We start from the raw sequence: 113992 nt of genomic DNA, 5'->3' as shown, positions 1-113992 counted from the left end.
TCTTCCTCGGTATCCTTCAGCTGCGCCAGCAGGATGTCGCGGCTCACGTAGTCGCCCTTCTCCTCGCACAGCTTCATGCCGGCCGCCAGGTTGTTGCGCACGGCGTATTCGGTTTCCAGATCCTTCTGCAGCATTTCCTCCACGGTCCTGCCCGGCTCGCTGGCATGCGGGCGCATGTCCGGGTCGCCGCCCAGGAACAGGATGCGGCGCAGCAGCGCATCGGCGTGCTGGGTTTCCTCTTCCATCTCGTGGTTCAGGCGTTCGTACAGTGCGAACAGGCCCTGGTCCTCGTAACGGCGGGAGTGGATGAAGTACTGGTCGCGGGCGGCAAGCTCGCCGCGCAGCAGTTCCTTCAGGCAGGCGATGACGTCCGGGTTGCCTTTCATGGGGGGACTCCTGTGACTCGATGGCGCATAGGGTGCACCATTTCAAAATCCGGTGATCTAATCGGAATCAGTCGCAGTTGCGCCTGCGGCTACAATCCCCCGACCCCTGGCGAGGTATGCGTGATGCGGCGTGTGTGGCGATGGCTGGTTGCCGTGCTGGCAGCCCTGGTACTGCTGGGCGCGCTGGCCGCATGGCTGCTGCTGCGCGGCAGCCTGGCCGACCTGGATGGGCAGCATGCCCTGCCCGGCCTGGCCGCCCCGGTGACGGTCGAGCGCGATGCGCTGGGCGTGGTCACCATCACCGCCGGCAGCCAGGCCGATGCCCTGCGGGCGCTCGGCCGGGTGCACGCGCAGGAACGCTTCTTCGAGATGGACCTGATGCGGCGCAGCGCCGCAGGGGAACTGTCCGCCCTGGTCGGCCCGGCTGCGGTCGAGGCCGACAAGCGCATGCGCGTGCACCGCCTGCGCGCGCGCACCGAGGCCCAGCTGTCGGCCGCCCTGGGTGGTGATGCCGCACAGGTGCGGGCCTATGTGGACGGGGTCAACGCCGGGTTGCTGGGCCTGCCGGTGCGCCCCTGGCCCTACCTGCTGCTGCGCCAGCCGCCGCAGCCCTGGCAGGCCAGCGACAGCGTGCTGGCCGGGCTGGCCATGTATGCCGACCTGCAGGACCCGCGCAACCAGACCGAACTGGCCCTGGCCCGCATCCGCGCGGTGGTGCCACCGGCGCTGTATGCCCTGCTGGCGCATGAGGGCAGCCAATGGGATGCGCCCCTGCAGGGTGAACCGCTGGGCGATGCCACGCTGCCCGATGCCAGCCAGCTGGACCTGCGCGCACTGGCAGCCACGCCGGGGGCCGGCCGTGCCGACCCCGATCCCACCGGCAGCAACAACTTCGCCGTGGCCGGGGCCCTGACCGCCGATGGCCGGGCCATCATCGCCGACGACATGCACCTGGGCCTGCGCGCCCCCAGCCTGTGGTTCCGCGTGCGGCTGCGCTATCCCGACCCGCGCGCGCCGGGCGGCCAGGTCGATGTGTCCGGCTTCTCGCTGCCGGGCGTGCCGGCGGTGATCGTCGGCAGCAATGGCCATGTGGCCTGGGGCTTCACCAACGCCTACATCGACACGGCCGACTTCCGCCGTGAACCGGCCGATGCCGCGGTGACCGTGCACCAGGAACGCATTGCCGTGGCCGGCCAGGCCGATGTGATGTTCCCCGTGCGCGAAACCACCTGGGGGCCGGTCCTGCATACCCATGCCGATGGCAGCGGCGATGCGCTGCGCTGGGTGGCGCAGCTGCCCGGCGCGGTGCGCATGGACTTTGCCGACATGGCCCGCGCCGGCACGCTGGCCCAGGCCCTGCAGGTAGCCGACCGCGCCGGGGTACCCGCGCAGAACATGGTCATCGCCGATGCCGCCGGCCACATCGCCTGGCGCCTGGTGGGCCCCCGCCCGGACCGCGCGCCCGGCTGCGCGCCGGTGGGGTATACCGGTGCCAACGCCAGCGGTTGTACGCCCTGGCCGATCCACAGCGATGCGGCACCGGCGCTGATCGACCCGCCCGACCATCGCCTGTGGACGGCCAACACCCGCGTGGTCGATGCGGCGACGCTGGCCACCGTCGGTGATGGCGGCTATGACCTGGGCGCCCGCGCCCGCCAGATCCGCGACCTGCTGGCCAGCCAGGACCGTTTCGACGAACACGACCTGCTGGCGATCCAGCTCGATGACCGCGCCGTGTTCCTGCAGCGCTGGTGGACCCTGCTGCAGCAGGTGGCCGGCCACAGCGACGACCCTGCCCTGCAACGGCTGGCTGCAGCCAGCAAGCACTGGGATGGGCGCGCCTCGGTGGATTCGGTCAGCTACCGCATCACCCGTGGCTTCCGCGGCATCGTGCTGGATACCGTGTCCGGCGCGCTGCTGGCCCCGGCCAAGGCCCGGCTGGGCGATGACTACCTGGAGCCGCGGCTGCCGCAGCTGGAAGGTGTGGTCTGGCCGATGATCGAGCAACGTCCGGCGAACCTGCTGCCGCCGGGTTTCGCCAGCTGGGATGCCCTGCTGGCCGATGCCGCCCGCCGCGTGGAAGCCGATCTGGCCCCCCAGGGGCCGCTGGAACAGCGCACCTGGGGCGAACGCAACACCGCGGACCTGTGCCAGCCGCTCAGCCGCGCCCTGCCCACAGTGGCCCGGCGCTGGCTGTGCATGCCCGCCGACCCGCTGCCCGGCGACCGCGACATGCCACGCGTGCAGGGCCCCAGCTTCGGGGCCTCGCAGCGCATGGTGGTCTCGCCCGGACATGAAGCCGACGGCATCGTGCACATGCCTGGCGGACAGAGCGGGCATCCGCTCTCCCCCTACTGGGGCGCCGGCCACGAGGACTGGGTGCACGGCCGGCCCACGCCGTTCCTGCCGGGCAAGGCACAGCACGTGATGACGCTGGTGCCGGCGCGGTAACGGGGACCGCCGGGCAACGCCCGGCGGATGCTGCAACAACCGTGTGACACGTTCGCCGGGCAGGGCCCGGCGCCACCGCTCAGGCCAGCGCCTGTTCGTGCACCCCGGCCACCGCGCGGCCGGACGGGTCGGCCGCCGCCGCGAAACTGGCATCCCAGGCGATCGCCGCCGGCGAGGAACAGGCGATCGACTTGCCACCGGGCACCGTTTCGGCGGCGGCGCGGCTGGGGAAGAACTGCTCGAACAGGTGCCGGTAGTAGTAGGCCTCCTTGGTCTGCGGCGGGTTGTGCGGGAAGCGCTTGTCCGCTGCCGCCAGCACGCGGTCGCTGACCTGCGCCTCGGCATGCGCCTTCAGCCCATCGATCCAGCCGTAGCCCACCCCATCGCTGAACTGCTCCTTCTGCCGCCACAGGATGCTGTCGGGCAGGTAGCCATCGAAGGCTTCGCGCAGCACCGCCTTTTCGATGCGGCGGCCACCAAAGCCGGCACCGACCATCTTGTGCGCGGCATCGAAGCGCATGGCCACGTCCAGGAACTCGCGGTCCAGGAACGGCACGCGCGGCTCGACCCCCCAGGCCATCATCGATTTGTTCGCACGCAGGCAGTCGTAGTTGTGCAGGGCATCGAGCTTGCGCACCAGTTCCTGGTGGAACTCACGCGCATCCGGCGCCTTGTGGAAGTACAGGTAGCCCCCGAAGATCTCGTCGCTGCCCTCACCGGACAGCACCATCTTCACGCCCATCGCCTTGATCCGGCGCGCCAGCAGGAACATCGGCGTGGACGCACGGATGGTGGTGACATCGTAGGTCTCGATATGGCGGATCACCTCCGGCAGTACGTCCAAGCCTTCCTCGAAGGTGTATTCGAACCCATGGTGGACCGTGCCCAGCGCCTCGGCGGCCACTGCAGCGGCCGCCAGGTCGGGGGAACCCTGCAGGCCGATCGCGAACGAGTGCAGGCGCGGCCACCAAGCTTCGCTCTGCCCGCCATCCTCGACGCGGCGGCGGGCATAACGCGCAGCCACCGCCGCCACCAGCGAGGAATCCAGCCCACCGGACAGCAGCACGCCGTAGGGCACGTCGCTCATCAGCTGGCGCTCCACCGCGCGCTCGAACGCCTGCCGCAGTTCGGCCAGGTCGGCCTGGCGGCCCTGCACATCGGCGTACTCGCGCCACGGCTGCTGGTAGTAGCGCACCAGATCACCGCTGGCGCTGTCGTAGTAATGACCCGGCGGGAACTGGGCGACATCGGCGCAGCTGTCCACCAGCGCTTTCATTTCCGAGGCCACGCGCAGGCGCCCCTGCGCATCGTGCCCCCAGTACAGCGGCACCACGCCGATCGGGTCGCGCGCCACCAGCACACGGCCGGCGGCACGGTCCCACAGGGCGAAGGCAAAGATGCCGTTGAGCTGCTCCAGCCACTGCGCCGGGCTGCCTCCTTGGCGGTACAGGGCGTTGATCACCTCGCAGTCCGAGCCCGTCTGGAAGTCATAGGGCGTGGCCAGTGCGGCCTTCAGCAACTGGTGGTTGTAGATCTCGCCGTTGACCGCCAGCGCCAGCTCGCCATCGCCGGACAGCAACGGCTGCGAACCGCCGGCCGGATCGACGATGGCCAGGCGCTCGTGCACCAGCAGCGCGCCTTCGTCCAGGTACACACCGCTCCAGTCCGGGCCACGGTGCCGCTGGCGCTGTGACCGTTCCAGCGCATGGCGGCGCAGGGCGGGAAGATCGTCACCGGCCTGCAGGCCGAAGATGCCGAAGATCGAACACATGGTGGAACTCCTGTTGTGGGGGTATCACGGGGTTGAGGTGTTCGACCGGCCATCCAGGCCCGGGCGGGTGGCGCCCGGGCACAAAAAAACCCGCATCGGCCGATGCGGGTTTTCTGGTGTCCGGGCGTGTAGTGCTGTCTATCTACCCAGGGCGCAGTCCCGCATCGGCCGCGCACGATTATTCGCGCGCAGATTAGTGCGGTTGGTATTGTTGACGGCGGTGGCCAGGCGGATCGACATGGCAACGAACCTACCCGGCTTTCCCGGGCCGCGCAACAGTTGCGTTGGCAACCAAGCCGCTGGCCTGTCCACAGATGGCGGGCGGTGGCAAGACTGCCGCGCCAGGGCCTGTCTGGCGACAATGGCCCCCCATCCACTGCCCTCGGCACCGCCCATGCCCACCTTCCAGGGGGAAACGATCGACCGCCGCCGCATGCAGGCGATCATCACCGCGCATCCACGCACAGCGGTGTTCGAGGACTGTTCGCTGGAAGGCGGCGATTTCTCCCGGCTGGACATGGATGGCTTCCAGTTCGAGCAGTGCGCCATCGCCGGCTCGCACTGGCTGGCCGCTTCACTGGAGGAAACCCGCTGGAAGCGCTGCCGCGGCGGGCAGGTCGATTTCACCTCCGCCCACCTGAGCGATGCCCGTTTCGCGCATTGCGATCTGAACAACAGCCACTGGCGCCGCTCGACGCTGTCCTCGGTGCAGTTCCAGGACTGCAAGCTGACCGGTGCGCAGTTGCAGGAGGCCGGAGGCTGGCTGCTGTCCTTCCGTGATTGCCTGCTGGTCAGCGCCGACCTGCGCGGGCTGTCGTTCCGCAGTGCGCAGGTGGAAGGCAATGATTTTTCCGACGCGGACCTGTCCGGCTGTGATTTCCGCGGCGCGGTGTTCACCGGGGGCAGCCTGCGCAATGCCCAGACGCGCCTGTCGCGGTTCGAGGGAGCGGACCTGCGCGGCACCGATATCAGCGGCATCAACGTGATGGATGCCAAGCACTTCCGCAAGGCCCTGATCTCGCACCAGCAGGCCGCCTCGGCGATGGCCGCCTTCGGCCTGATCGTCTGCTGATTTCCGCCCCGGTACATCCACGCGGTGCGTGGATGCACGAGCGCCGGCGCGCATCACGCCGATCTGGACCTCAGGCCAGCAGGCGCTCCACCAGCCGCTGGTACAGGCCCGGCAGGGCCTCCAGCTCATCCACGCGCACGTTCTCGTCCACCTGGTGGATGCTGGCATTCACCGGCCCCACTTCGATGCACTGCGCGCCCAGCGGCGCGATGAACCGGGCATCGGAGGTACCACCACCGGTGCTTTCCTCCGGCGCATGGCCGACATGCTCGGCCAGTACCGCGCGTGCTGCTGCGCGCAGCGGCCCTTCCGGGGTGTAGAACGGCTCGCCGCTGCGGTGCCACTTCAGCGTGTACTGCAGGCCATGACGGTCCAGCAGCGTGGTGATCTGCGCTTCCAGCGCCGGTGCATCCCAGTGCGGGTTGTAGCGGATGTTGAAATCCACCACCAGTTCGCCGGGGATCACGTTGTTGGCACCGGTGCCGGCATGCACGTTGGAGATCTGCAGACTGGTCGGCGGGAAGCTCTCATAGCCCTCGTCCCAGCGCCGGGCGCTCAGCTCGGCCAGGGCCGGCGCAGCCTGGTGGATCGGGTTGCGGGCCTTGTCCGGGTAGGCCACATGGCCCTGGATGCCCTGCACCACCAGCTTGGCCGACAGGCTGCCACGACGGCCGACGCGCAGCAGGTCACCCAGCGTGTGCGTGGAGGATGGCTCGCCGGTGATGCACCAGTCGATGCGCTGGCCGCGTTCGGCGAACAGCCGGGCAACATGGCGCACGCCGTCGATGGCATCGCCTTCCTCGTCGCTGGTCAGCAGCACTGCCAGGGTGCCGGTGTGGTCCGGGTGGGCGGCGACGAACTGCTCGGCGGCCACCACGAAAGCGGCAACGCTGCCCTTCATGTCGGCCGCGCCACGCCCGTACAGCACGCCATCGCGGATCTGCGGCTCGAACGGATCACTCTGCCAGGCCTCGCGCGGGCCCGGCGGCACCACGTCGGTATGGCCCAGCAGCACCAGGACCGGCGCGCCGCTGCCATGGGTCGCCCACAGGTTATCGACCTCGCCCAGGCGCAGGTGGTTGCACTGGAAGCCGGCGGCTTTCAGGCGCGTGGCCAGCAATGCCTGGCAGCCGGCATCGTCGGGCGTCACCGAGGGCCGTGCGATCAGCGCGCGGGTCAGCTCCAGGACGGCGCTCACGCGCCGCCCACGCCGAAGCGTGCCTTGAAGCCGTTGTCGGTGAAGCCCTGGCTGACCGTACCGTCGGCGGTGACTACCAGCGGGCGCTTGATCAGCTGCGGGTATTCGCGCAGCAGCAGCTTCCACTCGGCGTCCGAATCGGCCGCCTTGCGGGTGTCCGGCAGCTGCCGCCAGGTGGTGGACGACCGGTTGACCATCGCGCCCAGCCCCCCGAGCTGCGCCGCCCATTCCAGCAGGGTCTCCGGGCTCGGTTTGTTGTCGCGGTAGTCGACGAAGGTGTACGGCACGCCGAAGCGGTCCAGCCACTTGGTCGCCTTCTTGCAGGTATCGCAGTTCTTCAGGCCGTAGACGGTGGTGGTCATGCGCGTGCGTCCGTCAGTCGGCCAGGCCGCGCAGCAGGTCGTTCACGCTGGTCTTGCTGCGGGTCTTGGCATCGACCTGCTTGACGATCACCGCGCAGTACAGCGAGTGGGTGCCATCGGCACTGGGCAGCGAACCGGACACCACCACGCTGTACGGCGGGATGTAGCCGTAGCTGATCTCGCCGGTGGCACGGTTGTAGATGCGGGTGCTCTGGCTGAGGAACACGCCCATGCCGATCACGCTGTGATGGCCGACGACCACGCCCTCCACCACTTCCGAGCGCGCGCCGATGAAGCAATGGTCTTCGATGATGGTCGGGCTGGCCTGCAGCGGCTCAAGCACGCCACCGATGCCGGCGCCGCCGGACAGATGGCAGTGCTGGCCGATCTGCGCGCAGGAACCGACGGTGGCCCAGGTATCGACCATGGTGCCTTCGCCCACGTAGGCACCGATGTTGGTGAAGCTCGGCATCAGCACCACGTCCTTGCCGAAGTACGTGCCGCGGCGGGCGATCGCACCCGGCACCACGCGCACGCCGCCACGGCGGAACTTGGCCTCGTCATAGCCGGCAAAGCGCGATTCGACCTTGTCCCAGAACGGCGCCGGGCGCGCGTCGACCACGGCCATGTCGTTGACGCGGAAGTACAGCAGCACCGCCTTCTTCAGCCACTCGTTGACCTTCCAGCCACCGTGGCCGTCGGGCTCGGCCACGCGGAATTCACCGGTTTCCAGGCCATCGATCACGCGGTTGACCAGAGGGCGGGTGGAGCCTTCCAGCTCGTGCAGGGTCAAGGTGGCGCGGCGCTCGAAGGCGCTTTCGATGCCGAACTTCAGTTCTTCCACGCCCGGCGCGGCCGGCTTGCGCAGCGACTTGCGGGCGATCGACTCGGCGCGCACGGTTTCAGCACTCTTGGCCGGCACCTTGGCGGCCTTCTTGGCGGCGACCTTCTTCACGGCCGGCTTGGCCACGGCCGGCGCCTTGGCAGCGGCTTTCTTCGCCACGGCCGGGGCAGCCGCAGTCTTCTTCGCCGCTGCGGCCTTGGGGGGCGCAGCGGTCTGACCAGCCTTCGGCTGTTGTGAAACTTTCTTGGCGGGCTTGGTGGCCATCAGGGTGTGTCTCCGGCGTTTCGATCAGGGTCCAGGCAGGCCAGCATCGCGTCATGCAGCTGCTGCCGGGCGGGGTCAGTCAGGGGGAGGTCGTGCTCGTCACTGATCACGAAGGTATCTTCGGCGCGTTCGCCGAACGTAGCGATGCGCGCATCATGCACGCGCAGGCCCTGGTTGCGCAGCACATGGGCCACATCGGCCAGCAGGCCGGGGCGGTCGGGCGCGACCAGGGCGAAACGGGTGGCGCCGGGTTCGTCGCGGAACTCGATGCGCGGGGCGAAACGGAAATGGCGCAGCTGCCGCGGCACCACCCGGCGCGAGGGCCGCAACCGGCCCAGATCACCGCCCAGCGCCTCGCGCAGGGCCGCTTCCAGGCCGGTGCTGTCCCCGTCGGCGAAGCTGTCGGCCGGGCTGACCTCGAAGGTATCGAAGATGGTGCCGGCCGGGCCGTCGAGCACGCGCGCGCGATGGATGCCGTAGCCCTTGCGGTCCAGGGTCATCACGATCGCCGCGAACAGGCCATCGCGGTCGGGCGAATGCACGAACACTTCCAGCGCCGGGTCGTCCACGCTGATCCGGCGCACCTTCACCAGGGTCTGGCCCTGCTTGACCGGCACCAGCGCCGCCGCCTGCCAGGCCAGCTGTTCCGGGCGCAGGCGGATGAAGCTTTCATCGGGCATCACCGCGAACTGGCGATCGATGGTGGCATCGTCGTAGCCCTGCTCGCGCACCAGCGCACGCACGCTGTCGCGCGCCTCGGCCACGCGTTCGGCGGCGGGCACCGGGTGTTCCAGCCCTTCGCGCAGCGCGCGCCGCGTGGCGAAGTACAGATCGGCCAGCAGCCGGTCCTTCCATGCATTCCACAGCTTCGGGCTGGTCCCGGCGATATCGGCGCAGGTCAGCAGGTACAGGTAGTCCAGGCGGTCGCGGCTGCCGACCAGCGTGGCGAAACGATGGATCACCGCCGGGTCGGCGATGTCCTGCTTCTGCGCGGTCACCGACATGCGCAGGTGCTGTTCCACCAGCCAGGCCACCAGTTCGGTATCCGATCCGCTCAGGCCATGGCCCTGGCAGAACGCGCGCGCATCCACCGCGCCCAGCTCGGAATGGTCGCCGCCGCGCCCCTTGGCGATGTCATGGAACAGCCCGGCCAGCAGCAGCAGCTCCGGCTTGCGCAGGCGCGGCCACACTTCATGGGCGATGGAGAAACGCTCGTCGGCGCGGCTGCTGGCGAACAGGCCGATGTTGCGCAGGACCATCAGCGTGTGCTGGTCCACGGTGTAGACATGGAACAGGTCGAACTGCATGCGCCCGCTGACCTGCGCAAAGGCCGGAATCCACTGCCCGAGCACGCCCAGCCGGGCCATGCGCGAAAGCGTCTCCACCGGCCGTTGCCCACGCAGCAGCGCCAGGAACAGCTCGCGCGCCTGCGCGTCGGCCTGGTCGTAGGCGGGCAGCCGCGGCAGCGATTCGGCCAGCGCGCGCGCGGTCAGCGAATGCAGGCCACGCACCTGCGGGTTGTTGGCCCAGCTGGCGAACAGCGCGAACACCTGGCCGACATCGCCACGCGGCCAGCCCGGTTCGTTGGCGGCCAGGTAGCCACGACGCAGCGAAAAGCCCACCGTCAGCGGCTCGGGCACGGCTTCGCCGTCGAACTGCTCCTCGAAGCGCTGCAGCAGGCGGTCGCTGATCCGGCGCACCACCGAAGCCGCGCGGTAGAAGCCCTGCATCATCTTCTCGACGCCCAGGTTCTCGGCGTCGTCCTCGAAGCCCAGGCGGGCGGCCAGGGTCTTCTGGTAATCAAAGCGCAACCGCTCTTCCGGGCGCCGCGCCACCAGGTGCAGGCCGAAGCGCAGGCGGGCCAGCACGGCACGTTCGCGCTTGAGCGCGGCCGCCTCATCGGCGCCCAGGTGGCCCAGCCCGACCAGCGCTTCCAGGTCACGCACGCCGAACGCGCGCAGGGCCATCCAGCCCAGGGTATTGAGGTCGCGCAGTCCACCCGGGCCGTCCTTCAGGTCCGGCTCCAGGTTGTCGGCAGTGTCGCCGAAGCGCTGGTGGCGGCTGCGCAGCTCCTCCAGCTTGGCCAGGAAGAACGCACGCGGTGGCCACAGGCCCTGGGCGTCCACCGCCTGCCGCAGCGCGTGCCGGGCCGTATCGTCGGCCACCAGCGGGCGGGCCTCGATCAGCGCGGTCAGCACGGTCTGGTCAGCGGCGGCCTGCTGGCACTGGGCCGCCGAACGCACGGCATGGCTGACCGGCAGGCCACAGTCCCACAGCAGCGCGAACAGGCGCGACAGCCCGGCTTCATGGGCCAGCTGCGCGGGGGCATCACCGGATACCAGCAGGTCGATGTCCGAGCGCGGGAACAGTTCACCCCGCCCGTACCCCCCCACCGCGAACACCGACAAGCCACTGCCGGCCGGCACGCAGCGCTGCCAGGCCAGGCGGATCAGGTGATCGGCCGCACGCGCGCGCAGCGCGATCAGCCGCTCGATGTTGTCGCCCTGGTCGAAGCGGCGGTACAGGCGCGCATCGGCCTGCTGCAGCGCCTGCCGTGCGGCAGCCGCCCATTCGGGATCGTCGAGCGATTCGGCCGGCGCGTCCAGCAGTGAACCCGCCGGCAGCATCCTCAGGCGACCTGCGATTCGCCGGGCGACAGGGTCAGCACGTCCACGCCGGTCTCGGTGACCGCGACCATGTGCTCCCACTGCGCCGACAGCTTGCGGTCCTTGGTCACCACGGTCCAGCCATCGGGCAGCACCTTGTTGTAGCGGGTGCCCTCGTTGATCATCGGCTCGATGGTGAAGGTCATGCCCGGCTGCAGCACCAGGCCCTGGCCCGGGCGGCCGTAATGCACCACCTGCGGCTCATCGTGGTAGACCTTGCCGATACCGTGGCCGCAGTACTCGCGCACCACGCTGAAACGCTCGCCTTCGGCATAGCTCTGGATGGCATGGCCGATGTCGCCCAGGGTCGCGCCCGGGCGCACCGCGCGGATGCCGCGCCACATCGCTTCATAGGTGGTCTCCACCAGGCGGCGCGCCATCACCGACGGGGTGCCGACGAAGTACATGCGGCTGGTGTCGCCATGCCAGCCATCCTTGATGACGGTGACGTCGATGTTGATGATGTCGCCGTCCTTGAGCACCTTCCCTTCGCTGGGGATGCCATGGCAGATCACGTTGTTCACGGATGTGCAGACGGTCTTGGGGAAGCCGCGGTAGCCGACGTTGGCCGGAATGGCGCCCTGCACGTTCACGATGTGGTCGTGGCAGATGCGGTCCAGTTCCTCGGTGGTGACACCGGGCTTGACGTGGGGGGTGACGATGTCGAGCACTTCGCTGGCCAGGCGGCCGGCGATGCGCATCATCTCGATGTCCTGCGGGGTTTTCAGATTCACGCTCATGGCCGCCATTATCGCCGATCCGGACGCAATCTGAACGGACGCCGCCCCAGCGGCGGCCAGCCATGCGCGATTCCGGCAAGGAAGATGAAAAAGTGATGAACGTCACATTTTAGACCCCGCCATTCTCACGACTCCCTGACGCGGGCACGCCCAATCTGGCTCCACTGTCAGGAAAACAGTACGAATCCACCGTTTTCGCCCTGTTCAACAGACCTTCGGGTCAGGGAGGTTGTCCATGCGATCCGCCGTTCGTTCCCCGCTTGCCTGGGCCCTGGCCGGCCTGCTGGTGACCGGCCCGGCCCTGGCCGCCGACACCACCACCTTCAATGTCACCCTGATCGTCACCAAGGCCTGCACCATCACGGCGGCAGCGGCGACCAACGTGGATTTCGGCACCGCCGCGTCCACCGCCACCACGCCCACCCTGGGCCAGGGCACGGTGACCGCGCAGTGCTCGCTGCTGACCCCTTACACGATCGCCCTGAACGCGGGCGCCAATGCCGGCACGGCCAATGACGTCACCACCCGCCGGATGAAGAACACCAACGCGGCGATCACCACCGGCAACTATGTCGGCTACCAGCTCTACCAGGACGCCGCCCACAACACGGTGTGGGGCTCGACCACGGGCACCAACACCCAGGCTGGCATCGGCACCGGCCTGGCAGTGCCGTACATCGTCTATGGCCAGATCGCCAATCTGAGCACCAACAACGCCGCAGCCGGTAACTACCTGGATACGGTCACCGCCACGATCACCTATTGATGGGGGCCGCGCGCATGGCCGGACCTCGCCCGTGGCGCGCCACCGGCGTGGCGTTGCTGCTCACCCTCGGCCTGGCGGCCACCGCCGCGGCGGCCACCAGCCTGCAGGTCGCACCGACCAGCCTGCAGCTTGAGCCGCGCCAGCGTGCCGCCGAGTTGTGGCTGGGCAACAGCGGCACCGCCCCCGTCACCCTGCAGGTCCGCATGTTCCGCTGGGTGCAGCAGGACGGGCAGGAGCAGCTGCTGCCCACCGAGGAACTGATCGCCAGCCCCCCGATGCAGACCCTGGCCGCTGGCCAGCAGCAGCTGGTGCGGGTGATGCGCCAGGGGACCGATGCACCGGCCCGGCAACTGCACTACCGGATGATCGTCGATGAAGTGCCGGACCTGTCCACCCGCGCCAGCGGCATGCAGTTCGTGCTGCGCTATTCGATCCCGGTGTTCGTGCAGCCGGCCGGTGATGCAACCCTCGCGCCGCAGCTGCAGGCGCAGCTGGTCACCCTCGACGACGGCCGGCACGGCGTGGAAATCCGCAACACCGGCGATGGCTATGCGCAGATTGCCGACCTGGCTCTGGGCAGTGCGCAACGGCCGCGCATCGTCCACCCGGGCCTGCTGGGCTACGTCCTGCCCGGCCAGGTGATGCGCTGGCCGCTGGAGCGTACGACGGTCGATCGTGACAATGACCAGATCACGGCCAAGATCAATGGCGAGTCGGACCAGACGCCCCTGTCGCCGCCACCGGCTCGCTGAGGCGGTGATGGCCGCGGCGCTCGGTGCAGCCCTGGCTCCCGCGTCGCTCCACGCGGCCGATGTCTCCGGGGTGTCCGCCGATGTGATGCTGCCACCGCCCACGCCCCTCACCGCCGGCCAGACCCTGTACCTGGACGTCCAGCTCAACCGCACCCCGCGCGGGCTGCTGCCGTTCGTGCTGCTGGGCGGGCGCCTGCAGGCCAGCCCGGAGGTCCTGCGCCAGCTCGGCTTCAACGCCAGCGGCCAGGCCCCGGTGTACCTGGACCAGATCAGCGGGGTGGTGGTGCGCTACGACGCGCGCCTGCAGACCCTGGCCCTGGATGTCCCGCTGGACCAGCTGACCCTGCCGACCACGCAGCTGTCGCAGCCACAGATCCGCCCACCGGCCGCGACCGCTTCTCCCGGCGTGCTGCTCAACTACGACGTGTATGCCAGCCAGGTCGATTCGCTGGGCAACCTGTCGCTGGGCTCGGAACTGCGCGTGTTCGGGCTGGGCAACGGCACCCTGGAAAACACCGCCATCAGCCGCCGCTACCAGCAGTCCGGCGACCGTCGCTGGCGGGGCGAAAGCGTGCGCCTGGATACCCGCTGGACGCTCGACTTCCCGGAACGGGCCTTGACCCTGGAGGTGGGCGATTTCTACAGCGGCTTCGTCGACTGGACCCGCCCGGTACGCATGGGCGGTGTGCAGATCGGCCGCAACTACGGCCTGCAGCCCTACCGCGTGCTGACCCCCACCCCGGCCTTCCTCGGCCAGGCGGTGGTGCCCTCCACCGTCGAGCTGTACGTGGACGGCCTGCGCCAGTACAGCGGGCAGGTGCCGATCGGTCCGTTCCAGCTGGCCGCCCAGCCCGGCATCAGCGGCACCGGCAGTGCCCAGGTGGTGGTCACCGATGCGTTCGGCCGCATGCAGACACTGGATTTCAGCTTCTACGGCACCCAGCAGCTGCTGGCCAAAGGCCTGTCGGACTGGTCGCTGGGCGTGGGCCGGCTGCGCGAGAACTTCGGCATCCATTCGTTCGACTACGACGGCCGCACGGTGGCCAATGCCAGCTGGCGCGGCGGCATCAGCGACCGCTTCACCGGCGAGGTGCACGCCGAGGGCGGCGGCGGCCTGGCCCAGGCCGGCGCCGGCGGCTGGTGGCTGCTGGGCGGTGCCGGCGTGTTCAATGCCGCCTATGCGCGCAGCCGCTATGAGGGGCTCGGCGGCGGGCAGCTGGCACTGGGCTACAGCTGGAACAACCGGCATTTCAACCTCAACCTGCGCAGCGTGCGCAGCCACGGCGACTACCGCGACCTGGGCGCGCTGCAGGGCAACCTGCCACCGGACCTCAGCGAGCAGGCCACGGTGGGCGTGGACCTGCGCGAACTGGGTTCGCTCAGCGCCAGCTACCTGCGCCTGCGCTACCCCGATGGCGAGGACAACCGCTATGCCAGCCTGTTCTGGTCGCGCAGCTTCAACCAGCGCTGGTCGGCCTACCTCTCGCTCAACCAGAACCTGGACCGCAGCAGCGACCGCAGCGTCTATCTCTCGCTCAACGCCAACCTCGGCGACAACCGCCAGGCCAGCCTGTCCACCCAGCGCAATGGCGACCGGCAGAGCTGGGTGGCCGACGTCAGCAGGCCGGTGCCCGGCGACGGCAGTGCCGGCGGCATCGGCTGGCGCGCACAGGTGCGCCAGAGCGATGGCGACGTCGGCGGCCTGGCCGAAGTAGGCCTGCTCAACGATGTCGGCCGCTACTCACTGGGCGTATCACGCCAGGCCGGGCTGAACTATGCCTATGGCAGCGCCAGCGGCAGCCTGGTCTGGATGGGGGGGCATGGCTTCGCCACCCGCGAGGTGTCCGACGCCTTCGCCGTGGTCAGCACCAACGGCGTGGCCGGCGTGCCGGTACGGCTGGAGAACCGCCTGATCGGCGTGACCGACACACGCGGCCTGCTGCTGGTGACACCGGTACTGTCGTGGCAGCGCAACCGGGTCTCCATCGACACCCTGGACCTGCCGGCGGACATGCGCGCGGACAGCGTCGAGGCGGCGGTAACCCCGCGCCAGCGCGCCGGTGCGCAGGTCAACTTCAACCTGCGCGCGCGCGCCGTGCTGAACCTGGTACTGCAAGACATGGCCGGTACCCCGCTCGATGTCGGCAGCGAGGTGCTGCTGCCCGACGGGCGCCAGGCCACGGTGGGGTATGACGGCCTGCTGTACCTGGAAGATGTGCCGGCCGGCAGCGTGCTCTACATCACCACCAGCAACGGGCCGTGCCGGATCCGGGTGCCGGCGCCCCCGAAGGCCGCGGCCAGCGGTGCCAGCGTGCGGCCGGCACCGATCGCCTGCATTCCGGAGGTGGCGCCGTGAGGGCCCTGCTGCTGCTTGCCCTGCTGCTGGCGGGCCTGCTGGCCGCTCAGCCGGCGCGTGCGGCCACCACCTGCAGCGCGGTGGTCGATGCCGCCCTGCCCTTCGGCACCATCAGCAATGCCGCTGCCGGCCCCAGCAACGCCACGCTCAACATCCGCATCACCTGCAACACATTGGCCCTGGCCCTGCTGGCCAACGCCGCCGTGCGGGTCTGCGTGGGCATCGGCAATGGCGATGGCGGCACCACCACCACGCCGTGGCGCACGATGGTCAACGGCAACGGCGACACGATGAACTTCCAGCTGTACAACGACACCGGCTACAGCCAGATCACCGGCCTGACCCCCAACGGCACGCCGCCGGCCAAGGAGCTGACCCTGGTCTATTCGGTGCCGGCGCTGGTGGGCGGCAGCGGCGTGGTGACCACCCAGCTGTCGGCGCAGATCCCGGCCAACCAGACCCTGGCATCGGGCAACTACAGCCGCACGTTCAGTGGCGCCAACGTGGTACTCAACTGGGCCTACGGGGAAACCATCATCGGCAACGCCACCATGCCCTCGACCTGCCTGGCCGGGGTATCGGGTACCGGCAGCGCCAGCGGCGTGGGCACCTTCACCGCCACTGCCAACGTGCTGCCGCAGTGCGGCAGCTACCTGACCACCGACCTGGATTTCGGCACCGTGGCCGGCGGCATCAGCAGCAACATCGACCGCACCGCCACCCTGACCCTGACCTGCCTGCGCCGCACCGCCTACCAGATCAGCCTGGACAACGGCCAGAACAGCCTGGGCACCGTCCGCCGCATGCGCACCACGATCAACAACAGCAACTACTACCTCACCTACGAGCTGTACCGCGACTCCAACCGCAGCCAGCGCTGGGGCAACACGCTCAACGTGGACACCTACGGCAACACCGGCACCGGCAGCGCCCAGCAGGTGACCGTCTATGGCCGGGTCAGCCCGGTCACCGGCCAGCCCCCGGCCGGCACCTATACCGACCGGGTGCAGGTGACCATCACCTACTGAGCGGCCCGCACCGGCACTACAGAAGCCCGGCAATGGGCCGATAATGGGCAGTGGACAGACTGCCTGACGGATGGCCGGTGCGACGTACGTTGTTGATGGGGGCGTTGATCGCCGCCGCCCTGCCGGCCGGGGCTGAACCTGCCGTACACCCCCTGCAGATCCGCCTGACCGTCGTGGAAGGCTGCCCGGCCGGCGACCGGCCGTGCGCGGTCCCGCGCCAGCGCAGCGATGCGCCCGGCCTGCCCGCGCAGCTGCGCGAACTGGCCCCCTCTGCGGCCCTGGCAGGCGACGACGCGGTGCGCGTACCGCTGACCACCATCTACTGATGGCGCGGTGGCTGCTGCTGGCACTGGCCCTGCTGCTGGCCGCGCCTGCGCCCGCGCTGGAACTGCTGCCGACCACGCTGCAGCTCGCGCCCGGCCAGGACCGCACCGAACTGTGGCTGTACAACCCCGGCCCCACCCGCTGGCAGGGCCAGCTGCGCGTGCTGGCCTGGGACCAGCAGCTGGACGCCGAGCGGCTGCATGACAGCGACCAGATGCTGGCCAGCCCCGCCCGGCTGGACCTGCCTGCCGGTACCCGGCAGCGGGTCTGGCTGCTGCCCTCGCCCACGGCGGTGCCGGCAACCGGCGGCGAGCAGGCGTTCCGCGTGCTGCTCGAACCGGACAGCCCCGGGCTGCCGCGCTATTCGCTGCCGCTGTTCAGCGGCCTGCCCTCCTACACCACCGCCCCCCAGGTCCGGGCCCGGCTGGACGCGGACGGCCAGGCGCCGCGCCTGTGGCTGGAAAACACCGGCCCGCTGCACGCCCGCCTGAGCGAACTGATGTACGAGGCCGCCGATGGCCAGCGCAGCGTGCTGCTGCCCGGCCTGGCCGGCTATGTGCTGGCCGGGCGGCAGCGGCGCTGGGCCCTGCCGCCGCGTGCCGACGGCTACGCCGGCGGGCGCTTCCTGGCCCGCCTGCAGGACGGCGTGGAGGCGGTCCTGACCCGCCCGGCCGGGCAAATTGCGCCGGCGGCCGCTGCCGGGCTATAATCGACCGGATTCCTGCAGGCCCCGTGCCCGCAGGGGCCCGTCCACACCGGACGTCACCGGTGAATCCACACCTGCCATCCCCATCCGTGCCGGGGTGCCCCTCCCAAGGGGTTCGGCCACGGAGATGACAGGGAAGCCCAACCCCGGAACCCCGCGCATCCACGCGTCCCGCACACTTTCCGCGGGCGGATGCAGCAGGTTCCCCATCAGGAGTATTGCAATGCCCCAGGTCACCATGCGTCAGATGCTGGAAGCCGGCGTCCACTTCGGCCACCAGACCCGCTACTGGAACCCCAAGATGGCTCCGTACATCTTCGGCGCCCGCGGCAAGATCCACATCATCAACCTGGAAAAGACCGTCCCGCTGTTCAACGACGCGATGAACTTCATCTCGTCCGTTGCCCAGAAGCGCGGCACCATCCTGTTCCTGGGCACCAAGCGCAGCGCCCGCGAAACCATCAAGGAAGAAGCCGAGCGTTGCGGCATGCCGTTCATGAACCAGCGCTGGCTGGGCGGCACCCTGACCAACTTCCGTACCGTCAAGCAGTCGGTTGCCCGCCTGAAGGAACTGGAAGCCGGTGAAACCGACGGCACCTTCGAAAAGCTGGTCAAGCACGAAGTGCTGGGCCTGCGCCGCGAGCGCGACAAGCTGGAAGCCTCGCTGGGCGGCATCAAGGAAATGAACCGCCTGCCGGACGCCATCTTCGTGATCGACATCGGCCACGAAGACATCGCCATCAAGGAAGCCAAGAAGCTGGGCATCCCGGTCATCGCCGTGGTCGACACCAACTACAACCCGGAACTGGTGGACTACGCCATCCCGGGCAACGATGACGCCATCCGCGCCGTGCAGCTGTACGCCCGCGCCGCCGCCGATGCCGTGCTGGAAGGCAAGGCCGCTGCTCCGCACGCCGCTTCGGTGCGCGAAGAAGAGTTCGCCGATGCCGTCGCCGAAGGCGAAGAGGCCAAGCCGGCCCGTCGCGCTCCGGCCAAGAAGGCTGGCGGCAAGAAGGCCGACGAAGCCCAGGCCTGATCCCGGCCCTCGGTGGGCGCCTGGCGCCCACCCTCCCTGCACCCCACCTGCGGGTGACAGGGTGATGTCACATGGGCCGGCCAACATGCCGGCCCAACCCCTTTCTTTCGTGAGGTAATCCCGTGGAAATCACTGCTTCCCTGGTCAAGGAACTGCGCGAGCGCACCGGCGCCGGCATGATGGAGTGCAAGAAGGCACTCACCGAAGCTGGCGGCGACATCAACGCCGCTGCTGAAGCCCTGCGCAAGTCCGGTGCCGCCAAGGCCGACAAGAAGGCTGACCGCGTGGCTGCCGAAGGCCGCCTGGGCCTGGCCCAGGACGGTGGCAAGGCCGTGCTGGTCGAGATCAACTCGGAAACCGACTTCGTCGCCAACGACATCAACTTCAAGAACTTCGTCGACGCCGTCGCCGCGGCCGCGCTGGCCTCCGGCGCTGCTGACGTCGAAGCCCTGAAGACCGCCACCCTGGCCGATGGCCGCGTCGTCGAAGAAGCCCGCGCCACCGCCGTGCAGACCCTGGGTGAGAACATCCAGATCCGCCGCCTGGTGAAGGTCGACACCACCGGCAACGTCGGTGCCTACGTCCACACCAACGGCAAGGTCGGCGCCCTGGTCAACCTGATCGGCGGCGACGTCGAGCTGGCCCGCGGCCTGGCCATGCACGTGGCCGCGCTGAAGCCGCCGCACAACAAGGCTGCCGATGTGCCGGCCGACTTCGTGGAAAAGGAAAAGGAAATCGAACTGGCCAAGATGTCCGAGAAGGACAAGTCCAAGCCGGCCGACATCCTGGAAAAGATCATCAGCGGCAAGATCAACAAGATCGTCAGCGAAGTGACCCTGTACGGCCAGAGCTACGTGCTGGACGGCGACAAGACCGTCGAGCAGGTGGTCAAGGCTGCCGGCGGCGACGTGGCGGGCTTCCAGCTGCTGGTCGTCGGTGAAGGCATCGAAAAGGTGGTGGAAGACTACGCCGCCGAAGTCGCCAAGGCGATGCAGGTCTGATTCCAGCCTTTCCGGCTGCAGGATGACCCGGGGAAGCCGCGCACCGCGCGGCTTCCTTTTTTTTACCTTTTGCGTTGTGAGCGATTCGGGCCGATACTCCCCCACTGGGGAACGACGCAGTCCTTAGCAGGAAGACGACACCAAGACTGTGATGTATTCCTCGGTATTCTTGTCCTACTGGAATCCGAAAGACCCGACATGTCGCCCGAGCTGACCGCCGCCCTGACCCTGTGCCGCAACCTGCCCTCGCCGCCGGGGATCGCCCTGCGCATCATCGAGCTGGCGCAGGATCCGGAGGCGGAAATCGCCACCGCCGCGGACATCATCGCCATCGACATGGCGCTCAGCGCGCGCATGCTGCGCATCGCCAATTCACCGCTGTACGCAAGCCGCCGGCGCATCGAGAACCTGGCCCAGGCGCTGACCATGCTGGGCCTGAACGCCACGGTGAGCCTGGCGCTGGGCTTCACGGTCACCCAGGGCCTGGTCGGCAATGGCGGCGACAGCCATGACCTGCGCGAGCGCGCCTGGCGGCGCAGCATCCTCAGCGCACTGGCGGCCAGCCAGCTGGGCCAGGCCCGTGGCCTGCGCCGGCTGGAGGAGCTGATGCTGGCCGGCCTGCTGCAGGACATCGGCGTGCTGTGCCTGGCACAGACACAACCCGACCGTTACCTGCCCCTGCTGCGCGATGCCCAGGACAACACGGCCCTGGTCGCGCGCGAGCGCGAGGCACTGGACTGCACCCACGCCGATGTCGGCGCCTGGGTGGCCGAGCAGTGGGGCCTGCCACGCTACCTGGTGGACAGCATCAAGCGCAGCGAGGATGGCGAACCGGCCAGCGACCCGTTCCAGGCCTGCGTGCAGCTGGCCGGCCCGGTGGCCGACATCTGGCTGGCCGACGATGCCGACGCTGCGCGTGAATGCGCCCTGCAGCAGGTGCATGCCCAGCTGGGCCTGGACAGCGCCCGCTTCGACCAGGTGCTGGCCCGCATCAGCGAGGCCCTGCCGGACATCGCCAGCCTGTTTGACAGCGGGCTCAATTCCCCGCTGCGGGTGCGCGAACTGATCGACCACGCACAGGAACTGGCCACGCTGCGCAACCTGCGTGAAATGCAGGATGCCGAGCAGGCGCGCCGTCGCGCCGACGAATTCGAAGCCCGCGCCAAGCGGCTGGCCGACCAGGCCCACCGCGACGCATTGACCGGCGTCCTCAACCGGCGCCAGCTCGAAGCGGTGCTGGAACAGGAATTCAACCGCGCCGCCCGGCATGGCTGGCCGCTGTCGGTGGCCTTCATCGACCTGGATGACTTCAAGAAGATCAACGACGCCCACGGCCATCTCACCGGCGATGAGGTGCTGCGCGTGTTCGCCGGCAAGCTGCAGGGGCAGCTGCGCCACAGCGACACCGTGGCGCGCTTCGGCGGCGAGGAGTTCGTGGCCCTGCTGCCCAACACCACCGAGAACGTGGCCCTGGACGTGATCCGGCGCGTGCTGGCCAGCATCGTGTCCACGCCCATGGCCGAACTGGAGGGCGGGCCGCTGTTCGTGACCTTCTCCGCCGGCGTGGCCACCCAGGGCGGTTACGAACGCTTTGCCGATGTGAACGACCTGCTGCGCGCGGCCGACGATGTGCTGTACCGCTCCAAGAACCTGGGCCGCAACCGGGTCATCGCCCGCTCCCCCGGCGAGCTGGGCCATGACGAACTGGCGGCCGCGGCCGGGGTGGAACTGGGCTGAACGACAGCCGCCCGATCGCGCTGCAATGCACAAAACACTTTGGCCGGGGGCCACTTGCCAGTAGAATCCCCCGCGATTCCACGCACCCGAGGTTCCCATGTCCAAGCTCGCCTATCGCCGCATCCTGTTGAAACTTTCCGGGGAGGCGCTGATGGGAGACGAGGACTACGGCATCGACCCGAAGGTCATCAACCGCCTGGCCCGTGAGGTCATCGAAGCCCAGCAGGCCGGCGCCGAAGTGGCCCTGGTGATCGGCGGCGGCAACATCTTCCGCGGCGCAGGCCTGGCCGCCGGCGGCATGGACCGCGTCACCGGCGACCAGATGGGCATGCTGGCCACGGTCATCAACGCCCTGGCCATGCAGGACGCGCTGGAGAAACTGGGCGCCAAGGCCCGCGTGATGAGCGCGATCAAGATCAACGACGTGTGCGAGGACTACATCCGCCGCCGCGCCATCCGCCACCTGGAAAAGGGCCGCCTGGTCATCTTCGCCGCCGGCGTCGGCAGCCCGTTCTTCACCACCGATTCGGGCGCGGCACTGCGCGCCATCGAGATCGGCGCCGACCTGCTGCTGAAGGCCACCAAGGTGGATGGTGTCTACGACAAGGACCCCAACAAGTACAGCGATGCCGTGCGCTTTGACAGCCTGAGCTACGACGAGGTGATCCGCCGCGGCCTGGAAGTGATGGATACGGCCGCCTTCGCCCTGGCCCGCGACAGCGACCTGCCGATGCGCGTGTTCGACATGGGCCAGCCGGGCGAGCTGCTGAAGATCCTGCACGGCTCCAATATCGGCACCCTGGTGCAGGGCCGCGACCCGGCCTGAACCGGGTCCGGGCGACGCCAGCCCGCTCCGGGCCCGGCGTCGTCCCGTATTCGCCTATAATCGCCCGATTCCAGTTACATCCAGGACCCGGGCGATGCTCAACGACATCAAGAACAACGCGCAGACGCGCATGGCCAAGAGCATCGACGCTCTGAAGCACACCCTCACCTCCGTCCGCACCGGGCGTGCCACCCCCGCCCTGCTGGACCGCGTGACGGTCAACGCCTATGGCAACGCCAGCACCCCGCTGAACCAGGTGGCGTCCATTTCCAACGCCGATGCCCACTCGCTGCTGGTCACGCCCTTCGACAAGAGCATGATCAAGGAAATCGAGAAGGGCCTGTACAACCACGAGTTCACCCCGAACACGCTGGGCGCGGCGATCCGCATCAACATGCCGCCGCCGACCGAAGAGCGCCGCAAGGAGCTGGTCAAGCAGGTGCAGAAGGAAGGCGAAGGCGCCAAGATCGCCATCCGCAACATCCGCCAGGATGCCAACAAGGAAGTGGCCAAGCTGGTCAAGGACAAGGCGATCAGCGAAGACGAGAAGAAGCGCGGCGAAGACGACATCCAGAAGCTGACCGATGCCAGCATCAAGGACGTCGACAAGGTCGTCGCCGAAAAGGAAAAGGAACTGCTGTCGGTCTGAAGTCGATGCCTTCAGTCCCGCCTCCTCTTCCGGCCGCGCTGCCGCGCCACGTTGCCATCATCATGGATGGCAACGGGCGTTGGGCGCAGCTGCGCCGCCGCCCCCGCATCATCGGCCACCGTGCCGGTGCGCGCGCGGTCAACCGTACGATCGAGCGCTGCCTTGAACTGGGCATCCCCGCGCTGACCCTGTTCGCCTTCTCCAGCGAGAACTGGGGCCGGCCGCAGGAGGAAGTCGATGCGCTGATGAAACTGTTCCTCGGCGCGCTCGACCGCGAAGTGGACGAGCTGCACCGCCGTGGCGTGCGCGTGCGCTTCATCGGCGACCGCGAGCGTTTCGGTGCCGGGCTGGTCAGCCGCATGCAGCTGGCCGAACAGCGCACCGCCGACAACACGGCCATGACCCTGTCCATCGCCGCCAGCTATGGTGGACGGCAGGACATCGCCCATGCCGCCCGCGCGCTGGCCGCCGAGGTGGCTGCCGGCCGCCTGCTGCCCGAACAGATCGACGAAAGCCTGCTGGGCCGTCACGTCGCCCTGGCCGACCTGCCGCCGCCGGACCTGTTCATCCGCACCGGCGGCGACACCCGCATCAGCAACTTCCTGCTGTGGCAGCTGGCCTACACCGAGCTGTGGTTCACCGAGGCGCTGTGGCCGGATTTCGATGCCACGCAGCTGCAGTTGGCACTTGACGCCTATGCCGGGCGCGAACGCCGCTTCGGCCTGACCAGCGCCCAGATCGCCGCCCTGGCCACCGAGACGTCCATTCCATGACCAAGACCCGAGTCCTTGCCGCGCTCATCATGGCGCCGGCTGCCATCGCCGCGATCCTGCTGCTGCCGACCCAGTGGCTGGCCGCCGCGGCTGCCGCCGTCCTGCTGATCGGCCTGTGGGAATGGCTGAAGCTGGCCGAGGTGGACGATACGCTGGCCCGTACCGTGCTGCTGGTGCTGAACCTGGTGCTGATGGTGCTGATGGTCTGGGCCGACGCCGGCAGCATGGTGCTGTTCCAGATCGCCACCCTGGTGGGGGTCGGCTGGTGGCTGCTGGCCCTGCTGTGGCTGCGCTTCTACCAGTTCGGCACCCAGCCGGGCAGCCCGGCGCGCATCTTCAAGCTGCTGGCGGGTACGCTGGCCATCGTGCCGGCGTGGGCCTCGCTGGTGCTGATCCATGCCGGTGGCGATTCCACCACCGGCAATGGCCACCTGTGGCTGCTGGCCGCGCTGGCGCTGGTGTGGGCGGCCGATTCGGGCGCCTACTTCGCCGGGCGCCGCTTCGGGCGCCACAAGCTGGCCCCGCGGATCAGCCCGAACAAGACCTGGGAAGGCCTGTTCGGCGGCCTGCTGGCCGGCGTGGCCGTTGCCCTCGGCCTGGGCTGGCTGGCCGGCGTGGAGACCGCGCACCTGCCCGGGCTGCTGGTCACCTCGGTGGTGGCCGTGTTCGCCTCGGTACTGGGCGACCTGTACGAAAGCCTGATCAAGCGCCATGCCGGTGCCAAGGATTCGGGCAACCTGATTCCCGGCCACGGTGGCGTGCTCGACCGCGTCGACGGCGTGCTGGCGGCCCTGCCGGTGTTCGCGCTGGGCAAGGCCATCTTCGGATTCTGACCATGGATGCCGCAATGAACCTGCGCCGGGTCGCCGTGCTCGGCGCCACCGGCTCGATCGGTGCTTCGGCGCTGGACGTGATCGCACGCCACCCGGACCGCTTCCAGGTCACCGTGCTGGCGGCGGGCCGCCAGCTCCAGGCGCTGCTGGACCTGTGCCGCACGCACCAGCCCACGCACGCGGTCATTGCCGACGAACAGCTCTACCCGGCCCTGCGTGACGGCCTGCGTGCGGCCGGGCTGGCCACCCAGCCCCATGCCGGCAGTGCCGCGCTGGACCAGCTGGCCGCCAGCGATGCCTGCGACACCGTGGTGGCCGCCATCGTGGGGGCGGCCGGGCTGTCCTCCACCCTGGCCGCCGCCGCCGCCGGCAAGCGCATCCTGCTGGCCAACAAGGAATCCCTGGTGCTGGCCGGCGAACTGCTGACCCGCACCGCCGAGCGGGCCGGGGCCGAGATCATCCCGATCGACAGCGAGCACAGCGCGATCTTCCAGTGCCTGCGCTCGCGCGATGCCAGCCTGGACGGTGCCGGCGTGCGCCGGATCCTGCTGACCGCCTCCGGCGGGCCGTTCCGCGGGCGCCGCCGCGCCGACCTGGAACAGGTCACCCCGGCGCAGGCCGTGGCCCACCCGAAGTGGTCGATGGGGCCGAAGATCTCGGTCGACTCGGCGACGTTGATGAACAAGGGGCTGGAAGTCATCGAGGCCCACCACCTGTTCCACGTGCCGGCGCAGCGCATCCAGGTGCTGGTGCACCCGCAGAGCCTGGTGCATTCGCTGGTCGAATTCATCGATGGCTCCACCCTGGCGCAGATGGGCCTGCCGGACATGCGCACCACCCTGGCCGTCGGCCTGGGCTGGCCGCAGCGCATCGAGGCCGGCGTGGGCGGGCTGGACCTGTTGGCCCAGGGCCGGCTGGATTTCGAAGCGCCCGACACCGACGCCTTCCCCTGCCTGGCCCTGGCCTGGCAGGCCATGGATGCCGGCGGGACCGCACCGGCGGTGCTCAACGCCGCCAACGAAGAGGCGGTTTCAGCGTTTCTTCAGGGCCGCGTCGGTTTTCTTGCCATTCCGGCCCTGGTCGCTAACGCTCTGTCAACACTGCCGGCCGAGCCTGCCGATACACTGGAGGTCCTGCTGTCCGCCGACCAGCGTGCCCGCCAGCTCACCCTGAACGCCATCGCCGCCGCCTGAGTTCCCGCCTGAATGACGCCGACGTCCCACCTTGCCACCGTGAGCTGCCATGACTGACTTCCTCGGTTCGGTCTGGTGGATGATCGTCAGCCTGGGCCTGCTCGTGACCTTCCACGAGTTCGGCCATTACTGGGTCGCGCGCCGCTGCGGGGTGAAGGTGCTGCGCTTCTCGGTGGGCTTCGGCCGCCCGCTGTGGTCGCGCCGCGACCGCCACGGCACCGAGTTCGCCATTGCCGCCATACCGCTGGGCGGCTACGTGAAGATGCTGGATGAACGCGAAGTGGAGGTTCATCCGCATGAACGCGGCCAGGCCTTCAACCACAAGTCGGTCTGGCAGCGCATCGCCGTGGTCGCTGCCGGGCCCCTGGCCAACCTGCTGCTGTGCGTGCTGCTGCTGTGGGCGATGTTCGTGCTGGGCAAGCAGGATTATTCGGCGACCCTGGGCCGCACCACCGGCATCGCTGCGGCTGCCGGCCTGCACGGCGGCGACCGCGTGCTGCGCATCGACACGCGCACGGTGAACACCGCCGGCGAGGCCAGCATGGCACTGACCGCCGCGGCGATGGACCGGCGCGATGTCACCGTCGAGGTGATGGACGCCAACGACGAGGTGCGCACCCGTACCCTGCCGCTGTCGCAGCTGCCGGCCGGTTTCGACGAACGCCGCGTGCCCCTGCTGGCGGGCATGAGCTGGCAGTTCTGGCAGCAGCCCCCGCGCGTGGACGGGGTGATCGAGGGTTCGGCCGCCGCCGGCGTGCTGCAGCCCGGCGACCTGATCGTGGCCATCGACGGCCAGCGCATCGACGGCGCCGACCAGGTGGCCACCGAAATCCAGGCCCTGGGCCGCCGTGGCGGGCCGGGCATGATCGATGTCCTGCGCGGTGGCGAACGCCTGGCCCTGGAGGTCACCCCGCAGCAGGGCAAGGACGGCAAGGGCCAGCCGACCTGGCAGCTGGGCATCCGCTACCCCGAAAGCTACACCCCGGCCTACGACACCGTGCTGCAGTACGGGGTGTTCGGCGCCCTGCCGGTCGCCCTGGGCGAAACCGGCCGGATGGCGGCCGATTCGCTGGCGATGATGCGCCGCATCGTCACCGGACATGCTTCGCTACAGAACGTTTCCGGCCCGGTGACCATCGCCCGGGTCGCCAACCTGTCGGCCAAACGTGGCCTGGACTGGTTCCTGCAGTTCCTGGCCCTGCTGTCGCTGAGCCTGTGCATCATCAACCTGCTGCCCATTCCCATCTTGGACGGCGGCCACCTGCTGTATTACCTTATTGAGTTGGTCAAGGGCAGCCCGCTGAGCGAGCGTGCCATCGCCGCAGGTCAGTACATCGGCCTGGCGCTGCTGGCCGGGCTGATGGGGTTGGCGTTCTACAACGACCTCCTCGGCCTGGTCCCGCGATGAACTTTTCCACGTTGTCGCCGTCTACACCGTCGGCATCCCGCACCAATGAAATCGACCTTCCAACCGGACGTGACATGACGCGACTCCCCAATCGCCGCCTGCTGGCCCTCGCCCTCGCCGCCGTCACCGGCGCTCCCGCCCTGGCCCAGGCAGCCGAGCCCTTCACTGTCAGCGACATCCGCGTCGATGGCCTGCAGCGCATCAGCTCGGGCACCGTGTTCACCTACCTGCCGGTGGAACGTGGCGAAACCCTGACCGACAACAAGGTCGGCGAGACCATCCGCGCCCTGTACAAGACCGGCTTCTTCGAGGACGTGCAGATCGACCGCCAGGGCAGCATCCTGGTGGTGACGGTCAAGGAACGCCCGGCGATCAACAAGCTGACCGTGACCGGCAACAAGGACATCAAGTCCGAGCAGCTGCTCAAGGGCCTGTCCGACATCGGCCTGACCGAAGGCGGCACGTTCGACCGCCTGAGCCTGGACCGCGTGACCCAGGAACTGCGCCGCCAGTACAACGACCGCGGCAAGTACAACGTCGAGATCACCCCGACGGTGAGCCCGCTGGACCGCAACCGCGTGGACATCGCCATCGCCATCAAGGAAGGCAAGGCGGCCAAGATCCGTCACGTCAACCTGGTCGGCACCGAGAAGTTCAACGCCGAGGACATCCTGGATACCTGGGAGTCGAAGGAGCACAACTGGGCGTCGTGGTACCGCCGCGATGACCAGTACTCCAAGGAAAAGCTGTCCGGCGACCTGGAAAAGCTGAACTCCTGGTACCTGGACCGCGGCTATGTCGATTTCAGCGTCGATTCGACCCAGGTGTCGATCAGCCCGGACAAGCGCGACATGTTCCTCACCGCCGGCGTGACCGAGGGTGAGCAGTACAAGATTTCCGAGATCAAGGTCACCGGCGACACGATCCTGCCGCAGGAAGACGTCGAGCGCATGGTCATCCAGCGCTCCGGCGACACCTTCTCGCGCGCGCTGCTGGAGTTCAGCTCCAACACCATCACCAACTCGCTGTCGAACATCGGCTACGCCTTCGCCAAGGTGAACCCGATCCCGACCACCAACCGTGCCGAGCGCACGGTGGCCATCAACATGCAGGTCGTGCCCGGCCCGCGCGTGTCGGTGCGCCGCATCGTGTTCAAGGGCAACGCCCGCACCTCCGACGAAGTGTTGCGTCGCGAAATGCGCCAGTTCGAGAACAGCTGGTATTCGCAGGCCGCCATCGACCGCTCCAAGATCCGCCTGCAGCGCCTGGGCTACTTCGAGTCGGTGGACGTGGAAACCCCGGCGGTGACCGGCAGCAACGACCAGGTCGACGTGGTCTACAACGTCAAGGAAACCACCTCCGGCAGCTTCGTGTTCGGCCTGGGCTACTCGCAGTCCTTCGGCATGACCACCTCCGTGCAGCTGTCGCAGAACAACTTCCTGGGCGGCGGCAACCGCGTGTCCGTGGAAGCCTCGCGCAGCAGCTACCTGCAGCGCTACGGCTTCAGCTACACCAACCCGTACTTCACCGATGACGGCGTGTCGCTGGGCTACAACCTGTCCTGGCGCGAACTGGACTACTCCGACTTCAACACCGCGCAGTACAACAGCACCAATGGTTCGGCGCAGGTGGTGTTCGGCGTGCCGATCACCGAGACCGACACCGTCTCGCTGATGTTCGGCATCGACAGCAACCAGATCACCACCTACCCGGGCTCCACCCCGCAGTCGATCATCGACTACATCAACGTGCTGGGCAGCAAGACCTTCCACGCGTGGCGCACGGAGCTGGGCTGGGCACGCGACTCGCGCAACGACTATTTCATGCCGACCCGCGGTACCTACCAGCGCGTGGGCCTGGAAACCACCCTGCCGGGCTCGACCATCGAGTACTACAAGCTGAATTACCAGATCAGCAAGTACTGGCCGATCATGCCGTCGCTGGTGATCAACACCCGCGCCGAAGTCGGTTACGGCGACAGCTATGGCAAGGACAAGACCGCGATGGTGCCGGACAAGGACGGCAACCTGCGTCCGGTCACTGCCAAGGGCCTGCCGTTCTACGAGAACTTCTACGCCGGCGGCACCAACTCGGTGCGCGGCTTCGAAGACAACACCCTGGGCCCGCGCGAAGTGACCAACGGTTATCCGGAAGGCCAGCCGCTGGGTGGTTCGCTGAAGACCGTCGGCTCGATCGAAGCCTACTTCCCGCGCCTGTTCGACAGCCCGTCGGCCCGCGTGTCGGCCTTCGTGGACTTCGGCAACGTGTACAACGGCGTGGACAACTTCAAGGCCAACGAACTGCGTGCCTCGGCCGGTGTCGCCCTGCTGTGGCGCGCCCCGGTGGGCCCGATCTCGATCAGCTACGCCTTCCCGTTCAAGAAGGAAGACAACGACAAGATCGAGCGCCTGCAATTCACCTTCGGTGGCCAGTTCTAAGAACTGACCACCGAAGGTGCGCCGCGGCTTGCTACGCAAGCAGCGGGTCCCGACCTACCACCTATCCCCCGCGCCATTGGCGCGCCCCCCTTAACAGAAGGGGGGCTCTCCACCAGACGGGTATCGAAGCGCCGGGCATCGCCCGGCGTTTTCGTTGGTGTGGCCTGGGGAGGCGGGGAACCGTCGAGGCTGGGCGGGGCTGCCTGTGCAGGACCGTCCACGGCATGGATGCCGTGGACGAGCCCCCATGGATGGGTTTACGGCGTGTCCTGCACAGGCAGCCCCGCCCAGCCCCCTCGTCACAATCAGGCGCCTCAGGCCCACCCGCATGACCGGACTGTCGTCACACGGTAAACTCCCGCCGTGAATACTCCTACCTACACCGCCCAGCAACTTGCCGAGCAGTTTGGCCTCCAGGTCCACGGCGACCCGTCCGTGGCCATCCACGGCGTGGCCACGCTCGCCCATGCCGGCCCCGGCCAGCTGACCTTCCTTGCCAACCCACGCTACCGCGCCCAGCTGTCAGGCAGCCAGGCCTCGCTGGTCGTGCTGCGCGCGGACGACGCCGAAGCCGCGCCCGGCAGCGCGCTGATCGCCAAGGACCCGTACACCACCTTCGCCAAGATCGCCGCGCTGTTCGACATCGCGCCGACCCGGCCGCCGGGCGTGCACCCCAGCGCCGTCATCGATCCCAGCGCCCAGGTCGCCGCCAGCGCCCACATCGGCCCGTTCGTCACCCTCGGCGCGCGCAGCGTGGTCGGTGAGAACTGCATCATCGGCGCCGGCAGCATCATCGGCGAGGACTGCTCGCTGGACACCGGCTGCGAACTGATCGCCCGCGTCACCCTGGTCACCCGCGTGAAGCTGGGCAAGCGCGTACGCGTGCACCCCGGCGCCGTGCTCGGCGCCGATGGCTTCGGCCTGGCCATGGATGCCGGCAAGTGGATCAAGGTGCCCCAGCTGGGCGGCGTGCGCATCGGCGATGACTGCGAAATCGGCGCCAACACCTGCGTCGACCGTGGCGCGCTGGAAGACACCGTGCTGGACGAAGACGTGCGCCTGGACAACCTGGTGCAGATCGCCCACAACGTGCAGATCGGCGCGCACTCGGCCATCGCCGGCTGCACCGGCATCGCCGGCAGCGCCAAGATCGGCCGCTACTGCCTGCTCGGCGGCCACGTCGGCGTGGTCGGCCACCTCGAGATCTGCGACAAGGTCGTCATCACCGGCAAGTCGGTGGTGCGCAATTCCATCCATGAGCCGGGCGAGTACTCCTCCGGCACCCCGTTGACCGACAACCGCACGTGGCGCAAGAACGCCGCGCGCTTCAAGCAGCTGGACGTCCTCGCACGTCGCGTCCTGGCTGCTGGCAAGGAGAAAGAATGAACGACACGCTGCAGCTCCCCATCGATGTCCTGCAGATCCAGGAGCTGATCCCCCACCGCTACCCGTTCCTGCTGGTGGACAAGGTGCTCGAGCTGGACATCGAGGCCAAGCGCATCCTGGCCCAGAAGAACGTCAGCATCAACGAACCGTTCTTCCAGGGCCACTTCCCGGGCCGCCCGATCATGCCCGGCGTGCTGATCATCGAAGCCCTGGCCCAGGCCGGTGGCGTGATGACCCAGCTCTCGCTCGGCCGTGACGCGCAGTCCAAGCTGTTCTACATGGTCAAGGTCGAAAACGCCCGCTTCAACAAGCAGGTCGTCCCCGGCGATGTGCTGATGCTGGACGTGCAGATGAAACGCCTGATCCGCAACATGGGCTGGTACTACGGCGAAGCCAAGGTCAACGGCGAGGTCGTGGCCTCGGCCGAGGTCATGTGCGCAGGCGCCAAGGGCTGAGTTACCAGGGAGGCAGGAATGACTGACAACGCACCACGCATCCATCCCACCGCGGTCATCGACCCGTCCGCACGGCTGGCCGACGATGTGCAGGTGGGCGCCTTCACCCTGATCGGTGCCGATGTCGAAATCGGTGCCGGCACGGTAATCGGCCCGCACTGCAGCATCCATGGGCCGACGAAGATCGGCCGTGACAACCGCTTCATCGGCCACGCCGCCATCGGTGGCGAACCGCAGGACAAGAAGTTCGCCGGCGAACGCACCGAGCTGGTGATCGGCGACCGCAACGTGATCCGCGAATTCGTCACCATCAACCGCGGCACCGGCGGCGGCGGCGGCATCACCACCGTCGGCGATGACAACTGGATGCTGGCCTACACCCACGTGGCGCACGACTGCCATGTCGGCCACCACTGCGTGTTTTCCAACAACACCACGCTGGCCGGCCATGTGACCGTGGGCGACTACGTGATCATCAGCGGCTTCGCCGGCGCCCACCAGTTCTGCCGCATCGGTGCGCATGCCTTCTTGGGCATGGGCGCGCTGACCAATGGCGATGTACCGCCGTTCACCATGGTCGGCACCGATTCGCTGGGCCGTCCGCGCGGCATCAACAGCGAAGGCCTCAAGCGCCGTGGCTTCGATGCCGAACGCATCACCGCCATCAAGCGCGCCTACCGCACCCTGTACGTGGCGGGCCTGCCGCTGGCCGATGCCAAGCAGCAGCTGGCCGAGCAGGCCCGTGACAGTGATGACGTGAAGGCCATGCTGGACTTCATCGACCACGCCGAGCGGCCCCTGCTGCGATGAACCAGGGTTCGGGCCAGGCGCCGGCAAGTGCCGAGGTGATCCCGCTGGCCGCCTTTGCCGCCAGCGCCGGTGCACTGCAGCCCCGGGTCAGCAGTGAACGGCCCCTGCGCATTGCCCTGGTCGCCGGCGAAGCCTCCGGCGACCTGCTCGGTGCCGGCCTGATCCGCGAACTGAAGGCCCGCTTCCCCAATGCCGAGTTCGCCGGCATCGGCGGCGACCAGATGCGCAACGCCGGCTGCCAGACCTGGCACGACGCCAGCGAACTGGCGGTGATGGGCCTGACCGAAGTGCTGCGCCACCTGCCGCGCCTGCTCAAGCTGCGCTCGGCGTTCCGCCAGCGCGCGCTGGACTGGCAGCCGGATGTGTTCATCGGCATCGACGCGCCCGACTTCAACCTGGGCATCGAGCGCTGGCTCAAGCAGCGCGGCATCCGCACCGTGCACTACGTCAGCCCCTCGGTCTGGGCCTGGCGCGAGAAGCGTGCGGAAAAGATCGGTGCCAGCGCCGACCTGGTGCTGTGCCTGTTCCCGATGGAACCACCGATCTACGCCCGGCATGGCGTGGACGCGCGCTTCGTCGGCCACCCGATGGCCGATGACATCCCGCTGGAAAGCGACCGCGAGCAGGCCCGTGCCGCGCTTGGCCTGCCGTCCAACGCCAAGGTACTGGCGGTGTTGCCGGGCAGTCGGCTGGGCGAGATCTCCAAGCTTGGCGAAGCCTTCTTCGAGGCCGCCTGGCAGGTCTCCGAGCGCATTCCCGGGCTGCATGTGGTGGTGCCGGCAGCCAATCCGGCCTGCCGCCGCCTGATCGATGAACAACTGTCGCGCTCGGCGTTGCCGGTCGCCTATTCGCATGTGCTCGATGGCCAGGCCCGCACGGCGATGATCGCCGCCGACGTGGTGGTGCTGGCCTCCGGCACCGCCACGCTGGAAACCATGCTGGTGAAGCGCCCGATGGTGGTCGGCTACCGCGTGGCCGAACTGACCTACCGGCTGGTCAAGGCACTGGGCCTGATCAAGGTCACCCGCTTCGCGCTGCCCAACATCCTGGCCAGCGCCGACCTGGCACCGGAACTGATGCAGCACGACTGCACCCCGGACAAGCTGGCAGCCGCCATCCTGCAGTGGTTCGACCACCCGCAGCGCATGACCGGCATCCAGGCCACCTACGTGATGCTGCACGAGCGCCTGCGCCGCAATGCCTCGGCACGGGCCGCCGATGCCGTGGCCGACCTGCTGCTGCGCACGCTGCCGCCGGAGACGGCGTGAGCCGGCGCGCGGCTGCCGCCGCCAGCCTGGCCCTGTTCGACAGCTGTCCCCCGCCACCGGTGCCCGACCGGGTGGCGGGCGTGGATGAGGCCGGCCGCGGCCCGCTGGCCGGCCCGGTCGCGGTGGCCGCCGTGGTATTCGATCCGGACAAGCCACGCATCAACGGGCTGGATGACTCCAAGCAGCTCACCGCCGCACGCCGTGAACAGCTGTACGACCGCATCCAGGAACGGGCGCTGGCCTGGCATGTCGTGCTCATCGATGCATCGACCATCGACCGCCTGAACATCTACCAGGCCACCCTGCAGGGCATGCGCGAGGTGGTGGCCGCCGTCGCCCACGCCGCCCAGCTGGCCCGCATCGACGGCAACGTGGTGCCCAAGGGGCTGGTGCTGCCGGGGCAGGCCCTGGTCGGCGGTGATGGCATCGACCGCGCGATCATGGCCGCCTCGATCCTGGCCAAGGTCAGCCGCGATCGCTACATGGACCAGGTGCACGCCCGCCATCCCGAATACGGTTTCGACCGGCACAAGGGCTATGGCACCCCGGCCCACCTGGCTGCGCTGCGCCAGCACGGCCCCTGCCCCGAACACCGGCGCAGCTTCGCCCCGGTTCGTGACTGCCTGGCAACCGTCGGCTGAACCGCCGCCGGGCATGACGCCGCGCCGCGCCCACGCACCGGTAGCGCCAGGCCAGGCCCGGCGGGATTCGTGAAACCGGCGTACCGTCAAGTCCTTGTCGCATCCCCCGCCCCTCGCTACCCTGACCGGGCACTCCAGCGCTCCGTGACCCCGGCGACGAATCCCGCGTCCGCACCCGGGGCCCCTGCGCTCCAACCTGGTCCGGCATGTCCACTTCCCGCTTCGTACATCTCCACGTCCACACCGAGTTCTCGCTGGCGGACTCGACCATCCGCGTGCCGGCCAAACCGGACCAGGCGGACCCGAAGAAGGCCAAGCAGGCCAACCTGCTGTCGCGTTCGGTCGAGCTGGGCCTGCCGGCGCTGGCCGTCACCGACCTGAACAACCTGTTCGCGCTGGTGAAGTTCTACAAGGCCGCCGAAGGCGTGGGCATCAAGCCCATCGCCGGCGCCGACGTGCTGATCGCCGAGGAAGGCCAGGACCCCTGGCGCATGACCCTGCTGTGCCGTGACCGCGAAGGCTACCTGAGCCTGTCGCGCCTGCTCACCCGCGCCTGGATGGAAGGCCACCGCGCCGAAGGCGGCGTGGCCGTGCACCCGGACTGGCTCAAGGCCAGCAACGCGAACCTGTTCGCCCTGGCCGGCCGCGAGAGCCTGGCCGGGCGCCTGGCGCTGGACGGCAAGCACGAGCTGGCCGAGCAGCAGCTGGCCGACTGGCAGCGCGTGTTCGGCGATGGCCTGCACCTGGAACTGACCCGCACCGGCCGTGAGGGCGAGGAAACCTTCAACCAGTTCGCGCTGATGGCCGCCGGCCAGCGCGGCCTGCCGGTGATCGCCAGCAACGACGTGCGCTTCCTGTCGCCGTCGGACTTCAGCGCGCACGAGGCGCGCGTATGCATCGCCTCTGGCCGCGTGCTGGACGACCCCAAGCGCCCGCGTGACTACAGCGACCAGCAATACCTGAAATCGGCCGAGGAGATGTGCGCGCTGTTCGCCGACATCCCCGATGCGATCGACAACACGCTGGCGCTGGCCGAGCGCTGCAACATCGAGATGCGCCTGGGCACCTACTTCCTGCCCGACTACCCGGTGCCGGACGATGAAACGCTGGACAGCTGGATCCGCAGCGAATCGCGCAAGGGCCTGGCCGCGCGCCTGGAGAAGAACCCGATCGCCGCGGGCATGACCGCGCAGGATTACAGCGACCGCCTGGAATTCGAGCTGGACACCATCATCAAGATGGGCTTCCCCGGCTACTTCCTGATCGTGGCCGACTTCATCCAGTGGGGCAAGGCGCAGGGCATTCCGATCGGCCCAGGCCGCGGTTCCGGTGCCGGCTCGCTGGTGGCCTGGGCGCTGCAGATCACCGACCTGGACCCGCTGCCCTACAACCTGCTGTTCGAGCGGTTCCTCAACCCCGAACGCGTGTCGATGCCCGACTTCGACATCGACTTCTGCATGGACCGGCGCGACGAAGTCATCGACTACGTGGCACGCAAGTACGGCCGCGAGCGGGTCAGCCAGATCATCACCTACGGCACCATGGCGGCCAAGGCGGTGGTGCGCGATTCCGGCCGCGTGCTGGGCTTCCCGTACGGCCTGGTCGACGGCGTGGCCAAGCTGATCCCCAACATCCTCGGCATTTCGCTGAAGGATGCGATGGGCGAAGGCAAGGACAGCGAGATGGCCTCGCCCGAGCTGATCCAGCGCTACCAGAGCGAGGACGATGTCCGCGACCTGATCGACCTGGCGCGGCAGCTGGAAGACCTCACCCGCAACGCCGGCAAGCACGCCGGCGGCGTGGTCATCGCCCCCGAGCCGTTGAGCGAGTTCTGCCCGCTGTTCGCCGAACACGATGAGGACGGCCGCGGCAAGAACCCGGTCACCCAGTTCGACAAGAACGACGTGGAAGAAGTGGGCCTGGTGAAGTTCGACTTCCTCGGCCTGCGCACGCTGACCATCATCGACTGGGCGGTCAAGGCGATCAACAAGCGCCACGAGCGCGCCGGCATTCCGCCGGTGGACATCGCGCAGATCCCGCTGGACGACGCACCGACCTACAAGGACATCTTCGCCAACGGCAACACCGGCGCGGTGTTCCAGTTCGAATCCTCGGGCATGCGCCGCCTGCTGAAGGACGCGCGCCCGGACCGGTTCGAAGACCTGATCGCGCTGGTGTCGCTGTACCGGCCCGGCCCGATGGACCTGATTCCCTCCTTCAACGCGCGCAAGCACGGGCAGGAAGAGATCATCTACCCCGATCCGCGCACCGAAGCCATCCTCAAGGACACCTACGGCATCATGGTGTACCAGGAGCAGGTGATGCAGATGGCGCAGATCGTCGGCGGCTATTCGCTGGGCGGCGCCGACCTGCTGCGCCGTGCGATGGGCAAGAAGGTGCCGGCGGAAATGGCCAAGCACCGCGAGATCTTCCGCGAAGGTGCGGCCAAGGGCGGCGTCGACGGCCCCAAGGCCGACGAGATCTTCGACCTGATGGAGAAGTTCGCCGGCTACGGTTTCAACAAATCGCACGCTGCGGCCTACGCGCTGGTCAGTTACCAGACCGCCTGGCTCAAGCGCCATTACCCGGCCGAATTCATGGCCGCCACGCTGTCCTCGGACCTGGACAACACCGAAAAGGTGGTCGGCTTCCTGGACGAGGTGCGCAACCTCGGCCTGACCGTGCTGCCGCCGAAGGTGAACCAGTCCGCCTTCATGTTCGAAGCGGTCACGCCGGACACCATCCAGTACGGCCTGGGCGCGATCAAGGGCGTCGGCCAGGGCGCCTGCGAAGCGGTGGTGGACGAGCGCCTGAAGGCCGGCAACTACACCGACCTGCTGGATTTCTGCACCCGCGTCGGCTCGGCCAAGCTCAACCGGCGCACGCTGGAAGCGATGATCAACTGCGGCGCGCTGGACGAGCTGGGGCGCAACCGCGCCTCGCTGATGCTGCAGCTGCCGGAAGTGATCAAGGCCACCGACCAGATGGCGCGCGAGCGGGCCTCCGGCCAGAACTCGCTGTTCGGCGGCCCGGACCCGAGCACGGTGTCGATCCAGCTGGACCTGCCCGAAGCCGAGGAATGGCCGCTGCTGCAGCGCCTGGGCGGCGAGCGTGACACGCTGGGCTTCTACCTCAGCGGCCATCCCTTCGACCCCTACCGCGATGACGTGCGCGACCTGGTCGGCAACGACCTGGGGGCGGTGGAAAGGATCTGGAGTGCCAACAGCAACAGCGGCGGCGGCGGCGAGAAGCGCTGGCGCCCGGAAGTGCAGACCGTGCTGGCCGGCCAGGTGGTCGGGGTGCGCCGCAAGGGGGAAAGCCAGATCTTCATCCAGCTCGAGGATGGCCGTGGCCGCGTGGAATGCAGCGCCTTCTCCGACGCCATGGCCGAATTCGGCCACCTGATGACCAAGGACCGCATCCTGGTGGTCAAGGGCGGCCTGCGCGAGGACGAGTTCAACGGCGGCTACGCGCTGCGCATCCGCCAGTGCTGGGATTTCGACGAGGTCTGCGCCAACTACGCCACGCGCCTGTCGCTGCGCCTGGACCTGCGCCGCGAGCGGCCCGTGTGGGAGCGCATCAACGCCCTGCTCGACCGCCATCGCCCGGGCCGGACCCCGCTGCGCCTGGACCTGCTGCTGCAGGGCAGCGCCGGCGGCGTGGCCGGCATGCTGGATGTATCCGGCGACAGCGCCGTGCGCGTGGATTCACGGCTGATGGAAGCCCTGCGCGCCGACCCGGCCGTACGCACCCTCAAGGTCCGCTACAGCCCGCCCTGGGCCAGCTGAGGCCCCACCCGGCCGGGTACCGCCGTGCGCCTCCAGACAGGGGCGTACGGGGGATCTGCCTGCGTTGGGCTACACTTCCCCCCTTCTTTAGCACGACGGCTTCCGATGAATCCGAACTACCTCGACTTCGAGCAACCCATCGCCGACCTGGAAGCCAAGATCCAGGAACTGCGCAGCGCCAGTGCTGGCCCGGCGGTCAATGTCGAGGCGGAAGTGCATGCGCTGCAGGACAAGCTGCGCCTGCGTACCGCACAGATCTTCCGCAACCTCAGCTCCTGGCAGGTGCTGCAGCTGGCCCGCCACCCGTCCCGCCCGTACACCGCCGACTACATCCGCATCATCTGCGATGAGTTCCAGGAACTGGCCGGCGACCGCGCCTTCGCCGACGACAAGGCCATCATGGGCGGCCTGGCCCGCATCAACGGCCGCGCGGTGATGGTGATCGGCCACCAGAAGGGGCGCGACACCAAGGAAAAGATCAAGCGCAATTTCGGCATGCCCAAGCCGGAGGGCTACCGCAAGGCCCTGCGCCTGATGAAGATGGCCGAACGTTTCGGCCTGCCGGTGCTGACCCTGATCGACACCGCCGGCGCCTGGCCGGGCATCGACGCCGAATCGCGCGGCCAGTCCGAGGCGATCGCGCGCAACCTGATCGAAATGGCCGAGCTGAAGGTGCCGGTGATCTGTACCGTGATCGGTGAAGGCGGTTCCGGCGGCGCACTGGCGCTGGGCGTGGGCGACCGCACCGTCATGCTGGAATATGCCGTCTATTCGACCATCACCCCGGAAGGCTGCGCCTCGATCCTGTGGAAGGATGCCGGCAAGGCCAAGGACGCCGCCGAACAGCTCGGCCTGACCGCGCCGCGCCTGAAGAGCCTGGGCTTGGTGGACAAGGTCGTGCGTGAACCCACCGGCGGCGCCCACCGCAACCCGACGCAGATGGCCAAGCGCCTGAAAGCCGTGCTGCTGAACGAACTGGATGCGCTGGAAAAGCTTTCCACCGAGCAGCTGCTGGAACAGCGCTACGCGCGCCTGCGCAGCTACGGCACGTACGAAGCCGCCTGATTCATCGGCTCGTTACTTTCTTGCTCGTGCAAGAAAGCAACCAAAGAACACGCCGCCGAACGCGAGCCGGTGCTATGCACCGGTTCCCTGCGCTTCTCGGTGAATCAGGGGACGGCGCCGAACTCGCTGCGCTCAGACATCGGCGCCTCTTCGCCCCTGTTTCACCTGCGATGCTCGGCTCGCTCATGGCGGACCTGAACATCAAAAGCCATAGCTGCACCCAGTAGATCCACGCATGCGTGGATGCCTTTGCTTTGGCGAAGAATCACGCGACCCCGTAGAGCCAAGCATGGCTCTACGGATAACAGACTGTCAGAACGGCTTGGCCAGCACCAGCCACACGATCGGAATGAAGGCCAGCAGCGGGATCTCGTTGATCCAGCGCAGCGCGCGCGACGACGGCAGCGCCCTGCCCTTGCCCACACCCTTCAGCAGGCGCCCGATCCAGATGAAGTACGCCAGCAGCACCACCACCAGCCCCAGCTTGGCGTGCAGCCAGCCAGCGCCGCCGGGCGCGACCATGGTCGGGAAATCGGGGATGACCCTGTAACCCAGCCACAGCACCAGGCCCAGCAGCACCGCCAGGCCGAACATGGAATGACCGAAGCGGTACAGGCGCAGCCCCATCAGCTGCAGGCGCTCGACCACCGCCGGCTGGCCGGCGGCTTCGGCCAGGTTCACCAGGATGCGCGGCAGGTAGAACACCGTCGCCATCCACGCGACCACGAACACGATGTGGAAGGTCTTCACCCAGTAATAGCTCTGCATGCGCTCGCTCCGGCGGCTGGCGGGAAGGGACTATTGTCGCAGTAGAGGCCTCCCCTGGGTGGCTGCCGCGACCAATCGCCACACCCATCGCCGCGACCCCGTACGATAGGCGCCGTTTTCACCTTCAGCGTGCCCTGCCCCATGGACAAGACCTACGACGCCGCCTATTTCCAGCGCTGGTACCGCCGCGCCGACATCGGTGGCGCCGCGCGCCTGGCCCGCAAGGTGGCCCTGGCCGTGGCCACGGCCGAGTACTACCTCGAGCGGCCGGTGCGCAGCGTGCTGGACATCGGCTGCGGCGAAGGCGCCTGGCGCGCACCGCTGCTGAAGCTGCGTCCGAAGGTCGAGTATCTGGGCTTTGACAGCAGCGAGTACGCTGTGCGCCGCTACGGACGCACCCGCAACCTGCACCTGGCCGGTTTCGGGGATTTCGCCTGGCTGCGCCCCTGCGCACCGGTGGACCTGCTGGTCTGCTCGGACGTGATGCACTACGTGCCCAACCGCGAACTGCGTGCGGGCCTGGCCGGGCTGGCCGAGCTGACCGGGGGCGTGGCGTTCCTGGAAACCTTCGCCGCCGAGGATGACTTCGAGGGCGACCACGAGGGCTTCCAGCCCCGCCCGGCGCGCTGGTACCGGCGCGAGCTGGGTCGCCACGGCCTGCAGCCGGCAGGGTCGCACTGCTGGCTCGGCCCCGCCCTGGCAGGCGATGCGGCGGCCCTTGAAAGGATGTGAATCCGGATTCATTATTTTCAGCCGGCTTAACCTGTGGGACGCCGGGATGCGTTATGCTGCGCGGCAACATATGACCATACATATTCGGTCGTCATGCTCTATCAACTGCACGAACTGACCCGCAACCTGCTCGCCCCGTGGGTGCACCAGGCCCAGGCCAACGCCCGCTTCTTCACCAATCCGAACCATTGGTGGTCGCAGATGCCCGGCGCTGACCGGCTGGCGGCGGTCAATGAGCTGTTCCATCGCATCGGCAAGGATTACGAGAAGCCCGAATGGGGCATCAACGAAATCGATGTCGAGGGCGAGCGCGTGCCGATCGTCGTGCACGAGGAAGTGAGCAAGCCGTTCTGCAAGCTGCTGCGCTTCAAGCGCCACAGCAACGAAGCCGACCAGCTGCACACCATGCTCAACCAGCCGTTCGTGCTGGTGGTGGCGCCGTTGTCCGGCCACCACGCCACCCTGCTGCGCGACACCGTGCGCACCCTGCTGCGCGACCACCGCGTCTATGTGACCGATTGGGTCGATGCGCGCATGGTACCGGCCAGCGAAGGCGAGTTCGGGCTGGACGATTACATAGCCTACATCCAGGAATTCATCCGCCACCTGGGCGTGGAGCGCCTGCACGTGGTCAGCGTCTGCCAGCCCACCGTGCCGGTGCTGGCGGCCGTTTCGCTGATGGCCAGCCGTGGCGAACCCACCCCGCGCTCGCTGGTGATGATGGGCGGGCCGATCGATGCACGCTGCAGCCCCACTGCGGTCAACAACCTGGCCACGCAGAACCCGCTGTCGTGGTTCGAGAACAACGTCATCCACACCGTGCCACCGGGCTACCCCGGTGCCGGCCGCCGCGTGTACCCGGGCTTCCTGCAGCACGCCGGCTTCCTGTCGATGAACCCCAGCCGCCACTTCAGCTCGCACTGGGATTTCTATACCGACCTGGTCAAGGGCGACCTGGAAGACGCCGACGCCCACCGTCGTTTCTACGACGAGTACAACGCCGTGCTGGACATGCCGGCCAAGTACTACCTGGACACGATTTCGGTGGTGTTCCAGGACTTCCTGCTGCCGCGCGGGGAATGGGTGGTCAACGGCGAGAAGGTCGATCCCTCCGCCATCCGCGATACCGCGCTGCTGAGCATCGAAGGCGAGCTGGATGACATCGCCGGTGTCGGCCAGACCGAGGCCGCGCAGGCCCTGTGCACCGGCATCGACGCCACGCGCCGCGAACATTTCCTTGTCGAAGGCGCAGGCCACTACGGCATCTTCAGCGGCCGTCGCTGGCGCGAAGTGGTGTACCCGAAGGTGCGTGATTTCTTCGCCGCCCATGCCGAAGCACCGGTGGCCAAGGTGTCGAAGAAGAAGAGCAACGTCACCCCGCTGCGCCGCAAGGCGGGGTAAACCGCCCTTGGTCGGTACGCCCTGGTAGATGCCAACCGTGGTTGGCGCTCCACCTTGAATCCCGGTACCTGATGGATCGTGCCAACCAAGGTTGGCACCTACCAAAGCAAAGCCCGCCAAGCGCCCCTGCGCTGAGGGATCGTGCCGACCAAGGTTGGCACCTCCCCAGGCGTGGATTCCCGCTTACAGCCGCACCAGCAGGTGCTTGGCGATCTGCGCATGCAGCTTGCCGACCCCGCGCGCCAGATGCATCGTCAGCACCAGCAGCACCGCCCCCACTGCGGCCACCAGCAGCCCGAACAGCGGTGACACCGCCCCCGGCAGAACGTTCACGCCGTCGATGTACAGCCCGGGGATACCCCCACTGAACAGTGCTGCCACCGGTGCCCACAGGAAGCCCAGCGACAGCGACAGCAGCGTCACTGCGATGGAGAAGTAGACGGTGCCCAGCGGCAGCATCAGCACGAAGTACAGCAGGGTCAGCCAGGTACGGCCGTCGGTGAACATGTCGCCGATGCGCTGCAACCAGGTCCGGCTGCGGTCGGTATAGCGCGGCCGGCGTGGCATGCGCTCACCCAGCAGCGCTTCCACCAGGCGCCCTTCCAGCAGTGCCAGCCCGCGCACCGAGCCGAAGAACAGCACCGTCAGCGGCACGCCGATGATCAGGATCAGCAGGCCCAGCGACAGCGACAGGCCGGTCACCACCCAGGTGAAGAAGAAGATGCCCGTGGCCAGCGACAGCAGCATGTAGAACAGCGCGCCGTAGCTGTGCGGATCGGCCATCACGCCGAAGAAGCGCGCCAGCAGCGAACGCGGCACCGGTGCCGGCGGCGGCGCGGCCGGGGCAACCCCGCTGGCCTCGGCGGCGGCGCGCAGGACAGGCCCGGTATCGGCACGCGGCGTGCGCAGCGCCCGGTTCACCGTGATCTCGGTTGCACGGTAGATCTCGGCCACTTCATCGGGCGCGCCATAGCTGCCGGCGACATCGGCGATCACCTCCGCCTCGCTGCGGCCCGGCTGCGCGGCCAGTTCCGAGCGCAGGTATTCCTCGGCGTCGTACAGGGCATCCTGCACCATGGCCGGGTCGGCGCCCTCCAGTGCCGTGCGCAGCTGTGCCAGGTACTGCGGAATGGTGGTGGGCAGGGCGGTGCCTGCCGGGCTCGGGTCGTTCATTGCGGTACCCCCTCCAACACGGAATCGACGGAATCGCGGGTGGCCTGCCAGGCCTGGCGCCACTGCACCAGCACCTGGCGGCCGCGTTCATTGATGCGGTAATAGCGCCGCGGCGGTCCGCTGCTGGACGGCTCGACATGGCTTTCCAGCAGGCCGGCGCCTTCCAGGTTGCGCAGCACCGGGTACAGCGCGCTCTGCTTGCCGCTCAGCACGCCCTCACCCACGCGCTCCAGTTCCTTGGCGATGAGGTAGCCATACAGCGGCTCCCCCGCCCGCGCCAGCACTGCCAGCAGGGCCAGCGATACCGTTCCGGCGCTGAGTTCCTTCTGGAACTTCTTCAGGTGGATGTCGTCTTCGGACATGCCCGGCCCTCCACTACGTTGAAGTCAACAGTAGTACGAAGTCCGGTATAGCGAATGTGTCGTTAGTCATCCCCGGCTGGCGGCCACCGGGGCGTGCGCGCAGAATCGGGGCTCGTTCATGTTCCGGGGAACCCATGCCGCACCGTCATCGTCCTGCCCTGACCGCCCTCGCCCTGGCCTGCCTGCTGCCTGTACTGGCCAGCGCCGCCACGCCCTACCGCAGCCCGCAGCAGATCCTGGCCGCGTCCATCGACGCCGACTGGCGCACCCCGGACCCGCAGAACCTGCTGTACATGGACCTGCCGGCCGGTCGGGTGATCATCGAACTGGCGCCGCAGTTCGCCCCGCGCCATGCCGCCAACATCCAGACCTTCGCCCACGAGCACTTCTGGGACGGCACCAGCATCTACCGCTCGCAGGACAACTTCGTGGTGCAGTTCGGCGATGCCGACGCCGATGACGCGGCCAAGGCCCGGCCGTTCGGCAGCGCCGCGCGCAAGCTGCCGGCCGAGTTCGAGCGGGCCAGCGCCGGCCTGAAGGTGAGCGTGCTGCCCGACCACGATGGCTGGGCACCGCAGACCGGGTTCGTGGACGGCTTCCCGGTCGGCCAGGATCCGAAGACCGGCAAGGCCTGGCTGGCGCACTGCTATGGCGCGCTGGGCGCGGGCCGCAACAACGAGGAAGACAGCAGCATCGGTGCCGAACTGTATGTGGTGACCGGCCAGTCGCCGCGCCAGCTGGACCGCAACATCACCGTGGTCGGCCGCGTGCTGAAGGGCATGGAACTGCTCAGCGCGATTCCACGCGGGCCGGCACCGATGGGGTTCTATACCGACCCGGCGCTGCGCACGCCGATCGTATCGATCCGGCGCGCCAGCGATGTGCCGGTGGCCGAGCGCACACCGATCCAGGTGCTGCGTACCGAGTCCAAGACGTTCGCCGCTACGGTCGAGGCACGGCGCAACCGGGTGGATGATTTCTACAAGCGTCCGGCCGGGCATATCGACCTGTGCAACATTCCGGTGCCGGTGCGGTAAGGCTTCGGTTTTCGCGCTTGGCGCGTGCTGAAGGCACTTCATCGTTCATGGGTGTCACTTTTCTTTGCCCGCGCAAAGAAAAGTAACCAAAAGAAACGCGCCGCCGTCCGCGAGCCGGCGCTGCGCGCCGGTTCCCTGCGCTCCTCGATCCGTCGAGGGACGGCGCGGAACTCGCTACGCTCAGACAGCCGCGCCTCTTCGCCCTCGCCGGACCTGTGGTGCTCGGCTCGCTCCAAGGCGGACACAGATCAACATCCACCGCCGTGCGCGCAAGCATCAATGACGCTGCCGGGCAGCGCACGGCGCTACCCGTGCAGTTGTGCGGCAAACCTCACCCCTTCTGGCTGACCGCCACGCTGCCCAGGATCAACGCGCCGGCCAGCACCATCTGCACGGTCACCGGCTCGTCCAGGAACAGCCAGGCGAAGGCCGCGCCGAACAGCGGGATCACGTAGGTCACCGTCGAGGCGCGCGAGGGGCCGATGCGGCCGATCAGGCGGTAGAACATCAGGAACGCCAGCCCGGTGCAGGCCACGCCCAGCGCGATCGCTGCGGCCCAGGCCTTGCCCGGCACCGCCGCCTGCGGCCAGTGGGTGATGGCCAGCGGCAGCATCCACAACGAAGCGCAACCCAGCGTGGCGGCCGCCGCCGCGGCCGATGGCAGGCCGGTCATGTGCCGCTTGACCAGGTTCACGCCCAGGCCGTACAGCAACGATGCCGCCGCACCGGCCACCACCGCCATGCCGATGCTCAGCCCGGACACCTTGGCCGTGGCCAGCACCACCACCCCGGCAAAGCCGACCAGCAGCGCGCCGGCGCGGCGCATGCCGATCTTCTCGCCAAAGAACAGGAAAGCGATCAACGCGGCGAACAGCACGGTCATCGCATTGCAGATGGCACCGATGGCGGCCGGGGCCTGTTCGGCCGAATAGGCGAACAGCACGAAGGGCAGGCCGGAATTGATCAGCCCGATCGGTGCCAGCCACAGCCAGCGGCGCGCCGGAAACTGGGCGCGGGCACGCCACAGGAAGGGCATCAGGACCAGCGCGCCCAGCACCAGCCGCACCTCCACCAGGGCGAACGGGCCGAACGAGGGCACCGCCACGCGCATGAACAGGAACGAACAGCCCCAGATGGCGCCCAGCAGGGTCAGTTCCAGCGGCGTGCGCCAGTCGCGCTCCTGCGCGTGTGGCACCGCGTTCATGCCCGACCTCCCGCGCTGCCCCATGCCTGCCCGTTCATCATCCAGTCTCCTCTGCGTGACGCACAGGATCGGCCCGCGACGCCCGCCACACAAGCGCGTAGTATCGCTGCCAGCCACAAATCTGCTTTGAGGCTTGTCATGTTGCTACGCCCTTCCCTGCTGCCGGCGCTGGGGGTATTCGCCGTCGCCGCCCGCCACGCGAACTTCGCCCAGGCCGCGCAGGAGCTGAACCTGACCGCCAGTGCGGTCAGCCACCACGTGCGCCGCCTGGAAGAGGTGCTCGACACGCGCCTGTTCCTGCGCCACGCCCGTGGCGTGCGCTTGACCGCCGAGGGCCGCCAGTTGGCCGATGCGGCCAGTGCGGCCTTCGCCGATGTCGCCGCAGTGGCCCACCACCTGCAGCCCGATGCGGAAAGCGTGCCGCTGCGCGTGGCCACCCTGCGCTCGCTGTCGTACTGCTGGCTGGTGCCCCGCCTGCCACGGTTCCAGCAGCGGCATCCGCACATACACATCGAACTGCATACCGGCAGCGGGCTGGACCGCTATGACGAGAACGGGCCGCAGGTCGGCATCCGCTACGGCATGGGCCAGTGGCCGGGCCTGCATGCACAGCACCTGATGGATGACGAACTGTTCCCGGTCGCCTCGCCCTCGCTGCCGGGTGTGGAAGCCCTGCAGGATCCGGCCGGCATCAGCGAACTGCCGCTGCTGGCCGACCTGTCGCCGCAGGGCTGGCGCGACTGGTTCCGCCATGCGCGCCTGCGCGCGCCTTCGCCGTTGCCGCAGGCCCACACGTTCTCCGACAGTACCGACGCCATGCGCGCAGCGGTGTACGGCATGGGCGCTGTGCTGGCGCGCACGCACATCGCCCAGCCCTACCTGCAGCGCTACGAAGTAGTGCGCTTGCCGGGGCCGGCGATGAAGGCGCGCTACGCCTATTACGTGGTGCATGCCGAAGACCAGCCGCCCGGCCCGGCGGCACGGCTGTTCATCGACTGGCTGCTGGAGCAGGCGCAGGACGATCGCGCGCCGGTGCCGGCGCTGCCGGCCAGCCTGCTCGGACGCCCGCCGACATCGCCGTGAACCGGTCCTCACCCGGCCTTTGCCACCGGCTGGCTAGGCTGCAGGCGTTCCCACCACGATCTGCCGCCATGTCCCTGCTGCGACTGCGAATCACCGGTACCGAAGACGATGCACGCGCCATCAGCGATCTGCTGCTGGGGCTGGACGGCATCGAGCATGTCGAGGAAACCGACGACCTCATGCCGCACATGGACGACGATGACTCCAGCTCGGCGGGGCTGTCCGACGACATCGGCCCGGGCATCCATGAGCTGGAAGTGGAAGTGGGCAACGCCTACACCGCGCAGAAAGTGCGCGACGCGGTGCAGGAGCTGGCCCTGGAACTGGACGTGTTCGTCGAATACGAAACCGACGAAGGCTGAGCCGCCGGGCACGCCGGCGGCCCGCCGATCATGCCCGACGCCGGCGCCGCCACAGCGCGCGGGCACCCCAGCCCAGCAACGCCAGCACCCCACCGACCGGAATCAGCGCCGCCACGGCACGGATGACGAAGGCCACGCTGGTGGTGAACACCCCACTGAAATCACGCAGCGCCTCACCGATCTCGCTGCGGCCGCTTTCGGCCGATGGCGGTTCCAGCTTCACCGTCACCAGCTGGGTATCGATGCGCCGGCGCTGCTGGGCTGCATCGCGGTTGGCCGCTTCCAGGCCGGATTCGATTTCCGACATGCGCTGCGAAATGGCCAGCAGGTCGGCCACCTTCACGTCCGCGCGCTGCTGCAGGGCCGACAGCTTTTCATATTCGCGCTGCAGGCGGTCCTGCGTGCGGCGGGTGTCGGCCACCGCCACGGCCAGGTCTTCGGCCTGCGTGGACCGGTTGGCGATGCGCCCATCGCTGCCGGCCAACGCGATGAACGGCGCCACGCCCGCAGGGGCAAGCCGGACCCGGATCTGCGCTTCGTGGCGCACGGTGCCCGGGCGGGGCGTGTAATCCCCTTCATTCATGTCCAGCAACGTGCAGTCGCCGAACCGTGCCTTCTGGCAGGCCTCGGCCAGGGCCTGCAGGCGCGGGCCGATGCGGCTGCCCTCCAGTTCCACGCGCGCCTCGTGTTCATAGGCCAGGAACTGGTCCTTGCCCTGCTTGATCGCCGCCATCGGCGCCGGCAGGCCGGCGGCGGGCGGCACGCCTTTGGCGCAGCCGGCCACCACCACCACCGCTGCCAGCAGGCCTGCGCGCAGCCCCGGCATCAGCACCGCCCTCATCGGCTGGCACCATCGAACGCCGTCACCGACAGCGTGGCCAGATCCACCGCCGGCAGGCACCGCACGTTCACCGCCACCATCGGCTGGCCACTGCGTGGATCGACCGCCTCGCTGTATGGGGCGATGCCACAGGCGCGGCAGTAGTGGTGGTCGATGTGGTGCTGGTGGAACTGGTAGGTGCCCACGTCCGCCGCATCGGTGGCCAGGTGGAAGGCGCTGCGGGGCGCGAACCACAGCAGGCCGCCGCGGCGCCGGCACAGCGAACAGTTGCAGTCCAGCACGTCGTGGATGGGCGCTTCGGCCTCCACCGTGAATGCGATCCTGCCGCAATGGCAGCTTCCTTCGTACTGCATGTGCCTTCCCTCCTGGGCGGGTGGTCCCTGTCTGTGGCCATGGTAATCCTATGGCAGGGGGACATTCCGGGCCCAAGCGCCTATGCTCGCCGGATTGTTCCCCGTACAGGACCGCCCGATGCGCCCGCATCTGCTTGCCCTCGCCCTGGTCGCCGCCCTTGCCGGCTGCCAGCCGGCCAACGCCCCGACATCCGACGCCACTCCCGCCGCTGGCCAGCAGGCCGGTGACCCGGCGGCCGATACGGCTTTTGCCGACCTGTCCAAGCGCGCGCTGGACACCTGGATGCAGCTGTCCCCGGTCAGCGCCACGCAGATCGGCGACCACCGCTACGACAGCGAGATCGACGACCTCAGCGCCGCCGGCCAGCAGAAGACGGTCGCCGCCTACAAGGCGCTGCTGGGCGAACTGGGCAAGATCGACGTGGCCAAGCTGGGCCGCGAGAACCAGGTGGACGCCGCCATCCTGCGCAACCAGCTGGAGCAGGAAATCTGGACCGCCGAGGTCCTGCAGTCCGGCAAATGGGACCCGCAGGTCTACAACGGCATCGCCGGCAGTGCGCTGTACGGCCTGATGGCGCGCGAATTCGCACCGCTGCCCGAGCGCCTGAAGTCGGCCACCGCACGCATGGAGAAGATCCCGGCGATCTTCGCCCAGGCCCGCGCCAACCTGGACCCGGCCCGCGTGCCGAAGATCCACGCCGAGACGGTGGCCAAGCAGAACAAGGGCATCCTCAGCATCGTCGAGACCTTCATCACCCCGCACATCGGTGAACTGCCGCAGGCCGACCAGCAGCGCCTGCAGGCCGCCATCGATGGCCTGAAGAAGGCCGTGGACGAACAGCAGCAGTGGCTGGACACGACCCTGGTGCCCAACGCCAAGGGCGATTTCCGCATCGGCGCGGAAAAGTACGACCAGAAGCTGAAGTTCGCGCTCAATTCCTCGCTGTCGCGCCAGGAGATCGGCGAGCGTGCCCGTGCCGAACTCAAGCGCGTGCGCGCCGACATGTACGGTATCGCGCAGACCGTGCTGAAGGACAAGCCGGGTGCCCCGCCGATGCCGGCGCAGCCGACCGACGAGCAGCAGCAGAAGGCGATCGAGGCCGCACTGGAACTGGCCTACGCCGACAAGCCGGCACGCGACAAGGTGGTCGACGATGCCAAGGCCGCACTGGAACAGTCCACCGCCTTCGTGCGCGAGCATGACCTGGTGACCCTGCCCGACGCGCCGGTGGACATCATCCTGATGCCCGAATTCCAGCGTGGCGTGGCCGTGGCCTACTGCGATTCGCCGGGCCCGCTGGACAAGAACCTGAAGACCTTCTACGCCGTTTCGCCGATTCCGGATGACTGGAACGACAAGCAGGTCGATTCGTTCCTGCGCGAATACAACTCGCGCATGATCCACCTGCTGAGCATCCACGAAGGCACCCCGGGCCACTACCTGGAGGGCTGGCACTCGGCCAAGTTCCCCTCCACGCTGCGCGCCGTGCTGCGTTCGGGCCTGTTCGCCGAAGGCTGGGCGGTCTACACCGAGCGGATGATGCAGGAGCAGGGCTACCTCAACAACGATCCGCTGTTCCACCTGGTGCAGCTGAAGTTCTACCTGCGCACCATTTCCAACGCGATCCTGGACCAGGGCGTGCACGTGGACAACTGGAGCCGCGAACAGGCCATGCACCTGATGACCCACGATGCGTTCCAGCAGGAAAGCGAAGCGGCCGGCAAGTGGGTGCGCGCGCAGCTGACCTCCGCGCAGCTGCCGACCTACTTCGTGGGCGCGCAGGAACACTTCGACACCCGCAAGGCCATGCAGGACAAGCTGGGCGACGCGTTCAACCTGAAGGCCTACCACGACCAGATGCTGTCCTACGGCGCACCGCCGGTGCGCTTCGCACGCCAGCTGATGCTCGACCAGCCGATCCAGTAACGGCAACCGGTCCACGCGCTGCGTGGATGCGCATGAAAGCGACGGCCCGGGATTCCCGGGCCGTTTTCGCAGGACCAGACCGGGCCTAGCGGTTGCCCGGCTGCACGCGCTGGGCCGGATACCGGCTGTCACCACGGATGAGCACGAAGCCCGGCACCTCACCCCCGGTGCCAGGCGCGAACTCGACCGTCATGTCCTGCGCGGTGGCGAAAAAGCGGGTCGGTGATTCTGCGTGCAGTTCCATGCGCTGGCGGCCAAAGACATCGCTCTGCAGGTAGAGGTGCTCCCCCTCGGCAATCACGTGGGCAGGCTTGCCGACTAGCTGGTACTGGCCGGCAAACCGCGCATTGGCCGCCGCATCGGAGGCCAGCGCGCGCTTTTCCACGATCTGGAATTCCGGCCAGCCGTACTCGGCCGCCACGCTGACCAGGATCTCGTCGATCAGTGCCGCGCCGTTGTCACTGTTGGTCATCACCACGATGCCCTGGCCGGTATGCGTATAACCGTAGAGCTGTGCGCGGAAGCCATCGGTGCCGCCGGAGTGGGCGAAACTGCGCCCGGCCCCGATGCCTTCGACATACACGCCCAGCCCATACTGGCCCAGGCCACGGCGCAGCAGCGCCTGTGTCATTGCCGCCGACAGCACCGTGCCGGAGGTGCCCTCCCCTGCACGCGCAATGTCGACCACCACCTGGGCCAGGTCCGCAGGGGTACTCCACAAGCCTGCCGCCGCCGATTCGGGATACACGTGCCAGCCACCCGGCACGACCTGCCCATCGCCATGGTGGCCAGAGGCGGCGCGCGCCTGCCACGCTGCGGGCAGCGCCACCTCGAACGTGCTGTCACGCATCTGCAGCGGCGCCAGCACCAGCGACTGCATCAGCGCTGCGAACGGCTGCCCGCCGGCCTCGACCATCAGCTGCTGGACCACACTGTAGCCGCCGCCCGAATAGGTCCAGGCGGTTCCCGGCGTGGCCTCCACCCGCACCGCCGGCGAGGTTGCCGGCGGCACACCGTCAAGCACCTGCAGCAGGTTCGGCACTGGTGCCCCGCGAGGGTAGCCCTCGAAACCGTGCACATTCGTGCCGGCCGCATGATTGAGCAGCGCGCGCAGGGTCACCGGATGGCCCTGGGTAAAAGCATTGTCCGGAATCTTCCAGTGCTGCAGCTGCGCGTTTGCTTCGGCATCGAGCGACAGCCGGCCCTGCTCGACCAGCCGCAAGGCACCCAGCGCACTGACCGTCTTGCTGATCGATCCCGCCTGGAACAGGGTTGCGGCCGTGGCCGGCGGTTGCCCGGCCGCATCGCGCACGCCATAGGTGCGCGCCCATTGCACGCGCCCCTGGTCAACCAGCGCAATGCCCACGGCCGGCACACCATGGAAGGCCATGCGCTCGGGCAGGGTCATGCGCTGGCGGGGTACCCCGGCGACCACGATCCGCGGTGACAGGCCCTGCTCCACGCGGGCGATGCGCGCCTCCCTGTCGAGCGCTGACGGTTGCTCGTCGGCCACTGCCGCCATCGGCAGCAGCAGTGCCGCGAACGCGGCTGCACGCCTGATGGCCTTTCCTGCACGGTGCTTCATGGTGTCTTCCTGGACGAGGGAGGGGCAGCCCGGCGGCCACACCGCCGCAAGGAACGGCGCAGGCACGCACTGCGCTGCCGAGTGTAGCCGCAGGATGCACGACAGGTGCCCGGAGACTGCAGGCATGCCCCGCTGAACCAAGGCACAGCGCCTGCAGCGGGCGTCACACACGGCAAACGAATCCGGGCGCATCGTTCGCAACGCCGCTCCCTTCTCCGCCAGGTTTTCCATGCATTCCCCCCTGATCCGCCTCAGCCTGCTGACGGTCGCCTTGGCTGCCGCCCAGGCGGCCTGGTCCTGCCCGCCGCCACCGCACGGCCAGCCCGATATCCGCGCGATGGGCTACTACACCGACAAGGCGTCATCGATCATCGACCCGGTACTGCAGCAGCAGAACCGCGAGGCCACCGCGCCGCTGGACCGCTATGCCGCCGATGTGGCGCGGATGAGCGACGACTACCTGCGCAACGGTGATCGCGCCGCCGCGCAGTGCACGCTCACCTGGCTGGCCGGCTGGGCCAACGACCACGCCATGCTCGGGCAGATGATCCGGGTCAACAACGACCAGTCGTTCTACATGCGGCAATGGATGCTCGGTGCCGTCGCGATGGCCTACCTGAAGGTGCTCGACCAGGCCGACGAACGGCAACGGGCCATCATCGCCCCGTGGCTGCAGCAGATCGCCCGCGCCAACCTTGTCTATTGGGACAACCCCAAGCGCAAGCGCAACAACCACTACTACTGGGGAGGGCTGGGTGTCCTGGCCACCGGGCTGGCCACCCATGACGAGGCGCTGTGGCGCGCCGGCCACGCGGCCTACAGCAGCGGCGCCGATGCGATCGGGGCCGACGGCAGCCTGCCGCTGGAAATGGCCCGCCGCCAGCGTGCCCTGCACTACCACGACTATGCGCTGGCCCCGCTGGTGATGATGGCCGAACTGGGCCGGCTGCGCGGCCAGGACTGGTACGCGGAAAACCACCACGCCATCGACCGGCTGGCACGGCGGGTGATCGAAGGCAGCCGCGATACGCGCTGGTTCGACGAACAGGCCGGCGTGGCGCAGGAACCGCTGCGTCCGAGTGGCTGGGTGGAGTTCTATCGCCTGAGTTCTGGCGATCCCGGCCTGTACGAGGCAGCGCATGCCCATGCACCGTTCCACGACCCGCGCATGGGGGGTGACCTGAGCCTGATGGCGCGCCAGGGCATCGTGCGCAGCGCGGTAGCGGGGTGACCATGCGGTAGGCCCGCATAGGCGTGCCGAAGGTGCGTGGTGCGGGTGATGCCGTTATCGCGGTGGTTCATCCACGCATGGCGTGGATCTACCGGGTATCGCGTGCGGGGATGTGCGTGGATGCGGCTGCTTCAATGCGCAGGCACCTGGCTGGCTGCGATGCGCTGCATGAAATCCGCCCAGCGGCAGGTGCCGCCATCGCAGCCGGGCAGCTGCAGCACCACCTGCCCCGGTGGGTGAGCGGCATCGAGCGCGACGGCATCACGCAGCTGCTCCGTGGTCGGGTACACATACACCAGCCGCATCCGCACCTCCCCCGAACGGCGCACCCGCCAGCGCTCGAAGCGCAGCAGGCCACCGATCGGGGTCTTCTCGTACTGGCCCGGCAAGGTGTAGTCCGCCGTACCCAGCGCGGCCAGCAGCGAACCGATGTTCGAATCATGCCCCACCAGCAACGTCACCCTGGGCGCCTGCGGATCGGTGAACACCCCCTGCAGATGGGCCAGCAACGGCGCGGCCACCTCCCGCGCGACTTCCGGCGTGCCGAACAGGATGTCCTGGTAACCATTGCGCAGCACGGCCAGCGCCTGCCACTGCGCTGGTGATTGCAGCCGGCCCCAGCCGGTCTGTGCGGCTGGTACGCCCTGGTAATGCTCCATCAGCATCGCATCGACCATGCCATTGGCCAGCGACAGCGCACCGCGCGCGGCCGGCTCCTTGCCAGGCACCACGCTGAACTGCGTGCGCTCGCCGGACAGGTGGCAGGCCGCGCGGCCGGCACAGGCCGGCGATTGCGGGTAGTCGCTGATGCGCTCCAGTTCGGCCAGCGACGGGGCCAGCGGCAGTGCGGCTTCGGCCCGCTGCATCGCCTTCAGCGCGCGCGCGCGGAAACCCGCATCGTCGCGTCGGATGACCGGATTGAACACCGGGTCCATCGTGCCCAGCGGCATGCGCTGCTCCACCGCCACCGCACAGCCCGGGAACGCACCGGCCAGGAAGAACTGGGCGGTGGCCTGGGTGCGCTGCAGGCTGTTGGCGTAGGCGTGCACGCTGCCCACCGACGGGCAGCCCTGCGCGGGCAGCAGGCCATCGGCGACCAGCGACTGCCGCAGGTAGCGGCCCATGTAGACCTCCAGCACGCCGCCCTTGGTGGTCAGTTCACCGGCCGGAACCTCCCAGTGCGCCCATGCATGCGGCGTGGCCTGCTGCAGCACGCCGCCCTCCACCAGCGGCGCGCGCAGGTTGTGGCGGCTGAGCAGGACCACCTGTTCCAGCTGTGCGCCGTCGACAGGCGATGCCGCGGGTGCGGCGGCCACCGGCGCAGACAGTGCACCCAGGGCAAGCAGGAGCAGCAGCGGGCGTAGGCATCGGGTCATGCGGGTATCCATGAAGGGGCAGGAATCAGCGCTCTTTCTCCAGGAAACGCAGCTGATCCCGGGAGAACGATCACTGCTCGGCAGCCACGAAGCCGCCGGTCTGCCGCGCCCACAACCGGGCATACAGACCACCGGCAGCGATCAGGTCGGCGTGGCTGCCGGTTTCGACGATGCGCCCCTGGTCCATCACCACCAGCCGGTCCATGCGCGCGATGGTGGACAGGCGGTGGGCAATGGCGATCACCGTCTTGCCGGCCATCAGCTGTTCCAGGCTGTCCTGGATGGCCGCTTCCACTTCCGAATCCAGCGCCGAGGTGGCCTCGTCCAGCACCAGGATGGGCGCGTCCTTCAGCAGCACGCGGGCAATGGCGATGCGCTGGCGCTGGCCGCCGGACAGCTTGACCCCGCGCTCGCCCACGTGCGCGTCGTAGCCACGCCGCCCCTGCCCGTCCACCAGTGCATCGATGAACACGTCCGCACGCGCCTTGGCCACGGCCGCGCGCAGTTCATCCTCGCTGGCATCGGGGCGGCCGTACAGCAGGTTGTCGCGGATCGAGCGGTGCAGCAGCGAGGTGTCCTGGGTGACCACACCGATCTGCTGGCGCAGGCTCTCCTGGGTGACATGGGCCACGTCCTGGCCATCGATCAGGATGCGCCCGCTTTCCAGGTCGTACAGGCGCAGCAGCACGTTCACCAGCGTGGACTTGCCGGCACCGGAAGGCCCGACCAGGCCGATCTTCTCACCGGGCTTCACCGCCAGGTCCAGCCCGGCGATCACCCCGCCCTTCTTGCCGTAATGGAAGTGGATGTGCTCGAAGCGCACGCCACCTTCGGTCACCCGCAGCGGCACCGCATCCTCGCGGTCCTGCACGGTCAGCGGCTGGGCGATGGTGGTGATGCCATCCTGCACCGTACCGATGTCCTCGAAGATGCCGTTGATCGTCCACATGATCCAGCCGGACATGTTGTGGATGCGGATCACCAGGCCGGTGGCCAGGGTGATCGCACCGACGGTGATGTGCCCGCCGTTCCACAACCACAGCGCCAGGCCGCAGGTGCCGGCGATCAGGAAGCCGTTGACGATGGCGATGGTCAGGTCCATGCCGGTGGTCACCCGGGTCTGCGCGCGGTGCTTGACCGCCAGGTCCTGGATCGACTCGGCCACGTAGGCCTGTTCACGCCCGCCCTGGGCGAACAGTTTCAGCGTGGGAATGTTGGTATAGCCATCGACGATGCGGCCCATCGCCTTCGAGCGTGCTTCCGAGGCGATCCAGGCACGCTCCTTCGCGCGTGGCACGAAGTACCACATGATGACCACGTAGGCGGCCAGCCACAGGATCAGCGGCACCATCAGGCGCCAGTCGGCCTGCGCGAACAGGTACAGCGCGGTACCGGTGTAGACCACGATGTACCAGAGCGAATCGACCATCTGCACGGCCGATTCACGCAGCGAGGTACCGGTCTGCATCACCCGGTTGGCCATGCTGCCGGCGAAATCGTTCTGGAAGAACGACAGGCTCTGCCGCACCACGTAGTTGTGCATCAGCCAGCGCGAGCGGTTGCTCAGGCCCGGCACGATGGCCTGGTTGACCAGCAGGTTGTGCAGGCCGACCAGCACCGGCCGGGCGATCACGGTGATGAACAGCATCCAGCCCAGTTCGTTGGCATGGCGCTGGAAGAAACCGGCCCCGGGCTGTTCGGCGACCATGTCGACGATGCGGCCGAGGAAATCGAACATCGCCACTTCCACCAGCGCCAGCAGCAGGCCGGCCACCAGCGTGGCCAGCAGCACCGGCCACACCGGGCGCAGGTAGTGCAGGTAGAACGCGGCCACGCGCCGGGGCGGCATGCGCCCATCGATCGGCGGAAACACCGGAATCAGGGATTCAAACCAACGGAACATCGCATTCCCTCGCCAGATCAGCGCGGCGATTATCCCATGGCCGGTGTGTGCCCTGCGTGCCGGTTGCGCTGTGCCGTATCCGGCGGTTCCCTCCACAACCACGCTGCGCGCGCGCCGGCCATGGGCCGGCGCCAGCGATCGCGGTGAACGGCGCTAGCGCCCCCCGCCATGGGTCATTTGAGCGGGGTGAACAGCAGGTCCTGGAAATCGAAGCTGAAATCGGTCAGGTCCGAGATCGGCTGCAGGCGCACCTCGCGCACCTTGCCGTCCGGGTCCAGGCTGAAGTTCACGAACGCATCGGCGTTGAGCGAGCGGTCATCCCAGCGCACGATGAAGGTGTCGTGCTGCCAGTGTTCCAGGCGGCCGACCAGCTGCGCGGTCTTGGCAAAGCGCAGGCGCAGGCCCTTGCCTTCAGTGCTGACGGCCATGTCACCGTACCAGCGGTCGCGGTAGGTGCCGGCATACCCGGCCAGCGGCAGCGACGGGGTGCTGCGCGCATCCCGTTCGGCCTTGTGCTTGGCCCAGGCTTCGTCGGCCTTGTCCTGGCCCTTGGCCACGGCCTTGGCATAGGCGGCCACCCAGTCGTGCTTCTCGCCGCCCAGGTAAGCGTCCAGCACGCTCAGGGTGATCGCGTTGAACGCGGCCCCCACTTCCTGGTTGGTCAGCACCACCACGCCCAGCTTCTCGCCCGGCACCAGCGTCAGCCGCGACACCATGCCCGGCCAGCCGCCGGTGTGCCAGACCAGCTTCTGGCCGCGGTAGTCGCTCAGGCTCCAGCCTTCGCCATAGCCGGCAAAGTTGGCACGCGCCGGGGCCAGCTCCGGCACGCTCGGTGCGGGGATCGCCTGCGGGGTGATCATCTGCCACATCTGCTGCTGGGTCCTGGCGGTGAACAGCGGGCTGCCGTCGGCCAGTGCGCCTTCGGCCAGCTGCACCTGCATCCAGCGCGCCATGTCATGGGCGCTGGAATAGATGCCACCGGCACCGGCGTTGTTGGACCAGGTCAGCGGTGCAACGGTGCGCAGGTCCTTGAAATCGTACTTGGCGTGGCCGACCGCAGCGGCATCGCCCGGCAGCAGGTGGTCGGCGTTGTAGCGGGTGCCGGCCATGCCGACCTTGTCGAAGATGCGCGTCTGCAGGAACTGCGCGTAGCTCATCCCGGACACCTTCTCGATCACCTGCTGGGCGACCGCGTACAGGATGTTGTCGTAGGCATAGCGCTCGCGGAAGCCCCCCTTCAACGGCACCTGGCCCAGCCGCTGCACCACCTCGGCATTGCTGTAGGCCGTGGCCGGCCAGAACAGCAGGTCGCCGGCGCCCAGGCTCAGGCCGCTGCGGTGCGAGAGCAGGTCGCGGATCGTCATCTGCCCGGTCACGAACGGGTCGGACATGCGGAACGACGGCAGGTGGTCGATCACCTTGTCGTCCATCTTCAGCTTGCCCTCTTCGGCCAGCAGGTTCAGCGAGGTCGCGGTGAAGGCCTTGGTGTTGGAGGCGATGGCGAACAGGGTATCGGCCGTTACCGGCGCCTCCCTGCCCAGCTCACGCACGCCCCAGCCGCGCTCCAGCACGACCTGCCCGTCCTTGACCACGGCCACGGCGATGCCCGGCACGTCGAACTGCGCGCGCACGCGCTCGACGGTCGCATCCAGGTCCTGCAGCGGCGGCGGGGTCGCCGCGCTTGCCATCGTCGCGCAGGCCAGCAGCATGGCGCCTCCGATCCAGGTCTTCATCCAGCAGTGTCTCCAATCAGGGGTGGCGGCGCTGTGCAGGCCGTCACCGGGGGTTCGCACGATGGTAACCACCGCACGCGCACGCTGCCCTGTGCCATAGGAGGGGTGCCATGGACGAGAACGGCCACCGCAACGGTTCCACCATCATTCCCTGCCTGCGCTACCACGATGCGCGGGCGGCCATCGACTGGCTGCAGCGGGCGTTCGGCTTCCACGTCCAGGCGGTGTATGCCGATGGCCCGACCGTGCACCATGCCCAGCTGACCTGGGGGCACGGCATGATCATGCTCGGCTCGGCCAGCAGCAGTGGCGCGTGGTCGAAGCTGGCGGTGCTGCCCGGCGAGATCGGCGGCCGCCAGACCCAGAGCGCCTGCGTGATCGTCACCGATGTGGATGCCCACTACGCGCGGGCCATGGCGGCCGGTGCCCGCATCGTCATCGACATCGCCGACCAGGCCTATGGCGGGCGCGGTTACGCCTGTGCCGACCCGGAAGGCTACCTGTGGTGGTTCGGCAGCTACGACCCCTGGCATGCCGACGCCGGCCAGTGAGGCGCGCCCCGGTCCATGCGGGCGGCCATGCCGCGATGCGCTGGGCCCTGCCCGTGGGTGGCGCCCTTGCCGCACAATAGGCGGATGAGCAGCCCCGATACCCGCAAAGCCCTGTGGCAGATCCATTTCTGCGTCCTGTTGTGGGGCGTGACCGCCATTCTCGGCAAGCTGATCACCCTGCCCGCGCTGCCGCTGGTGTGGTGGCGCATGCTGCTGGTGGTGGCGATGCTGGCCCTGCTGCCACGGGTCTGGCGCGGGTTGCGCACGCTGCCGCTGCCGGTGGTGGCCGGCTATGCCGGCATCGGTGCGCTGGTGGCCCTGCACTGGCTGACGTTCTATGGCGCGGTGAAGCTGGCCAATGCCTCGGTGGCGGCCACCTGCATCGCGCTGGCCCCGGTGTTCACCTCCATCATCGAACCGTGGGTGGCCAAGCGGCCGTTCCAGCTGCGCGAACTGGCCTTCGGCGTGGCAGTGCTGCCCGGCGTGGCGCTGGTGGTCGGCGGCGTGCCCGATGGCATGCGCCTGGGCGTGCTGGTGGGCGCGCTGTCAGCCCTGCTGGTGGCGGTGTTCGGTTCGCTCAACAAGCGCATGGTCAGCCACGCCGACCCGCTGACGGTGACCGCGCTGGAACTGGGCGCCGGCACCCTGACCCTGACCCTGCTGGCACCGCTGATGCCGTTCCTGCTGCCGGCGCTGGCCAGCCCGCTGTGGGTGGTACCAAGCCTGCATGACGGCATCCTGCTGCTGGTGCTGGCCGGCGCCTGCACGCTGCTGCCGTTCGCACTGGCGCTGGTGGCCCTGCGCCACCTCAGCGCCTACACCGTGCAGCTGGTGACCAACCTGGAGCCGGTGTATGCCGTGCTGCTGGCGGTGGTGCTGCTGCGCGAGCAGCACGAGGTGACGCCGTGGTTCTACCTGGGCGTGGCGATCATCGTCGGCGCGGTGTTCCTGCACCCGCTGCTGAACCGCCGCAAGCCGGTGCAGCACCCGGAAATCCTGGGCACCGCCGAGGCGCGCAACGTCGCCGAGTGAGCACATCCACGCAGGGCGTGGCATTACCCGGAACATCATCCACGCAAAGCGTGGATCTACCTGGCTGGCCAGTGCCATGCCGGGGCGTCGAGCAGGCCCTGGCCGGCCAGCAGCGTGCGGCCCTGTTCCTTGTGCAGGTGCAGGCGTTGGCAGCCCGGCGCCTGTTCCAGCGCGGCGATCAGGCGGCTGGCATGGGACACCACCCAGACCTGGCTGCGTGCGCTGGCGGCCACGATCAGCCGCGCCAGCGCCGGCAGCAGGTCCGGGTGCAGGCTGGTTTCCGGCTCGTTGAGCACCAGCAGCGGTGGCGGCCGTGGCGTGTGCAGGGCAGCGGCCAGCAGCAGGAAGCGCAACGTGCCATCGGACACTTCGGCCATCGACAGCGGGCGCAGCAGGCCAGGCTGGTGGAAGCGCAGCACCAGCCGCCCGTCATGTTCCTCATATCCCACGGCCGCGCCGGGGAAGGCATCCTCGACGCTGTGGGCCAGGGCCTGCGGGTCGCCGATTTCCAGGATGGTCACCCAGGCAGCGGCAAGGTCGCGGCCATCGTGATGCAGCACCGGCGTGCGCGTGGCCATCGCCGGCTGCCGTGCCGGCGCATCGGCGTCGCTGCGGAAATGGTCATAGAAGCGCCAGCGCCGGATGTAGTCACGCAGCAGCAGTGTTTCCGGCATGCGCTGCGGATCGGCAACCTGGGTGAACAGGCTCTCGAACAGCGACAGCCCCTCCTCCATGCCCTCCCAGCGGTTGCCGCTGCGTCGGCGCACGCGGGCCCCGTGCCGCTCCACCAGGGCGTTGGCGCTGCGCAGGAACGGCCCGGCCCAGATCGCCTCGGCCTTGATCTGCGGGTCCAGTGCGAAGGCCGAACGCATCGGGGGCGGATAGCCCAGGTCCACGGCATAGCCGAATTCGGCGGTGGCAAACCCCAGCTTCAGGCCCACCGGGGCCTGCCGGGGCCCGCCCTGCAGCGGGATGCGGCCATCGGCCACGCGCCGGTCGAGCGCCTCCGGCCCGGCCCACAGCGCCGAGCCCAGTCCGCCTTCCCGGGCCAGCGATGCCGCGACGCCCCCCTGCGCGGTCTCCGCCAGCAGGCGCAGTGCGCGGTACAGGTTGGACTTGCCGCTGCCGTTGTCGCCGGTGATGACGTTCAGCGGCTGCAACGGCAACACCAGGCCGTGCAGCGAGCGGTAATGGGCGATGGCCAGGGTCTGCAGCATGCGCGCCGGTTCCTGCGTTCAAGACCCCGGCATGTTCACCCGCCGTGGTCGCAGGGCGTGCGACCGCAGGTCAGACCGCCCGCTCGACCCGGTTGCGGCCACCGGCCTTGGCGCGGTAAAGCGCGGCATCGGCACGGGCCAGGGTCTGGTCGATGCTGTCGCCGGGCCGGTGCGCGGCCACGCCGATGCTGACCGTCACCGGGAACCCCAGCGGCAGCTCGGCCACCGCCATGCGCAGGAACTCGCACTGCAGCTCGGCCTCGTGCAGGCCCGTGCCCGGCATCAGCGCCACGAATTCCTCGCCGCCATAGCGTGCGGCCAGGCCATGGCCGGCGAAATGCGAACGCAGCAGCACGCCCAGTTCCGCCAGGACCCGGTCGCCGGTGGCATGGCCCTGGAAATCGTTGATGTTCTTGAAGTGATCGATATCCACCAGCGCCACGCACGCCGCACGCGCCGCGCCATCCACCGGCGTGGTCGCCTCTTCCAGCGCAACCGCCATCGCGCGGCGGTTGGGCAGGCCGGTCAGCGCATCGGTGCGGCTCTGCTCGGCCAGGTCGGCGTTCTGCGCCAGCAGCACATCGTGGTACTCGGACAGCAGGCGTTCGTAGTCGGCCCGTTCATGCATGTGCTGCTGCAGGTCCAGCGCGAAGCGGCGCAGTTCCATCACCACCATCACCTGGCGTGACAGCGCGGCCAGCGCCTCGGCCTTGTCCGGGTCCAGGTGCTGCGGGCGCGCATCGAACACGCACAGCGTGCCCAGCGGCAGGCCGTCGCTGCTGATCAGCGGCGCCCCGGCGTAGAAGCGCACATGCGGGTCGCCCACCACCACCGGGTTGTCGTGGAAGCGCACGTCTTCCAGCGCATCTTCCACCACCATGATCTCGTGCGGCGTGAGGATCGCATGGCCGCACATCGATTCACTGCGCAGGTTTTCCGCCGCGTCGATGCCCTGGATCGACTTGAACCACTGCCGCTCGGTATCGAGCAGGGTCACCGCGCCCATCGTCGTGCCGCACAGGGCCTTGGCGATGACCACCAGGTCGTCAAAGGATTTTTCGCGCTCGGAATCGAGGATGCGGTAACGGTACAGCGCCTGCAGGCGCTCGGCTTCGTTGGCGGGCTTGTCGGGCTTGATCATGCAGCGTCATGTTCCGGCAGGTCACTGCGAAGTCTAGCCGAACCCGGCGCCGCGGTTACCAGTCCTGCTGCCGCGGCAGCAACCCGTGCAGTTCCTGTTCGGTCAGGTTGCGCCACTGGCCCGGCTTGAGCGCACCGAGCTTGATGTTGTCGATGCGCACGCGGCGCAGCTGGGTGACGCGGTAGCCGAATTCAGCGGCCATCAGGCGGATCTGCCGGTTCAGCCCCTGCTGCAGGATGATGCGGAAGCCGAACTTGGCGATGCGGGTGGCGCGGCACGGCAGCGTCATCTGGTCATGAATGCGCACGCCACGGGACATGCCGCGCAGGAACTCGTCGGTCACCGGCTTGTTCACCGCCACCAGGTACTCCTTCTGGTGGCCGTTCTCGGCGCGCAGGATCTGGTTGACGATGTCGCCGTTGGAGGTCATCAGGATCAACCCTTCCGAATCCTTGTCCAGGCGGCCGATCGGGAAGATGCGCTGCTCGTGGCCGACGAATTCGACGATGTTGCCCTTGACCGTGCTCTCGGTGGTGCAGGTGATGCCCACCGGCTTGTTCAGCGCGATGTAGACATGGCGGCGGCTGCCGGGCTTGCGTGCCTGGCGGGCCTGCAGCGGCTGGCCATCCACCAGCACCTTGTCGCCCTCGCCGACCACCGCACCGGTACCGGCCGGGTGGCCGTTGACGGTGACGCGGCGGGCGGCCAGCAGGCGGTCGGCCTCGCGGCGGGAACAGAAGCCGGTATCGGCGATGAACTTGTTGAGTCGGATCGTCATCGCGCCATTATCCGGCATTGGCTGCCCGCGCGCTTCATGCCGCTGCAACGGGGTCGTCGCGTTCACCGTCATGGACCCGGTTGCGGCCTTCCCGCTTGGCGGCGTACATGGCGTGGTCGGCGCGCCGCAGCAACGCGGCCAGGTCGTCACCGCTGCCGCGCCACTGGGCCAGGCCGATGCTGGCGGTGAACGCCAGCCCTTCCACCTGCAGGCTGCGCCCGGCATCGGCGATACGCTGGCGGACCCGCTCCAGGCGGGCCGTGGCGGCCTCGCCCGGCAACCCCGGCATCAGCAGCAGGAATTCCTCGCCGCCCATGCGCACCACCTCGTCCTGGGCGCGCACCGATGCGCGCAGCGCACGGGCCACGGCCACCAGCACCTGGTCGCCGATCTCATGGCCATGGCGGTCGTTGATGTCCTTGAACAGGTCGATATCCAGGAAACCGATGGCCAGCGGCGTGCCCTCGCGACGGGCGGCCTCCAGCAGGTGGCTGAGCTGGCGCAGGCCGGCGCGCCGGTTGGGCAGCCCGGTCAGCCCGTCGGTGTCGGCCAGCTGGCGCAGTTCATCGCGCTGCTGGCGCAGCCGGCCCAACCGCAGGTTCAAGGCGTAGGCGGCCATCATCAGCACCCACGTCACCGACAGCTGCATGGCCTCCACCTGGTATTCCACCAGCCAGTCCAGCGCGCAGGCCTCGCCCCCGATCAGCACCAGCAACGGCCCCAGCGCCGCCAGTCCGGTCAGTGCCCAGCGATCGCCGCGCAGCCGCGCCCAGATCCCGGCCAGCAGCGACACCACGCACCCGATCACGAATCCGGCCTGCAGCACGCTCACCAGCAGCGCCAGGGGCCCCCGCTGCAGCCAGGGCGTGGCCATCGCCAGCAGCAGCAGCGCCCACTGCAGCGCGCGCGGCGCCCAGCGCAGCCCCGGCAGCAGGCGGTCGCCGCCGTTGAGCCGCCACAGGGCCGGCAACAGCAAGGCCAGCACGGCCGCGCTGAGCCCGACCACCCACACCACGCTGTCATTGCCCACCGGCAGCCAGGGTTCCGGATAGCCGCTGAGCCCGCCCAGCGTGGCCTGCCACAGCACGATCACCGCCGTGCCGCCGATGTAGGCCAGGAAACTGCGGTCGGCCGTGGACAGGTAGGCCATCAGCGCCGACAGCGCCAGGGCCAGCGCCACCGCCACGCAGGCGGCCCGGACCAGCAGCCGGGCGGTGTCATTCTGCTGCACCGGGCTGGGTGCCCCCAGCCGCAGCGTCGGTACCCAGCCCGGTTTCAGCGGCGTCTGCCAGGACACCAGGACAGGCTCGGCGCTGCCGGCCGGCGGCACCACCACCATGCCCACGCCGGCGCGGAAGCGTGAATCGCGGGTACGCGCGTCGTGCATGGTGCCGCAGACCTCCCGGTCACCATGGCGCAGCTGCACTTCACCGGCGAAGACATTGAAGACATCCACCGCCTGGGGCTGGCCGGACCAGCCCCCGGCCGGGGCCGGCACCAGCGCCTGCTGGCGCGGGCCGGCCAGCATCTGCGGCGTGCAGGCGCGCTGCGGGGTGGGTTCATCGGTGGCCGCCCCGACCAGCAGGTAGCCACGGCCGGCCTGGGCCGCATGGCCCAGCCAGGGCAGGATCAGGCACAGCAGCAGCACCGCCAGCACACCCCACGTTTCGTACCGCCACTGCCTGCTGCCCACGCCACTTCCTGCCAGTGCTGCGGACGCGCCCCGTGCGCACCGTTCACCGGCATTATCGCAGCGCAACGTGGCGCAGACGTGTAGTTTCTGGCCGCCGCGCTCAGCCGGCGGCGCCACCGGGCATGACCTGGCGTACCGGACGCAGCAGGGACAGGGTCAGCCGCTCCAGCGGCTGCGGCCGCTCGATGGCATAGCCCTGCAGGCCCTGCACCCCCAGCGCCACCAGTTCGGCCGCAGCGGTATCGGATTCGACCCATTCGGCCACCACGTCCAGCTGCAGCTCCAGGCCCACTTCGGTGATGGCATGCACCGTCGCCCGGCTGACCGGATCGCTTTCCATGTCGCGCACGAACACACCATCGATCTTCAGCATGTCCGCCGGCAGCTGCCGCAGGTAGGAGAACGACGACAGGCCCGAGCCGAAATCATCCAGCGCCACCCGGCAGCCCCGCGCCTTCACCGCTTCGATGAACGCACGCGCCTGGGCCAGGTTGCTGATCGCCGCCGTTTCGGTGATCTCGAAGCACAGCTTGGCCGCCACGGCGCGGTTGCGCTCCAGCAGGTCGCAGACGAACGCCAGGAAGCTGGGATCGGCGATGGATTGGGCCGACACGTTGACGTTGCACAGCCCCAGCCGCTGCACGTGCGCCGGGCAGACCTGCAGGTGGCGGAACAGCAGCGACAGCACGTGCCGGTCCAGCGCCACGGCCAGGCCATAGCGCTCCACCGCGCCCATGAACTGGCCCGGGCCATGCAGCGCGCCATCGGCATCACGCAGGCGCACCAGCACCTCGTAGTGCAGATAACCGGGGTCGCCCACCTTGGCGATGCGCTGGGCGAACAGCAGCAGGCGGTTGTCGGCCATCGCCTGGCGTACCCGCTGCAGCTGCTCGGCCTGCAGCCGCCGTTCCTCCAGTGCCAGGCGGTTCTCGTTGAAGCAGTGGACCCGGTTGCGCCCGGCCTGCTTGGCCGCATAGCAGGCGCTGTCGGCCGCGCTCATCAACCAGTTCACGTCCGGTGCCTCGTCGGTCACTTCCACGATGCCGACGCTGCAGCTGAGCTGCGGGCTGTCACCGGCGGCCGGGAAACTGGCCTGGCCCAGATGGCGGATGACCCGGGTCAGCACGCGCTTGGCTTCCTCCTGGCTGGCCTGGGCCAGGAAGAGGGCGAACTCGTCCGCCCCCAGCCGTCCCACCCAGTCACCATCGCGTACCGCCCCGACCAGGTATTCGGCGAAGGCACGCAGCATCTGGTCACCGGCAGCGTGGCCGAAGCTGTCGTTGATGAGCTTGAAGTGGTCCAGGTTGACATAGCACAGCGCGTGCCGGCCGCCGTCACCGCGTACCTGCAGCAGCGCCTGTTCCAGCAGCCGCTCCACTTCGCGCCGGTTGATCAGGCCGGTCAGCGGATCATGGCTGGCGTGATGTTCGATCTCGCGCACGAGCGCATGGTTCTGGCTGACATCTTCGATGATGGAAAACACCGACAGCCCGCCGTGGGGACCGCTCACCGCCGTCCCGCTCCAGCGCCCCCAGACCAGCTGCCCATCGCGGCGGCGGAAGCGCAGCTCGGCCGGGCGCAGCTGCCGCGACCAGTCGATGCCGCCCTGCTCGTCGAACACCACCTCGCCCTCCATCAGCAGGTCCTGCAGGTTCATGCCCAGCAGTTCCTCGCGGCGCTGGTCAAGGATGTCGGCAATGGCCTGGTTGGCCTCGATGATCCGGCCATCGGCACCGAACTTGAGCATGCCCACGTTGGCCTGGTAGAACGCTGCGCGGAAGCGGCTTTCATGTTCGGTGAGGTTCTTGCCGACCCGCCGCGCCAGGCCCACTGCAACCAGGGTGATCAACAGCACCGACGCCCCACCGACCACGAGCGTGGCGATGCGCACCAGGGTCGCCATGCGCAGCAGCGCGCGGGTGAAGGTGCTGGCCTGTGCCTGCAACCGGCTGTCGAGCTGCTGCAGCTGGCGCAGGTAGGCCTGCCGCTCGGCCGCGCCCAGCGCCGACTGCCCGTGGCGGGCCTGCAGGGTATCGATCAGGGAGGACATCGCCAGCAGGTCACGGTCGGTCTGCCGCCACAGCCAGGTGGCTTCGCGGAACGCCCCCAGGTTGCGAGCGTAGCGGAAGGAAAAGACAAGCCGGGGCACATCGGCCGGCGCGTTGTCGCCCCGCAGGAAACCCGCGCGTGCCTTGGCGACATCAGGCGTGCCCTGCTCCAGCGCCAGGCGTGCCTGCAGGTCACCCAGCGGCACGTCCAGCGCGCGCCGCGCCGAGGCCAGATCGCGGGCGTCGCCGGCGGTCAGGTAACGCGATACGGCAAAGGTCGCCTCCTGCTGGCCGCGTGACCAGTGGCTCTGGCCCGCGATCCAGGCAGTGGAGGCCGCCTGCAGTTCCTGTATCAGCGCCGACAGCGCGACCAGCCCGATCGCCATGCCGGTGAGCAGCACGAAACGGATGCCCAGCCCCTGTGGCATCGGCACCCGCCGGTCACTGCTGTTCCTGCCACTTCTACCCATCTCGGATCCCCCCGAATGCGCCAAGCGACCTCCTGTGGAACCGGTTCAGCCTAGGACGGGCAATGTGTTGGCCGCGCGAAGCCGGAGCGGCCGGCGGAACCTTCACCGCAGGTCTTCACGCATGGCCTGCGGAAACGACGACGCCAGCCCGGAGGCTGGCGTCGTTCAGGAACCGCGATCAGGGATCAGTAGCTGCGCGGGCCGCGCGGCTTGAACCCATCACGGCGCGGCGGGCGGCCTTCACGGTCGCCGCCGGGGCCACCCGGGCCACCGCGGCGCGGGCCACCCGGGCCACCATGGCCGCCCGGACCACCCGGACCACGCTTGTCGAAGCGCGGCTTGAACGGGCGCGGCGCCGGGTTGACGTCCTCGCCCGGGGCCAGCGGACGCATCTGCAGCTGCTGGCCGGACACCCAGACCTTCTGCAGGTGGCTGAGCACGTCCTGCGGCATCTGCGCCGGCAGGTCCAGCAGCGAGAAATCGTCGTGGATGTCGATGCGGCCGATGTAGCGGCTTTCCAGGCCGGCTTCGTTGGCGATGGCGCCGACGATGTTGGCCGGCTTCACGCCGTGCTGGTGGCCCACCGCGATGCGGTAGGTCTCCATGCCCTGGTCCGGCGCACCACGCGGCGGCACGTCACGGCGCGGACGCTGCTCGAAGCCACCCTCGCCTTCTTCACGGCGCGGGCCGCGTTCGAAGCGCGGGCCGCGCTCGTTGCGGTCGAAACGGTCACCACGCTCCGGGCGGTCGCCACGGTCGAAACGCTCGCGCGGGGCACGCTCTTCACGCGGGGCGCGCACCGGTGCCTGCAGCAGGAACGGGGTATCGCCCTGCAGCATCTTGGCCAGCGCGGCTGCCACTTCGATGGCCGGTACGTTCTGCTCGTTCTCGAACCGCTCCAGCAGCTGGCGGTAGAAGTCCAGGCCGCCGGCACCGAGGGTTTCGGTGATGCGCGTGGTGAACTTGTTGATGCGGTTGTCGTTGACCGCTTCCACGCTCGGCAGCTGCATTTCTTCGATCGGCTGGCGGGTAGCCCGCTCGATCTGGCGCAGCATGCCCTTCTCGCGCGGGGTGGCGAACAGGATCGCCTCGCCGCTGCGACCGGCACGGCCGGTACGGCCGATGCGGTGCACGTAGCTTTCGGTGTCGTACGGGATGTCGTAGTTCAGCACGTGGCTGATGCGCTCCACGTCCAGGCCACGGGCCGCCACGTCAGTGGCCACCAGGATGTCCAGCTTGCCTTCCTTCAGCATGGCGATGGTGCGCTCGCGCTGCGCCTGCTGCATGTCACCGTTGATGGCGGCGGCGGCCAGGCCACGGGCCTGCAGCTTGCTGGCCAGTTCTTCGGTGCCGGCCTTGGTGCGCGCGAAGATGATCATCGCATCGAACGGCTCCACTTCCAGGATGCGGGTCAGCGCATCGAGCTTGTGCATGCCGCTCACCCACCAGTAACGCTGGCGGATGTTGGCCGAGGTGGTGGTCTTGGCCGCGATGGTCACTTCCACCGGGTCCTGCAGGTAGGTCTGCGCGATGCGGCGGATCTGCGGCGGCATGGTGGCCGAGAACAGGGCCACCTGGCGCTGCTCCGGCAGCTTCTTCAGCACGGCTTCGACGTCGTCGATGAAGCCCATGCGCAGCATTTCATCGGCTTCGTCCAGCACCAGGGTCTTCAGTTCGGACAGGTCCAGCGTGCTGCGGTCCAGGTGGTCGATGACGCGGCCGGGGGTGCCCACCACCACGTGCACGCCGCGGCGCAGGGCCGACAGCTGCTGGCCGTACGGCTGGCCGCCGTACACCGGCAGCACGCGGAAACCGGGGATCTTCGAGGAATAGGACTGGAACGCCTCGGCGACCTGGATGGCCAGTTCGCGGGTCGGGGCCAGGATCAACGCCTGGGGCTTGCTTTGCTGCAGGTCGATGTTGGACAGTACCGGCAGGGCGAAGGCAGCGGTCTTGCCGGTGCCGGTCTGGGCCTGGCCCAGCACGTCGCGGCCTTCCAGCATCGCCGGGATGGTGGCGGCCTGGATCGGCGAAGGGGTTTCGTAACCGATGGCGCTGACGGCCTGCATCACGGGCTCGGACAGGCCGAGCTGCGCGAACTGCAGCTGCGCTTGGGAATCTTGGGACATGGGGAACTCCGAAGGCACCGCCACGTAGCGGGAACGTGGCAGGCGAATAAAAAGGAAATGTGTGCGCGTAGGGCGCCCTTTCCGTCGCGTGCCCTGGCGCTGCTCGTTCTAATAGCGGAGCGTGGCTCAGCCAAAGCGGGAGTATACCGCAGCCTTGCTGAATACTGTGTACAGAAACCCCGTTCAGGCGTCCCCTAGCGCACAATGGGCGCCCTTTTCCAGTCCCCTGTGCCAGGAACCCCCCGTGCAGATCCTCGAATTCGACCTCGACGGCGACTACGTCGAACTCAAGCAGCTGCTGAAGCTGGCCGACCTGGTCACCAGCGGCGGCGAGGCCAAGATGGTCATCAGCGAAGGGCTGGTACAGGTGGACGGGCAGGTCGAACTGCGCAAGGCCTGCAAGATCCGTGCGGGCCAGGTGGTGGAATTCAACGACAGCCAGATCCGGGTACTGGCCGCCGGCTGAACAGGCACGCCCCCCGCCCGTGCATGCCGCCCTCCCCACCCGGCGCCGGTTCAGGCCACCCGCTGGGTCAGGTGGGCGGCGATCAGCTGCCGGAACGGGCGCACGCCCTGCGCCACGCGCAACCCGGCCGCGCGCAGCAGGCGCACCGGCGCACGGTCGTCGGTATACAGGCTGGCAATGGCATTGGTGGCCTCGTACAGCGGCCGCGAGGCCAGCCGGTGGCCGCGCTGGTAGGCCGCCAGCACCCCGGCCGCAGCAATGTCCGCCCCCCGGCCCTGCTGTGCTGCGATGGCCGTCGCCAGGCGCTGCGCGCTGGCCAGGCCCAGATTGAACCCGTGTGCAGTGACCGGGTGCATGCCCACGGCCGCATCACCGATCAGCGCGCAGCGCTCACCGGCGAAATGGTGCGCATACACGGCCACCAGCGGGTAAGCCTGTGGCCGGGCCACGGGCTGCATCCGCCCCAGGCGGTGCTCGAAGAAACCAGTGATCGCTTCGCCGAAGGCCGCCTCGTCCATCGCCAGCAACGACGCGACCTGCCGTGCCGGCAGGGTGACCACCGCCGAGGCCTGGCCATCGTCCAGCGGCAGCAGCGCCAGCGTGCGGCCATAGCCGAACCACTCCCACGCTGTGTGGTGGTGATCACGTTCAAGCTGCATGCGGCAAACCAGCATCGACTTGCCGAAGTCGCGCATCTGCGCGCCGATGCCGAGCAGCCGGCGGGTAGCGGAAAAACGGCTGTCGGCCGCCACCAGCAGGCGGGCGTGCAGCGTACTGCCGTCGTCCAGCTGCAGCACGTGGCCCTGGGCATCGGCCTGCAGTGCCTCCAGCCGGCGCCCGTCCAGCACGGTCACCCCGGCCTGGCCCTGTACGGCCTCCCAGGCCGCGCGCCGGATCAGGTGATTGGGCACCAGCCAGCCCAGCGGCTGTCCCTGCGGCTGGCCGCTGGCGAAGGTCAGCGCGAACGGCGATGCCCCGTCCATCACCCGCGCGGCACGCAGTTCGGAAATCTGGGCGTCCGGCAGGCGTTGCCAGATGCCCAGGGCTTCCAGCGACTGACGCGAGGCATGGGTCAGCGCGATTTCACGGCCGTCGAAGGCAGCCTGCGCCAGCGCCTGCCGCGGCTGGGTGTCCACCAGCCCCACCTGCAGGCCGGCAGCGGCCAGGCCGCGGGCAAAGCACAGCCCCGCCGGCCCGGCACCGACCACCACCACATCCATCCTGCGCATGCGCGCCTCCTGCCATCGGATCAGTCCGGGCCAGCATAGCGCCGGCCTCCAGGCTGTCCTTGATCCTGATCAGGCAGCAGTCACAACAGCGCGGCCAGCAGCACCACGATACTGGCCAACGAGACCAGCCAGACCAGGCTGCGCAGGTACGGAACACCCAGCGCATACAGCGGCAGATAGACCAGGCGCGACCACACGTAGGCCTGCGCGGCCAGCGCCGTGCTGTCGCTGCCACGACCGGCCACCACCACCGCGACCACGGCAGCAGCGAAGAACGGGAAGGTTTCCAGGAAATTGGCCTGTGCCCGCGCCAACCGCCCGGCCAGCGGGCTCAATGGCGGCGTGGGCGCATCACGCGCGGACGCGTTCCACTTCATGCCCCGCTCGCGGGTGACCACCGCCGTCGCGGCGAAGATGTAGACGAAACCCAGCAGCGCCGCCCACGCCAGCATCGTCAGTTCGGTTGCCATGACTGTCCTCCTTCAGGGGCCGGGCGCGCGCACGCTGTAGCCGGCCAGGCGCCAGACCTTGTCCTCATCGAAACGGAACGACACCAGCTCGCGCACCGGCTGGGCGCTGTTGGCGAACCGGGTCGGAAAACTGACGTTGATGTACAGCCCTTCCGGCACGGCCGCACCGGCGCCGTACTTGACCCGGGTGACGCTGGGCTCACCGCGGCCGACCAGGGCCCCCAGGCGGCCACGATCGGTATCCAGCTGGCCGATGAAGGCGGCCTTGTTCACGGCTTTCTTCGCCACCGCCGAGGCGCCCTCCCACAGTTCCGCCGCACGGTGGCCATCGACCATCTGCGCCACGCGCAGCCCGGCGGCGCTCATCTCGGCATCCTGCTTCTGCACCTGGGCCTGCTGTGCGGGGGGCAGTGCCGGATGTGCCGGGGCAGCCGTCGGTGCGGGACGCGCCGGGGCCGGGGCCGGCGTCGCCGGCGGCGGCAGGGTCTGCGCCAGCAGCGGCAACGGCAGTGGCAACAACAGGAACAGCAGCAGGGCCGATCGCTTCATGGGCAGCACCAGAGGACACAGGTGCGCGCAGTCTACGCCAGCGCGGTGAGTACCTCGTCAGCGCGTGCGCGCCGGCGCTTCGCGCGCCGGTTGTGCCGCTTCGGCAGCAGCCCCTTCGGCCGCCGTTGCCGGTTCGGCGTCGCCCCCGGCCTGGCCGGGCAGCTGCGCCGACACCGGCGCCAGCACCGGCGGTGCCGGTGGCAGGGTGGCCACATCGATTTCCGACAGCGGGCTTTCCTCCGGGCACACCGCATCGGGGAAGCCAAAGCGCTGCTTCAATGCCTGGCCGCAGCTGTTGATCGATTCCATGTCCACGCCATCGCGCTTGCACTGCTGGTCGAAGGCCACCAGGAAGGCATCCTTGCGCTGCACGAAGTCATCGCCGCAGGCGCGCATCTGCTTGATCCGCTCCAGGTCGTCCTGCACGGCGTTGGTACCATCCAGGCCGAACTGGCGCAGCTCCTCGGCGCTGAGCAGGCGCAGGCTGCGGTTGGGCACGGTCATCATCAGGTCGGCCACGCCCACGGCCACGCCGTTGCGCTGCAGGTAATCCTTCACGTTGTCATAGACCTCGTGCAGCTCGCGGTTGAGCTCGGCCCGCGAGGTCGCCTTGGAACTGATGCGCATCATGCGGTGGATGCCGACCTTGCCCGACACCAGGCGGTTGTCACCGGCGGCCAGCACGAACACGCAGGCACTGTGGCAGATCGAGCCTTCACGCACCCAGATCGTCCAGCCCGATTCACCGATGCTGTCCCCGGCCACGATGGCCGATTCCACCTGGCCACCACTGGAGTCCAGGTCCAGGATGCGTTTGTGGATCTTCAGCGCATCGGCCACCACCGCCAGGCGCCACATCATTTCGGTGAAACCGGGGTTGATCTTGCCGCTGTAGCGCACGCGCAGCAGGCCACGCTCGGCACAGGGGGCCAGCGCCTGCTGGATCTGCTCACGCGCCAGGCCGTCCAGTTCAGCGCCGTCGCCGGCGTCGCCGGTGTAATCGGTGGTGCAGGTCACCCAGGCACGGCCGTTTTCCAGCGTCGCGGCCGGCCAGGGCCGGTCGGCGCGGCTGCGCGGTGGTGCCGGCGCCGGTGGCGGGGCGTCGGCCGCGTTGATCGAGACCATGTTCTCGCCATCGCTGGCCGGTGCGCGGGTGGCCTTGTCAGCCGCGGTCACGTTGCCCGGGTTCTCCAACTGGCTGCAGCCCGCCAGGGCCAGGCACAACAGGGGCAACCAGCGGAATCGGGAGGACATCGGGCAACCGGCATCGAACGGGAAGAACCACAGTCTACCCGCCACAGGCACGCATTCAGGCACCGGCACTGAACCGGTTCTGACCTCGGAGCGAGCCGGGGCCAGCCATCCACGCATGGCGTGGATCTACGGGGAAGCCCCATCCACGCATGGCGTGGATCTACAGGGGCACCGCCACGCATGGCGTGGATCAACCACGGCGGTGCGGCCCGGCATCCATGTCCGGATCCGGCGAGTATCTGCCGGCGGGCAGGCCTAGACTGGCGCCATGGACACTCAACCCGCCCTGGATACCGCCGCCTGCGACCGTGCCCGGCTGGCCCGCGATGCGCGTTTCGACGGCGTGTTCTTCACCGCGGTACGCAGCACCGGCATCTACTGCCGCCCGGTGTGCCCGGCCCCGCCCCCGAAGCCGCGCAACATCACCTACTACCCCAGCGCGGCGGCGGCGGCGGCGGCAGGCTACCGGCCCTGCCTGCGCTGCCGCCCCGAACTTGCGCCGCAGGCACAGCAGGCATTGGCCGGGCAGGCCGTGCAGCGTGCGCTGGCACTGATCCACAGCGGCTTCCTGCAGGAACAGCCGGCCGCCGCGCTGGCCGCGAAGATCGGCCTGAGCGCGCGCCAGCTGCAACGGCTGTTCGTCGAACATCTCGGTGCCACGCCCGGGCAGATCCACGCCACCCTGCGCCTGCTGCTGGCCAAGCAGCTGCTGACCGAGACCACGCTGCCGGTGACCGATGTCGCCCTGGCGGCGGGCTACAACAGCCTGCGTCGTTTCAACACGGCGTTCCTGCAGGGCTGCGGCATGCCGCCCACCGCCCTGCGCCGGCAGCACCGGCCGCTGGCCGCCGACGATGGCGGCCTGGTCCTGCGGCTGGGCTACCGGCCACCGCTGGATTTCCCGCGCATGCTGGCCTTCCTGCGCAAACGCAGCCTGCCGGGCATCGAACTGATCGGCGAGGACAGCTACCAGCGCGTGCTGGGCACGCCCGAACGCCCCACCCTGCTGCGGGTCAGCGCCGACCCCAAGCGCCCCGAACTGCGCCTGCAGCTGGGCGTGGTCGACCCGCGCCTGATTCCGGACATCGTGCGGCGGGTGCGCCGCGTGTTCGACCTGGATGCCGATCTGCAGCAGGTGCATGCCGCCCTCGGCGAGGAACCGCTGCTCGCCCGCGGCATTGCCGAGCGCCCGGGGCTGCGCGTGCCCGGTGGCTGGGATGGTTTTGAAGTGGCGGTGCGTGCCGTGCTGGGCCAGCAGGTCAGCGTCGCCGCTGCCACCACGTTCGCGCGGCGCCTGGTCGATGCCTGGGGCGCGCACCTGCCCGGCATGCCGACCGAATTCAACCGCCAGTTTCCTGCACCGCAGGTGCTGGCCGACGCGCCGCTTGAATCGATCGGCCTGCCACGCAGCCGCGCGGCCACTGTGCGCGCACTGGCCAGCGCCTGTGCCGGTGGCCAGCTGGATTTCGGTCCTGGCCAGGCGCTGGAAGAGTTCGTCGCACGCTGCGTGGCCCTGCCCGGCATCGGCCCATGGACGGCGCAGTACATCGCGCTGCGCGGGCTGGGCCAGCCCGATGCGTTTCCGGCCGGTGATCTGGTGCTGCAACAGGTGCTCGGCCAGGGCCAGCGCCTGAGCGAGCGCGCCACCGAAACCCGCTCGCACCCCTGGCGGCCGTGGCGCGCCTATGCCGTGCTGCACCTGTGGCACCTGTCTGGCACCTTCGTTGGAGAGTCCTCATGACCCTGTTGTTTGATCGCTTCGACAGCCCCATCGGTGAGCTGACCCTTGCCGGTGACGAGCACGGCCTGGCCCATGTGCTGTTCCCGGAAAACCGCCATCCGGCGCGCGGCCGCAGCGATTGGCGCTACGCCCCCGGTGCGCTGCCGCAGGCACGCGAGCAGCTGCTGCAGTACCTGCACGGTGAGCGCGACCGGTTCGACCTGGCGCTTGCACCGCGCGGCACGCCGTTCCAGCTGCGTGTGTGGACTGCACTGGCGCTGATTCCCTTCGGCCATACGTGGAGCTACCTGCAGCTGGCGCAGCACCTGGGGCAGCCCAGCGCCACCCGCGCGGTGGGCGCCGCCAACGGGCGCAACCCGCTGCCGATCATCCTGCCCTGCCATCGCGTGATCGGCAGCAACGGCGCGCTGACCGGATTCGGTGGTGGGCTGGAGACCAAGGCAGCCCTGCTGCGGCTGGAGCAGCGACAGGTGCCGCTGTTCGCCTGACGGCGCCGGCACGCGGTCATCTGCAGCGGCAATGCAATCCCTGCGTCATCGCCTGCGTTTATCATGACCCGATGACTTCCGTACGCCTGATCTGCACGCTGGCGGCACTGATGCCGCTGGCCGCCTGCACCACCACTGCCCCGTCCACCGCCGGGCGGGCATCGCCCTCGCCGGCGGCCGTCGCCGGAACACCGCCGAAACTGCTGCTGGTCTCCATCGATGGCCTGCGCGCGGACATGCTCGACCGCGGCATCACCCCCAACCTGCAGCGCATCATCGATGGCGGCGTGCGCGCGCGCTGGATGACCCCGTCCTATCCATCGCTCACCTTCCCCAACCACTACACCATCGTTACCGGCCTGCGCCCGGACCACCACGGCATCGTCAACAACAGCATGGAGGATGCGGCGCTGGGCCGCTTCATGCTGTCCGACCGCGAGGCGGTGGTCACCTCTGGCTGGTGGGGCGGCGAACCGATCTGGGTCAGCGCCGAAAAGGCCGGCGTGCGCTCGGCCACGACTTCCTGGCCCGGCAGCGAAGCGGAAATCCAGGGGGTGCGCCCCAGCCAGTGGCGGGTGTACGACGGCAAGGAACCACTGCAGCAGCGTGCGCGCACCGTGCTGGACTGGCTGGCGCAGACCGGCCCCGATGCCCCCCGCCTGACCACCCTGTACATGGAAAACGTGGACAAGGCCGGGCACAACCATGGTCCCGATTCACGCCAGTACGCCGAAGCGATCAGGCAGGCCGATGCGGTGATCGGCCAGGTGCTTGATGGGCTGGAACAGCGCGGACTGGCCGCCAACACCAACATCATCGTGGTGTCCGACCATGGCATGGCCGCGGTGGCCGAAGGCAACGTGGTGCCCGTGGAATCGATGGTCGACCCGGCCCTGGCCCGGCATGTCAGCGTCGGCCAGTCGGTGGGCTTCGAGCCGCTGCCCGGCCAGCGCGAACCGGCCGAGCGCGCACTGCTGGGCCGCCACGACCACTATGAATGCTGGACGAAACAGACCCTGCCGCCGCAATGGCAGTACGGTACCCACCCGCGCGTACCGGCGATCATCTGCCAGATGGATGAGGGCTGGGATGCGCTGACCGCCGAGAAGATCAGGCACCGCGACCATGCCGACCGCGGCTCGCATGGCTACGACAACGCCCTGCCCAGCATGCGCGCGGTGTTCGTGGCACGCGGCCCGTCCTTCCGCCAGGGCCTGGTGATCGACGGCTTCGACAACGTCGATGTGTACCCGCTGATGACACGCCTGCTGCAGGTACCGGCCGCCCCCAACGATGGCAATCCGGACACGCTGCGGCCTGCATTGCGCTGAGCGCTGCGGGCAAAAAAAAACGCGGCGCCTGGCGCCGCGTTTTTCGTTGCCGCTGCAGGCTGGATCAGCCGGCCTTGGCCACGGTCTTCTTGGCAACGGCCTTCTTCGCCGGAGCCTTGGCCACGGTCTTCTTGGCAACCGGAGCAGCAGCGCCTACGGCCACCTTGCTCGCGGTGTGCGAACGGGCGTTGCCGTAGCTGGCGTTGTAGCGCTTGCCCTTGGCGGTCTTGCGGTCACCCTTACCCATGTCATGAACTCCTTACAAGTTGAACTCTGGTTTACCCCGTACTGACACGGGTTCGGCGGGGCCGCCTTGCTGGGCGCCCCCGCGCACGATCTGAAAGCGTAACACGCCCGCCTCAGTGCGCGCAGCTGGCGTCGTGGACGTGGCTGTGGTTGAGGCGCAGGTTGACCAGGTGGGCGATACCGACCAACAGGCCGCCAATGGTCATCACCACCGCGTGCGGCACCGGGTTGTGGTGCAGCGGGTCGTACAGCACGCCGGCCCACAGCGCCACCAGGCCCGGCAGCAGGAACCCCAGCGCGCGCAGCGCGCCATGCCGGCGGTAGCCCCAGACCAGACTGAACAGGCCCAGCAGGGTCACGAACGTCACCAGGGCCCGTTCCACGCCATCGCTGAGCCAGAACGACAGCCCCAGCGAGGGGGCGGCAGCCAGCAGGACCGGGATGACCGCACAGTGCACGGCACACATCAGGGAACCGGTGGCACCGAAGCGATCAAGCAGGTGGCGGAGGCGGTGAGGGAGAGCCATGACTTCCAGCAGGGTCGGCGAAGCGTTATGGAATAATATAACATCGTCACTCGGCCCGCACGGGTCCGCCCTTCTGCACCGGTTCATCTGTCCCCCTCGATGACGGCGTGCGCCCCACAGTTGATACATTGTAACAATGGAGCACCACCATGCCCGCACCGCGCGCGCTGCTGAAGCAGCACACCCTCACCCTGGCACTGGCTGCCCTGCTTCCGTCCATTGCCCTGGCCGATGACGGCCACCGCGACCGCCACCTGACCGAACTGTCCAGCGTGAAGGTCACCGCCTCGCCGCTGCAGGGCAATGCCGAATCGCTGGCCCGCCCGGTCGAGGTGCTCACCGGCGAACGCCTGGACGAACAGAAGGCCGGCACCCTGGGTGACACCGTGGCCAAGCTGCCGGGCGTGCAGACCACCTATTTCGGCCCGGGCGTGGGCCGCCCGATCATCCGCGGCCAGGAAGGCCCGCGTGTGCAGGTGCTGTCCAATGGCGTCGGCAACATGGACGCCTCCACGGTCAGCGCCGACCACGCCACCAGCATCGAGCCGTTCCTGGCCGACCAGATCGAAGTGCTCAAGGGCCCGGCCACCCTGTTGTTCGGCAGCGGCGCGATCGGCGGTGCAGTGAACGTGGTCGATGGCCGCATCGCCAGCGAACTGCCGGACCGCCCGCTCAGCGGCCGCGCCGAAGTGCGGGGCAACACGGTCAACAAGGAGCGCAGCGGCATGTTCCGCCTGGACGGCGTGAACGGTGACTGGGTGATCCATGTCGACGGCCTGGTGCGCAACGGTGACGACTACCGGATTCCCGGCTACGCGGTGATCGATGCGCTGGAAGACCACCACGATCATGACCACGCCGAGGCGGATGCGGATGAGCCGCGCCGTGGCCGCCTGGACAACAGTTCCATCCGCACCCGCGCCGGCGCGGTCGGTGCGACCTGGCTGGGTGAAGGTGGCTACTTCGGCCTGTCCGCCAGCACCTACCGCACCAACTACGGCATCCCCAACGGCGCGCACGTGCACGCCGACGGTGACCACGACCATGATCACGACCATGACCATGGGGACGAGGAAGAAGGCGGCGACGAGCACGACGTGCGCATCGACCTGGTGCAGAACCGCTTCGACTTCAAGGGCGGCATCTACAACCCGGTGTCGTTCCTGAAGAACATCAACCTGCGCGCGGCCTTCACCGATTACGAGCACACCGAACTGGAAGCCGGCGTGCCGTCCACGCGCTTCACCAACCAGGGCATCGAAGGTCGCCTGGAAGCGGTGCAGAACGAAATCGCCGGCTGGAACGGTGCCTTCGGCCTGCAGTTCGGCAACAGCCGTTTCGGCGCACGGGGCGAAGAAGCCTTCGTGCCCAACACCGGCACCGACACGCTGGGCCTGTTCGTACTGCAGGAAAAGCAGTTCGGCCCGTTCAAGCTGGAACTGGGTGGCCGCCACGACCAGGTCAAGCTGGACCCGAGCGGTGACTACCGCCGCCGGAAGTTCGACGCCACCAACCTGTCCGCCGCCGGCATCTGGAAGCTCAACGATGCGGTGGACCTGCGCTTCGGTCTGGACAGTTCCGAGCGTGCGCCGACCAACGAAGAGCTGTACGCCGCCGGTGCGCACATCGCCACCCGTTCGCTGGAAATCGGCGATGCCAACCTGAAGACCGAACGCGGCCAGCGCGTCGAACTGGGCATCCACACCCACAGCGAGCGCGTGGACCTGTCCGCCTCGGTCTACCAGACCTCGTTCAAGAACTTCATCTACCTGGCCGACACCGGCATCACCGAAGGCCTGCCGGTGCGCACCTGGACGCAGCAGGACGCGATCTTCCGCGGCGCCGAGGCCGAGGCCCTGGTGCACCTGTTCGAAGGCAACACCGGTGACTGGGACCTGCGCCTGTTCGGCGACTACGTGAAGGCCAAGCTCGATGGCAGCGGCAGCCGTGAACTGGCCATCGCCGTGCCGCACGGTGACCACAGCCACAACTACACCGTGGAACTGGCCAACACCGGCTACCTGCCGCGCATCGCCCCGGCCCGCGTCGGCGCCGACCTGCGCTGGTCCAAGGATGGCTGGCGCGCCTCGGTGGGCGCAGTGCGCTACAGCCGGCAGAAGGACGTGGCGCAGAACGAGGAGCCCAGCAATGGCTACACCCTGGTTGATGCCCACTTCGCCTACCGCTGGGACCGCAGCGCCAGCAACAGCTACGAAGTCTTCCTGGATGGCACCAACCTGACCAACCGCGAAGTGCGCCCGCACACCTCGCTGCTGCGCGATTACGCGCCGCTGCCGGGCCGTGGCGTGGCGTTCGGCATCCGCGCCTACTTCTGATCCCTGGCGACAGTTGCACCTGCACCACTTCGGGGGCCTTCGGGCCCCCGTTCTTGTCGGGCACGCAGCAGCGGTGCGCGGATGGCGGGGGCTTGGCATCGTCCGCCCTCGCCATTTACGTGCATATGCACCTATGATGGGCGCAACCGGAGCGCGCCCATGACCGAACCCACCTCGCCCTGCACCTGCTTCCAGCTGCGCCGCGCCGCGCGCCGCAGCACCCAGCTGTATGACCAGCACCTGGCTGCGGCGGGGCTGAGCCTGAACGCCTATTCGATCCTGCGCCGTGCGCGGCAGCCGCGGCCGCTGGGCGAACTGGCGCAGGCCCTGGGCATGGACCGCACCACCCTCACCCGCAACCTCAAGCCGCTGCTGGCCGAAGGTCTGCTGGAACAACTGCCCGGGCCGCACGACGCGCGCCAGCGCGAGGTCCGCCTGACGGCCGATGGCCAGGCGCGGCTGCGCCGCGCACGCCCGCTGTGGCGCCGTGCGCAGGCCGCGTTCGAGGCACGCTTCGGCGAGCGCGACAACCAGCACCTGCTGCAGCTGCTGGAACGGCTTGAGCAGCGCCTGGCCGGCGTGGCCGACGCATGAGCGCCACCCGCAGCACTGCCGCGCGTACGCCCTGGGGCCTGCTGCTGGCTGCCTCCGGCATCCTGATGCTGACCATGGCTGCGCGGCAGACCACCGGCCTGTTCGTGGAACCGATCCACCGCGACACCGGCATCAGCATCGTGCAGATCAGCTTCGCGCTGGCCATCGGCCAGCTGGTCTGGGGCGCGGTGCAGCCGGTGTTCGGTGCCCTGGCCGACCAGCGTGGCCCGCTGCCGGTGCTGGTCGGTGGCGGCCTGCTGCTGGCGCTGGGGCTGGCCATCGCCCCACTGCTGCCCGGCGCCTGGGGCCTGAACATCAGCCTGGGCCTGCTGATGTCCGCCGGTGCCGGTGCCGGCAGTTTTTCGGTGCTGATCGGCGCCACCGCCCATCGCCTGCCGGCCGAGCGCCGCTCGTTCGCCGCCGGCCTGATCAATGCGGGTGGCTCGCTGGGTCAGTTCGTATTCGCGCCCATCCTGCAGCTGGTGATCAGCGCGGCAGGCTGGGCACGCGGCCTGTGGCTGATGGCGGTGGTCACCTTGTTCACCCTGCCGATGGCGTGGCCGCTGCGCCGTCGTGCCGGTGACCACGCCGGTGGCGTGGCCGCCGCCGACGGCGGCCTGCGCGCGCAGCTGCGCCAGGCCGTGCGCGAACCCAGCTACTGGTACCTGCATCTGGGCTTTTTCACCTGCGGCCTGCACATCGCCTTCCTGGTCACCCACCTGCCGGGCGAAATCGCCCTGTGCGGCCTGTCGCCCACGGTATCGTCGGTGTCGATCGCACTGATCGGCCTGTTCAACATCTTCGGCAGCCTGCTGGTCGGCGCGCTGGGCCAGCGCTTCCGCATGAAGTGGCTGCTGGTGCTGCTCTACACCAGCCGCGCGGCGATGATTGCGGTGTACCTGGCCGCGCCGCCCACGCCGACCACGTTCTATGTGTTCGCCGCCGTGCTGGGCTTCACCTGGCTGGCCACCGTCCCGCCCACCGCCGGACTGGTCGGCAAGCTGTTCGGCCCGCGCTACCTGGGCACGCTGTTCGGCCTGACCCTGCTGTCGCACCAGCTGGGGGGCTTCTTCGGCGCCTGGCTGGGCGGCGTGGTGCTGGCCAGCACCGGCGACTACATGGTCATGTGGTACCTGGACATCGGCCTGGCGCTGCTGGCCGCCGTCGCCCACCTGCCGGTCCGCGAGGCCCCCGTGGCACCGCCACTGGCGGCGGGCTGAGCGCAGGCGCGGTCGTTGCGCGACACCGGGGCACAGGCCTTCCTGGCTTAGCAAGCGGACACCGGTGGCGGCAGATGCACCGACCGCCGTTGCGGAGCGCCCGGCCACCGGTCGCTGGCACAGCACCATGCGGAAAATAAATCTTTATAGATCAATGGATTGCATTTCGACACCGGGCATTCTTCACATTTTCATCACGAAGCTGGGCGTACGACAACAAGCGGACACTCCTGTCGCCACTGTTCCTCCGCCGAACCTCCACTTCCCAGAATGTCCACATGAGCCCCCAACGTGCTGATGCCGCCGCCCGCCGCGCCCTGATCCTGGATGCCGCCGACCACGTGTTCGGCCAGCACGGGGTGACCGCGCCCCTGGACCTGGTGGTGGAGCGCGCCCAGGTCGGGCGGGCCACCCTGTACCGCAACTTCCCTGACCGCACCGCGCTGATCGACGCCCTGCTGCAGCGTGCCGTGCAGCGCATCCGCCGCCAGGTGGAACAGCTGGGTGACCGCGACGACGCCCTGTTCGAGGTGATCGAAGGCATGGCCCAGCGCATCATCGATTCACCGGCATTGGCCGACTACTGGCGCGCGGTGGACCGCGACGACCCTGCGATGAAAGCCGCGCGCGAGGCGGTCCACAGCCTGTTGGAGCCCCCCATCCATCGCGCCATCGCCGCCGGCCTGTGCCGGCCGGACCTGGCCTCGACGGATGTTTCACTGATCTCGGGCATGCTGGGTGCCGCCCTGCGCGGCAAGACCCGCGACGAGCGTGCCGACCTGGCCCGGCGCGCCCTGCAACTGCTGCGGGGGGGATTACAGGGGCCAGACTGCGGGGAGCGCTGATGGCCCAGCCGTATCTCAAGCCGATCCCCGACTGGGAAGAGCATGAGAAGCCCACCCTGCCCGGTTCGGCCTCGATGCCCTGGCATCCGCCGCACCGGCGGGTGGCCTATGCCCTGGTATCGCTGCTGGTGGCCATCACCGGCGGCCTGGGCACCGCGCTGGTCACCGCCAACCTGCCGTTCCTGCAGGGCCAGCTGGGGCTGACCCCGGCCCAGGGCAGCTGGCTGGTGGCAGCCTATGCGATGGTCAACGTGACCGTGAACCTGCTGGCCTTCAAGTTCCGCCAGCAGTTCGGCATCCGCCTGTTCGCCGAGATCGGCCTGGGGTTGTATGCCGCACTGGCAGTGCTGCACCTGTTCGTGGGCAGCTTCGAGACCACGCTGCTGATGCGTGCGGCCAGTGGGTTCGCCGGCGCGGCCTGTTCGACGCTGTGCACGCTGTACATGCTGCAGTCGCTGCCGCGGCGCTACACCGGCAACCTGCTGGTGGTGGGGGTTGGCCTGTCGCAGCTGGCCATCCCGGTAGCCTGGCTGGTCTCGCCGGGGCTGGTGGACACCGGCCAATGGCATCAGCTGTATTTCTTTGAAGCCGGGCTGGCGCTGTGCGCCTTCGCCGCCGTGGTGGTACTGAAGCTGCCACCAGGCGTGCAGATCAAGGCATTCGAGCCTCTGGACTTCCTCACCTTCGCCCTGCTCGCGCCTGCCGTGGCGCTGCTGGTGGTGGTGCTGGCACAGGGCTACATCCGGTGGTGGGTGGATACGCCGTGGCTGGGCTGGGCGCTGATTGCCTCCATCGTGCTGTCCACCACCGCCTTCGTCATCGAGCACTACCGGCGCAACCCGCTGCTGCAGACCCGCTGGCTGACCCGCCTGCCGGTGCTGCACTTCATCGTCGGTGCCTTCCTGATCCGCTTCCTGACCACCGAACAGTCCTACGGCGTGGTCAACCTGATGCGCACGCTGGGCATGGGGCCGGACCAGCTGCGCCCGCTGTTCGGCGTGATCCTGGCCGGGGTGGTGGTCGGCATCGCCGCCAGCGCGATCACCTTCGGGCCCAAGCGCCTGATCGCGCAGCTGCTGCTGGCGATCCTGCTGCTGGGCAGCGCCGCCTTCCTGGACCAGCACCGCACCAGCCTGGACCGCCCGCACGATTTCTACATCAGCCAGTTCCTCGCCTCGATCGGCGCGGGCATGTTCATGGGCCCGCTGATCATGCTGGGCATCACAGCCGCCCTCAAACAGGGCGCGGACCACATCATCACCTTCCTGGTCACACTGTCGATCACCCAGACCCTGGGGGGCCTGGCCGGCTCGGCGGCACTGGGCACGTTCCAGCTGCACCGCGAACAGCTGTATTCCACTGCGCTGACCAGCCAGCTCGACCCGGCCGACCCGGTGGTGGCCCAGCGCCTGCGCGTGCAGCAGCAGCTGTATGCCGCGCAGATCACCGATCCGGTGCAGCGCAGCGCGCAGGGCACCGCACAGCTGGCACTGACCGCCCGGCGCGAAGCCAACGTGCGCGCCTTCAACGATGTCTTCACCCTCAGCGGCTGGCTGGCGCTGGGTTTCCTGGGCTGGTTGCTGCTGCTGTCGCTGCGCACCGCCGTGCTGCACCAGTGGCGCAAGCGCCATCGGCCCTTCCCACCCGCGCCGGCCAACGCCGGCGCCCGATGAGCACTGACCGATGTCCTCGCAACCACCGCGCCCCGACGACACCGACACCGTGAACCCGCCGCCGCCGACCGATGCGGCGCCGGCCCCGAGCACACCTGTGCCGCCCGGAGCGCCGGTGCCCAAGTACCTCACCCCGACCACCCGCGCGGTGGTGGTGATGGTGCTGGTGGCCCTGGTGGGCATCGCGCTGATCCTGCGCGCCTGGCATTTCTGGCCATTCACCAGCCCGGTGATGGTCACCGACAACGCCTACGTGCGGGGCCAGATCACCGTGCTCGCGCCGCAGGTGAACGGCTATGTCACCGAGGTCCTGGTGAAAGATTTCCAGCACGTCCGGCAGGGCGAACCACTGCTGCGCATCGACGATCGTATCTATGCCCAGCGCGTGGCGCAGGCGCAGGCCGCATTGGCCAGCGCGCAGGCGGCACTGGCCAATTCGGACCAGTCGCAGGCGCAGAACCGCGCGCAGATCGCCTCGGCCAAGGCCACACTGTCGGCCGGGCAGTCGGAACTGCAGCGGTCGCGTGGCGAGCTCAAGCGCTATGAGGAACTGGCCGCACAGCGCCTGGTTTCCATCAACGATCGCGACAAGTTCCGCACCGGCCAGGCCGCAGCGCAGGCCAGCGTGCAGCAGGGCCAGGCGCAGATCCGCATCGCCGAGGAAACCCTCATCGCCACCCAGGTCGCACGCAAGGGCCTGGAAGCACAGGTGGAAAACGCCCGCGCACAGCTGGAACTGGCCCGCATCGATCTGGCCAACACGGTCATCCACGCCCCGCGCGACGGCCAGGTCAGCGAGGCCAGCGTGCGCGTGGGCCAGTACGTCAGCGCCGGCTCGCAGCTGCTGTTCCTGGTGCCCGAAACGCTGTGGGTCGTGGCCAACTACAAGGAGGGCCAGACCTGGCAGATGCGCATCGGCCAACCGGCCACCTTCGCGGTGGATGCGTTCAAGGGCGAACGCCTGCACGGGCACGTGGAGCAGATCGCCCCGGCCACCGGCTCGGAATTCAGCGTGCTGCGCCCGGACAATGCCAGCGGCAACTTCACCAAGGTCGTGCAGCGATTGCCGGTGCGCATCCGTATCGACCCGGATCAGCCGCTGGCGGCACGGCTGCGCCCCGGCATGTCGGTGATCGCACGGGTGGATACCTCGGTGGAACCCGCATCGGAGCCGGGTTCGACACCGGCACGGTAGCGGCGGCTGTCAGTCGACCCGCGCACGAAGCGCGGGATTTTCTGCGGGTTGATGGAAGGGCCGTCGACGCTATCGGCAGGCCCCACGCATCACCGGCCTTACCCCGCGCAGCGGGCGCACAGCCCGTGCACTTCCAGGGTCTGTGCCTGCGGCTGGAAGCCCAGTTCCTTCGCCCGCTTTTCCAGCTGGGTGACGATGTCGCGGTCTTCCAGCTCCACCGCGCTGTGGCAGCTGTTGCAGATCAGGAACGGCACCGAATGCGCCGCGCTGCTGGGGTGATGGCAGGCGACGAACGCGTTGACCGATTCCAGCTTGTGCACGAAGCCGTTGGCCATCAGGAAATCCAGCGCGCGGTACACGGTGGGCGGGGCATCGGCGCCCACGCCCTTGCCGCTGCGCACCCATTCCAGCAGCTCGTAGGCCTTGACCGGCTTGCCGGCCTCGGCGATCAGCCGCAGCACGTTGGCCCGGATCGGGGTCAGGCGCAGCCCGCGTTCACGGCACACCCGTTCGACCACCGCCACGAACGCCGAGGCGTCGTGCACGTGGTGGTGCGGGGCAGTACAGGCGGTTTTGGCGGACATGCGGGTTCTCCGGTTCGGGCCTGGCAAGGATGCCTCAGGCCGCTGCTACCTTGGTGATGGCCACGTCGATGCGATTCAAGGCCTGCGCGCGGCCGGCCAGGTACACCGTTTGGGAAATGTCAGGGCTGACCTGGGTGCCGGTGATGGCCACGCGCAGCGGCTGGGCCACCTTGCCCATGCCGATCTCCAGCGCTGCGGCCGCATCATGCAGGGCCACGCCCACTGCCTCGGCGGTCCATTCGGGCAGGGCCGCCAGCAGTTCACGGGCCTTGCCCAGCGCCAGCTCGGCGCCCGGCTTGAAGTGCTTGGCCACCGCGGCTTCGTCGTATTCGGTCAGCGGCTGGTACCAGACCACGGCCTTTTCGGCCATTTCCTTCAGGGTCTGCACGCGGTCGCGCAGGGCGATGACCACGTCGGCCGGGGCCGGGCCGGCGGCCAGGTCCAGGCCCAGGCCCAGGCCCAGCTTCTGCAGCTGGTAGACCAGGTGCGGGGCAATCGCGGCCGGTTCTTCGGTCTTCAGGAAGTGCTGGTTGACCCAGCCCAGCTTGGCCATGTCCAGGCGCGAGGCCTTGGAATTGCACTGGGTGACGTCGAACAGGTCGATCAGCTCCTGGCGGCTGAACAACTCCTGGTCTCCGTGGGACCAGCCCAGACGGGCCAGGTAGCTCAGCAGCGCATCGGGCAGGTAGCCGGCGTCCTTGTACTGCATCACGTCGGCCGCGCCGGTGCGCTTGGACAGCTTGGCGCCCTGCTCGTCCAGGATCATCGGCATGTGGCCGAACTTCGGCACCGGTGCGCCGATGCCTTCGTACAGGTTGATCTGGCGCGGGGTGTTGTTGATGTGGTCATCGCCGCGGATCACCTCGGTGATGCCCATGTCCCAGTCGTCCACCACCACCGCGAAGTTGTAGGTGGGGTAGCCGTCCGGGCGGAAGATGACCATGTCATCCAGTTCGCTGTTGGCGATCTCGATGCGGCCCTTGATCAGGTCCTCGAACACCACCGTGCCAGCCAGCGGGTTCTTGAAGCGGATGACGCGGTTCGGGTCATCCCTGCGCGGCAGGCCCAGATCACGTGCGGCACCGTTGTAGCGCGGCTTTTCCTGCCTGGCCATGGCGGCCTCGCGCATGGCGTCCAGCTCTTCGCGGGTCTCGTAGGCGTAGTACGCCTTGCCGTCGGCGACCAGCTGCTCGGCCACTTCCAGGTAGCGGGCCACGCGGTCGGTCTGGTAGATCGGGCCGACGTCGTAATCCAGGCCCAGCCAGTCCATCGCCTCCAGGATCGCGTCGATCGCGCCCTGGGTGCTGCGTTCACGGTCGGTGTCCTCGATGCGCAGCACGAACTCGCCGCCACGGTGGCGGGCCTCCAGCCAGCAGTACAGCGCAGTGCGGGCGCCGCCGATGTGCAGGTAACCGGTGGGGCTGGGGGCGAAGCGGGTGCGGCAGATCATGGAGGGCTCGGGGAACGGGAATCGGCACGATTTTACCGGATTCCTTGCCGCTGAATTTGCAACTCTCCCCATAGCCCCCCTCCCCGCCCGAATGGAACCTGAACATCCTTCAACGAGACAAGGAAGTTTCAACGTGACCCATTTACCCATCGCACCCGTGGCCGCTCCCCAACCGCATGCCACCGCAATCCGGAACAAACAGGGCTTCCTTCATCGAGTTCCGCTGAAATCTGGCCCGACGAAAGCGGCCTGCGTGATTGCAGGACTCGTTACAGCGGGCCTTTTTGGCCTCTATGAATCCAAGGCTTCAACAACCGTCAAAATCAACAGCCACTACTACACGTGCCAGAATTCGTGCGTCGTCTCCACGCGACCGGGAGGAGGTTTCTCCGTCTGGGACAGCCGGGGCGGGTGGGTAACCAAGACGGCCGAAAAGGGCGAAGCACTTGTAGAAACAGGATCATCGACCTGAGCACGTCATGATGAAGGCAAAAACGACCATGCTCTGGCTGCTCATGACGTCGGTACTGGTTGGCGCACTGGCATGGCACTTCCCGACCACGAATCCTTCGCACAGCTCTTCAGCGCAGGCCTCCAGCCCTTCGCCAACAACCGCACCAGCCGGCCCTGATCGAGAAGTCGCCAGCTTGGCCTCCCGTTCGGACACCCAGTCCCCGCTGTTGAATCGTCTTTCGGGTGATGCATCCAATGAAGCCGCTCTGGTTTCTGGCAATGCATTGGATGAAGCCCGGATCGACCGGCTGCTCGCAGATGCCGGTGACTTCAACGCCATGATCAATGCCATGCACGCGCGGGCGTCGACAGACCGGGAACTTGCCGAAGCAACCACGTTGTTTTCCACCCACCTCAAGAGTGCCTTGTCGGAGGAAGGAAGCGCGCGGACAGTGCTGGACTTCAGCTGCGGCCGCCAGCTGTGCCTGGCACAGCTGGAAGATCCGGGGACGGCCCCGTTGGATATCCGCCCTCTGATGGAGCATGACGGAACGGCCTACTTCCATGCAGCAAGCCTGTCCAATGGCATGACCACCCTCGACGGCAAGCCATCGATTCGAGCGGTATTTGCCATCCATCCGGCAATCAATCAGATCGTCTCGATCCCGGACTGATCCGGACTGCGGCGACGGAGGGGAGAAGCGGCTTGATCCCCTCCGTCCCCTTTTTCAGGGCTGCGGCTCGCCCTTGCGCGGGAACGGCTGCTCGCGCATCGCCGCATGGTAGGCGAACGAGGCCACGATGGCCGCCGCCTGCTTCAGGTCTTCCGGTTCGGCGTGGTCCCAGGTGTCCAGGTGGCTGTGGTGGACATTGCTGAAGTAGTCCAGGCGGTCCTGGATGAACTGGAAGCCCGGCAGGCCGACGCGGTCGAAGCTGATGTGGTCGGTGCTGCCGGTATTACGGGTGGCCACGGTGGTGGCGCCCACATCATGGAACGGGGCCAGCCACGCTTCGAAGATCGGCATGGCGGCCAGGTTTTCCTGCGCGTAGATGCCACGGAAGCGGCCCGAGCCGTTGTCCATGTTGAAGTACACCTGGAACTTGCCGTAGTCGCGGGTCTTCACCAGCGCGCCGGTCGGGTCGCGCAGCGAGGCCGGCAGCGCCTTCTGCGCCGCATCGGTGGGTTCGGGGAACTGCGCGAAGTGCTTGGCCACATAAGCCTGCGAGCCGATCAGGCCCTGCTCCTCACCGCTCCACAGCGCCACACGGATGGTGCGCCGGGGCTTGGCGCCGGTGGCCTTGAGGATGCGCATGGCCTCCATCATCACCGCCACGCCGGCCGCGTTGTCGGCCGCGCCGGTGCCGCTGTGCCAGGAATCCATGTGGGCACCGATCATCACCACTTCATCGGGCTTGCTGCTGCCACGGATCTCGGCCAGCGTGTTGTAGCCGGGCTGGTCGGTTTCATCGGTGAAGCGGGCGGCCACGTCCACGCGCAGGCGCACCGGCTGCTTGTCCTTCAGCGCGCGCACCAGCGGATTGAAGTGCTCGGAAATCATCGCCAGTTCCGGGATGCCCACCGACTCGCCGGCCTTGCGCGAGCCACCACCGGCCACGCGGATGATGCCGTTGTCCCAGCCGCTGATGCTGATCGAGGCCAGCGCGCCTTCTTCCACGAAGAAGGCATTGACCTTGGCGGTCAGTGCCTGGCGCTCGTTGAATTCCTTCACCCGCTTGGCGCGGTCGGCAGCCGCGTCGGTGTCCTTGGGCACGGTGAAGGCCTGCAGGCCTTCCAGCGAGGTGGCATCGTGGCGGTGCGAATCCGGCTCGGTACCACGCTTGTACTCGCGCGCTTCACCCAGCAGCAGGATCTTGCCGCGCAGCGTGCCGCGGTACTTCTCGATGTCCTCGGGCTTCTTGATGTCCACCTGCACCAGCTCACCCTCGACCGGGCCGTGGGTGCCAGGCGTCCATGCCTTGGGCAGCGCATGCAGCGGCTGCACGCGCTCGCCCAGCAGTTCCACGCTGGCGGCGGTGAACTCCCAGCCGCGGCCGAAGCCATCGAAGGCTTCGTCATGCACGTTGTCCAGCTTCCATGCGTTGAACTTGCCGCGCGTCCAGGCATTGGCGCGGCCCATGGCCGGCGAATTGGTCAGCCGCGGCCCGATGCGCTCGGTGAGGTAGCTGAAGGTATCCATCACCTGCGAGCGGTTGAAGGCTTCCTGGCGGATCTTGCCGACCATCGCCAGGTCCACCGTCTCACGCTGCTCTGCAGCGGCCGTTCCGCCCAACGCCAGCGCCATAGCCAGCATGCCCCACTTCATCACCGCACACCCCTGCCTTCCGGCGTGATCATCAACCGGTCGAGTCTAGCCAGCCGCAGCAGCCATCCCCCGTCCCATCGGTCATGTTCCGACCTCCCCCCCTGCCGGAACATCGATGCGGGTTTCGCTGAAGCCGCTGAACTCCAGCAGCAGGGTTCCCCCGACAAAGGCCAGCTCGTGCCGGAACCTGTTCTCCTCCCGCGGGACCAGCTCCTCGACCAGCAGATCGCCCAAGCCCTCATCAGGTCCATCGGCCTTGTCCAGAAGGAAGCGGGTCACCTGCCGGTAGCGCAGCTCGAAGCGCCCACCCCACGCCCCCTCCAGGACCAGCAGCACCTCCGTGCCACGCGCCTGGCCGCGCGGCGCCTCCTTTACCACCAGCTCCTGCAGCCAGGCATCGTGCAGGCAGCGCGGATCCTGGACGTCATAGCGCCAGGGCGCTGCCACGAACGCCCTGATCGCTGCGGGCAGCCCCGCTTCAATGCGGGCGACGTGGGCCCCCCAGCCAGTGGTATCGATGTCATAGCCATCACGGGTTTCGGTCAGCGTCACAACGTCCATGCACATGCCCTTCTCGGTCTCGCTTCATTCTGCACGCTCCTAGCCACGCCACCCCAACCACAGCTGCGCCCGCTCCGGCAGCAGCAGCAACCAATGGCGCCGGTCGAGGCTGCTGCAGCCGTACACCGCGGCGTGCGCCGGCCAGTCACCGGGCAGGCCGCCGATGCCGATCTCGGCCAGCGCCTGCGCCCCGGCCAGCCAAGGCCGGTAGCGCGGTACCGTTCCGGCCAACGCACCGCGTCCCTGCCGCGCGCCCTGCAGCCAGCCCAGGCCCTGCCGCTGCAGTCCTTCGCAGGTCGCCGCCGCCAGCTGGAAGCGGACCAGGCCGGGGGCGATCCGTGCCCCCGGCAGCGCCGCCAGCACACCATGGGCCTGCAGCAGCGCATCCACTTCCAGCAGCGCCGGCACGCCCTGTCGCGCCCGCTGCTGCAATCCCTGTCGCCACCCCATGGTCGGCTCCTTACTTCAGGCTGGCCGCCAGGCCATACCAGTCCACCCGACGGGTCACCCACATCGCCACGGCCAGGATCGCGAACAGCAGCAGCGAGCCCATCAGCAGTGCGTTGTTTTCCGAGATCAGCAGGCCATACAGCGCGCCATACAGCACGGTCAGCATCGCGGCGAAGCCCAGGCCGCGCTTCCAGTGGCCCAGCACGTTGGCCAGGTACACCGCCTGCAGGCCGATGCAGGCCACGGCCGAGACCAGGTACGCCTGCCAGAAGGCGATGTGCTCGGACAGGCTGATCAGCAGCAGGAAGAACACGGCCAGCGCCAGGCCGACCATCAGGTACTGCAGCGGGTGGATGCGCAGCGATTTGATCAGTTCGAACAGGATGAAGCCGACGAAGGTCAGCAGCACGAACAGTACGCCGTACTTGGAAGCGCGGTCGGCCTGGGTGTAGACGTCCACCGGATCGACCAGCGAGACCTGCACCGACTGCGCCTGGTCGCTGGGGCCTTCGCGCAGCTGGCGCTGTGCATCCGAGGCCAGCGAGGACACCGCCCAGTGCGCATCGAAGCCCTGCGCGGTGACGCGGCGCTCATTGGGCAGGAACGACCCGGCGAAGGACGGGTGCGGCCAGGCCGAACGCAGGGCGATCTGGTTGTCATCGCCGGCCGGCACCACCGACAGCAGACGGCTGCCATCCAGGCGCAGTTCCAGTTCGACGCTGCTGCCGGCCAGGGTGCCGCCAGCGGCATCGGCCAGCCCGGCCATCGGTGCGTGCAGGCCCCGGCCCACCGTGGCCGCCGCGCCGACGCCGGGCAGCAGGCGCACCGCGGTACCGTCCACGCGCAGGTTCGGCGTGCCGACCAGGCCACGGGCATCGGACACACCCAGCACCAGGTAGGGCCGGCCATAGGTACGCCCGGCCTTGGCCGGATAATCATCGGCGGCGAACACCGCCTTGACCTGCCCGTTCCAGCTGTACACCGGCACCTTGAACAGGCCGACCGAGCGCTGGTCGGGCAGCAGTTCGCCCTTCACTTCCAGCGTGCGCGGCATCTGCAGCCAGTGGCCTTCGGTGGTGTTGACCTGCACCTTCTTGTTGCCCTGCGCATCAACCACCTCCACCTGCTCGCGCTCGGTCCACGGCACCACCCGGATCGGGCCGACCAGGGTCTGCGCACCGGCACGGCTGTCGGCCACGCGGGTGAAGGCTTCCTCGCGGTAGGCCGCACGTTCGGTGATGACGCCACGGATCATCGTCAGCGGCACCAGCAGCAGCAGGATCAGCCCGCCGACAATGGCGAACCGCAGCAGCATCTTCAGGGATTTCATGGTCCATCCTCGTTGGAGAGGACTGCAGGATGGATGCCGGCGGTGAGCGCGGTTTGTGGCGAAGTTGAAGTGAGCGTGAAGTCAGCGCCGCGTGCGCGGGGCGCCGCCCTCCAGCGGCAGCCACAGGCTGGCCACGGTGCCACCGCCGTCGCGCGGCTGCAGGCTGGCCCGGCCACCATGCAGGCGGGCGACTTCCTGCACGAACGGCAGGCCCAGCCCGGAGCTGCGCTGGCCGGTGCCCGGGCGCGCCAGTGAGTAGAAGCGTTCGAACACGCGCTCGCGCGCATAGTCGGGCACGCCCACGCCGCGGTCGGCCACCTGCAGGCGCACGCCCTGGCCTTCGGCCACGGCCTCCAGCGCGATCACGCTGCCGGCCGGCGAGAACGCGATGGCATTCTCGATCAGGTTGTGCAGTGCCTGCCGCAGCAGATAGGCATCGCCCTGCACGGCCAGCGCCGGCGCGGCCCCGGCCTGCAGCTGCAGGCCCGCCGCCTGCGCACGCACCTGTGCGGCGGCGGCAGCGTCAGCCAGCAGCGCCGGCAACGCCACCGGCTCACGGGTCTGCAGCCAGCCATGCTGCTCCACTTCGGCCAGCGCCAGCAGCTTGTCGATGGTGGCGGTCAGGCGCTGCTGCTGGTCGACGATGCTGCGGGCGAAGTGCACCCGGTCGGCATCGGGCATCGGTTCCTGCAGCAGTTCCGCGGCGCCGCGGATGGCGGCCAGCGGGCTCTTCATCTCGTGGGTGAGCGACTGCACGTACTGCTCGACGTAGGCCTTGCCTTCCAGCTTGCGGCGCATGGTTTCCAGCGCCTGGCCCAGATCGCCGATCTCATCGCTGCGCGGGCGGGGCGGCGGCACCGGTTCGCCGGCGGCCACGGCGCGCGCATAGCGGCTGAGCTGGCCCAGCCCGGTGGTCAGCCACAGCGTGACCAGCACGCCGACCAGCGCCGACAGGCCGATCAGCCACGCGCCGCGTTCCATGATCGCGCGCTGGCTGGCCGCGATGAACGGGTCGATGCTGCGGTTGGGCTGGGCCAGGCTCAGCACGCCGATCAGGGTGTGGCCATCGGCCGGGTCATAGACCGGTGCGGCCACGTGCATGACCGTGTTGCTCTCGTCCCCCGGCGTTTCCGGGCTGGAGCGCGCACCGTACTCGCCACGCAGCGTGCGGTAAACATCGTTCCAGCGCGAATTGTCGCGGCCCACGTCGCGGCCCAGCGAGTCGTACACCACGATGCCCTTCGCATCGGTGATCGTCACCCGGTAGTCCAGCGCACGCTTGGGAAAGCGCCAGACCATCGCCTTGGGGTCGCGCAGCCGCGCCTTGGCCAGGTTGCGGGTGAAGCTGCCGCTGCCGATGGTGCCCTGCTTGAGGTCCGAGGCTGCCATTTCGGCCAGCACGTTGGCCGCGTCCACCAGCGTCGATTCCATCGCCTGGCGCACGCCCGGCTTCACTTCGTTGACGAACACGCGCATCACGAAGAACGCGGCGATGCCCACGATCAGGAAGAAGCCGAGAAACAGTTTCAGCACCAGGCGCATGGGTCAGATCTCCAGCGCGTAACCCACGCCCCGGTGGGTGCGGATCGGATCGGCCACCGCACCGGCCGCGCGCAGCTTGGCGCGCAGCGTCTTGATGTGGGTGTCCACGGTACGGTCGGCACTGTCGGCGGTACTGTCCCAGCCCCGGTCCATCAGCTGGGCCCGGCTGAGGATCGCACCGGGGCGCTGCAGCAGCGCTTCCAACAGCGCATATTCGTAGCGGGTCAGGTCCAGCGGCTGGTCGCCGTAGCGGATCCGCCGGCCCTCACGGTCGATGGCGAAGGCCCCGTGCTGCTGCCATCCCTGGGCGGCCGCAGCGGCGGCCTGCGGGGTGCGGCGCAGGCGTGCGCGCACCCGCGCCACCAGCTCGCGCGGGGAAAAGGGCTTGGTCATGTAGTCGTCCGCCCCCAGCTCCAGGCCCATCACCCGGTCCACCTCATCGTTGCGGGCGGTCAGGAAGATCACCGGCAGCTGCCCGGCCGGCCCGGGCAGAGCGCGCAGGCGCCGACACACCTCGAAACCGCCCAGGTCGGGCAGGCCCACGTCCAGCACCACCAGGTCGTGCTGCCCTCCGTGCAGCAGCTGCAGGGCCTGGCCACCCAGCAGGCAGTGCTCGGCGGCATAGCCCTCGCTGCGCAGGGCATACAGGATGGTCTGGGCGATGGCCGCTTCGTCCTCGACCACCAGGACCCGGGCAACAGGCGTCGTCATATGGCGTGCAGCATAGCCGCTGCGGCTGCGGCCCCGTACACTGCCGCCCATGAACTACCGCCACGCCTTCCATGCCGGCAACCATGCCGACGTGCTCAAGCACATCGTCCAGCTGGCCTTGATCGACAGCTTCAAGCGCAAGGACTCGCCCTTCTTCATCCTCGACACCCACGGCGGTGCCGGGCGCTACCTGCTGGCCAGCGAGGAAAGCCGCAAGACGCTGGAGGCCGAATCGGGCATCGTGCGGCTGATGGCCCAGCCGACGCTGCCCGAGGTGGTCGAGCGCTACCTCAAGGCCGTGCAGGCCGACAATCCGGTCGGTGCGCTGATCACCTACCCCGGCTCGCCGCTGCTGAGCGCCCAGGCCATGCGCGCACAGGACCGCATGGCGGTGTGCGAGCTGCAGGAGCCGGAAGCGGCCGCGCTGAAGACCCTGTTCGCCCATGACAACCGGGTGGGCGTGCACCCCGGCGATGGCTACGGCCAGCTGCGTGCCCTGCTGCCGCCGAAGGTCAACGGCACCAAGATCGGCCGCGGGCTGGTGCTGATCGACCCGCCCTACGAGGCGCAGGACGCCGAGTACCAGGCCATCCTGGCGGCACTGGCCGAAACCCTGGCACGCTGGCCACAGGCCACCTGCGCGGTGTGGTTCCCGATCAAGCAGCGCCGCACCATCCTGCACTTCCTGCGCAAGGCCACCGCCCTGCCGGTGAAATCGGCGATGACCATTGAATTCCTGGTGCGCCCGGACGACTCCCCGCTGCGCCTGAATGGCAGTGGCATGCTGCTGCTCAACGCACCCTGGCAGTTCGACCGGGTGATCGGCCCGGCCCTGCCCGCCCTGCGCCAGTACCTGGGCGAACCGGGGGCCACCACCCGCCTGGACTGGCTCAAAGCCCCCGAATGACCCCATTCACATGACTGTACCGGCGTGAGCCTTCCGTTCACGGAACACAGCCATGGGGATGCCACAATCGAAGGACCACCAAGGAATCACCCGGTATGGCCACTCGCAACCGCATGCCGCCCTGGCATGAGATCTTCAAGGCTCCCAGCGGCCACGAGCTGCTGATCCGTCCGATCCGTCCGGAAGATGGCGCGCCGTTGCAGGCCGCCTTCAGCCTGTTCGGGCCGGAGGAAATCCGCGACCGTTTCCTGCAGTCGGTGACCGAGCTGTCGGCGGACACCACCCAGCGCCTGACCCACCCCAACCCCAAGACCGAGATCACCCTGGTCGCCGCCGAATCGCTGCCGGCCGGTGAAGCCGTGGTCGGCGCGGTGGCGCGGGCCTCGATCATCCCGGGTACCCGCGAGGCCGAGTACGCGATCCTGATCAGCCGCTTCCTGATCGGCCAGGGCCTGGGCCGGCAGCTGATGCGCAAGCTGGTCAAGTGGGGCCGCGGCAAGTACCTGGACCGCCTGTACGGGGACGTGGCCGCCGAGAACGAGCCGATGAAGCAGCTGGCCGCGTCGCTGGGCTTCCACCCGATCCCGCACCCGCAGGGCACCCCCGGCCTGGTGCGGATGGTGCTGGAACTGGACAACTGAGGGTGTGCCGGGCCCGGCCCGGCCCCATCCCCCAGGCAGCGCCGGGCCCTGCCCGGCGAGCGCAGCGGCCGGTGCAGCACAACGGCCGTATTACCGGCAGCAGCGGGACCATCTGCTAAGATCGGCGGTCCATGTCGCGCACCTCCTACCCCGCCCCGCCGCTGCCGCGCCCGGGCCAGCTCCGCGCCTGGTGGCGCGCCCCCGCCTCGCCGACCGCCCTGGCCTGGTCCCTGGCCCAGGCGGCCCGTTCGCACGACGGCCCGTTGCTGGTCATCGCCCGTGACAACCACGGCGCCAACCAGATCGAAGCCGACCTGCAGACGCTGATCGGCGACGACCCCACGCTGCCGGTGGTGGTGTTCCCGGATTGGGAAACGCTGCCCTACGACCGCTTCAGCCCGCACCCGGACATCATCTCCCAGCGCCTGGCGGCGCTGCACCGCCTGCCCACGCTGGGCCGTGGCCTGGTGGTGGTGCCGGTGCAGACCCTGCTGCAGCAGCTGGCCCCGCGCCAGTACGTGATCGGCGGCAGCTTCGACCTGAAGGTCGGCCAGCGCCTGGACCTGGAAGCGGAAAAGCGGCGGCTGGAAAGCGCCGGCTACCGCAACGTGCCGCAGGTGATGGACCCGGGTGACTTCGCCGTGCGCGGTGGCCTGCTCGACGTGTTCCCGATGGGCGCCGATGCGCCGCTGCGGGTGGAGCTGCTGGACGAGGACATCGATTCGATCCGGGCCTTCGACCCGGAAAGCCAGCGGTCGCTGGACCGGGTCGAGGCGGTGCACATGCTGCCCGGCCGCGAAGTGCCGATGGACGAGGCCAGCGTGGCGCGCGTGCTGTCCACCCTGCGCGAGCGCTTCGACGTCGATACCCGCCGCAGCGCGTTGTACCAGGACCTGAAATCGGGCCTGGCCCCGGCCGGCATCGAGTACTACCTGCCGCTGTTCTTCGACCGCACCGCCACCCTGTTCGATTACCTGCCGGGCAACCGCCTGCCGGTGGTGTGCGCCGGTGCCGGTGAGGCCGCCGATGCCTTCTGGGCGCAGACCGGCGAGCGCTACGAACAGCGCCGCCACGATGTCGAGCGCCCGCTGCTGGCCCCGGCCGAGCTGTACCTGTCGCCGGACCTGCTGCGCGAGAAGCTCAACGACGGCCCGCGGGTTGAAGTGTGGGCCGCCGACCACGCACGCATCGCCGATGCGCAGCCGCTGGGCGACCAGCCGCTGCCGCCGCTGCCGGTGGCCGCGCGCGAGGCGCCGGCCGGCGAGGCGCTCAAATCGTTCCTGGGGCACTACCCGGGCCGCGTGCTGATTGCTGCCGATTCCCCCGGCCGCCGCGAAGCGCTGCTGGAAGTGCTGCAGGCGGCGGACCTGAAGCCCCCGGTGCTGGCCGACCTGCCTGCGTTCCTGGCCGCCAGCGAACGCTTCGCGATTGCCGTGGCGCCACTGGAAGACGGCTTCGCGCTGGACGAACCGCGCATCGCGGTGCTGACCGAGCGCCAGCTGTTCCCCGAACGCGCCGGCCAGCAGCGCCGCACCCGCCGTGCCGGGCGCGAGCCGGAAGCGATCATCCGCGACCTGGGCGAGCTGACCGAAGGCGCGCCGATCGTGCACGAAGACCATGGCGTGGGCCGCTACCGTGGCCTGATCGCGATGGACGTGGGCGGCATGCCCGGCGAGTTCCTCGAAATCGAATACGCCAAGGGCGACCGCCTGTACGTGCCGGTCGCACAGCTGCACCTGATCAGCCGCTACTCCGGCGCATCGGCCGAGACCGCGCCGCTGCATTCGCTGGGTGGCGAGCAGTGGACCAAGGCCAAGCGCAAGGCCGCCGAGAAGGTCCGCGACGTCGCCGCCGAGCTGCTGGAAATCCAGGCACGCCGCCAGGCCCGTGCCGGCCTGGCGCTGCAGGTGGACCGGGCGATGTACGAACCGTTTGCCGCCGGCTTCCCGTTCGAGGAAACCCCCGACCAGCTGGCCGCCATCGATGCCACCCTGCGCGACCTGGCCAGCAGCCAGCCGATGGACCGCGTGGTCTGCGGTGACGTGGGCTTCGGCAAGACCGAAGTGGCCGTGCGTGCCGCCTTCGCCGCCGCCAGCGCCGGCAAGCAGGTGGCCGTGCTGGTGCCGACCACGCTGCTGGCCGAACAGCACTACCGCAACTTCCGCGACCGCTTCGCCGATTACCCGCTGAAGGTCGAAGTGCTGTCGCGCTTCAAGACCACCAAGGAAATCAAGGCCGAGCTGGAGAAAGTCGCTGCCGGCACCATCGATGTCATCGTCGGCACCCATCGCCTGCTGCAGCCGGACGTGAAGTTCAAGGACCTGGGCATGGTCATCGTGGACGAGGAGCAGCGCTTCGGCGTGCGCCAGAAGGAAGCACTGAAGGCGCTGCGCGCCAACGTGCACCTGCTGACCCTGACCGCCACGCCGATTCCGCGCACGTTGAACATGGCCATGGCCGGGCTGCGCGATCTGTCGATCATCGCCACCCCGCCGCCGAACCGGCTGGCGGTGCAGACCTTCATCACCCAGTGGGACAACGCGCTGCTGCGCGAAGCCTTCCAGCGCGAGCTGGCGCGCGGTGGCCAGCTGTATTTCCTGCACAACGATGTGGAAAGCATCGGTCGCATGCAGCGCGAGCTGTCCGAGCTGGTGCCCGAGGCCCGCATCGGCATCGCCCACGGGCAGATGCCCGAGCGCGAGCTGGAAAAGGTGATGCTGGATTTCCAGAAGCAGCGCTTCAACGTGCTGCTGTCGACCACGATCATCGAATCGGGCATCGACATCCCCAACGCCAACACCATCATCATCAACCGCGCCGACCGCTTCGGCCTGGCCCAGCTGCACCAGCTGCGTGGCCGCGTCGGTCGCTCGCACCACCGTGCGTATGCCTACCTGGTGGTGCCCGACCGCCGCGCGATCACCCCGGATGCGGAAAAGCGCCTGGAAGCGATCGCCTCGATGGACGAACTGGGCGCCGGCTTCACCCTGGCCACGCACGATCTGGAGATCCGCGGCGCCGGCGAACTGCTGGGCGAAGACCAGAGCGGGCAGATGGCCGAGGTCGGCTTCAGCCTGTACACCGAGCTGCTGGAGCGCGCGGTGCGCAGCATCAAGCAGGGCAAGCTGCCGGACCTGGATGCCGGCGAGGAAGTACGCGGCGCCGAGGTGGAGCTGCACGTGCCGGCACTGATCCCGGAAGACTACCTGTCGGACGTGCACACCCGACTGACCCTGTACAAGCGCATTTCCAGCGCGCGCGACAGCGATGCGCTGCGCGAGCTGCAGGTGGAGATGATCGACCGCTTCGGCCTGTTGCCCGATGCGGCCAAGCACCTGTTCGCCATCGCCGAACTGAAGCTGCGCGCCAACACGCTGGGCATCCGCAAGCTGGACCTGGGCGAGGCCGGTGGCCGCATCGTGTTCGAGTCCAAGCCCAACATCGACCCGATGGCGGTGATCCAGCTGATCCAGAAGCAGCCCAACCTGTATGCCATGGAAGGGCCGGACAAGCTGCGCATCAAGCACCCGCTGCCGTTGCCGGAAGATCGGTTCAACGCCGCGCGTGCGCTGCTGGCCACGCTCGCCCCGGGTTGACCCACCCTGCCCCCACACCGCACCGGCATGATGCCGGTGCGGCGGAATGCCATGCCCCACGACGAATCTCCTGTCTCCACCCTGCCCTCCTCGCAGGCCTGCCTGATCGATGCCCTGTCGGTGTCGCTGCAGCTGCGCGATGCCTACACCCACGGCCATTGCGACCGGGTCGGCCTGCTCGCCCAGCGCCTGGCCCGTTGCTGCGATATGGATGCGGCGGCCAGTGCGCAGGTGGCGCTGGCCGCGCGCTTCCATGACATCGGCAAGATCGGCACGCCCGACGCCATCCTGCTGGCCCCGCGCCGGCACACCGACGAAGAACGCGACATCATGCGCGAGCACCCGGTGCACGGCGAACAGATCTTCCTGGCCACCGGCCGCCACGATGCCGTGCCGGTGGCGCGGCTGATCCGCGCCCACCACGAGGCCTACGATGGCAGCGGCTACCCCGATGGCCTGCGCGGCGACGCCATCCCGCTGGGCGCGCGCATCATGACCGTGGCCGATGCCTATGATGCGATGACCAGTGCACGGCCCTACCGTGCCGCGATGGCGCAGGCCCCGGTGCTGCGCATCCTCGACGATCAGGCCGGCGGGTTGATCGATCCGTATGTGCTGAAGCAGTTCCAGCAGATGCTGGCGCAGGCACCCGCGCTGGCCTGAGGATGCGCCGGGCAGGCCCCGGCGCTGCGACTGTTCCGGCTCGGAGTGTCCGGTCTGATCGCGATGGACTGCCTGAAAGAAAAAGCCCGGCATTGGCCGGGCTTTTCCCTCACGCATCACGCACGATCGATTACCAGATCACCACGCGCTTGTCGTCGGCACGCACCATCGCATCGCCGGCCTTGCACTGGAACGCGGCGGCGAACGAGGGCATGTTCGACGGCGCACCATTGGCACGGAAGTTCGCCGGCGCATGCGGGTCGGTATTCAGGCGCACGCGCAGTTCACCGTCGGTGAAGTTGCGACGCCACACGGTGGCCCAGTTCATGAAGAAGCGCTGGTCCTGGCTGTGGCCATCCACCGCCACGTTGGCCTGCGGGTCTTCCTTCAGCGCCATCTGCAGCGCGTCGTAGGCCACGGTCAGGCCGCCGAGGTCACCGATGTTCTCGCCCAGGGTCAGCTTGCCCTTCACGAACACGCCCGGCACCGACTCGTAGCCGTCGAACTGGGTCACCAGCTTGTCGGTGCGTTCGGTGAAGGCCTTGCGGTCGCCATCGGTCCACCAGTTGTCGAAGTTGCCGTTGGCGGCGAACTGGCTGCCCGAATCGTCGTAGCCGTGCATCATCTCGTGGCCGATGACCGCACCGATGCCACCGTAGTTCAGCGCCGGATCGGCCTTGGCGTCGAAGAACGGCGCCTGCAGGATCGCCGCCGGGAACACGATCTCGTTCTTGGTGGCGTTGTAGTAGGCGTTGACCGTCTGCGGGGTCATGCCCCACTCGGTCTTGTCCACCGGCTTGCCGATCTTGTCCAGCATGTAGCGGTAGTTGAACGCACGCGCCGCCTGCATGTTGCCCAGGTAGCTGTCGCCGTTGGTCTGCAGGCCCGCCCAGTCACGCCACTTGTCCGGGTAACCGATCTTCGGGGTGAAGCTGGCCCACTTTTCCAGCGCCTTCTTCTTCGTTTCCTCGCCCATCCACGGCAGCTGTTCCAGGCGCGCCTTCAGCGCCTGCGACAGGTTTTCCACCAGGTGCTGCATCTGCTCCTTGGATTCGGCCGGGAACACCGCGTCCACGTACAGCTGGCCGAGCGCTTCACCCATGCCACCGTTCACCGACTCGAGCACGCGCTTCCAGCGCGGCTGCATTTCCTGCTGGCCACGCAGGGTCTTGCCGTAGAAATCGAAGTTGGCCTTCTCGAAATTGCTGGCCAGGTACGGCGCGGCATCATCAAGGGTGTGGAAGCGCAGGTAGGCCTGCCAGGTGCTGGCCGGCACGTCCACCAGCATCGCGTCCACTTCGCTGAAGAAGCCCGGCTGCGCCAGCGAGAACTTCTGCGCGGCCGGCACCTTCAGGGTGTCGAACAGGGCGGTCCAGCTGAAGTGCGGGGTCAGCTTGTCTGCTTCGGCCGCGCTGAGCGGGTTGTAGCGCTTGGCCGGATCGCGCAGTTCGATGCGCGACAGCGAGGCCTTGGCCAGGCGGGTTTCAAAGGCCATCACGGCCTTGGCCTGCTCGGCGGCCTGCGCGGCATCGGTGCCGGACAGGGTCAGCACCTGCGCGACGTAGGCCACGTAGGCGTCGCGGATCTTGGCCTGCGCATCATCGAAGTAGTAGCCCTTCTCCGGCAGGCCCAGCCCGCCCTGGCCGACGTAGGCGATGACGTTGGCCGAATCCTTGTAATCGGCATTGGCGGACAGCGAGAACAGCACGCCCTGGCCCTTGGCCTGGCTGTCGCGCAGGTACTGGGTGATGGCAGCGGTGTCGTTCAGCGCGGCGATCGCATCCAGCGTCGGCTGCAGCGGCGCCAGCCCAGCCGCCTCGATCTTCGCTTCGTCGTTGCCGGTGTTCCAGATGTCACCGATCTTGGCTTCCACCGAACCGGCGGCGGCCTTGCTCGCGGCGGCCTGCTGCACCAGGGTGTGCTGCACTTCCAGCGAACGCTCGCGCAGGATCTCGAAGCTGCCCCAGGTGGTCTGGTCGCCCGGCACCGGGTTGGCCTTGAGCCACTTGCTGTTGACGAAGCCGTTGAGGTCGGTACAGGCGGAAATGGACGGATCCAGATCGGCGTTGTTGAGCGAGATCAGCGGGGTCTTGATCTGCGACAGGTCGAAAGCCGGCTTGGCATCGGCGGTAGCCGCCGGCGCGGTTTCATTCTTGCCACAGGCGGCCAGCGAGGCGGCGATGGCGATGGTCAGGCCCAGCGGGACCAGGTTGCGGACGTTCATGGAGTCTCTCTCCGACGGCGAATCGTCCAGCGTAGCGGGCGTGGCGTGGCATGGGACCGGCCAAAGGTCACAGGCGATCTGGATGGCGTACGCGGCCCGTGGATCATCGCTACGATGGCACCGTATGAATACCCTCACCCTTGCCACGTCGCTGCAGGCGCCATTGCAACTGCATGCAGGCCTGCGCCTGGTCGGCCCGGAGCATCTGCCCGATGCGGTCGTCGCCGCTGTCGCCAACACGCCGCCGCGACATCTGATCGCGTGGTCATTCCCCGAGGCAGGAAGCGTGGGATTCAGCCAGGCCGGTCGTCACCTGCTGCTGCCCTTCCCGCTGCTCGGCGCCGGCATCGGCAGCCTGCAACCGGCCAAGGGTGGCGGCTTCGTCACCCTGTTCGTGCGCACGGCCGAAGCCCGCATGATCGACGTGCTGGGCAGCGGCACATTCCAGCGGGCCGCGCTGGATGAACTACTGGCGCACCAGGCTGGGCTGAGCCAACTACTGGGCTGCACCGTAACGGCCGAGGACTGGGGCTACGACTGCTGACAGCGACCTTGCGATCACGCTGCGGCAGGAGCGCCGGCAGCCCTTCATGAAGCGGCTCTGCAGCGGAGGCCGCCGCCGCAACTCGGGATATGCGAGACTGGCTGAACGGAACCGACAGCCTTCATGGCAGCCGCAATGACCGATAGAACGACAAGACCAGACGAAACCGTGGCCGAGCATATCCAGCGCTACGGCTGGCATTGCGTGCACGTGCTGCCAGGTAACGATGGTCAAGCCTGTTTCTCGTACACGATCGGCTTCAACCAGCGCCACGGTTCACCTGAAGTCATGATCTTCAACATGCCCCGTGATAGAGCACACGCACTGCTGTGCGCCTGCGAGGCGTTGCTCGTGGAAGGGTATCGGATACAGCCGGACATCCGCAACAGTGAGGTGCTATCGGGGGATACGATGTCATCTTCCGACGCGTCGATGCCCGATTCCACCGGGAGTATCTGGGAACGGCCCTTCGATACACCGGCGCAGAAACGCTCGATGCAGTAGTGATGTTCCTTCCGGACGCCGATCATCGCTATCCGTGGGAAGATGACTACACCTACGTTGACGTCAGCGAAGCACTGGCCATCGTCTAGAAACGGCCAGGCAGGCATCGCCTGAAGTGCACAGAAAAGGCCGGCCTGCGCCGACCTTTGGTGTCCTACCTGGTCTTGCCCTGGTTGGGCATGCCGGTCGGGATGTTCAGCAGAATCCGGTGCGTGCCAACTCTACATGCGTCACCTGTATTGAAGCGAAGCGGCGGCAGGCGTTAGTCTCCCGCCAGAGAGCGCATGAAGCGACTCCACTATCAGGGGGATTCTTATGGACATGAAGAAAGTTGCGGAAATTGCCGGCTCAGCAATTTTTCCCGGTGGCTACATCATCGCCAAAACCATTTCATCTGCGTTGGCCGATTCCCAAGCAGAATTGAAGGATGCAGAAGGCAAGAGCATCGAGTCTCTTCAAGCCGAGGCCGCAAAACAGAAGATTGTGATGGACTTCCAGGCCCATCAGGCACTTGTCGCGCAGGAAGTCTCGATCGCCGAACGGATTACGTCGTCGGAAGAAGTCGAGATCGAGGAGTACTACGAAGGCTCAGGGAAGGGATCGGCAGGGCTCAAGGCCGAGGAGAGCAGCGTAACTCTCGGTCTATCCGGCGAAGGCAGGAAAGTCACCAAGCGAATCATCAGATTCAAAGGCTGGCGACCATCTGGGATGGAGCCGACGTCCAAATAGGCAGCCCGTCGATAGTGAACTGCATTGCGCTTTCATTGGCCGCAATTCAGAAGACAACGTCTGCCTGCACAGCAGCCCGCTTCAGGCACCTGCCAGCAGCAAAGCAGAAGGCCGGCTTTCGCCGGCCTTCCGCTTCTTACCCGGCCTTCCGCTTCTTACTTCGCCTTGCCCTGGTTGGCCACGGCTTCAGCGGCCTTGCGCGCCGCTTCGGGGTCACCCAGGTAGCGGAACGACTGCACGGTCAGGTCGTCGTTGAGTTCGAACAGCAGCGGGATGCCGGTCGGGATGTTCAGCTCGAGGATTTCCTCGCGCGAGACATTGTTGAGGTACTTGTACAGCGCGCGCAGCGAGTTGCCGTGGGCGGTGACCAGCACGGTCTTGCCGTCCTTCAGCTGCGGCGCGATGGCGTCGTGCCAGTACGGCAGCACGCGATCGAGGGTGGTCGCCAGCGATTCGGTGCCCGGCAGGGCGTTGCGGTCCAGGCCGGCGTAGCGACGGTCGTGGATCGGGTGGCCCGGGTCTTCCAGTTCCATCGGCGGCGGCGGGATGTCGTACGAACGGCGCCACACCTTGACCTGCTCTTCGCCGTGCTTGGCGGCGGTCTCGGCCTTGTCCAGGCCCTGCAGGCCGCCATAGTGGCGTTCGTTGAGGCGCCAGGACTTGCTGACCGGCAGCCAGTCCTGCTCCAGCTCCGCCAGCGCGCCCTGCAGCGTGTGGATGGCGCGCTTGAGCACCGAGGTATGCGCCACGTCGAACTGCAGGCCTTCCTCGCGCATCAGGCGACCGGCCGCGGCCGCTTCCCGGCGCCCCTGCTCGGTCAGGTCGACATCGACCCAGCCGGTGAAGCGGTTGTCCAGGTTCCACTGGCTCTGGCCATGGCGCAACAGTACGAGTTTACGGGTCACTGCAGGGTCTCCAACGAGGGGAAAGGCAGGTGGCCATTGTAGCGCCGGTGGCCGCTCCCGCACCGTGCCAGCAGGCATGCCATGCTGCAGCCATGGATACCGTGATCGATCCCGGCCACTGGCAGGGCAGCGTGGCCGCCGCCCGGGCACAGCAGCAACACCTGGCCCTGCACGTGGAGCGCAATGACCGCCTGCCTGCCCACCTGCAGTGGCTGGCCGGGCTGGACGTAGGCTTCGAGGACAACGGCGCGACCACACGTGCCGCCGCCGTGCTGCTCGATGCCCGCACGCTGCAGCCGATCGCGCAGGAAACCGCGCGCATTCCCACGGTGATGCCCTACATACCCGGCCTGCTCAGCTTCCGCGAGCTGCCGGCGTTGCTGGCCGCGCTGGCGCTGCTGCCGCGCACGCCGGACCTGGTGTTCGTCGATGGCCACGGCATTGCCCACCCGCGCCGGCTGGGCGTGGCGGCGCACCTGGGCGTGGTGACCGGCCTGCCCAGCATCGGGGTGGCCAAGTCGAAACTGGTCGGCACCTTCACGGCACCCGGCCCCGAGGCGGGCGCAACGGCACCGTTGATGGACGGCCACGAGCCGTTGGGCTGGGTACTGCGCAGCAAGGTACGGTGCACGCCGCTGTTCGTTTCGGGCGGGCACCGGGTCGGGGCCGATACCGCGCTGGCGTGGGTACAGCGGACTCTGCGCGGTTACCGCCTGCCGGAACCGACGCGGCTGGCGGACCGGCTGGCATCGCGACGGGATCCGGCGATGCGGCCGGGTGCTCCGCCACGCACGCGGTAACCGCGGCTGTCAGCCGGTGCGGCCGCCTGCTGCACGTTACCGGTGCACGTGGCCGCGATGGCCCTGCGCATCGGTGCCATGGTCATGGTCCTCATGGCCGTGCCCTGCATGGCCATCCGCGCCGGTGGCCTTGGCCGATGGCACACCACAGGCTTCACCGCAGTGATCGGCTTCCACCTGCAGCGTGACATGTTCGATGCCGAACTGGTCATGCAGGCGGTCGCCCAGTTCGCGGCGCACGCGGTCGGCATCGTGGCCGTCGGCCACCACCACGTGCGCGGTCAGCGCCGGGGTGCTGGACGCCAACGCCCACACGTGCAGGTCGTGCACGTCCACCACCGCCGGATGGGCGTCCAGGCTGGCGCGCACCTTGGCCACCTCCACGCCCTTGGGAACGCCCTCCAGCAGCACGTTGATCGCTTCGCGCATCAGCACGTAGGTCCGCGGCAGCACCCACAGGCCGATCAGCACGGCCAGGATCGGGTCGATCGGCTTCCAGCCGGTCCAGCGGATCAGCAGTGCGCCGACGATCACCGCCACCGAGCCGAGCATGTCCGCCCACACTTCCAGGTAGGCGCCTTTCACGTTCAGGCTTTCGCCGCTGCCGGCCTGCAGCAGGCGCATCGAAACCAGGTTGATGCCCAGGCCGATGGCCGCGATGACCAGCATGCCGGTCGAGGCGATCTCCTGCGGCTGGCGGAAGCGCTCGATCGCTTCCCACAGGATGTACGCCGCCACCACGAACAGCATCGCGCCGTTGATCATCGCGCCCAGCGCTTCCAGCCGCGCATAGCCATAGGTGCGGCGCGCATCGGGCGGGCGCCGGCTCAGGCGCACGGCAACCAGCGCGATCATCAGGGCCAGCGTATCGGTGGCCATGTGCGCGGCATCGGACAGCAGCGCCAGGCTGTTGGTCCAGAACGCGCCGACCACTTCCACCAGCAGGAAGGTGCCCGTCAGGCCCAGCGCCCACCACAACGGTTTTTCGTGGCGGATCTGGCTCGGCAGGTGGTTGTGGTCGTGGCCCATGGCGGTGGCTCCTGTGCAATGGCCGCAGGGTAGGCCCGGGCCGCGATGGAGACTATTACGCTGTTTATAACATTGCAGGATGAAGGGCGCGCCCGGCGCACTTCACTGTACGCGCCGGCGGCCGATACCGATGGGTTGCTACAGGCCTGCCCGAGACCCGATGGATACTTCTCCCCCCATGGACGATGCCAGCCAGCCGTTGGCTGCCGCCTGGCTGCACACGCTGCAGCACACCGGCCCCGCCGCCACCGCGCTGCTGCATGCGGTGGCCACCGATGCCCCGGCACCGCTCGCCCAGCGTTTCTACGATGTGCTGCTGGTGGACGCCCGCGCGCGCCGCTTCCTGTCCCATGAGCAGGTCAAGCAGCGCCTGCAGCCGGCCATGCAGCGCTGGCTGGTGCAGCTGCTGACCACCACCGCCGGCGATATCGCCGCCACCGTGGCGGCGCAGCGGATCATCGGCGATGTGCATGCGCGCGTGGGCATTCCGGTGGATCTGGTGACGCGGGGCGCACGCGTGCTCAAGCACGACCTGTACGGCCGCCTGCAGGCCCGGGCCGACCATGCCGATACCGCATTCGAGGCCATCCGCACCGCCAGTGCGCTGGTGGACATCGCGATGGAAGGCATGACCCTGGCCTACACCCATGCACGCGACCGCTCCACCCGCGCCGATGCCGCTTACCGGCTGTTCTCGCTGGTGCAGAACGTGGGCACCGAGCGCGAGCGCCAGCGTGCCTTGCTGCTGGATTGGGAAAACACGCTGCTGTACACGCTGGCCGGCCACGCCGAAGGGGAAAATGCCAGCCTGGCCACGTCCGAGTTCGGGCTGTGGTTCACCCACAAGGGCATTCCCAGCTTTGGCGAAAGCAGCGAGACCGCGCAGGTCAGTGCACTGGTCAAGGCCATCGATGCGTGCCTGCAGCAGGCCTCTGATGACGCCCCTGCGCAGCGCCTGGCCGCGCTGCCCGCCATCCGCGAACGGCTGGCCGCGATCCGCACGCTGATGACGCTGCTGTTCGAGCGCATCGGCGAACTCGATGCCGGCAGCGATTCGCTGACCCACCTGCTCAACCGCCGCTTCCTGCCGACCGTGCTGCGTCGGGAAATCGAGCTGGCCACCCGCAACCAGACGCCGTTCGCGCTGCTGATGCTGGACCTGGACCACTTCAAGGCCATCAACGACGGCCATGGCCACGATGCCGGCGACCGCGCCCTGCAGCACGTGGCTGGCCTGCTGGGCCAGCTCACGCGCGGCAGCGATTACCTGTTCCGCTTCGGTGGCGAGGAATTCGTGGTGGTGCTGGTGGCCGCCAGCCAGTCGCAGGCGGCACTGATCGCCGAGAGCCTGCGCCGGCAGATCGCGCAGGCACCGGTGATGCTAGGCAACGGTACGTCGCTGGCGTTGACCACCAGCATCGGCGTGGCCGGTCATGACGGCCACCCCGATTACGAACGGCTGCTGGCCCGTGCCGATGCGGCGATGTATGCGGCCAAGCGCCGGGGCCGCAACTGCGTGGTGGTAGCCGAAGAGGGGCTGCCCGAGGCCCCCGGACGCCGCAGCGCCCGGGCGCTCTGATCCGCGCCGTGCGCGGTGGGGGTCACCCGCCGCGCACGGTCTCCGGCAGGTGCTGCAGGTGCCTGCGCTCGCGCAGCCGCCAACCGCCCCACCACAGCACCGCCAGCAGCGCGAAGGTGGCCCCGAGTACGCAGGTGGCGGACCAGCCGAACCACGCCTGCACCCAGGTGGCCGAGGCCGCGCCCAGGCCACTGCCCACCGCATAGAACAGCATGTACAACGCCACCCGCCGCCCGTGCTGCTGCGTTTCGCCCTGCAGCAGCACGACCTGGTTGGCCACGTGCAGTGCCTGCCCGCCCAGATCGAGCAGCACCAGGCCCAGCAGCAGTAACCCGAGCGATTGCGGCAGGCCCAGCAGCGGGCCCCAGGCCAGCAGCATCAGCAGCAGCGCCCCGGCCGTGACCCGGTGCACGAAACCACGGTCCATCCAGTGCCCAACCCGCCCGGCCAGCACCGCGCCGACCAGGCCGACCAGCCCCAGTGCACCGATCGCAGCGGTCGACCAGGACAGCGGCGGCGCCGACAGCGGCAGCGTGGAGGCGGCGAGGAACACGTTGAGCCCGGCGAACAGCAGCAGCGCCAGGCCGCCCCGCTCGTGCAGGCGCGCATCGTGGCGCAGCAGCGTGGCCATCGAGCGCAGCAGGGCGGCGTGGCTCGGCGGATGGGCCGGAATGGCGGTGGCCGGCAGCCGCCGCCAGACCACGGCCGCCACCACCGCCATCACCAGCGCCGATACCAGGTAGACCGCACGCCAGCCCCCCTGATCGGCGACCGTTCCGGAAACCACCCGCGCCAGCAGCAGGCCGATGAACACTCCGCCCTGCACCTGGCCTACCCAACGCCCACGCTCCGCATCCGGTGCCAGCGCAGCGGTGTACGCCACCACGCCCTGGGTCAGCGCCGTGCCCAGCAGGCCGACCAGCAGCATGCCCGACAGCAGCCAGGCGCTGCTGCGCGCCGATGCCAGCCACAGCAGGGCCACGCCCATCAGCACGAACTGCACGCGCAGCAGGCGCCGCCGGTCGCCACGGTCGGCCAGCGGCAGCAGGCCCAGCAGCGCCAGCACGCTGCCGGCCTGGGTGGCCGCCACCACCAGCCCGGCCACCGCCTGGTCCAGTGAAAACGCCTGCACCAGGCGCTCCAGCAAGGGTTGCGCGTAATAGACATTGGCCACGCTGGCACCGGCGACGACGGCCAGCAGGCTTTGCAGCGACAGGGAAAAACGGGACGACCGCATGATGTGGTTTCAATTTAAAACTTGATGCAAGCCTAGCCCCCATGGTTTTAAACTGCAACCACATTGTTCCTGGAGCCGCCATGCACGCCGACAGCCCCTGCCCCGTTGCCCGCAGCGCCGACCTGCTCGGTGATCGCTGGGCACTGCTGGTCATCCGCGATGCCTTCGACGGCGTGCGCCGCTTCGGCGATTTCCAGCGCAGCCTGGGCGCAGCCCGCAACATCCTGGCCGACCGCCTGAAACGGCTGCTGGACGCGGGCCTGCTGCAGCAGCAGCCCGCCTCCGATGGCAGCGCCTACCAGGAATACGTGCTGACCGACGCCGGGCGCGACCTGTTCCCGGTGCTGGTGGCGTTGCGCCAGTGGGGCGAGCGCCACCGCTACGCTGCGGGCGAGTGGCATTCCACGCTGGTTGAACGCAGCACCGGCACGCCGCTGCCGTACATGCAGCCACTGGACCACTCCGGCCATCCGGTGGACCCCGCGCAGGCGGTCGTGCGCAAGGATTGAAGGTGGCCCTGCGCAGGTAGGGGTCGACAGCGCCACCGGTGTCAAATAGCATTCACTCGCAATTGCATTTGATTCCCATTGACCCCGGCCATGGCCGCTTCCCCGTCCCGTCCTTCTGCCGGCGCTGCGCCGGCCAAACCCGTGCCGCGCGGCAACGGTCACGGCCTGCTGTGGGCGCGTGGCGGCCTCGCCCTGCTCGGCGGCTACGCTGTCGCCGCGCTGTGGGCTGCAGCACTGGCACGCCTGCTGCCCGGCGCCACCGCCGACGCCACCCTGGTGGCGACCATGGCCTCGTTCGTGGTCTACACATTGGCTGCCATCTGGGCCTTCGCGGCACGCAGCACCTGGCGCGCAACCAGCGGCCTGCTGCTGGCCGGTGCCGTGGCCGCCCTGCTGGCCTGTCTGCTGCACGGGGTGCCGGCATGAGCAACCTGGGCGGCCTGCGCCAATCGCAGTCGGTGCTGCACACCTGGTCGGGGCTGGTGGTCGGCTGGGTGCTGTTCCTGATCTTCATCGCTGGCACGGCCGCGTACTGGAAAGTGGAACTGACCCGCTGGATGCAGCCGGAGGTGGGCCTGCCCGCCGATGCGCAGACAGCCGTGGCGCAGGCGCAGCAGTTCCTGGCCCACACCGCGCCCGACGCGCAGCGCTGGAGCATTGAACTGCCCGGCCAGCGCAGCAGCGCCACCACGGTCAGCTGGCAGCCGCAGGGCGCACCGGAACGCCGCCGTGGCCAGCGCAACCCGTACCAGGCCACCCTCGATGCCAACGGCACACCGGTCCCGGTGCGTGAAACGCGCGGTGGCACCTTCTTCTACCGCCTGCACTTCGACCTGCACTACGTGCCGGTGCTGTGGGCGCGCTGGTTCATCAGCGCCTGCTCGATGTTCATGCTGGTGGCGATCATCAGCGGGGTGATCACCCACAAGAAGATCTTCACCGACTTCTTCACCCTGCGCCGGGGCAAGGGCCAGCGCACCTGGCTGGATGGCCACAACGCGCTGGCGGTGCTGTCCCTGCCGTTCCACCTGATGATCACCTACACCGGCCTGATCACGCTGATGACGCTGTACATGCCCTGGGCGGTGGATGCAAACTATCCCGGCGGCCGCGATGCGTTCTTCGCCGAACTGTTCCCGCGCGCGGCGAAGGTCGAGCCCAGCGGCGTGGCCGCCACGCCGCCGGCACTGGCGGCGGTGCTGCGCCGGGCCGAACTGCAGTGGGGCGACGGCCATGCCGGCTCGCTGCTGGTCGAGCAGCCTGCCGACACCGCCATGCGCATCAGCGTGCGCCGCCAGGCTGGCGACCGCATTGCCGATGCCGATGACACACTAACCTTCAATGCCCGTGGCGAACTGCTCGACACCGCGCCCGCACGTTCGGCGGCGGTGATCACCCGCGACGGCATGATCGGCCTGCACGCAGCGCGGTTCGCGCCGACCACGATGCGCTGGCTGTTCTTCCTGTCCGGGGTGGCCGGCACGCTGATGGTGGCGACCGGCCTGGTGCTGTGGACGGTCAAGCGGCGCACCCAGCTGCCAGACCCGCAACGCCCGCACCTGGGCTTCCGCGTGGTGGAACGCCTAAACATCGGGTTCGTGGCCGGGCTGCCGGTAGCGATGCTGGCCTTCCTGTGGGGCAACCGCCTGCTGCCGCTGGATGTCGGCAACCGCAGCGATGCCGAAGTGAAGGTGTTCTTCTACGCCTGGGCGGCCTGCGTGCTGCACGCGATGCTGCGCGCGCCGCGCCGCGGCTGGGTGGAACAGCTGGCCGTGGCCGCCGTGCTGGCACTGGCCCTGCCGCTGTACAACCTGGTGGCCTGGCACGGCGGGCTGTTCGCTGCGCTGGCCGCCGGTGATGGCGCCAAGGCCGGCATCGACATCGGCCTGCTGCTGCTCGGCACCGGCTTTGCCTGGGCGGCGCGCAAGGTGCACCGCTTCGTGCCGGCACAGCGCCGGGCCCGCGCAGGCAGCACGGCGGCCACCACCGGGGCAAGCGCATGAGCGTGCTGGCCTTGCTGCTGGCTGCCGCCGGGTTCGCCTGCCTTGCCCTGGCGATGGAACGCCACCACCGCGACGTCACCGGTCATGCACCCGCTGTGCCGCGCCGCCGCGTGTTGCGCCTGCTGGGCGCGGCCGCGCTGGCAGCCAGCCTGGCACCCAGCATCGCAGCCTGGGGCGTTGCCCAAGGGTTCGTCGGCTGGTGCGGCGTGCTCGCCGCAGGCGCCGGGGTCATGGTGCTCTGGCTCAGCTTCCGCAGCCCGGCCAAGCCGGCGCCACGCCCGTCTTCCCGTTCCTGATCTAGAAATCGAGGTTCCATCATGAAGCAGCCTTCCCCTGGCGCCCTGCGCCGGAACGCCCTCGCCTTGTCGCTCGCCTGCGCCGCCGCACCGGCGTTCGCCCAGGACACTGCGCCGACCACCACCGAACTGGACCGGGTGATGGTGACCCAGCGCACCGAGGGCTACCAGGTCTACGGCACCAACACCGCCACCAAGCTGCCGCTGACGCTGCGCGAAACCCCGCAGTCGCTGACCGTGTTCACCCGCCAGCGCATCGAGGATTTCAACCTCATCACCATTGCCGAAGTGCTGCAGCAGACGCCCGGCGTGACGGTGCAGTCCTATGACAGCAACCGCACGCTGTTCACCGCGCGCGGCTTTGCCATCAACAACTTCATGTTCGATGGCATCCCCACCAACTACACCACCGGCGCAGGCGGCAACTCGATCCTCAGCGACACCTCCATCTACGAGCGCATCGAAGTGGTGCGCGGTGCCAGCGGCCTGGTCACCGGCTCGGGCAATCCGTCGGCCACGGTGAACATGGTGCGCAAGCGCCCCACCGAGCAGTTCCAGGCCAGCACCAGCCTCAGTGCCGGGTCGTGGGATTACCGCCGTGCCGAAGTGGATGTGTCCGGCCCGCTGACCGCCAGCGGCCGCGTGCGTGGCCGCTTCGTCGGCGCCTACACCGACAAGGACAGCTGGGTGCGCTTCCAGCACGACACCTCGCCCAGCGTCTATGGCGTGGTGGAGGCCGACCTGACCGACAGCACCCGCCTGCGCGTGGGCATCGACCATCTCAGAACCGCGTCCGACGGCGGCGCATGGAGCGCCTCGCCGCTGTACTTCCGCGACGGCAGCCGTGCGCGCATGCCGCGCTCGTACAGCGCCGCCGCCCGCTGGAACGAATGGAACCGCGAAAGCACCAACCTGTTCGCCACCCTGGAACAGCAGTTCGGCGCAGGCTGGAGCGGCCGCCTGGCCTACAACCACCGCGCCACCGATACCGACTCGCTGCTGCTGGCCGGCTCCAACACCGGCAACTGGGCCGATGCGGCAACCGGGCTGGGCCTGCGCATTTCCGATACCTACTCGGTCTCGGAAACCCGCGAGGATGCCTTCGACCTGTATGCCTCCGGCCCGTTCACCCTG

Annotated in this window: 99 protein-coding genes and 1 pseudogene (2 of these 100 only partly in view); 59 read left to right on the top strand and 41 right to left on the bottom strand. The window is 68.5% G+C overall.

Annotated features, from left to right (window positions below; genetic code table 11):
* Positions 1 to 386 carry the 5' portion of a bacterioferritin gene (gene bfr, locus Q9R17_RS15105; RefSeq protein WP_308155419.1) on the bottom strand. It extends 103 nt beyond the left edge of the window, so the window shows 386 of its 489 coding nt (coding positions 1-386); the start codon lies at positions 384 to 386; its stop codon lies off the left edge, out of view.
* 123 nt (positions 387 to 509) lie between these two features.
* Here bfr and Q9R17_RS15100 point away from each other — a divergent pair, with 123 nt between their 5' ends.
* Positions 510 to 2837: a penicillin acylase family protein gene (locus tag Q9R17_RS15100; RefSeq protein ID WP_308155418.1), complete on the top strand. Its 2328-nt coding sequence runs from the start codon at positions 510 to 512 to the stop codon at positions 2835 to 2837.
* Positions 2838 to 2916: 79 nt separating this feature from the next.
* On the opposite strand, the gene asnB is transcribed toward Q9R17_RS15100, so the two are convergent.
* Positions 2917 to 4608, bottom strand: coding sequence for an asparagine synthase B (asnB, locus tag Q9R17_RS15095; RefSeq protein ID WP_308155417.1), 1692 nt, complete (start codon positions 4606 to 4608; stop codon positions 2917 to 2919).
* A 394-nt stretch (positions 4609 to 5002) separates the two neighbouring features.
* On the opposite strand from asnB, the gene Q9R17_RS15090 reads away from it, so the two are divergent.
* On the top strand, positions 5003 to 5680 hold the full coding sequence (locus tag Q9R17_RS15090; RefSeq protein ID WP_308155416.1) for a pentapeptide repeat-containing protein: 678 nt from the start codon (positions 5003 to 5005) through the stop codon (positions 5678 to 5680).
* A 70-nt stretch (positions 5681 to 5750) separates the two neighbouring features.
* Here Q9R17_RS15090 and dapE read toward each other — a convergent pair whose 3' ends face one another.
* From dapE to map, 5 genes are read right to left on the bottom strand one after another with little or no spacing between them, the layout of a single operon-like run.
* Complete coding sequence (gene dapE / locus Q9R17_RS15085; RefSeq protein ID WP_308155415.1) at positions 5751 to 6878, bottom strand: succinyl-diaminopimelate desuccinylase; 1128 nt, start codon at positions 6876 to 6878, stop codon at positions 5751 to 5753.
* On the bottom strand, positions 6875 to 7240 hold the full coding sequence (locus Q9R17_RS15080) for a Spx/MgsR family RNA polymerase-binding regulatory protein (RefSeq protein ID WP_308155414.1): 366 nt from the start codon (positions 7238 to 7240) through the stop codon (positions 6875 to 6877). The genes dapE and Q9R17_RS15080 overlap by 4 nt, the downstream gene beginning before the upstream one ends.
* A gap of 13 nt (positions 7241 to 7253) precedes the next feature.
* Positions 7254 to 8348, bottom strand: coding sequence for a 2,3,4,5-tetrahydropyridine-2,6-dicarboxylate N-succinyltransferase (gene dapD, locus Q9R17_RS15075; protein ID WP_308155413.1), 1095 nt, complete (start codon positions 8346 to 8348; stop codon positions 7254 to 7256).
* A complete protein-coding gene (locus tag Q9R17_RS15070; RefSeq protein WP_308155412.1) occupies positions 8348 to 10975 on the bottom strand; it encodes a [protein-PII] uridylyltransferase in 2628 nt (875 codons plus the stop codon). The genes dapD and Q9R17_RS15070 overlap by 1 nt, the downstream gene beginning before the upstream one ends.
* Before the next feature lie 2 nt (positions 10976 to 10977).
* Complete coding sequence (gene map / locus Q9R17_RS15065) at positions 10978 to 11754, bottom strand: type I methionyl aminopeptidase (RefSeq protein ID WP_308155411.1); 777 nt, start codon at positions 11752 to 11754, stop codon at positions 10978 to 10980.
* A gap of 235 nt (positions 11755 to 11989) precedes the next feature.
* On the opposite strand from map, the gene Q9R17_RS15060 reads away from it, so the two are divergent.
* From Q9R17_RS15060 to Q9R17_RS14950, 23 genes and pseudogenes are all read left to right on the top strand, one after another.
* Entirely contained in the window at positions 11990 to 12520 is a 531-nt protein-coding gene (locus tag Q9R17_RS15060; RefSeq protein ID WP_308155410.1) for a spore coat U domain-containing protein, read from the top strand.
* Positions 12520 to 13272 (top strand): molecular chaperone, encoded by a 753-nt coding sequence (locus tag Q9R17_RS15055; RefSeq protein WP_308155409.1) that lies wholly within the window; start codon positions 12520 to 12522, stop codon positions 13270 to 13272. The genes Q9R17_RS15060 and Q9R17_RS15055 overlap by 1 nt, the downstream gene beginning before the upstream one ends.
* A 7-nt stretch (positions 13273 to 13279) precedes the next feature.
* Entirely contained in the window at positions 13280 to 15628 is a 2349-nt protein-coding gene (locus Q9R17_RS15050; protein WP_308155408.1) for a fimbria/pilus outer membrane usher protein, read from the top strand.
* The gene (locus Q9R17_RS15045) at positions 15625 to 16656 is read left to right on the top strand and encodes a spore coat U domain-containing protein (protein ID WP_308155407.1); all 1032 of its coding nucleotides are present in this window, start codon (positions 15625 to 15627) and stop codon (positions 16654 to 16656) included. The genes Q9R17_RS15050 and Q9R17_RS15045 overlap by 4 nt, the downstream gene beginning before the upstream one ends.
* A gap of 77 nt (positions 16657 to 16733) precedes the next feature.
* On the top strand, positions 16734 to 16982 hold the full coding sequence (locus Q9R17_RS15040) for a hypothetical protein (RefSeq protein ID WP_308155406.1): 249 nt from the start codon (positions 16734 to 16736) through the stop codon (positions 16980 to 16982).
* Positions 16982 to 17689, top strand: a complete 708-nt coding sequence (locus tag Q9R17_RS15035; RefSeq protein ID WP_308155405.1) for a molecular chaperone — start codon at positions 16982 to 16984, stop codon at positions 17687 to 17689. The genes Q9R17_RS15040 and Q9R17_RS15035 overlap by 1 nt, the downstream gene beginning before the upstream one ends.
* Before the next feature lie 220 nt (positions 17690 to 17909).
* Complete coding sequence (rpsB, locus tag Q9R17_RS15030) at positions 17910 to 18722, top strand: 30S ribosomal protein S2 (protein ID WP_308155404.1); 813 nt, start codon at positions 17910 to 17912, stop codon at positions 18720 to 18722.
* Positions 18723 to 18844: 122 nt separating this feature from the next.
* Complete coding sequence (gene tsf / locus Q9R17_RS15025; RefSeq protein WP_308155403.1) at positions 18845 to 19723, top strand: translation elongation factor Ts; 879 nt, start codon at positions 18845 to 18847, stop codon at positions 19721 to 19723.
* A gap of 198 nt (positions 19724 to 19921) precedes the next feature.
* Complete coding sequence (locus Q9R17_RS15020; RefSeq protein WP_308155402.1) at positions 19922 to 21460, top strand: GGDEF domain-containing protein; 1539 nt, start codon at positions 19922 to 19924, stop codon at positions 21458 to 21460.
* A gap of 97 nt (positions 21461 to 21557) precedes the next feature.
* Positions 21558 to 22286, top strand: coding sequence for a UMP kinase (pyrH, locus tag Q9R17_RS15015; protein ID WP_308155401.1), 729 nt, complete (start codon positions 21558 to 21560; stop codon positions 22284 to 22286).
* A gap of 94 nt (positions 22287 to 22380) precedes the next feature.
* Positions 22381 to 22935: a ribosome recycling factor gene (gene frr, locus Q9R17_RS15010; protein ID WP_308155400.1), complete on the top strand. Its 555-nt coding sequence runs from the start codon at positions 22381 to 22383 to the stop codon at positions 22933 to 22935.
* 5 nt (positions 22936 to 22940) lie between these two features.
* Positions 22941 to 23708 (top strand): polyprenyl diphosphate synthase, encoded by a 768-nt coding sequence (gene uppS, locus Q9R17_RS15005; protein WP_308155399.1) that lies wholly within the window; start codon positions 22941 to 22943, stop codon positions 23706 to 23708.
* Positions 23705 to 24541, top strand: a complete 837-nt coding sequence (locus Q9R17_RS15000) for a phosphatidate cytidylyltransferase (protein WP_308155398.1) — start codon at positions 23705 to 23707, stop codon at positions 24539 to 24541. The genes uppS and Q9R17_RS15000 overlap by 4 nt, the downstream gene beginning before the upstream one ends.
* Positions 24542 to 24543: 2 nt before the next feature.
* Positions 24544 to 25734 carry a 1-deoxy-D-xylulose-5-phosphate reductoisomerase gene (locus tag Q9R17_RS14995; protein WP_308155397.1) on the top strand — a complete coding sequence of 397 codons (1191 nt, stop codon included), beginning with the start codon at positions 24544 to 24546 and terminating at the stop codon, positions 25732 to 25734.
* Between the two features lie 49 nt (positions 25735 to 25783).
* Positions 25784 to 27142 (top strand): RIP metalloprotease RseP, encoded by a 1359-nt coding sequence (gene rseP, locus Q9R17_RS14990; protein WP_308155396.1) that lies wholly within the window; start codon positions 25784 to 25786, stop codon positions 27140 to 27142.
* A 74-nt stretch (positions 27143 to 27216) separates the two neighbouring features.
* Positions 27217 to 29580, top strand: a complete 2364-nt coding sequence (gene bamA, locus Q9R17_RS14985; RefSeq protein WP_308155395.1) for an outer membrane protein assembly factor BamA — start codon at positions 27217 to 27219, stop codon at positions 29578 to 29580.
* A gap of 363 nt (positions 29581 to 29943) precedes the next feature.
* Positions 29944 to 30966 (top strand): UDP-3-O-(3-hydroxymyristoyl)glucosamine N-acyltransferase, encoded by a 1023-nt coding sequence (gene lpxD, locus Q9R17_RS14980; protein WP_308155394.1) that lies wholly within the window; start codon positions 29944 to 29946, stop codon positions 30964 to 30966.
* Entirely contained in the window at positions 30963 to 31421 is a 459-nt protein-coding gene (gene fabZ, locus Q9R17_RS14975; protein ID WP_308155393.1) for a 3-hydroxyacyl-ACP dehydratase FabZ, read from the top strand. The genes lpxD and fabZ overlap by 4 nt, the downstream gene beginning before the upstream one ends.
* A gap of 18 nt (positions 31422 to 31439) precedes the next feature.
* The gene (lpxA, locus tag Q9R17_RS14970) at positions 31440 to 32231 is read left to right on the top strand and encodes an acyl-ACP--UDP-N-acetylglucosamine O-acyltransferase (RefSeq protein ID WP_308155392.1); all 792 of its coding nucleotides are present in this window, start codon (positions 31440 to 31442) and stop codon (positions 32229 to 32231) included.
* Positions 32232 to 32329: 98 nt separating this feature from the next.
* Positions 32330 to 33499, top strand: a pseudogene (gene lpxB / locus Q9R17_RS14965) (lipid-A-disaccharide synthase); the annotation flags it as partial.
* Entirely contained in the window at positions 33496 to 34140 is a 645-nt protein-coding gene (locus tag Q9R17_RS14960) for a ribonuclease HII (protein WP_308155391.1), read from the top strand. The pseudogene lpxB and the gene Q9R17_RS14960, both read left to right, overlap by 4 nt.
* A gap of 206 nt (positions 34141 to 34346) precedes the next feature.
* Positions 34347 to 37928: a DNA polymerase III subunit alpha gene (gene dnaE, locus Q9R17_RS14955; protein ID WP_308155390.1), complete on the top strand. Its 3582-nt coding sequence runs from the start codon at positions 34347 to 34349 to the stop codon at positions 37926 to 37928.
* 105 nt (positions 37929 to 38033) lie between these two features.
* On the top strand, positions 38034 to 38993 hold the full coding sequence (locus Q9R17_RS14950) for an acetyl-CoA carboxylase carboxyltransferase subunit alpha (RefSeq protein ID WP_308155389.1): 960 nt from the start codon (positions 38034 to 38036) through the stop codon (positions 38991 to 38993).
* Between the two features lie 312 nt (positions 38994 to 39305).
* Here Q9R17_RS14950 and Q9R17_RS14945 read toward each other — a convergent pair whose 3' ends face one another.
* Complete coding sequence (locus Q9R17_RS14945; RefSeq protein WP_308155388.1) at positions 39306 to 39761, bottom strand: CopD family protein; 456 nt, start codon at positions 39759 to 39761, stop codon at positions 39306 to 39308.
* A gap of 141 nt (positions 39762 to 39902) precedes the next feature.
* Between Q9R17_RS14945 and Q9R17_RS14940 the strand changes: the two genes are divergently transcribed.
* Entirely contained in the window at positions 39903 to 40493 is a 591-nt protein-coding gene (locus Q9R17_RS14940; RefSeq protein ID WP_308155387.1) for a class I SAM-dependent methyltransferase, read from the top strand.
* A gap of 93 nt (positions 40494 to 40586) precedes the next feature.
* Positions 40587 to 41894 (top strand): polyhydroxyalkanoate depolymerase, encoded by a 1308-nt coding sequence (phaZ, locus tag Q9R17_RS14935; protein ID WP_308155386.1) that lies wholly within the window; start codon positions 40587 to 40589, stop codon positions 41892 to 41894.
* Between the two features lie 183 nt (positions 41895 to 42077).
* On the opposite strand, the gene Q9R17_RS14930 is transcribed toward phaZ, so the two are convergent.
* Together Q9R17_RS14930 and Q9R17_RS14925 are read right to left on the bottom strand one after the other, a co-directional pair.
* Positions 42078 to 43067 carry a sensor domain-containing protein gene (locus Q9R17_RS14930; RefSeq protein WP_308155385.1) on the bottom strand — a complete coding sequence of 330 codons (990 nt, stop codon included), beginning with the start codon at positions 43065 to 43067 and terminating at the stop codon, positions 42078 to 42080.
* On the bottom strand, positions 43064 to 43429 hold the full coding sequence (locus Q9R17_RS14925; RefSeq protein ID WP_308155384.1) for a PadR family transcriptional regulator: 366 nt from the start codon (positions 43427 to 43429) through the stop codon (positions 43064 to 43066). The genes Q9R17_RS14930 and Q9R17_RS14925 overlap by 4 nt, the downstream gene beginning before the upstream one ends.
* Positions 43430 to 43563: 134 nt before the next feature.
* On the opposite strand from Q9R17_RS14925, the gene Q9R17_RS14920 reads away from it, so the two are divergent.
* Complete coding sequence (locus Q9R17_RS14920) at positions 43564 to 44466, top strand: peptidylprolyl isomerase (RefSeq protein WP_308155383.1); 903 nt, start codon at positions 43564 to 43566, stop codon at positions 44464 to 44466.
* Between the two features lie 331 nt (positions 44467 to 44797).
* Here Q9R17_RS14920 and Q9R17_RS14915 read toward each other — a convergent pair whose 3' ends face one another.
* Positions 44798 to 45670 (bottom strand): DMT family transporter, encoded by an 873-nt coding sequence (locus Q9R17_RS14915; protein ID WP_308155382.1) that lies wholly within the window; start codon positions 45668 to 45670, stop codon positions 44798 to 44800.
* 138 nt (positions 45671 to 45808) lie between these two features.
* Here Q9R17_RS14915 and Q9R17_RS14910 point away from each other — a divergent pair, with 138 nt between their 5' ends.
* Both Q9R17_RS14910 and Q9R17_RS14905 read left to right on the top strand, forming a co-directional pair.
* The gene (locus tag Q9R17_RS14910; RefSeq protein WP_308155381.1) at positions 45809 to 46753 is read left to right on the top strand and encodes a LysR substrate-binding domain-containing protein; all 945 of its coding nucleotides are present in this window, start codon (positions 45809 to 45811) and stop codon (positions 46751 to 46753) included.
* Between the two features lie 68 nt (positions 46754 to 46821).
* The gene (locus tag Q9R17_RS14905) at positions 46822 to 47115 is read left to right on the top strand and encodes a hypothetical protein (RefSeq protein ID WP_308155380.1); all 294 of its coding nucleotides are present in this window, start codon (positions 46822 to 46824) and stop codon (positions 47113 to 47115) included.
* Between the two features lie 28 nt (positions 47116 to 47143).
* Here the strand turns inward: Q9R17_RS14905 and Q9R17_RS14900 are convergent, their stop codons facing one another.
* Together Q9R17_RS14900 and Q9R17_RS14895 are read right to left on the bottom strand one after the other, a co-directional pair.
* Entirely contained in the window at positions 47144 to 47956 is an 813-nt protein-coding gene (locus Q9R17_RS14900) for a DUF4349 domain-containing protein (protein WP_308155379.1), read from the bottom strand.
* Positions 47953 to 48309: a GFA family protein gene (locus tag Q9R17_RS14895; RefSeq protein WP_308155378.1), complete on the bottom strand. Its 357-nt coding sequence runs from the start codon at positions 48307 to 48309 to the stop codon at positions 47953 to 47955. Before Q9R17_RS14895 ends, Q9R17_RS14900 begins: the two co-directional genes overlap by 4 nt.
* 118 nt (positions 48310 to 48427) lie before the next feature.
* Between Q9R17_RS14895 and Q9R17_RS14890 the strand changes: the two genes are divergently transcribed.
* A complete protein-coding gene (locus Q9R17_RS14890) occupies positions 48428 to 50236 on the top strand; it encodes a DUF885 domain-containing protein (protein WP_308155377.1) in 1809 nt (602 codons plus the stop codon).
* A gap of 85 nt (positions 50237 to 50321) precedes the next feature.
* Here the strand turns inward: Q9R17_RS14890 and Q9R17_RS14885 are convergent, their stop codons facing one another.
* Entirely contained in the window at positions 50322 to 51821 is a 1500-nt protein-coding gene (locus tag Q9R17_RS14885; RefSeq protein ID WP_308155376.1) for a serine hydrolase domain-containing protein, read from the bottom strand.
* A 229-nt stretch (positions 51822 to 52050) separates the two neighbouring features.
* On the opposite strand from Q9R17_RS14885, the gene Q9R17_RS14880 reads away from it, so the two are divergent.
* Positions 52051 to 53052 (top strand): mannuronate-specific alginate lyase, encoded by a 1002-nt coding sequence (locus tag Q9R17_RS14880; RefSeq protein WP_308155375.1) that lies wholly within the window; start codon positions 52051 to 52053, stop codon positions 53050 to 53052.
* Between the two features lie 131 nt (positions 53053 to 53183).
* Here the strand turns inward: Q9R17_RS14880 and agp are convergent, their stop codons facing one another.
* The 3 genes from agp to Q9R17_RS14865 all read right to left on the bottom strand — a co-directional run bounded on the left by agp (position 53184) and on the right by Q9R17_RS14865 (position 58064).
* Positions 53184 to 54428: a bifunctional glucose-1-phosphatase/inositol phosphatase gene (agp, locus tag Q9R17_RS14875; protein ID WP_308155374.1), complete on the bottom strand. Its 1245-nt coding sequence runs from the start codon at positions 54426 to 54428 to the stop codon at positions 53184 to 53186.
* 70 nt (positions 54429 to 54498) lie between these two features.
* Complete coding sequence (smrA, locus tag Q9R17_RS14870) at positions 54499 to 56331, bottom strand: multidrug efflux ABC transporter SmrA (RefSeq protein ID WP_308155373.1); 1833 nt, start codon at positions 56329 to 56331, stop codon at positions 54499 to 54501.
* Between the two features lie 173 nt (positions 56332 to 56504).
* Positions 56505 to 58064: a serine hydrolase gene (locus tag Q9R17_RS14865; protein WP_308155372.1), complete on the bottom strand. Its 1560-nt coding sequence runs from the start codon at positions 58062 to 58064 to the stop codon at positions 56505 to 56507.
* A gap of 110 nt (positions 58065 to 58174) precedes the next feature.
* Here Q9R17_RS14865 and Q9R17_RS14860 point away from each other — a divergent pair, with 110 nt between their 5' ends.
* Positions 58175 to 58615 carry a VOC family protein gene (locus tag Q9R17_RS14860; RefSeq protein ID WP_308155371.1) on the top strand — a complete coding sequence of 147 codons (441 nt, stop codon included), beginning with the start codon at positions 58175 to 58177 and terminating at the stop codon, positions 58613 to 58615.
* 84 nt (positions 58616 to 58699) lie between these two features.
* Positions 58700 to 59647 carry a DMT family transporter gene (locus Q9R17_RS14855; protein ID WP_308155370.1) on the top strand — a complete coding sequence of 316 codons (948 nt, stop codon included), beginning with the start codon at positions 58700 to 58702 and terminating at the stop codon, positions 59645 to 59647.
* Positions 59648 to 59703: 56 nt separating this feature from the next.
* Here Q9R17_RS14855 and Q9R17_RS14850 read toward each other — a convergent pair whose 3' ends face one another.
* From Q9R17_RS14850 to Q9R17_RS14825, 6 genes are all read right to left on the bottom strand, one after another.
* Positions 59704 to 60864: an AAA family ATPase gene (locus Q9R17_RS14850; RefSeq protein WP_308155369.1), complete on the bottom strand. Its 1161-nt coding sequence runs from the start codon at positions 60862 to 60864 to the stop codon at positions 59704 to 59706.
* Positions 60865 to 60934: 70 nt separating this feature from the next.
* Positions 60935 to 62005, bottom strand: coding sequence for a sensor domain-containing diguanylate cyclase (locus tag Q9R17_RS14845; RefSeq protein ID WP_308155368.1), 1071 nt, complete (start codon positions 62003 to 62005; stop codon positions 60935 to 60937).
* A gap of 55 nt (positions 62006 to 62060) precedes the next feature.
* Positions 62061 to 62783, bottom strand: a complete 723-nt coding sequence (locus tag Q9R17_RS14840) for a pseudouridine synthase (protein WP_308155367.1) — start codon at positions 62781 to 62783, stop codon at positions 62061 to 62063.
* A gap of 34 nt (positions 62784 to 62817) precedes the next feature.
* Entirely contained in the window at positions 62818 to 64476 is a 1659-nt protein-coding gene (locus tag Q9R17_RS14835) for a GGDEF domain-containing protein (protein ID WP_308155366.1), read from the bottom strand.
* 100 nt (positions 64477 to 64576) lie between these two features.
* Positions 64577 to 66994 carry an EAL domain-containing protein gene (locus Q9R17_RS14830; protein ID WP_308155365.1) on the bottom strand — a complete coding sequence of 806 codons (2418 nt, stop codon included), beginning with the start codon at positions 66992 to 66994 and terminating at the stop codon, positions 64577 to 64579.
* A gap of 185 nt (positions 66995 to 67179) precedes the next feature.
* Positions 67180 to 69123: a DEAD/DEAH box helicase gene (locus tag Q9R17_RS14825; protein WP_308155364.1), complete on the bottom strand. Its 1944-nt coding sequence runs from the start codon at positions 69121 to 69123 to the stop codon at positions 67180 to 67182.
* A 244-nt stretch (positions 69124 to 69367) separates the two neighbouring features.
* On the opposite strand from Q9R17_RS14825, the gene Q9R17_RS14820 reads away from it, so the two are divergent.
* On the top strand, positions 69368 to 69589 hold the full coding sequence (locus tag Q9R17_RS14820; protein ID WP_308155363.1) for an RNA-binding S4 domain-containing protein: 222 nt from the start codon (positions 69368 to 69370) through the stop codon (positions 69587 to 69589).
* A 50-nt stretch (positions 69590 to 69639) separates the two neighbouring features.
* On the opposite strand, the gene ubiM is transcribed toward Q9R17_RS14820, so the two are convergent.
* The 4 genes from ubiM to Q9R17_RS14800 all read right to left on the bottom strand — a co-directional run bounded on the left by ubiM (position 69640) and on the right by Q9R17_RS14800 (position 73091).
* Complete coding sequence (ubiM, locus tag Q9R17_RS14815; protein ID WP_308155362.1) at positions 69640 to 70818, bottom strand: 5-demethoxyubiquinol-8 5-hydroxylase UbiM; 1179 nt, start codon at positions 70816 to 70818, stop codon at positions 69640 to 69642.
* A gap of 80 nt (positions 70819 to 70898) precedes the next feature.
* Positions 70899 to 71288, bottom strand: a complete 390-nt coding sequence (locus Q9R17_RS14810) for an MAPEG family protein (protein WP_308155361.1) — start codon at positions 71286 to 71288, stop codon at positions 70899 to 70901.
* A 12-nt stretch (positions 71289 to 71300) separates the two neighbouring features.
* The gene (locus tag Q9R17_RS14805) at positions 71301 to 71837 is read right to left on the bottom strand and encodes a DUF4019 domain-containing protein (RefSeq protein ID WP_308155360.1); all 537 of its coding nucleotides are present in this window, start codon (positions 71835 to 71837) and stop codon (positions 71301 to 71303) included.
* 57 nt (positions 71838 to 71894) lie between these two features.
* Positions 71895 to 73091, bottom strand: a complete 1197-nt coding sequence (locus tag Q9R17_RS14800; RefSeq protein ID WP_308155359.1) for a hypothetical protein — start codon at positions 73089 to 73091, stop codon at positions 71895 to 71897.
* A 268-nt stretch (positions 73092 to 73359) separates the two neighbouring features.
* Between Q9R17_RS14800 and Q9R17_RS14795 the strand changes: the two genes are divergently transcribed.
* The 3 genes from Q9R17_RS14795 to Q9R17_RS14785 all read left to right on the top strand — a co-directional run bounded on the left by Q9R17_RS14795 (position 73360) and on the right by Q9R17_RS14785 (position 76651).
* Positions 73360 to 74832, top strand: coding sequence for a DNA-3-methyladenine glycosylase 2 (locus Q9R17_RS14795; protein WP_308155358.1), 1473 nt, complete (start codon positions 73360 to 73362; stop codon positions 74830 to 74832).
* The gene (locus Q9R17_RS14790; RefSeq protein ID WP_308155357.1) at positions 74829 to 75320 is read left to right on the top strand and encodes a methylated-DNA--[protein]-cysteine S-methyltransferase; all 492 of its coding nucleotides are present in this window, start codon (positions 74829 to 74831) and stop codon (positions 75318 to 75320) included. The genes Q9R17_RS14795 and Q9R17_RS14790 overlap by 4 nt, the downstream gene beginning before the upstream one ends.
* Positions 75321 to 75391: 71 nt before the next feature.
* Positions 75392 to 76651, top strand: coding sequence for an ectonucleotide pyrophosphatase/phosphodiesterase (locus tag Q9R17_RS14785; protein ID WP_308155356.1), 1260 nt, complete (start codon positions 75392 to 75394; stop codon positions 76649 to 76651).
* A 64-nt stretch (positions 76652 to 76715) separates the two neighbouring features.
* Here Q9R17_RS14785 and Q9R17_RS14780 read toward each other — a convergent pair whose 3' ends face one another.
* Both Q9R17_RS14780 and Q9R17_RS14775 read right to left on the bottom strand, forming a co-directional pair.
* Entirely contained in the window at positions 76716 to 76898 is a 183-nt protein-coding gene (locus Q9R17_RS14780; protein ID WP_308155355.1) for a 30S ribosomal protein THX, read from the bottom strand.
* Between the two features lie 112 nt (positions 76899 to 77010).
* Complete coding sequence (locus Q9R17_RS14775; protein ID WP_308155354.1) at positions 77011 to 77424, bottom strand: MerC domain-containing protein; 414 nt, start codon at positions 77422 to 77424, stop codon at positions 77011 to 77013.
* Positions 77425 to 77573: 149 nt separating this feature from the next.
* On the opposite strand from Q9R17_RS14775, the gene Q9R17_RS14770 reads away from it, so the two are divergent.
* The 6 genes from Q9R17_RS14770 to Q9R17_RS14745 all read left to right on the top strand — a co-directional run bounded on the left by Q9R17_RS14770 (position 77574) and on the right by Q9R17_RS14745 (position 85287).
* Positions 77574 to 79760 (top strand): TonB-dependent receptor, encoded by a 2187-nt coding sequence (locus Q9R17_RS14770; protein WP_308155353.1) that lies wholly within the window; start codon positions 77574 to 77576, stop codon positions 79758 to 79760.
* A gap of 159 nt (positions 79761 to 79919) precedes the next feature.
* Positions 79920 to 80354 (top strand): MarR family winged helix-turn-helix transcriptional regulator, encoded by a 435-nt coding sequence (locus Q9R17_RS14765; RefSeq protein WP_308155352.1) that lies wholly within the window; start codon positions 79920 to 79922, stop codon positions 80352 to 80354.
* Positions 80351 to 81574: an MFS transporter gene (locus Q9R17_RS14760; RefSeq protein WP_308155351.1), complete on the top strand. Its 1224-nt coding sequence runs from the start codon at positions 80351 to 80353 to the stop codon at positions 81572 to 81574. The genes Q9R17_RS14765 and Q9R17_RS14760 overlap by 4 nt, the downstream gene beginning before the upstream one ends.
* A 278-nt stretch (positions 81575 to 81852) precedes the next feature.
* Entirely contained in the window at positions 81853 to 82419 is a 567-nt protein-coding gene (locus Q9R17_RS14755; protein WP_308155350.1) for a TetR/AcrR family transcriptional regulator, read from the top strand.
* A complete protein-coding gene (locus tag Q9R17_RS14750; RefSeq protein ID WP_308155349.1) occupies positions 82419 to 84092 on the top strand; it encodes an MFS transporter in 1674 nt (557 codons plus the stop codon). The genes Q9R17_RS14755 and Q9R17_RS14750 overlap by 1 nt, the downstream gene beginning before the upstream one ends.
* 10 nt (positions 84093 to 84102) lie before the next feature.
* The gene (locus tag Q9R17_RS14745) at positions 84103 to 85287 is read left to right on the top strand and encodes an HlyD family secretion protein (protein WP_308155348.1); all 1185 of its coding nucleotides are present in this window, start codon (positions 84103 to 84105) and stop codon (positions 85285 to 85287) included.
* A 98-nt stretch (positions 85288 to 85385) separates the two neighbouring features.
* Here Q9R17_RS14745 and Q9R17_RS14740 read toward each other — a convergent pair whose 3' ends face one another.
* On the bottom strand, positions 85386 to 85871 hold the full coding sequence (locus Q9R17_RS14740) for a Fur family transcriptional regulator (protein WP_308155347.1): 486 nt from the start codon (positions 85869 to 85871) through the stop codon (positions 85386 to 85388).
* Positions 85872 to 85905: 34 nt separating this feature from the next.
* The gene (gene gltX / locus Q9R17_RS14735; protein ID WP_308155346.1) at positions 85906 to 87321 is read right to left on the bottom strand and encodes a glutamate--tRNA ligase; all 1416 of its coding nucleotides are present in this window, start codon (positions 87319 to 87321) and stop codon (positions 85906 to 85908) included.
* A gap of 479 nt (positions 87322 to 87800) precedes the next feature.
* On the opposite strand from gltX, the gene Q9R17_RS14730 reads away from it, so the two are divergent.
* Entirely contained in the window at positions 87801 to 88448 is a 648-nt protein-coding gene (locus Q9R17_RS14730; protein WP_308155345.1) for a hypothetical protein, read from the top strand.
* Positions 88449 to 88502: 54 nt separating this feature from the next.
* Here the strand turns inward: Q9R17_RS14730 and Q9R17_RS14725 are convergent, their stop codons facing one another.
* From Q9R17_RS14725 to creB, 6 genes are all read right to left on the bottom strand, one after another.
* A complete protein-coding gene (locus Q9R17_RS14725) occupies positions 88503 to 90086 on the bottom strand; it encodes a M20/M25/M40 family metallo-hydrolase (protein ID WP_308155344.1) in 1584 nt (527 codons plus the stop codon).
* Between the two features lie 93 nt (positions 90087 to 90179).
* Positions 90180 to 90659 (bottom strand): hypothetical protein, encoded by a 480-nt coding sequence (locus tag Q9R17_RS14720; protein WP_308155343.1) that lies wholly within the window; start codon positions 90657 to 90659, stop codon positions 90180 to 90182.
* Positions 90660 to 90698: 39 nt separating this feature from the next.
* Positions 90699 to 91109, bottom strand: coding sequence for a hypothetical protein (locus Q9R17_RS14715; protein WP_308155342.1), 411 nt, complete (start codon positions 91107 to 91109; stop codon positions 90699 to 90701).
* Positions 91110 to 91119: 10 nt separating this feature from the next.
* Complete coding sequence (gene creD, locus Q9R17_RS14710) at positions 91120 to 92439, bottom strand: cell envelope integrity protein CreD (protein ID WP_308155341.1); 1320 nt, start codon at positions 92437 to 92439, stop codon at positions 91120 to 91122.
* Positions 92440 to 92520: 81 nt separating this feature from the next.
* Complete coding sequence (gene creC / locus Q9R17_RS14705) at positions 92521 to 93981, bottom strand: two-component system sensor histidine kinase CreC (RefSeq protein WP_308155340.1); 1461 nt, start codon at positions 93979 to 93981, stop codon at positions 92521 to 92523.
* Between the two features lie 3 nt (positions 93982 to 93984).
* The gene (gene creB, locus Q9R17_RS14700; RefSeq protein ID WP_308155339.1) at positions 93985 to 94692 is read right to left on the bottom strand and encodes a two-component system response regulator CreB; all 708 of its coding nucleotides are present in this window, start codon (positions 94690 to 94692) and stop codon (positions 93985 to 93987) included.
* A gap of 49 nt (positions 94693 to 94741) precedes the next feature.
* On the opposite strand from creB, the gene rlmJ reads away from it, so the two are divergent.
* The 4 genes from rlmJ to Q9R17_RS14680 all read left to right on the top strand — a co-directional run bounded on the left by rlmJ (position 94742) and on the right by Q9R17_RS14680 (position 100499).
* Complete coding sequence (gene rlmJ, locus Q9R17_RS14695) at positions 94742 to 95599, top strand: 23S rRNA (adenine(2030)-N(6))-methyltransferase RlmJ (RefSeq protein ID WP_308155338.1); 858 nt, start codon at positions 94742 to 94744, stop codon at positions 95597 to 95599.
* Between the two features lie 95 nt (positions 95600 to 95694).
* Complete coding sequence (locus Q9R17_RS14690) at positions 95695 to 96240, top strand: GNAT family N-acetyltransferase (RefSeq protein ID WP_308155337.1); 546 nt, start codon at positions 95695 to 95697, stop codon at positions 96238 to 96240.
* A 131-nt stretch (positions 96241 to 96371) separates the two neighbouring features.
* Positions 96372 to 99836, top strand: coding sequence for a transcription-repair coupling factor (gene mfd / locus Q9R17_RS14685; RefSeq protein WP_308155336.1), 3465 nt, complete (start codon positions 96372 to 96374; stop codon positions 99834 to 99836).
* Between the two features lie 51 nt (positions 99837 to 99887).
* Entirely contained in the window at positions 99888 to 100499 is a 612-nt protein-coding gene (locus tag Q9R17_RS14680) for an HD domain-containing phosphohydrolase (protein WP_308155335.1), read from the top strand.
* Between the two features lie 130 nt (positions 100500 to 100629).
* On the opposite strand, the gene Q9R17_RS14675 is transcribed toward Q9R17_RS14680, so the two are convergent.
* Complete coding sequence (locus Q9R17_RS14675) at positions 100630 to 102723, bottom strand: M13-type metalloendopeptidase (protein ID WP_308155334.1); 2094 nt, start codon at positions 102721 to 102723, stop codon at positions 100630 to 100632.
* 124 nt (positions 102724 to 102847) lie between these two features.
* Here Q9R17_RS14675 and Q9R17_RS14670 point away from each other — a divergent pair, with 124 nt between their 5' ends.
* The 3 genes from Q9R17_RS14670 (at position 102848) to Q9R17_RS14660 (ending at position 104500) form a co-directional block, all read left to right on the top strand.
* The gene (locus Q9R17_RS14670) at positions 102848 to 103267 is read left to right on the top strand and encodes a hypothetical protein (RefSeq protein ID WP_308155333.1); all 420 of its coding nucleotides are present in this window, start codon (positions 102848 to 102850) and stop codon (positions 103265 to 103267) included.
* 123 nt (positions 103268 to 103390) lie between these two features.
* The gene (locus tag Q9R17_RS14665; RefSeq protein WP_308155332.1) at positions 103391 to 103771 is read left to right on the top strand and encodes a DUF4262 domain-containing protein; all 381 of its coding nucleotides are present in this window, start codon (positions 103391 to 103393) and stop codon (positions 103769 to 103771) included.
* Positions 103772 to 104092: 321 nt separating this feature from the next.
* On the top strand, positions 104093 to 104500 hold the full coding sequence (locus Q9R17_RS14660) for a hypothetical protein (protein ID WP_308155331.1): 408 nt from the start codon (positions 104093 to 104095) through the stop codon (positions 104498 to 104500).
* Positions 104501 to 104655: 155 nt separating this feature from the next.
* Here Q9R17_RS14660 and gpmA read toward each other — a convergent pair whose 3' ends face one another.
* Positions 104656 to 105405: a 2,3-diphosphoglycerate-dependent phosphoglycerate mutase gene (gene gpmA, locus Q9R17_RS14655; protein ID WP_308155330.1), complete on the bottom strand. Its 750-nt coding sequence runs from the start codon at positions 105403 to 105405 to the stop codon at positions 104656 to 104658.
* Between the two features lie 92 nt (positions 105406 to 105497).
* On the opposite strand from gpmA, the gene nfi reads away from it, so the two are divergent.
* A complete protein-coding gene (gene nfi, locus Q9R17_RS14650; RefSeq protein WP_308155329.1) occupies positions 105498 to 106205 on the top strand; it encodes a deoxyribonuclease V in 708 nt (235 codons plus the stop codon).
* A 36-nt stretch (positions 106206 to 106241) separates the two neighbouring features.
* On the opposite strand, the gene Q9R17_RS14645 is transcribed toward nfi, so the two are convergent.
* Positions 106242 to 107234 carry a cation diffusion facilitator family transporter gene (locus Q9R17_RS14645; RefSeq protein WP_308155328.1) on the bottom strand — a complete coding sequence of 331 codons (993 nt, stop codon included), beginning with the start codon at positions 107232 to 107234 and terminating at the stop codon, positions 106242 to 106244.
* Positions 107235 to 107394: 160 nt separating this feature from the next.
* On the opposite strand from Q9R17_RS14645, the gene Q9R17_RS14640 reads away from it, so the two are divergent.
* Complete coding sequence (locus Q9R17_RS14640; RefSeq protein ID WP_308155327.1) at positions 107395 to 108813, top strand: diguanylate cyclase; 1419 nt, start codon at positions 107395 to 107397, stop codon at positions 108811 to 108813.
* Between the two features lie 22 nt (positions 108814 to 108835).
* Here the strand turns inward: Q9R17_RS14640 and Q9R17_RS14635 are convergent, their stop codons facing one another.
* Entirely contained in the window at positions 108836 to 110050 is a 1215-nt protein-coding gene (locus tag Q9R17_RS14635; RefSeq protein ID WP_308155326.1) for an MFS transporter, read from the bottom strand.
* Between the two features lie 80 nt (positions 110051 to 110130).
* Between Q9R17_RS14635 and Q9R17_RS14630 the strand changes: the two genes are divergently transcribed.
* The 5 genes from Q9R17_RS14630 to Q9R17_RS14610 all read left to right on the top strand — a co-directional run.
* The gene (locus Q9R17_RS14630) at positions 110131 to 110559 is read left to right on the top strand and encodes a helix-turn-helix domain-containing protein (RefSeq protein WP_308155325.1); all 429 of its coding nucleotides are present in this window, start codon (positions 110131 to 110133) and stop codon (positions 110557 to 110559) included.
* Between the two features lie 90 nt (positions 110560 to 110649).
* Positions 110650 to 110985, top strand: a complete 336-nt coding sequence (locus Q9R17_RS14625) for a DUF3649 domain-containing protein (RefSeq protein ID WP_308155324.1) — start codon at positions 110650 to 110652, stop codon at positions 110983 to 110985.
* Positions 110982 to 112562 (top strand): PepSY-associated TM helix domain-containing protein, encoded by a 1581-nt coding sequence (locus Q9R17_RS14620; protein ID WP_308155323.1) that lies wholly within the window; start codon positions 110982 to 110984, stop codon positions 112560 to 112562. Before Q9R17_RS14625 ends, Q9R17_RS14620 begins: the two co-directional genes overlap by 4 nt.
* Complete coding sequence (locus tag Q9R17_RS14615; protein ID WP_308155322.1) at positions 112559 to 112858, top strand: DUF3325 domain-containing protein; 300 nt, start codon at positions 112559 to 112561, stop codon at positions 112856 to 112858. Before Q9R17_RS14620 ends, Q9R17_RS14615 begins: the two co-directional genes overlap by 4 nt.
* A gap of 21 nt (positions 112859 to 112879) precedes the next feature.
* A protein-coding gene (locus tag Q9R17_RS14610; protein ID WP_308155321.1) for a TonB-dependent siderophore receptor crosses the window boundary here: on the top strand, positions 112880 to 113992 show its 5' portion. The gene runs 1095 nt beyond the window's last position; only the first 1113 of its 2208 coding nucleotides appear in the window; it begins with the start codon at positions 112880 to 112882; its stop codon lies beyond the right edge, outside the window.

It is taken from the genome of Stenotrophomonas sp. 24(2023), assembly GCF_030913365.1.
Taxonomy (GTDB): Bacteria; Pseudomonadota; Gammaproteobacteria; order Xanthomonadales; family Xanthomonadaceae; genus Stenotrophomonas.
The sequence above is the reverse complement of the archived record's forward strand: the minus strand, read 5'-3'. Positions and strand labels throughout refer to the sequence as shown.

What these genes read in the sequence shown, in the direction of transcription:
- Q9R17_RS15100 (WP_308155418.1), top strand. Translation starts at nt 510, where the DNA reads ATGCGGCGTGTGTGGCGATGGCTGGTTGCCGTGCTGGCAGCCCTGGTA.
- asnB (WP_308155417.1), bottom strand. Translation starts at nt 4,608, where the DNA reads ATGTGTTCGATCTTCGGCATCTTCGGCCTGCAGGCCGGTGACGATCTT.
- Q9R17_RS15090 (WP_308155416.1), top strand. Translation starts at nt 5,003, where the DNA reads ATGCCCACCTTCCAGGGGGAAACGATCGACCGCCGCCGCATGCAGGCG.
- Q9R17_RS15080 (WP_308155414.1), bottom strand. Translation starts at nt 7,240, where the DNA reads ATGACCACCACCGTCTACGGCCTGAAGAACTGCGATACCTGCAAGAAG.
- dapD (WP_308155413.1), bottom strand. Translation starts at nt 8,348, where the DNA reads ATGGCCACCAAGCCCGCCAAGAAAGTTTCACAACAGCCGAAGGCTGGT.
- Q9R17_RS15070 (WP_308155412.1), bottom strand. Translation starts at nt 10,975, where the DNA reads ATGCTGCCGGCGGGTTCACTGCTGGACGCGCCGGCCGAATCGCTCGAC.
- map (WP_308155411.1), bottom strand. Translation starts at nt 11,754, where the DNA reads ATGAGCGTGAATCTGAAAACCCCGCAGGACATCGAGATGATGCGCATC.
- Q9R17_RS15060 (WP_308155410.1), top strand. Translation starts at nt 11,990, where the DNA reads ATGCGATCCGCCGTTCGTTCCCCGCTTGCCTGGGCCCTGGCCGGCCTG.
- Q9R17_RS15055 (WP_308155409.1), top strand. Translation starts at nt 12,520, where the DNA reads ATGGGGGCCGCGCGCATGGCCGGACCTCGCCCGTGGCGCGCCACCGGC.
- Q9R17_RS15050 (WP_308155408.1), top strand. Translation starts at nt 13,280, where the DNA reads ATGGCCGCGGCGCTCGGTGCAGCCCTGGCTCCCGCGTCGCTCCACGCG.
- Q9R17_RS15035 (WP_308155405.1), top strand. Translation starts at nt 16,982, where the DNA reads ATGGCGCGGTGGCTGCTGCTGGCACTGGCCCTGCTGCTGGCCGCGCCT.
- rpsB (WP_308155404.1), top strand. Translation starts at nt 17,910, where the DNA reads ATGCCCCAGGTCACCATGCGTCAGATGCTGGAAGCCGGCGTCCACTTC.
- Q9R17_RS15020 (WP_308155402.1), top strand. Translation starts at nt 19,922, where the DNA reads ATGTCGCCCGAGCTGACCGCCGCCCTGACCCTGTGCCGCAACCTGCCC.
- pyrH (WP_308155401.1), top strand. Translation starts at nt 21,558, where the DNA reads ATGTCCAAGCTCGCCTATCGCCGCATCCTGTTGAAACTTTCCGGGGAG.
- frr (WP_308155400.1), top strand. Translation starts at nt 22,381, where the DNA reads ATGCTCAACGACATCAAGAACAACGCGCAGACGCGCATGGCCAAGAGC.
- uppS (WP_308155399.1), top strand. Translation starts at nt 22,941, where the DNA reads ATGCCTTCAGTCCCGCCTCCTCTTCCGGCCGCGCTGCCGCGCCACGTT.
- Q9R17_RS15000 (WP_308155398.1), top strand. Translation starts at nt 23,705, where the DNA reads ATGACCAAGACCCGAGTCCTTGCCGCGCTCATCATGGCGCCGGCTGCC.
- Q9R17_RS14995 (WP_308155397.1), top strand. Translation starts at nt 24,544, where the DNA reads ATGGATGCCGCAATGAACCTGCGCCGGGTCGCCGTGCTCGGCGCCACC.
- rseP (WP_308155396.1), top strand. Translation starts at nt 25,784, where the DNA reads ATGACTGACTTCCTCGGTTCGGTCTGGTGGATGATCGTCAGCCTGGGC.
- bamA (WP_308155395.1), top strand. Translation starts at nt 27,217, where the DNA reads ATGACGCGACTCCCCAATCGCCGCCTGCTGGCCCTCGCCCTCGCCGCC.
- fabZ (WP_308155393.1), top strand. Translation starts at nt 30,963, where the DNA reads ATGAACGACACGCTGCAGCTCCCCATCGATGTCCTGCAGATCCAGGAG.
- lpxA (WP_308155392.1), top strand. Translation starts at nt 31,440, where the DNA reads ATGACTGACAACGCACCACGCATCCATCCCACCGCGGTCATCGACCCG.
- dnaE (WP_308155390.1), top strand. Translation starts at nt 34,347, where the DNA reads ATGTCCACTTCCCGCTTCGTACATCTCCACGTCCACACCGAGTTCTCG.
- Q9R17_RS14950 (WP_308155389.1), top strand. Translation starts at nt 38,034, where the DNA reads ATGAATCCGAACTACCTCGACTTCGAGCAACCCATCGCCGACCTGGAA.
- Q9R17_RS14945 (WP_308155388.1), bottom strand. Translation starts at nt 39,761, where the DNA reads ATGCAGAGCTATTACTGGGTGAAGACCTTCCACATCGTGTTCGTGGTC.
- Q9R17_RS14940 (WP_308155387.1), top strand. Translation starts at nt 39,903, where the DNA reads ATGGACAAGACCTACGACGCCGCCTATTTCCAGCGCTGGTACCGCCGC.
- phaZ (WP_308155386.1), top strand. Translation starts at nt 40,587, where the DNA reads ATGCTCTATCAACTGCACGAACTGACCCGCAACCTGCTCGCCCCGTGG.
- Q9R17_RS14930 (WP_308155385.1), bottom strand. Translation starts at nt 43,067, where the DNA reads ATGAACGACCCGAGCCCGGCAGGCACCGCCCTGCCCACCACCATTCCG.
- Q9R17_RS14925 (WP_308155384.1), bottom strand. Translation starts at nt 43,429, where the DNA reads ATGTCCGAAGACGACATCCACCTGAAGAAGTTCCAGAAGGAACTCAGC.
- Q9R17_RS14920 (WP_308155383.1), top strand. Translation starts at nt 43,564, where the DNA reads ATGCCGCACCGTCATCGTCCTGCCCTGACCGCCCTCGCCCTGGCCTGC.
- Q9R17_RS14915 (WP_308155382.1), bottom strand. Translation starts at nt 45,670, where the DNA reads ATGAACGCGGTGCCACACGCGCAGGAGCGCGACTGGCGCACGCCGCTG.
- Q9R17_RS14910 (WP_308155381.1), top strand. Translation starts at nt 45,809, where the DNA reads ATGTTGCTACGCCCTTCCCTGCTGCCGGCGCTGGGGGTATTCGCCGTC.
- Q9R17_RS14905 (WP_308155380.1), top strand. Translation starts at nt 46,822, where the DNA reads ATGTCCCTGCTGCGACTGCGAATCACCGGTACCGAAGACGATGCACGC.
- Q9R17_RS14900 (WP_308155379.1), bottom strand. Translation starts at nt 47,956, where the DNA reads ATGAGGGCGGTGCTGATGCCGGGGCTGCGCGCAGGCCTGCTGGCAGCG.
- Q9R17_RS14895 (WP_308155378.1), bottom strand. Translation starts at nt 48,309, where the DNA reads ATGCAGTACGAAGGAAGCTGCCATTGCGGCAGGATCGCATTCACGGTG.
- Q9R17_RS14890 (WP_308155377.1), top strand. Translation starts at nt 48,428, where the DNA reads ATGCGCCCGCATCTGCTTGCCCTCGCCCTGGTCGCCGCCCTTGCCGGC.
- Q9R17_RS14885 (WP_308155376.1), bottom strand. Translation starts at nt 51,821, where the DNA reads ATGAAGCACCGTGCAGGAAAGGCCATCAGGCGTGCAGCCGCGTTCGCG.
- Q9R17_RS14880 (WP_308155375.1), top strand. Translation starts at nt 52,051, where the DNA reads ATGCATTCCCCCCTGATCCGCCTCAGCCTGCTGACGGTCGCCTTGGCT.
- agp (WP_308155374.1), bottom strand. Translation starts at nt 54,428, where the DNA reads ATGACCCGATGCCTACGCCCGCTGCTGCTCCTGCTTGCCCTGGGTGCA.
- smrA (WP_308155373.1), bottom strand. Translation starts at nt 56,331, where the DNA reads ATGTTCCGTTGGTTTGAATCCCTGATTCCGGTGTTTCCGCCGATCGAT.
- Q9R17_RS14865 (WP_308155372.1), bottom strand. Translation starts at nt 58,064, where the DNA reads ATGAAGACCTGGATCGGAGGCGCCATGCTGCTGGCCTGCGCGACGATG.
- Q9R17_RS14860 (WP_308155371.1), top strand. Translation starts at nt 58,175, where the DNA reads ATGGACGAGAACGGCCACCGCAACGGTTCCACCATCATTCCCTGCCTG.
- Q9R17_RS14855 (WP_308155370.1), top strand. Translation starts at nt 58,700, where the DNA reads ATGAGCAGCCCCGATACCCGCAAAGCCCTGTGGCAGATCCATTTCTGC.
- Q9R17_RS14850 (WP_308155369.1), bottom strand. Translation starts at nt 60,864, where the DNA reads ATGCTGCAGACCCTGGCCATCGCCCATTACCGCTCGCTGCACGGCCTG.
- Q9R17_RS14845 (WP_308155368.1), bottom strand. Translation starts at nt 62,005, where the DNA reads ATGATCAAGCCCGACAAGCCCGCCAACGAAGCCGAGCGCCTGCAGGCG.
- Q9R17_RS14840 (WP_308155367.1), bottom strand. Translation starts at nt 62,783, where the DNA reads ATGACGATCCGACTCAACAAGTTCATCGCCGATACCGGCTTCTGTTCC.
- Q9R17_RS14830 (WP_308155365.1), bottom strand. Translation starts at nt 66,994, where the DNA reads ATGGGTAGAAGTGGCAGGAACAGCAGTGACCGGCGGGTGCCGATGCCA.
- Q9R17_RS14825 (WP_308155364.1), bottom strand. Translation starts at nt 69,123, where the DNA reads ATGTCCCAAGATTCCCAAGCGCAGCTGCAGTTCGCGCAGCTCGGCCTG.
- ubiM (WP_308155362.1), bottom strand. Translation starts at nt 70,818, where the DNA reads ATGCGCAGGATGGATGTGGTGGTGGTCGGTGCCGGGCCGGCGGGGCTG.
- Q9R17_RS14810 (WP_308155361.1), bottom strand. Translation starts at nt 71,288, where the DNA reads ATGGCAACCGAACTGACGATGCTGGCGTGGGCGGCGCTGCTGGGTTTC.
- Q9R17_RS14805 (WP_308155360.1), bottom strand. Translation starts at nt 71,837, where the DNA reads ATGAAGCGATCGGCCCTGCTGCTGTTCCTGTTGTTGCCACTGCCGTTG.
- Q9R17_RS14800 (WP_308155359.1), bottom strand. Translation starts at nt 73,091, where the DNA reads ATGTCCTCCCGATTCCGCTGGTTGCCCCTGTTGTGCCTGGCCCTGGCG.
- Q9R17_RS14795 (WP_308155358.1), top strand. Translation starts at nt 73,360, where the DNA reads ATGGACACTCAACCCGCCCTGGATACCGCCGCCTGCGACCGTGCCCGG.
- Q9R17_RS14790 (WP_308155357.1), top strand. Translation starts at nt 74,829, where the DNA reads ATGACCCTGTTGTTTGATCGCTTCGACAGCCCCATCGGTGAGCTGACC.
- Q9R17_RS14785 (WP_308155356.1), top strand. Translation starts at nt 75,392, where the DNA reads ATGACTTCCGTACGCCTGATCTGCACGCTGGCGGCACTGATGCCGCTG.
- Q9R17_RS14780 (WP_308155355.1), bottom strand. Translation starts at nt 76,898, where the DNA reads ATGGGTAAGGGTGACCGCAAGACCGCCAAGGGCAAGCGCTACAACGCC.
- Q9R17_RS14775 (WP_308155354.1), bottom strand. Translation starts at nt 77,424, where the DNA reads ATGGCTCTCCCTCACCGCCTCCGCCACCTGCTTGATCGCTTCGGTGCC.
- Q9R17_RS14770 (WP_308155353.1), top strand. Translation starts at nt 77,574, where the DNA reads ATGCCCGCACCGCGCGCGCTGCTGAAGCAGCACACCCTCACCCTGGCA.
- Q9R17_RS14765 (WP_308155352.1), top strand. Translation starts at nt 79,920, where the DNA reads ATGACCGAACCCACCTCGCCCTGCACCTGCTTCCAGCTGCGCCGCGCC.
- Q9R17_RS14760 (WP_308155351.1), top strand. Translation starts at nt 80,351, where the DNA reads ATGAGCGCCACCCGCAGCACTGCCGCGCGTACGCCCTGGGGCCTGCTG.
- Q9R17_RS14755 (WP_308155350.1), top strand. Translation starts at nt 81,853, where the DNA reads ATGAGCCCCCAACGTGCTGATGCCGCCGCCCGCCGCGCCCTGATCCTG.
- Q9R17_RS14750 (WP_308155349.1), top strand. Translation starts at nt 82,419, where the DNA reads ATGGCCCAGCCGTATCTCAAGCCGATCCCCGACTGGGAAGAGCATGAG.
- Q9R17_RS14745 (WP_308155348.1), top strand. Translation starts at nt 84,103, where the DNA reads ATGTCCTCGCAACCACCGCGCCCCGACGACACCGACACCGTGAACCCG.
- Q9R17_RS14740 (WP_308155347.1), bottom strand. Translation starts at nt 85,871, where the DNA reads ATGTCCGCCAAAACCGCCTGTACTGCCCCGCACCACCACGTGCACGAC.
- gltX (WP_308155346.1), bottom strand. Translation starts at nt 87,321, where the DNA reads ATGATCTGCCGCACCCGCTTCGCCCCCAGCCCCACCGGTTACCTGCAC.
- Q9R17_RS14730 (WP_308155345.1), top strand. Translation starts at nt 87,801, where the DNA reads ATGATGAAGGCAAAAACGACCATGCTCTGGCTGCTCATGACGTCGGTA.
- Q9R17_RS14725 (WP_308155344.1), bottom strand. Translation starts at nt 90,086, where the DNA reads ATGCTGGCTATGGCGCTGGCGTTGGGCGGAACGGCCGCTGCAGAGCAG.
- Q9R17_RS14720 (WP_308155343.1), bottom strand. Translation starts at nt 90,659, where the DNA reads ATGGACGTTGTGACGCTGACCGAAACCCGTGATGGCTATGACATCGAT.
- Q9R17_RS14715 (WP_308155342.1), bottom strand. Translation starts at nt 91,109, where the DNA reads ATGGGGTGGCGACAGGGATTGCAGCAGCGGGCGCGACAGGGCGTGCCG.
- creD (WP_308155341.1), bottom strand. Translation starts at nt 92,439, where the DNA reads ATGAAATCCCTGAAGATGCTGCTGCGGTTCGCCATTGTCGGCGGGCTG.
- creC (WP_308155340.1), bottom strand. Translation starts at nt 93,981, where the DNA reads ATGCGCCTGGTGCTGAAACTGTTTCTCGGCTTCTTCCTGATCGTGGGC.
- creB (WP_308155339.1), bottom strand. Translation starts at nt 94,692, where the DNA reads ATGACGACGCCTGTTGCCCGGGTCCTGGTGGTCGAGGACGAAGCGGCC.
- rlmJ (WP_308155338.1), top strand. Translation starts at nt 94,742, where the DNA reads ATGAACTACCGCCACGCCTTCCATGCCGGCAACCATGCCGACGTGCTC.
- Q9R17_RS14690 (WP_308155337.1), top strand. Translation starts at nt 95,695, where the DNA reads ATGGCCACTCGCAACCGCATGCCGCCCTGGCATGAGATCTTCAAGGCT.
- mfd (WP_308155336.1), top strand. Translation starts at nt 96,372, where the DNA reads ATGTCGCGCACCTCCTACCCCGCCCCGCCGCTGCCGCGCCCGGGCCAG.
- Q9R17_RS14680 (WP_308155335.1), top strand. Translation starts at nt 99,888, where the DNA reads ATGCCCCACGACGAATCTCCTGTCTCCACCCTGCCCTCCTCGCAGGCC.
- Q9R17_RS14675 (WP_308155334.1), bottom strand. Translation starts at nt 102,723, where the DNA reads ATGAACGTCCGCAACCTGGTCCCGCTGGGCCTGACCATCGCCATCGCC.
- Q9R17_RS14670 (WP_308155333.1), top strand. Translation starts at nt 102,848, where the DNA reads ATGAATACCCTCACCCTTGCCACGTCGCTGCAGGCGCCATTGCAACTG.
- Q9R17_RS14665 (WP_308155332.1), top strand. Translation starts at nt 103,391, where the DNA reads ATGGCAGCCGCAATGACCGATAGAACGACAAGACCAGACGAAACCGTG.
- Q9R17_RS14660 (WP_308155331.1), top strand. Translation starts at nt 104,093, where the DNA reads ATGAAGAAAGTTGCGGAAATTGCCGGCTCAGCAATTTTTCCCGGTGGC.
- nfi (WP_308155329.1), top strand. Translation starts at nt 105,498, where the DNA reads ATGGATACCGTGATCGATCCCGGCCACTGGCAGGGCAGCGTGGCCGCC.
- Q9R17_RS14645 (WP_308155328.1), bottom strand. Translation starts at nt 107,234, where the DNA reads ATGGGCCACGACCACAACCACCTGCCGAGCCAGATCCGCCACGAAAAA.
- Q9R17_RS14640 (WP_308155327.1), top strand. Translation starts at nt 107,395, where the DNA reads ATGGATACTTCTCCCCCCATGGACGATGCCAGCCAGCCGTTGGCTGCC.
- Q9R17_RS14635 (WP_308155326.1), bottom strand. Translation starts at nt 110,050, where the DNA reads ATGCGGTCGTCCCGTTTTTCCCTGTCGCTGCAAAGCCTGCTGGCCGTC.
- Q9R17_RS14630 (WP_308155325.1), top strand. Translation starts at nt 110,131, where the DNA reads ATGCACGCCGACAGCCCCTGCCCCGTTGCCCGCAGCGCCGACCTGCTC.
- Q9R17_RS14625 (WP_308155324.1), top strand. Translation starts at nt 110,650, where the DNA reads ATGGCCGCTTCCCCGTCCCGTCCTTCTGCCGGCGCTGCGCCGGCCAAA.
- Q9R17_RS14620 (WP_308155323.1), top strand. Translation starts at nt 110,982, where the DNA reads ATGAGCAACCTGGGCGGCCTGCGCCAATCGCAGTCGGTGCTGCACACC.
- Q9R17_RS14615 (WP_308155322.1), top strand. Translation starts at nt 112,559, where the DNA reads ATGAGCGTGCTGGCCTTGCTGCTGGCTGCCGCCGGGTTCGCCTGCCTT.